At 70.0% G+C, this 112,856-nt stretch carries 103 protein-coding genes and 3 pseudogenes (2 of these 106 running past the window's edge); 42 read left to right on the top strand and 64 right to left on the bottom strand.

Translation table 11 applies throughout. The features are described from left to right. The 7 genes from ACFVXC_RS10240 to ACFVXC_RS10270 all read right to left on the bottom strand — a co-directional run. Positions 1 to 707 carry the 5' portion of a sensor histidine kinase gene (locus ACFVXC_RS10240; protein ID WP_389903565.1) on the bottom strand. The gene continues 565 nt to the left of window position 1, outside the view, so the window shows 707 of its 1,272 coding nt (coding positions 1–707); the start codon lies at positions 705 to 707; its stop codon lies beyond the left edge, outside the window. Next, the gene (locus tag ACFVXC_RS10245; protein ID WP_389903567.1) at positions 674 to 1,411 is read right to left on the bottom strand and encodes an ABC transporter permease; all 738 of its coding nucleotides are present in this window, start codon (positions 1,409 to 1,411) and stop codon (positions 674 to 676) included. Before ACFVXC_RS10245 ends, ACFVXC_RS10240 begins: the two co-directional genes overlap by 34 nt. Continuing rightward, positions 1,408 to 2,373 carry an ABC transporter ATP-binding protein gene (locus ACFVXC_RS10250; protein ID WP_389903570.1) on the bottom strand — a complete coding sequence of 322 codons (966 nt, stop codon included), beginning with the start codon at positions 2,371 to 2,373 and terminating at the stop codon, positions 1,408 to 1,410. Before ACFVXC_RS10250 ends, ACFVXC_RS10245 begins: the two co-directional genes overlap by 4 nt. A gap of 168 nt (positions 2,374 to 2,541) precedes the next feature. Beyond that, complete coding sequence (locus ACFVXC_RS10255; protein WP_389903572.1) at positions 2,542 to 4,728, bottom strand: hypothetical protein; 2,187 nt, start codon at positions 4,726 to 4,728, stop codon at positions 2,542 to 2,544. Between the two features lie 142 nt (positions 4,729 to 4,870). Further along, positions 4,871 to 5,338, bottom strand: a complete 468-nt coding sequence (locus ACFVXC_RS10260; protein ID WP_389903574.1) for a DUF6113 family protein — start codon at positions 5,336 to 5,338, stop codon at positions 4,871 to 4,873. Continuing rightward, positions 5,335 to 6,267, bottom strand: coding sequence for an N-acetyl-1-D-myo-inositol-2-amino-2-deoxy-alpha-D-glucopyranoside deacetylase (mshB, locus tag ACFVXC_RS10265; RefSeq protein ID WP_389903576.1), 933 nt, complete (start codon positions 6,265 to 6,267; stop codon positions 5,335 to 5,337). The genes ACFVXC_RS10260 and mshB overlap by 4 nt, the downstream gene beginning before the upstream one ends. A 73-nt stretch (positions 6,268 to 6,340) precedes the next feature. Next, complete coding sequence (locus tag ACFVXC_RS10270; protein WP_389903579.1) at positions 6,341 to 6,535, bottom strand: hypothetical protein; 195 nt, start codon at positions 6,533 to 6,535, stop codon at positions 6,341 to 6,343. Between the two features lie 148 nt (positions 6,536 to 6,683). On the opposite strand from ACFVXC_RS10270, the gene ACFVXC_RS10275 reads away from it, so the two are divergent. Beyond that, positions 6,684 to 8,861 carry a prolyl oligopeptidase family serine peptidase gene (locus ACFVXC_RS10275; RefSeq protein ID WP_389903581.1) on the top strand — a complete coding sequence of 726 codons (2,178 nt, stop codon included), beginning with the start codon at positions 6,684 to 6,686 and terminating at the stop codon, positions 8,859 to 8,861. Positions 8,862 to 9,139: 278 nt separating this feature from the next. Here ACFVXC_RS10275 and ACFVXC_RS10280 read toward each other — a convergent pair whose 3' ends face one another. The 7 genes from ACFVXC_RS10280 to ACFVXC_RS10310 form a co-directional block, all read right to left on the bottom strand. Next, positions 9,140 to 10,213 carry an ABC transporter ATP-binding protein gene (locus tag ACFVXC_RS10280; RefSeq protein WP_389904412.1) on the bottom strand — a complete coding sequence of 358 codons (1,074 nt, stop codon included), beginning with the start codon at positions 10,211 to 10,213 and terminating at the stop codon, positions 9,140 to 9,142. 52 nt (positions 10,214 to 10,265) lie between these two features. Next, positions 10,266 to 11,321, bottom strand: coding sequence for an ABC transporter ATP-binding protein (locus ACFVXC_RS10285; RefSeq protein WP_389903583.1), 1,056 nt, complete (start codon positions 11,319 to 11,321; stop codon positions 10,266 to 10,268). Positions 11,322 to 11,327: 6 nt separating this feature from the next. Continuing rightward, positions 11,328 to 12,314 (bottom strand): ABC transporter permease, encoded by a 987-nt coding sequence (locus ACFVXC_RS10290; protein ID WP_389903586.1) that lies wholly within the window; start codon positions 12,312 to 12,314, stop codon positions 11,328 to 11,330. Further along, on the bottom strand, positions 12,307 to 13,230 hold the full coding sequence (locus ACFVXC_RS10295; RefSeq protein WP_389903589.1) for an ABC transporter permease: 924 nt from the start codon (positions 13,228 to 13,230) through the stop codon (positions 12,307 to 12,309). The genes ACFVXC_RS10290 and ACFVXC_RS10295 overlap by 8 nt, the downstream gene beginning before the upstream one ends. A 130-nt stretch (positions 13,231 to 13,360) precedes the next feature. Beyond that, on the bottom strand, positions 13,361 to 14,995 hold the full coding sequence (locus tag ACFVXC_RS10300) for an ABC transporter substrate-binding protein (RefSeq protein ID WP_389903591.1): 1,635 nt from the start codon (positions 14,993 to 14,995) through the stop codon (positions 13,361 to 13,363). Between the two features lie 316 nt (positions 14,996 to 15,311). After that, complete coding sequence (locus tag ACFVXC_RS10305) at positions 15,312 to 15,989, bottom strand: hypothetical protein (protein ID WP_389903593.1); 678 nt, start codon at positions 15,987 to 15,989, stop codon at positions 15,312 to 15,314. Continuing rightward, the gene (locus ACFVXC_RS10310) at positions 15,982 to 16,536 is read right to left on the bottom strand and encodes a SigE family RNA polymerase sigma factor (protein ID WP_389903596.1); all 555 of its coding nucleotides are present in this window, start codon (positions 16,534 to 16,536) and stop codon (positions 15,982 to 15,984) included. The genes ACFVXC_RS10305 and ACFVXC_RS10310 overlap by 8 nt, the downstream gene beginning before the upstream one ends. 129 nt (positions 16,537 to 16,665) lie before the next feature. On the opposite strand from ACFVXC_RS10310, the gene ACFVXC_RS10315 reads away from it, so the two are divergent. Then, entirely contained in the window at positions 16,666 to 17,253 is a 588-nt protein-coding gene (locus ACFVXC_RS10315) for a Uma2 family endonuclease (RefSeq protein WP_389903597.1), read from the top strand. Between the two features lie 36 nt (positions 17,254 to 17,289). Further along, the gene (locus tag ACFVXC_RS10320; RefSeq protein ID WP_389903599.1) at positions 17,290 to 17,460 is read left to right on the top strand and encodes a hypothetical protein; all 171 of its coding nucleotides are present in this window, start codon (positions 17,290 to 17,292) and stop codon (positions 17,458 to 17,460) included. Here ACFVXC_RS10320 and ACFVXC_RS10325 read toward each other — a convergent pair. Together ACFVXC_RS10325 and ACFVXC_RS10330 are read right to left on the bottom strand one after the other, a co-directional pair. Further along, positions 17,447 to 17,641 (bottom strand): DUF397 domain-containing protein, encoded by a 195-nt coding sequence (locus tag ACFVXC_RS10325; RefSeq protein ID WP_389903601.1) that lies wholly within the window; start codon positions 17,639 to 17,641, stop codon positions 17,447 to 17,449. The two genes, ACFVXC_RS10320 and ACFVXC_RS10325, sit on opposite strands and share 14 nt — an antisense overlap. Before the next feature lie 8 nt (positions 17,642 to 17,649). Then, positions 17,650 to 18,531, bottom strand: coding sequence for a helix-turn-helix domain-containing protein (locus ACFVXC_RS10330; protein ID WP_389903603.1), 882 nt, complete (start codon positions 18,529 to 18,531; stop codon positions 17,650 to 17,652). A gap of 234 nt (positions 18,532 to 18,765) precedes the next feature. Here ACFVXC_RS10330 and ACFVXC_RS10335 point away from each other — a divergent pair, with 234 nt between their 5' ends. Further along, positions 18,766 to 19,209, top strand: a complete 444-nt coding sequence (locus ACFVXC_RS10335; protein ID WP_389903606.1) for an ATP-binding protein — start codon at positions 18,766 to 18,768, stop codon at positions 19,207 to 19,209. Positions 19,210 to 19,400: 191 nt separating this feature from the next. On the opposite strand, the gene ACFVXC_RS10340 is transcribed toward ACFVXC_RS10335, so the two are convergent. The 7 genes from ACFVXC_RS10340 to ACFVXC_RS10370 form a co-directional block, all read right to left on the bottom strand. Then, positions 19,401 to 20,549, bottom strand: coding sequence for an ABC transporter ATP-binding protein (locus tag ACFVXC_RS10340; RefSeq protein WP_389903609.1), 1,149 nt, complete (start codon positions 20,547 to 20,549; stop codon positions 19,401 to 19,403). Next, the gene (locus tag ACFVXC_RS10345) at positions 20,542 to 21,603 is read right to left on the bottom strand and encodes an ABC transporter ATP-binding protein (protein ID WP_389903611.1); all 1,062 of its coding nucleotides are present in this window, start codon (positions 21,601 to 21,603) and stop codon (positions 20,542 to 20,544) included. The genes ACFVXC_RS10340 and ACFVXC_RS10345 overlap by 8 nt, the downstream gene beginning before the upstream one ends. Positions 21,604 to 21,614: 11 nt before the next feature. Then, on the bottom strand, positions 21,615 to 22,574 hold the full coding sequence (locus ACFVXC_RS10350) for an ABC transporter permease (protein WP_389903613.1): 960 nt from the start codon (positions 22,572 to 22,574) through the stop codon (positions 21,615 to 21,617). Further along, the gene (locus ACFVXC_RS10355) at positions 22,567 to 23,496 is read right to left on the bottom strand and encodes an ABC transporter permease (protein ID WP_389903615.1); all 930 of its coding nucleotides are present in this window, start codon (positions 23,494 to 23,496) and stop codon (positions 22,567 to 22,569) included. The genes ACFVXC_RS10350 and ACFVXC_RS10355 overlap by 8 nt, the downstream gene beginning before the upstream one ends. An 81-nt stretch (positions 23,497 to 23,577) precedes the next feature. After that, positions 23,578 to 25,200 carry an ABC transporter substrate-binding protein gene (locus ACFVXC_RS10360; protein WP_389903617.1) on the bottom strand — a complete coding sequence of 541 codons (1,623 nt, stop codon included), beginning with the start codon at positions 25,198 to 25,200 and terminating at the stop codon, positions 23,578 to 23,580. Positions 25,201 to 25,848: 648 nt separating this feature from the next. Then, complete coding sequence (gene typA, locus ACFVXC_RS10365) at positions 25,849 to 27,723, bottom strand: translational GTPase TypA (protein WP_389903620.1); 1,875 nt, start codon at positions 27,721 to 27,723, stop codon at positions 25,849 to 25,851. A 414-nt stretch (positions 27,724 to 28,137) separates the two neighbouring features. Beyond that, positions 28,138 to 30,522, bottom strand: a complete 2,385-nt coding sequence (locus ACFVXC_RS10370) for an ABC transporter family substrate-binding protein (protein ID WP_389903623.1) — start codon at positions 30,520 to 30,522, stop codon at positions 28,138 to 28,140. 376 nt (positions 30,523 to 30,898) lie between these two features. On the opposite strand from ACFVXC_RS10370, the gene ACFVXC_RS10375 reads away from it, so the two are divergent. The 6 genes from ACFVXC_RS10375 to ACFVXC_RS10400 all read left to right on the top strand — a co-directional run bounded on the left by ACFVXC_RS10375 (position 30,899) and on the right by ACFVXC_RS10400 (position 38,000). Next, positions 30,899 to 31,213 (top strand): hypothetical protein, encoded by a 315-nt coding sequence (locus ACFVXC_RS10375; RefSeq protein ID WP_389903626.1) that lies wholly within the window; start codon positions 30,899 to 30,901, stop codon positions 31,211 to 31,213. Positions 31,214 to 31,352: 139 nt separating this feature from the next. Further along, positions 31,353 to 32,186 carry a hypothetical protein gene (locus ACFVXC_RS10380; RefSeq protein WP_389903629.1) on the top strand — a complete coding sequence of 278 codons (834 nt, stop codon included), beginning with the start codon at positions 31,353 to 31,355 and terminating at the stop codon, positions 32,184 to 32,186. Then, complete coding sequence (locus ACFVXC_RS10385) at positions 32,186 to 34,123, top strand: fumarate reductase/succinate dehydrogenase flavoprotein subunit (RefSeq protein ID WP_389903631.1); 1,938 nt, start codon at positions 32,186 to 32,188, stop codon at positions 34,121 to 34,123. Before ACFVXC_RS10380 ends, ACFVXC_RS10385 begins: the two co-directional genes overlap by 1 nt. Then, positions 34,120 to 34,929 carry a succinate dehydrogenase/fumarate reductase iron-sulfur subunit gene (locus tag ACFVXC_RS10390; RefSeq protein ID WP_389903633.1) on the top strand — a complete coding sequence of 270 codons (810 nt, stop codon included), beginning with the start codon at positions 34,120 to 34,122 and terminating at the stop codon, positions 34,927 to 34,929. The genes ACFVXC_RS10385 and ACFVXC_RS10390 overlap by 4 nt, the downstream gene beginning before the upstream one ends. 190 nt (positions 34,930 to 35,119) lie before the next feature. Continuing rightward, a complete protein-coding gene (locus ACFVXC_RS10395) occupies positions 35,120 to 37,222 on the top strand; it encodes a TPM domain-containing protein (RefSeq protein WP_389903636.1) in 2,103 nt (700 codons plus the stop codon). A gap of 64 nt (positions 37,223 to 37,286) precedes the next feature. Further along, positions 37,287 to 38,000, top strand: a complete 714-nt coding sequence (locus ACFVXC_RS10400; RefSeq protein WP_389903637.1) for a PspA/IM30 family protein — start codon at positions 37,287 to 37,289, stop codon at positions 37,998 to 38,000. 21 nt (positions 38,001 to 38,021) lie between these two features. Here the strand turns inward: ACFVXC_RS10400 and ACFVXC_RS10405 are convergent, their stop codons facing one another. From ACFVXC_RS10405 to ACFVXC_RS10440, 8 genes are all read right to left on the bottom strand, one after another. Next, a complete protein-coding gene (locus ACFVXC_RS10405; RefSeq protein WP_389903640.1) occupies positions 38,022 to 40,640 on the bottom strand; it encodes a SpoIIE family protein phosphatase in 2,619 nt (872 codons plus the stop codon). 166 nt (positions 40,641 to 40,806) lie between these two features. After that, positions 40,807 to 41,223 (bottom strand): ATP-binding protein, encoded by a 417-nt coding sequence (locus ACFVXC_RS10410; RefSeq protein WP_389903643.1) that lies wholly within the window; start codon positions 41,221 to 41,223, stop codon positions 40,807 to 40,809. A 213-nt stretch (positions 41,224 to 41,436) separates the two neighbouring features. After that, positions 41,437 to 41,823: a (deoxy)nucleoside triphosphate pyrophosphohydrolase gene (locus tag ACFVXC_RS10415; protein ID WP_389903645.1), complete on the bottom strand. Its 387-nt coding sequence runs from the start codon at positions 41,821 to 41,823 to the stop codon at positions 41,437 to 41,439. Between the two features lie 9 nt (positions 41,824 to 41,832). Next, complete coding sequence (locus tag ACFVXC_RS10420; RefSeq protein WP_389903648.1) at positions 41,833 to 42,024, bottom strand: SPOR domain-containing protein; 192 nt, start codon at positions 42,022 to 42,024, stop codon at positions 41,833 to 41,835. Positions 42,025 to 42,228: 204 nt separating this feature from the next. Further along, positions 42,229 to 43,923, bottom strand: coding sequence for a purine-cytosine permease family protein (locus ACFVXC_RS10425; protein WP_389903649.1), 1,695 nt, complete (start codon positions 43,921 to 43,923; stop codon positions 42,229 to 42,231). A 178-nt stretch (positions 43,924 to 44,101) separates the two neighbouring features. Further along, entirely contained in the window at positions 44,102 to 44,854 is a 753-nt protein-coding gene (locus ACFVXC_RS10430) for a GntR family transcriptional regulator (RefSeq protein WP_389903650.1), read from the bottom strand. A gap of 194 nt (positions 44,855 to 45,048) precedes the next feature. Continuing rightward, complete coding sequence (locus ACFVXC_RS10435) at positions 45,049 to 46,314, bottom strand: alpha/beta hydrolase fold domain-containing protein (protein WP_389903652.1); 1,266 nt, start codon at positions 46,312 to 46,314, stop codon at positions 45,049 to 45,051. Positions 46,315 to 46,485: 171 nt separating this feature from the next. Continuing rightward, positions 46,486 to 47,733: a DUF4190 domain-containing protein gene (locus ACFVXC_RS10440; protein ID WP_389903654.1), complete on the bottom strand. Its 1,248-nt coding sequence runs from the start codon at positions 47,731 to 47,733 to the stop codon at positions 46,486 to 46,488. A 266-nt stretch (positions 47,734 to 47,999) separates the two neighbouring features. Here ACFVXC_RS10440 and ACFVXC_RS10445 point away from each other — a divergent pair, with 266 nt between their 5' ends. The 4 genes and pseudogenes from ACFVXC_RS10445 to ACFVXC_RS10460 form a co-directional block, all read left to right on the top strand. Further along, on the top strand, positions 48,000 to 49,103 hold the full coding sequence (locus ACFVXC_RS10445; RefSeq protein WP_389903656.1) for a threonine synthase: 1,104 nt from the start codon (positions 48,000 to 48,002) through the stop codon (positions 49,101 to 49,103). 239 nt (positions 49,104 to 49,342) lie between these two features. Further along, complete coding sequence (locus ACFVXC_RS10450) at positions 49,343 to 50,794, top strand: hypothetical protein (protein WP_389903657.1); 1,452 nt, start codon at positions 49,343 to 49,345, stop codon at positions 50,792 to 50,794. Between the two features lie 329 nt (positions 50,795 to 51,123). Further along, positions 51,124 to 55,035, top strand: a complete 3,912-nt coding sequence (gene fxsT, locus ACFVXC_RS10455; protein ID WP_389903659.1) for an FxSxx-COOH system tetratricopeptide repeat protein — start codon at positions 51,124 to 51,126, stop codon at positions 55,033 to 55,035. Between the two features lie 81 nt (positions 55,036 to 55,116). Beyond that, a pseudogene (locus ACFVXC_RS10460) lies at positions 55,117 to 55,569 on the top strand (SAM-dependent methyltransferase); the annotation flags it as partial. Positions 55,570 to 55,587: 18 nt separating this feature from the next. On the opposite strand, the gene ACFVXC_RS10465 reads toward ACFVXC_RS10460, so the two are convergent. From ACFVXC_RS10465 to ACFVXC_RS10490, 6 genes are all read right to left on the bottom strand, one after another. Then, positions 55,588 to 57,444 (bottom strand): HEXXH motif domain-containing protein, encoded by a 1,857-nt coding sequence (locus ACFVXC_RS10465; protein ID WP_389903661.1) that lies wholly within the window; start codon positions 57,442 to 57,444, stop codon positions 55,588 to 55,590. Positions 57,445 to 57,476: 32 nt separating this feature from the next. Continuing rightward, positions 57,477 to 57,644, bottom strand: coding sequence for a hypothetical protein (locus tag ACFVXC_RS10470; protein ID WP_389903664.1), 168 nt, complete (start codon positions 57,642 to 57,644; stop codon positions 57,477 to 57,479). Between the two features lie 121 nt (positions 57,645 to 57,765). Continuing rightward, a complete protein-coding gene (locus ACFVXC_RS10475; RefSeq protein WP_389903665.1) occupies positions 57,766 to 58,833 on the bottom strand; it encodes a trypsin-like peptidase domain-containing protein in 1,068 nt (355 codons plus the stop codon). A gap of 11 nt (positions 58,834 to 58,844) precedes the next feature. Continuing rightward, complete coding sequence (locus ACFVXC_RS10480; RefSeq protein WP_389903666.1) at positions 58,845 to 59,144, bottom strand: trypco2 family protein; 300 nt, start codon at positions 59,142 to 59,144, stop codon at positions 58,845 to 58,847. 102 nt (positions 59,145 to 59,246) lie between these two features. Further along, positions 59,247 to 59,654, bottom strand: a complete 408-nt coding sequence (locus ACFVXC_RS10485; RefSeq protein WP_389903668.1) for a rodlin — start codon at positions 59,652 to 59,654, stop codon at positions 59,247 to 59,249. 111 nt (positions 59,655 to 59,765) lie between these two features. Beyond that, positions 59,766 to 60,854 (bottom strand): LCP family protein, encoded by a 1,089-nt coding sequence (locus tag ACFVXC_RS10490; RefSeq protein WP_389903670.1) that lies wholly within the window; start codon positions 60,852 to 60,854, stop codon positions 59,766 to 59,768. 224 nt (positions 60,855 to 61,078) lie between these two features. Between ACFVXC_RS10490 and ACFVXC_RS10495 the strand changes: the two genes are divergently transcribed. Next, positions 61,079 to 61,228, top strand: a complete 150-nt coding sequence (locus ACFVXC_RS10495; protein WP_389903673.1) for a hypothetical protein — start codon at positions 61,079 to 61,081, stop codon at positions 61,226 to 61,228. Positions 61,229 to 61,328: 100 nt separating this feature from the next. Here ACFVXC_RS10495 and ACFVXC_RS10500 read toward each other — a convergent pair whose 3' ends face one another. After that, positions 61,329 to 61,739 (bottom strand): rodlin, encoded by a 411-nt coding sequence (locus ACFVXC_RS10500; protein ID WP_389903676.1) that lies wholly within the window; start codon positions 61,737 to 61,739, stop codon positions 61,329 to 61,331. A gap of 205 nt (positions 61,740 to 61,944) precedes the next feature. Between ACFVXC_RS10500 and ACFVXC_RS10505 the strand changes: the two genes are divergently transcribed. The 3 genes from ACFVXC_RS10505 (at position 61,945) to ACFVXC_RS10515 (ending at position 63,887) form a co-directional block, all read left to right on the top strand. Beyond that, on the top strand, positions 61,945 to 62,355 hold the full coding sequence (locus ACFVXC_RS10505; protein WP_389903679.1) for a rodlin: 411 nt from the start codon (positions 61,945 to 61,947) through the stop codon (positions 62,353 to 62,355). A gap of 208 nt (positions 62,356 to 62,563) precedes the next feature. Then, a complete protein-coding gene (locus ACFVXC_RS10510) occupies positions 62,564 to 62,821 on the top strand; it encodes a chaplin (protein ID WP_389904415.1) in 258 nt (85 codons plus the stop codon). 97 nt (positions 62,822 to 62,918) lie between these two features. Then, positions 62,919 to 63,887, top strand: coding sequence for a chaplin (locus ACFVXC_RS10515; RefSeq protein ID WP_389903682.1), 969 nt, complete (start codon positions 62,919 to 62,921; stop codon positions 63,885 to 63,887). Between the two features lie 246 nt (positions 63,888 to 64,133). Here ACFVXC_RS10515 and ACFVXC_RS10520 read toward each other — a convergent pair whose 3' ends face one another. Together ACFVXC_RS10520 and ACFVXC_RS10525 are read right to left on the bottom strand one after the other, a co-directional pair. Continuing rightward, entirely contained in the window at positions 64,134 to 65,405 is a 1,272-nt protein-coding gene (locus tag ACFVXC_RS10520; protein ID WP_389903684.1) for an FAD-dependent oxidoreductase, read from the bottom strand. Continuing rightward, the gene (locus ACFVXC_RS10525; protein ID WP_389903687.1) at positions 65,398 to 66,405 is read right to left on the bottom strand and encodes an ATP-grasp domain-containing protein; all 1,008 of its coding nucleotides are present in this window, start codon (positions 66,403 to 66,405) and stop codon (positions 65,398 to 65,400) included. The genes ACFVXC_RS10520 and ACFVXC_RS10525 overlap by 8 nt, the downstream gene beginning before the upstream one ends. A gap of 403 nt (positions 66,406 to 66,808) precedes the next feature. On the opposite strand from ACFVXC_RS10525, the gene ACFVXC_RS10530 reads away from it, so the two are divergent. Next, complete coding sequence (locus tag ACFVXC_RS10530; protein WP_389903688.1) at positions 66,809 to 68,101, top strand: glycoside hydrolase family 26 protein; 1,293 nt, start codon at positions 66,809 to 66,811, stop codon at positions 68,099 to 68,101. Positions 68,102 to 68,135: 34 nt separating this feature from the next. Here ACFVXC_RS10530 and ACFVXC_RS10535 read toward each other — a convergent pair whose 3' ends face one another. The 9 genes from ACFVXC_RS10535 to ACFVXC_RS10575 all read right to left on the bottom strand — a co-directional run bounded on the left by ACFVXC_RS10535 (position 68,136) and on the right by ACFVXC_RS10575 (position 78,747). Then, complete coding sequence (locus tag ACFVXC_RS10535) at positions 68,136 to 69,224, bottom strand: GNAT family N-acetyltransferase (protein WP_389904417.1); 1,089 nt, start codon at positions 69,222 to 69,224, stop codon at positions 68,136 to 68,138. A gap of 65 nt (positions 69,225 to 69,289) precedes the next feature. After that, entirely contained in the window at positions 69,290 to 69,961 is a 672-nt protein-coding gene (locus ACFVXC_RS10540; protein ID WP_389903691.1) for a lipopolysaccharide biosynthesis protein, read from the bottom strand. Then, on the bottom strand, positions 69,961 to 71,115 hold the full coding sequence (locus ACFVXC_RS10545; protein WP_389903693.1) for a glycosyltransferase: 1,155 nt from the start codon (positions 71,113 to 71,115) through the stop codon (positions 69,961 to 69,963). Before ACFVXC_RS10545 ends, ACFVXC_RS10540 begins: the two co-directional genes overlap by 1 nt. Next, positions 71,112 to 71,840, bottom strand: coding sequence for a polysaccharide deacetylase family protein (locus tag ACFVXC_RS10550; protein ID WP_389904419.1), 729 nt, complete (start codon positions 71,838 to 71,840; stop codon positions 71,112 to 71,114). Before ACFVXC_RS10550 ends, ACFVXC_RS10545 begins: the two co-directional genes overlap by 4 nt. A 61-nt stretch (positions 71,841 to 71,901) precedes the next feature. Beyond that, entirely contained in the window at positions 71,902 to 73,605 is a 1,704-nt protein-coding gene (gene murJ / locus ACFVXC_RS10555; protein WP_389903695.1) for a murein biosynthesis integral membrane protein MurJ, read from the bottom strand. Continuing rightward, positions 73,602 to 74,879, bottom strand: coding sequence for an O-antigen ligase family protein (locus tag ACFVXC_RS10560; protein ID WP_389904422.1), 1,278 nt, complete (start codon positions 74,877 to 74,879; stop codon positions 73,602 to 73,604). The genes murJ and ACFVXC_RS10560 overlap by 4 nt, the downstream gene beginning before the upstream one ends. A 98-nt stretch (positions 74,880 to 74,977) precedes the next feature. Beyond that, complete coding sequence (locus ACFVXC_RS10565) at positions 74,978 to 76,462, bottom strand: sugar transferase (RefSeq protein WP_389903698.1); 1,485 nt, start codon at positions 76,460 to 76,462, stop codon at positions 74,978 to 74,980. Beyond that, on the bottom strand, positions 76,459 to 77,613 hold the full coding sequence (locus tag ACFVXC_RS10570; protein ID WP_389903700.1) for a glycosyltransferase: 1,155 nt from the start codon (positions 77,611 to 77,613) through the stop codon (positions 76,459 to 76,461). The genes ACFVXC_RS10565 and ACFVXC_RS10570 overlap by 4 nt, the downstream gene beginning before the upstream one ends. A gap of 33 nt (positions 77,614 to 77,646) precedes the next feature. Further along, the gene (locus ACFVXC_RS10575) at positions 77,647 to 78,747 is read right to left on the bottom strand and encodes a DUF3344 domain-containing protein (RefSeq protein WP_389903702.1); all 1,101 of its coding nucleotides are present in this window, start codon (positions 78,745 to 78,747) and stop codon (positions 77,647 to 77,649) included. A gap of 347 nt (positions 78,748 to 79,094) precedes the next feature. Between ACFVXC_RS10575 and ACFVXC_RS10580 the strand changes: the two genes are divergently transcribed. From ACFVXC_RS10580 to ACFVXC_RS10595, 4 genes are all read left to right on the top strand, one after another. Further along, positions 79,095 to 79,334, top strand: a complete 240-nt coding sequence (locus ACFVXC_RS10580; RefSeq protein ID WP_389903704.1) for a chaplin — start codon at positions 79,095 to 79,097, stop codon at positions 79,332 to 79,334. Positions 79,335 to 79,511: 177 nt separating this feature from the next. Then, positions 79,512 to 80,213 (top strand): hypothetical protein, encoded by a 702-nt coding sequence (locus tag ACFVXC_RS10585; RefSeq protein ID WP_389903706.1) that lies wholly within the window; start codon positions 79,512 to 79,514, stop codon positions 80,211 to 80,213. Positions 80,214 to 80,480: 267 nt separating this feature from the next. Then, positions 80,481 to 80,762 (top strand): hypothetical protein, encoded by a 282-nt coding sequence (locus ACFVXC_RS10590; RefSeq protein WP_389903708.1) that lies wholly within the window; start codon positions 80,481 to 80,483, stop codon positions 80,760 to 80,762. A 320-nt stretch (positions 80,763 to 81,082) separates the two neighbouring features. Beyond that, a complete protein-coding gene (locus ACFVXC_RS10595; RefSeq protein ID WP_389903710.1) occupies positions 81,083 to 81,586 on the top strand; it encodes a DUF5949 family protein in 504 nt (167 codons plus the stop codon). An 88-nt stretch (positions 81,587 to 81,674) separates the two neighbouring features. Here the strand turns inward: ACFVXC_RS10595 and ACFVXC_RS10600 are convergent, their stop codons facing one another. Next, the gene (locus ACFVXC_RS10600; protein ID WP_389903712.1) at positions 81,675 to 81,887 is read right to left on the bottom strand and encodes a hypothetical protein; all 213 of its coding nucleotides are present in this window, start codon (positions 81,885 to 81,887) and stop codon (positions 81,675 to 81,677) included. A 134-nt stretch (positions 81,888 to 82,021) separates the two neighbouring features. On the opposite strand from ACFVXC_RS10600, the gene ACFVXC_RS10605 reads away from it, so the two are divergent. Genes ACFVXC_RS10605 through ACFVXC_RS10615 form a run of 3 tightly spaced genes read left to right on the top strand, consistent with a single transcriptional unit; the run spans position 82,022 to position 84,045 of the window. Continuing rightward, positions 82,022 to 82,672, top strand: a complete 651-nt coding sequence (locus tag ACFVXC_RS10605; protein WP_389903713.1) for a vitamin K epoxide reductase family protein — start codon at positions 82,022 to 82,024, stop codon at positions 82,670 to 82,672. Positions 82,673 to 82,707: 35 nt separating this feature from the next. Next, on the top strand, positions 82,708 to 83,130 hold the full coding sequence (locus ACFVXC_RS10610; RefSeq protein WP_389903715.1) for a tyrosinase cofactor: 423 nt from the start codon (positions 82,708 to 82,710) through the stop codon (positions 83,128 to 83,130). 42 nt (positions 83,131 to 83,172) lie between these two features. After that, positions 83,173 to 84,045 carry a tyrosinase family protein gene (locus ACFVXC_RS10615; RefSeq protein WP_389903716.1) on the top strand — a complete coding sequence of 291 codons (873 nt, stop codon included), beginning with the start codon at positions 83,173 to 83,175 and terminating at the stop codon, positions 84,043 to 84,045. Between the two features lie 49 nt (positions 84,046 to 84,094). Here the strand turns inward: ACFVXC_RS10615 and ACFVXC_RS10620 are convergent, their stop codons facing one another. Next, a complete protein-coding gene (locus tag ACFVXC_RS10620; RefSeq protein WP_389903718.1) occupies positions 84,095 to 84,379 on the bottom strand; it encodes a chaplin in 285 nt (94 codons plus the stop codon). 159 nt (positions 84,380 to 84,538) lie between these two features. On the opposite strand from ACFVXC_RS10620, the gene ACFVXC_RS10625 reads away from it, so the two are divergent. Continuing rightward, on the top strand, positions 84,539 to 84,811 hold the full coding sequence (locus ACFVXC_RS10625) for a hypothetical protein (RefSeq protein WP_389903720.1): 273 nt from the start codon (positions 84,539 to 84,541) through the stop codon (positions 84,809 to 84,811). A gap of 65 nt (positions 84,812 to 84,876) precedes the next feature. Here ACFVXC_RS10625 and ACFVXC_RS10630 read toward each other — a convergent pair whose 3' ends face one another. Together ACFVXC_RS10630 and ACFVXC_RS10635 are read right to left on the bottom strand one after the other, a co-directional pair. After that, entirely contained in the window at positions 84,877 to 85,533 is a 657-nt protein-coding gene (locus ACFVXC_RS10630) for a response regulator (RefSeq protein WP_389903721.1), read from the bottom strand. Then, positions 85,530 to 86,786 (bottom strand): sensor histidine kinase, encoded by a 1,257-nt coding sequence (locus tag ACFVXC_RS10635; RefSeq protein WP_389903722.1) that lies wholly within the window; start codon positions 86,784 to 86,786, stop codon positions 85,530 to 85,532. The genes ACFVXC_RS10630 and ACFVXC_RS10635 overlap by 4 nt, the downstream gene beginning before the upstream one ends. A gap of 151 nt (positions 86,787 to 86,937) precedes the next feature. On the opposite strand from ACFVXC_RS10635, the gene ACFVXC_RS10640 reads away from it, so the two are divergent. From ACFVXC_RS10640 to ACFVXC_RS10650, 3 genes are all read left to right on the top strand, one after another. Continuing rightward, complete coding sequence (locus tag ACFVXC_RS10640) at positions 86,938 to 87,102, top strand: hypothetical protein (RefSeq protein WP_389903724.1); 165 nt, start codon at positions 86,938 to 86,940, stop codon at positions 87,100 to 87,102. Between the two features lie 140 nt (positions 87,103 to 87,242). After that, complete coding sequence (locus tag ACFVXC_RS10645; protein ID WP_389903726.1) at positions 87,243 to 88,241, top strand: ABC transporter ATP-binding protein; 999 nt, start codon at positions 87,243 to 87,245, stop codon at positions 88,239 to 88,241. Further along, a complete protein-coding gene (locus ACFVXC_RS10650; RefSeq protein WP_389903728.1) occupies positions 88,238 to 89,281 on the top strand; it encodes an ABC transporter permease subunit in 1,044 nt (347 codons plus the stop codon). Before ACFVXC_RS10645 ends, ACFVXC_RS10650 begins: the two co-directional genes overlap by 4 nt. A 206-nt stretch (positions 89,282 to 89,487) precedes the next feature. Here ACFVXC_RS10650 and ACFVXC_RS10655 read toward each other — a convergent pair. The 5 genes and pseudogenes from ACFVXC_RS10655 to ychF all read right to left on the bottom strand — a co-directional run. Next, positions 89,488 to 89,682 (bottom strand): annotated as a pseudogene (locus ACFVXC_RS10655) (PIN domain-containing protein); the annotation flags it as partial. A 52-nt stretch (positions 89,683 to 89,734) separates the two neighbouring features. After that, positions 89,735 to 90,127: pseudogene (locus ACFVXC_RS10660) on the bottom strand (AAA domain-containing protein); the annotation flags it as partial. Positions 90,128 to 90,585: 458 nt separating this feature from the next. Continuing rightward, complete coding sequence (locus tag ACFVXC_RS10665) at positions 90,586 to 90,999, bottom strand: PIN domain-containing protein (RefSeq protein WP_389903730.1); 414 nt, start codon at positions 90,997 to 90,999, stop codon at positions 90,586 to 90,588. Beyond that, positions 90,981 to 91,265, bottom strand: coding sequence for a hypothetical protein (locus ACFVXC_RS10670; RefSeq protein WP_389903732.1), 285 nt, complete (start codon positions 91,263 to 91,265; stop codon positions 90,981 to 90,983). Before ACFVXC_RS10670 ends, ACFVXC_RS10665 begins: the two co-directional genes overlap by 19 nt. Positions 91,266 to 91,492: 227 nt before the next feature. Further along, complete coding sequence (gene ychF, locus ACFVXC_RS10675) at positions 91,493 to 92,581, bottom strand: redox-regulated ATPase YchF (RefSeq protein WP_389903733.1); 1,089 nt, start codon at positions 92,579 to 92,581, stop codon at positions 91,493 to 91,495. A gap of 197 nt (positions 92,582 to 92,778) precedes the next feature. Here ychF and ACFVXC_RS10680 point away from each other — a divergent pair, with 197 nt between their 5' ends. Then, the gene (locus ACFVXC_RS10680; RefSeq protein WP_389903736.1) at positions 92,779 to 93,414 is read left to right on the top strand and encodes a DUF6542 domain-containing protein; all 636 of its coding nucleotides are present in this window, start codon (positions 92,779 to 92,781) and stop codon (positions 93,412 to 93,414) included. A 93-nt stretch (positions 93,415 to 93,507) separates the two neighbouring features. Here the strand turns inward: ACFVXC_RS10680 and ppgK are convergent, their stop codons facing one another. After that, on the bottom strand, positions 93,508 to 94,266 hold the full coding sequence (gene ppgK / locus ACFVXC_RS10685; protein WP_389903737.1) for a polyphosphate--glucose phosphotransferase: 759 nt from the start codon (positions 94,264 to 94,266) through the stop codon (positions 93,508 to 93,510). Positions 94,267 to 94,300: 34 nt separating this feature from the next. Next, positions 94,301 to 95,284, bottom strand: coding sequence for a 4-hydroxy-3-methylbut-2-enyl diphosphate reductase (locus tag ACFVXC_RS10690; protein ID WP_389903739.1), 984 nt, complete (start codon positions 95,282 to 95,284; stop codon positions 94,301 to 94,303). Positions 95,285 to 95,368: 84 nt separating this feature from the next. Here ACFVXC_RS10690 and ACFVXC_RS10695 point away from each other — a divergent pair, with 84 nt between their 5' ends. From ACFVXC_RS10695 to ACFVXC_RS10710, 4 genes are all read left to right on the top strand, one after another. Beyond that, the gene (locus tag ACFVXC_RS10695; RefSeq protein ID WP_389903741.1) at positions 95,369 to 96,778 is read left to right on the top strand and encodes an APC family permease; all 1,410 of its coding nucleotides are present in this window, start codon (positions 95,369 to 95,371) and stop codon (positions 96,776 to 96,778) included. Between the two features lie 401 nt (positions 96,779 to 97,179). After that, the gene (xseA, locus tag ACFVXC_RS10700) at positions 97,180 to 98,445 is read left to right on the top strand and encodes an exodeoxyribonuclease VII large subunit (RefSeq protein ID WP_389903744.1); all 1,266 of its coding nucleotides are present in this window, start codon (positions 97,180 to 97,182) and stop codon (positions 98,443 to 98,445) included. A 110-nt stretch (positions 98,446 to 98,555) separates the two neighbouring features. Then, complete coding sequence (locus tag ACFVXC_RS10705) at positions 98,556 to 98,816, top strand: exodeoxyribonuclease VII small subunit (RefSeq protein WP_389903746.1); 261 nt, start codon at positions 98,556 to 98,558, stop codon at positions 98,814 to 98,816. Between the two features lie 225 nt (positions 98,817 to 99,041). After that, positions 99,042 to 99,632, top strand: a complete 591-nt coding sequence (locus tag ACFVXC_RS10710; protein ID WP_389903748.1) for a malonic semialdehyde reductase — start codon at positions 99,042 to 99,044, stop codon at positions 99,630 to 99,632. Between the two features lie 91 nt (positions 99,633 to 99,723). On the opposite strand, the gene ACFVXC_RS10715 is transcribed toward ACFVXC_RS10710, so the two are convergent. Beyond that, positions 99,724 to 100,242, bottom strand: a complete 519-nt coding sequence (locus ACFVXC_RS10715) for a DUF4245 domain-containing protein (protein WP_389903749.1) — start codon at positions 100,240 to 100,242, stop codon at positions 99,724 to 99,726. Between the two features lie 215 nt (positions 100,243 to 100,457). Between ACFVXC_RS10715 and glpX the strand changes: the two genes are divergently transcribed. Then, entirely contained in the window at positions 100,458 to 101,489 is a 1,032-nt protein-coding gene (gene glpX, locus ACFVXC_RS10720; RefSeq protein ID WP_389903751.1) for a class II fructose-bisphosphatase, read from the top strand. Between the two features lie 117 nt (positions 101,490 to 101,606). On the opposite strand, the gene ACFVXC_RS10725 is transcribed toward glpX, so the two are convergent. Beyond that, entirely contained in the window at positions 101,607 to 101,987 is a 381-nt protein-coding gene (locus ACFVXC_RS10725) for a WhiB family transcriptional regulator (RefSeq protein ID WP_389903753.1), read from the bottom strand. Positions 101,988 to 102,178: 191 nt separating this feature from the next. After that, on the bottom strand, positions 102,179 to 102,859 hold the full coding sequence (locus ACFVXC_RS10730) for a DUF1707 domain-containing protein (RefSeq protein WP_389903755.1): 681 nt from the start codon (positions 102,857 to 102,859) through the stop codon (positions 102,179 to 102,181). Positions 102,860 to 103,018: 159 nt separating this feature from the next. Between ACFVXC_RS10730 and ACFVXC_RS10735 the strand changes: the two genes are divergently transcribed. From ACFVXC_RS10735 to ACFVXC_RS10755, 5 genes are all read left to right on the top strand, one after another. Then, positions 103,019 to 104,695, top strand: a complete 1,677-nt coding sequence (locus tag ACFVXC_RS10735) for a fumarate hydratase (protein WP_389903756.1) — start codon at positions 103,019 to 103,021, stop codon at positions 104,693 to 104,695. A gap of 120 nt (positions 104,696 to 104,815) precedes the next feature. Continuing rightward, entirely contained in the window at positions 104,816 to 106,237 is a 1,422-nt protein-coding gene (locus ACFVXC_RS10740) for a class II fumarate hydratase (RefSeq protein ID WP_389903758.1), read from the top strand. A gap of 93 nt (positions 106,238 to 106,330) precedes the next feature. Continuing rightward, positions 106,331 to 107,017 (top strand): DUF402 domain-containing protein, encoded by a 687-nt coding sequence (locus ACFVXC_RS10745; RefSeq protein ID WP_389903760.1) that lies wholly within the window; start codon positions 106,331 to 106,333, stop codon positions 107,015 to 107,017. 127 nt (positions 107,018 to 107,144) lie between these two features. Beyond that, the gene (locus ACFVXC_RS10750; RefSeq protein WP_389903762.1) at positions 107,145 to 107,837 is read left to right on the top strand and encodes a class I SAM-dependent methyltransferase; all 693 of its coding nucleotides are present in this window, start codon (positions 107,145 to 107,147) and stop codon (positions 107,835 to 107,837) included. A gap of 55 nt (positions 107,838 to 107,892) precedes the next feature. Next, positions 107,893 to 109,998, top strand: a complete 2,106-nt coding sequence (locus ACFVXC_RS10755; RefSeq protein ID WP_389903763.1) for a SpoIIE family protein phosphatase — start codon at positions 107,893 to 107,895, stop codon at positions 109,996 to 109,998. A 126-nt stretch (positions 109,999 to 110,124) separates the two neighbouring features. On the opposite strand, the gene ACFVXC_RS10760 is transcribed toward ACFVXC_RS10755, so the two are convergent. Then, the gene (locus ACFVXC_RS10760; protein ID WP_389903765.1) at positions 110,125 to 112,413 is read right to left on the bottom strand and encodes a transglycosylase domain-containing protein; all 2,289 of its coding nucleotides are present in this window, start codon (positions 112,411 to 112,413) and stop codon (positions 110,125 to 110,127) included. A gap of 316 nt (positions 112,414 to 112,729) precedes the next feature. Here ACFVXC_RS10760 and ACFVXC_RS10765 point away from each other — a divergent pair, with 316 nt between their 5' ends. Continuing rightward, a protein-coding gene (locus tag ACFVXC_RS10765; protein WP_389903767.1) for a PadR family transcriptional regulator crosses the window boundary here: on the top strand, positions 112,730 to 112,856 show its start. 401 nt of this gene lie beyond the right edge of the window; only the first 127 of its 528 coding nucleotides appear in the window; its start codon is at positions 112,730 to 112,732; its stop codon lies off the right edge, out of view.

Here is a 112,856-nt window from a genome sequence, read left to right on the forward strand (position 1 = left end):
ATCCGCCCTGCCAGCTCGCTCTTCAGCGTGATCAGGGAGAGCGAGTGGCCAAGGAGGTCGTGCAGATCGCGGGCGAGCCGCAGCCGCTCCTCGTTGGCGGCCAGCTGGGCGACGGTGGCCCGCGCCTGGCGCAGCTCGATCGTCGTACGGACCAGCTCCCGCACCCCGGTCATCGCGAAGCCGACCAGGACGGTGAGGACGGCGAGGCTGCCGAGCAGGTCCGCCACGCTGTCGGTGCGCAGACCGATCAGGATCATCACGCCCGTGACGGCCGGGATGGCCCACGCCGCGTGCCGCATCGGAAGCACGGCCCCGGCGGACACGGCCACGTACACGAAGAGCCCCAGCCAGGGCGTGCCGAAGGCGAAGGAGAGGGTGATGGCCAGCGCGAGCAGCACCCCGAACGACACGTGCACCACACGCCACTCGAACACCTTGGAGGTGTAGCGGAAGACCAGGGTCAGATAGCAGAGCACGAAGGTCACGAGCCCCAGCCAGCCGAACACCGTGGCCGCGCCGCCGCGGTCCGCCCGCAGCAGGTCCTGCACCGGACTGGCCAGGAAGACCAGCCAGATCCCGATCCACAGCGACTTGGTGAGCAGCTGACGGCGGTCCGCCACCGGTCGGCCGAAGCTCTTCAGGGGGTGGCCGGGCTCGGCGCAGTCGGTGTCGTTCACGCCTTCGATGTGTCCTTCCGGTACAGCCATGCCGCGCCGCCTGCGAAGAGGACGAAGTACCCGACGAGGAGCGCGATGTCCTTCGTGTGCGGGGCGTCGCCCAGTTCGATGGCCTGTCCGAGGGCAGCGTACGCATGCGTCGGCAGCCAGGTGGCGATGGAGCTCAGCCACTGCGGGAAAGTGGCCGTGGGCATCCACAGGCCGCCGAGCACGGAGAGCCCGAAGTACACGATCATCGTGATCGGGCGGACGGCGTCGCCGGTCGCGAGATAGCCGATGGCCACGCCGAGCGCGGCGAAGCAGAGGCTGCCCGCCCAGATCGCTCCGGTCAGGGCCAGCCACTGCCAGGCATCGAGGCGTACGTCCTTGACGGCGGCGGCGACCACGAACACCACGACGATCGAGGGCAGGCTGACCACGGCGGCGCTCGCGGTCTTCGCGATGACATAGCCGCGCCCCGGCAGGCTCGTCAGACGCAGCTGGCGGACCCAGCCGCTCTCGCGCTCCTTGGCGATGCGCTCGCTGTTGCCCATGAGGACGGCGGTGAGCGCGCCGAACGACGCCATCGACACCATGAAGAAGGCGGGTAGCGCGAGCCCCGTGTCGCCCACCATCTCCGTGCTGTCCTGGCCGCCCGCGATGATCAGGAAGAGCATCGAGGGATAGACCACCGAGAAGAACAGGAACTTCTTGTTGCGCAGGGAACGGATGATCTCCAGCTTGGTCAGTGTCATGCCTTGGCCTCCTCGGCCGCGGTGATCGCCACGAAGGCCTGTTCGAGGCCGAGGCCTGCGACCTCAAGATTGCGGGGGTAAAGGCCGAGCCCGTACAGCGCGTGCACGGTGGCGTCGGCGTCCGTCGACTGGAGCCGTACGGTGTGGCCGGACACGTCGGCGGCGGTGAGGAACGGCAGCGCGCGGAGCTTCTCCGTGAGCGCGGTGTCCGTCCCACGGAGCCCGGAATCGGCGAGATCGAGCTCGGGGAGATCGAACGAGACCTTCCGCGCCCCGGCCTTCGCCTTGATCTCGGCAGCTGTGCCGTCCGCGAGGAGACGGCCGCGGTGCAGGACGAGGACCCGGTCCGCGATCGCGTCGGCCTCCTCCAGGTAGTGCGTGGCGAACAGGACCGTACGGCCCTGGTCCGCCTGTTCGCGCATGGTGGCCCAGAAGGCCTGGCGCACGGTGACGTCCATGCCGGTGGTCGGCTCGTCCAGGACGATCAGGTCGTTCGCGCCCGCGGTCGCGAGTGCGAAGCGGACGCGCTGTTCCTGGCCGCCGGAGAGCTTGTCGACCTTCCGGTCGGCGAGCTGGGTGAGGCCCGCCGCGGCCAGCACGTCGTCCGTGCGGTGGGGCCGGGGGTGCAGATCGCAGGCGAGCCGCACCAGCTCGCGGATGGTGACCTCCCCCATCAGGCCGCCGCTCTGCAGCATCGCGCCGACCCGGCCCGCGGTGATCGCCTCGCGCGGGCTCGTGCCGAAGACCCGCACGGTGCCGCTGTCCGCGCGCCGCAGGCCGAGGAGGAGGTCGAGCGCGGAGGACTTGCCCGCGCCGTTCGGCCCCAGGAGCGCGACCGTCTCGCCGGGGTGGAGGTCGAGCGTGAGGTCGTCCACGGCGCGGACGTCCCCGTAGCTCTTGGTCACCTTCTCGAAGCTCACCGCGGTGACGGGCGGTGCTGCGGTCGTCGTCATGTGGTCCATCGTCGCCAGAAGCGGTCGACGGCGGCAGTGTCGTGTGTGCCGAGTGCGGGATGACAGATGTCATGTCGTGTCGTGCCGCGCCATGCGAGAGGCCGGACGGTTCACTCCTGTGAGCCGTCCGGCCTCCCTCTGCCCGGATGTACGGGCATCGGCCCGCGTGTGCGGGAATCAGCTGCCGTTGGTCTCGATCACGCCGATCCGCTCGGCCGGCGTCTTGCCGATCAGCGCCTTGTTCATCGCCTGGGCCACGTCCGTCGGCTGGACCGGCGTCTTGTCGCCGTTGCCGCGCTGGATCAGGATGCCGTCGAAGACGTTGCCGTAGAGCTTCTTGAGCTCGGCGGTGTTGTAGTGCACCTGCAGCGTGCCGTTCTTCAGCACCTGTGTCTCAAGCACCTTCGGCAGCGACTTGGCCGGGCCGAACGGGATCGACGCGCTGCCCGCCTTGATCGTGACGTTGGCGGACATGGCGGGCTTCGCGAAGCGCGTCATGAACTTGTCGACCTCGGCGTTCGCGACGGTCGGCTTGCGCGTGGTGGTGGGCACCTGGACCGTGCCCGCGCTGCCGGTCGCGACCTGCTTCTCGTACGCCTGCGAGACGGCCTTCGTCGACGCGGCGACGTCGATGCCCTTGCCCTCCTTGCCGTACACGGGGACGGCCTTGCCGGGCACGAACTGGACCGAGCCCTCCTTGGCCGAGCCCGAGCCGCCCGCGGCGCGCTCCAGGGCGGCCGCCAGCTTCTCCTCGTCCACGGGCATGACCGGCTCGGCGACGCGCTCGCCGCCGAAGAGCGATCCGATCACCGACACGGGGTTGTAGTCACTGCCCGCCGCCTCGCGGACGGTCGCCTGGCTGTCCAGGGTCAGGCCCGACTGGTCCGGCTTGAGTGTGACCGCCTCGCCGTCGACCGACAGCTTCAGGGGCTTGGTGACGCGCTCGCCGATCGCCGCGTCGAGCTTCTTGACGGCCTCGTCGCGCGTGCCGCCGCCGATGTCGACGCCGAGCACGGTGGTGCCCTTCGGTACGTCGGCGTGGTTCATCAACAGACCGGCGCCGTATGCGCCGCAGGCGACGACGACCACGAGGGCGCCCACGAGAACGAGCTTGTTGCGCCCCTTCTTCTTGGCCGGGGCCGCGGCGACGGGCACGTTCGGCTGCACCGGCTCGGGCAGCTTGGGCGGGGTGTGCGGCACGGGTCCGTCGGTCTGCGGGCCCGCGGGGAACGGTGAGTTCTGTGCGGGCGGTACGACGGGGATGCCGCTGGTCAGGGTGTCGCCGGAGACGTTCGCGCCGGGCGAGGGCGCGCTCGGGCCGCCGGGGATGGAGCCGGGGCCGCCGTGCACCGGGCCCGCCTTCTGCGGGGTGAGGATGGCGGTGTCGTCGCTCATGGCGGGGGCGCCCGGGCCCGCGCCCGAACGGGCGGCGGGGTTGGCCGGGTTGGGGCGCTTGCCCGGGTTGCCGGGACCGCCCGAGTTCGGCGGGGCCATCGGGTTCGCCCGGCCTGCCGGGTTGGCCTGGTTCGCCGGGTCGGAAGGGTTGGCCCGGCCGGCCGGGTTCGGCGCCATCGGGCCGTCACCGGTCACCGGTCCGCTGGTCGGGCCCGAAGGACCGCGGCCTGCGTCGCCCGCTGCGCCTCCCGCGCCTCCCGCGCCTTCGGAGAAGTACGGCAGGTCCCCGCGCTGAGGGTCTCCGCCGCCTGGCGTCGCACCCGCGCCGAGCGGGCCCGACGCCACAGCACCGGACACGTCGAAGGAGGCCGTACCGGAGCCACCCGCTCCAGAACCGGCGGACGGACCGGTCGGCGGACCGGCGGACGGGCCAGCGGACGAACCGGCCGCCCCGGACACGCCGTTCCCGCCGATGGTGCCACCGCTCTTGCGCGGCGCGAACCAGTCGCTCGTCTTCTCCTCCGGCGCGGCGGCAGGGGACGAAGGACCGGCGGCGGACGGCGCGGCGGGCGCGGAGCCCGAACCGGGCGTCCCGGCGGAACCGGAACCCCCTGCGCCGTTCGCGGCTCCCGGACGCCCCGCGCCGTCCCCGGCGTCGGATCCGTCCGCGGCGCGGCCCGTGTCCTGCGGACGCGGCGCGTTCACGTCGCTGCTCGCGACGGGCGTGCGCATGACGACCGGCGGGATGGGACGCGACCCGGGGATGTTGATCCGGACGCGCGTGGTCAGCGTGGTCTCGGTCTTGGGCTCGTCGGGCCGCTCTTCGGCGGCCTGCCGCTGCGCGCCCTCCACGTCGCCGTCCGGCCCGGCGCCCTGCGCCGGGGAGCCGTACGGCGGCGTCCCCGAGGGGTAAGCGGCTCCACCGCGCCCCTGGGGCCCGGAGGACGAACTGTCAGTTTCACGACTCAAGGCAGGTTCTCCCGGTTGGCTCCGCCGCCCGTCTCGACCTCACTCGGGCGGCTCGGCGGCGCGCACCACCATACTGGCCGCCGTCGGCACTCATTCTGTGACCGCCGTCAAACCCGTGTGGGACACGGGCTGAAGTGGTACGTCACTTGCCAAGTCGGGCGGCGGGCCCGCCTGGTTGCGGCCGCAGGCCGAGGGTGGCACACATCACAGCGACCGCCATTCCGCCGAGCAGGAAGGCGTACGAACCAAGTCCGGCGCCGAAGAGGAAGTCCCCCTCGGGCCGGCTGGCCGTGAGCAGTATGACGGCGACGAGCCAGCCCGCCGCGGGCGCCACCGCCCCCGCTCTGCCGCCGACGGCACGCACCCCTCCGTGGAAGAGTCCGGCGGCCCCGACGAGCGCGAGCAGCAACCCGCCCGGGAACCAGCCCCCTTGGACGAGCGCGCCGGCCACGCCGACGGCCGCACCGAGCACGAAGAGCCCCGCGTAAGCGGCAAGACGGCCGAAATCGAGCGGCTGGGCGAGCGCGCTGCCTCCCGGGGGCGGAGTCGCGGAAGACGGCCCCCTGGAAGACGGCCCCGCGGACGATGCCGCACGCGAACGAGTACTCACAGCGCCGTCACCCCTCCGTGCCCCGCGCCGCGCCCCGCGCCTTCGAGACCCGCGAACAGGTCCGTCTCACGCTCGCCGTCCACCGCACCGGCCTCTCCTCGCACCAACTCGTAGTACTCGACATCAAAGATCGGCTGCGCGAGCCCGTTCGACAGGACGAAGAGCGGGCCCTGCACCTCGATCTGCGTGGCGTGCGCGCGCATCGCCGCCGCCTTCGCCCGCGCGAAATCCGTCCCGTCGATCTCCGTCGTGATCCGTTCGTCGTCCGTCACACCGGGCACGTCCGCGACCACGCCGGGGGTGGTGAACGGAGAGTGCCGCAGGGCGCCCTCCATCCACCGGAACCGCTCTTCGACGACGGAGCGCGGCGCACGGTTCCAGTAGATCTTGCCGATGGTGTGCGGCTCGCCGAGATCCGCGCGGAAGGCGCCCTCGGCCGCGAGGTCAGCGGCGCGCATCGCGACCCGGTGGGCCTGGATGTGATCGGGGTGGCCGTATCCGCCGTCCGGGTCGTACGTCACCAGGACCTGCGGACGCACCTCGCGGATCACCTCGACGAGGTCCGCCGCCGCGGCGTCGAGATCGGCGGACCAGAAGGCGCCCGCCCGGTGGTTCTGCTCGATGCCCATCATCCCGGAGTCGCGGTAGCGTCCTGTGCCGCCGAGGAAGCGGTGGTCGGTGACCCCCAGCTCCTTCATCGCGGCGGCCAGCTCGCCGATGCGCTGCGGGCCGAGCACGTCCTCGCGGTCGGCCGTGAGATGGGCGAGCTCGGGCGGGATGACCTCGCCCTCCTCGCCCAGCGTGCAGGTCACCAACGTGACATGGGCGCCGTCGGCCACGTACGCGGCCATCGTCGCGCCATTGTTGATCGACTCGTCGTCGGGGTGCGCGTGCACGAGCAGCAGACGCCGGGCGGGCAGTTCCGTCATGGGACCACCCTACGAGCACCCCGCGCACTGATCAGAACGTGATGCGCACCGATCAGAACGCGCCGCGAGCGGATCAGAACTTAATGTCGCCGATCATCCCCGCCACGTTGGTCGTCAGCTCGTTGATCGTCGGCGCGATGGAGGAGCTCGCCAGATAGAAGCCGAGCAGTACACAGACGATCATGTGGCCGGCTTTCAATCCTGACTTCTTGATCAGCAAGAAGACAATGATCGCCAGTAGCACCACCGCCGAAATCGAGAGTGCCACGACGGTCACCTCCAAGTCCCAGACCCTGCACCAGTGCGGACGCCAGCAGGTACATACCCACTAAGCGCTACGGATCATAACTATCCGTGGGTCCGCATGACTCGGAGCACGGCAGCACAAGGGGGCGCATGCCCCATAGGCTCGGAGGATGACCACCGAGACGCCCGCCACCGCCGGGCACGCCGAGAGCCAGACGCAGCGGCTCTCCTTCCCTCGTCTGCACGCCCGCACGCAACGCTTCACTCTCGGTGCGCCCCGCGCGTTCACGGTGGCGCCTGACGGATCCCGCATCGCCTTCCTGCGCTCGTCCTCCGGCACCGACCGGGCCAGCCAACTCTGGGTCCTGGACCTTGAGGACGGCGCGGTCGAGCGGGTCGCGGCCGATCCCGGAACGCTCCTGAAGGGCGCCACCGAGCGCCTCTCCGCCGAGGAACGCGCCCGCCGTGAGCGCAGCCGCGAGGGCGGTGCGGGCATCGTGGGGTACGCGACGGACTCGACGGTGGAACTCGCCGCCTTCACGCTCTCCGGACGGCTCTTCGCGGCGGAGCTGCGCGCGGGCACGGCACGCGAACTGCCCGCCCCCGCCCCGGTGATCGACCCGCGTCCCTCGCCCGACGGCCGCCACATCGCGTACGTCGCCGGGGGCGCCCTGCGGGTCACGGGCGCCGACGGGACGGGCGACCGTGCCCTTGCGGCGCCGGAGCCGGACTCCGCCGAGAAGGAGACCGTGACGTACGGCCTCGCGGAGTTCATCGCGGCCGAGGAGATGCAGCGTTCGCGGGGCTTTTGGTGGTCGCCCGAATCGGACCGCCTCCTTGTCGCACGCGCCGACGACGCCCCTGTGCGGCGCTGGTGGATCGCCAATCCGGCGCACCCCGAGACGGAGCCCACACGGGTCGCGTACCCGGCGGCGGGCACGGCCAACGCGGATGTGCGCCTCTTCGTCGTGACCCTGGACGGCGCGCGCACCGAGGTGATGTGGGACCGCGCCCGCTACCCGTATCTGGCGCGGGTGCACTGGTCGTCGGCCGGGGCGCCGCTGCTCCTCGTCCAGTCCAGGGACCAGCTCAGCCAGCTCTACCTGGCGGTCGACCCGGACGACGGATCGACCCGTATGGTGCACGCGGAAGAGGATCCGCAGTGGCTGGAACTCTTCCCCGGCGCCCCCTCCTGGTCCCCCAGCGGACGGCTTGTGCGAATCGTGGACGAGGGCGGCGCGCGGGTCCTGGCAGTAGGCGAACGCCCGCTCACGGGTCCCCAGTTGCATGTCCGCGCGGTGCTCGACGTGGCGGACGACGATGTCCTGATCTCGGCGTCGGCGGGTGCGGCCGCCCCCGTCCCGGAGACCGGCGAGGTGCACGTCTACCGCGTCAACGAACTGGGGGTCGAGCGCGTCTCCGCCGAACCCGGGGTGCACTCGGCGGTGCGCGCGGGCGGCCTCACGGTCCTCGTGTCGGCCACCCTCGACCATCCGGGCGCCCGTGTCCAGGTACTGCACGAGGGCAAGCGGGTGGCGACCGTCGCCTCACACGCACAGCATCCGGGGCTCACACCGCGCGTGACTCTCACCGAGGGGGGCGCACGCAAGATCCCGTGCGCCGTTCTGCTCCCCAGGGACTACGAGGAGGGCTCGGGCCCGCTGCCCGTGCTCCTCGACCCGTACGGCGGCCCGCACGGCCAGCGGGTCCTCGCCGCCCACAATCCCTACCTCACGTCCCAGTGGTTCGCCGACCAGGGATTCGCGGTGGTCATCGCGGACGGCCGGGGCACTCCGGGGCGCTCCCCCGCCTGGGAGAAGGAGATCCGGCGGGACTTCACGCTCACCCTGGACGACCAGGTGGACGCGCTCCAGGGCCTGGCCGCGTCCTTCCCCCTGGACCTCGACCGGGTCGCCATCCGGGGCTGGTCCTACGGCGGTTACCTCGCCGGGCTCGCGGTCCTGCGCCGCCCCGACGTCTTCCACGCGGGGGTGGCGGGGGCGCCGGTGACGGACTGGCAGCTGTACGACACGCACTACACGGAGCGGTACCTGGGGAACCCCGCCGAGGACCCCACGCCGTACGCCCTGAGCTCTCTCGTCACCGAGGAGGGCCTCGTCTCGCCCGAGGTGCCGCACCGCCCGCTGATGATCGTGCACGGCCTCGCGGACGACAACGTGGTGGTGGCGCACGCGCTGCGCCTGTCGTCGGCGCTGCTGGCGGCCGGCCGCCCGCACGAGGTGCTCCCGCTCTCCGGGGTCACGCACATGACTCCGCAGGAACAGGTGGCGGAGAATCTCCTGCTGCTCCAGGTGGACTTCCTGAAGCGTTCACTGGGCCTGCAGTAGCCCCGGAGCAGGGCGATCGGCCGGGGCGACATGGCGAACCCCGGCCGATCTACGGCACCCGCACGGCCGTACGTTCGTAAGCCTGCCGGGCGCGTGTGGCGATGCTGGGTCGGCGGGGTTGCCCTCTTGTTTCATCCCCGACCCCGCCCCTTCCCGAAAACCCGATGGCGCGGGGGCCTTGGTTGCCGTCATCACCGGCTCCGCCGAGTTCGTCCTCAAACGCCGGACGGGCTGAAATCTTTCAGCCCGTCCGGCTCGGGGAAAGCCTCGCAGGCCCCCTACGGAACCACCTGCTTCTCCTCCGCGAAGTGACAGGCCGAGTCATGCGCCTCCGGCCCCTCGGCCAGCCGGAACTCCGCCGGAACGGCCAGCAGCGGCACCTCCAGCGCGCACCGCTCCCGCGCCTTCCAGCACCGCGTACGAAACCGGCACCCCGAGGGCGGATTGGCCGGCGAAGGCACATCCCCGCTCAGAATGATCCGCTCCCGGTGCTCCCGCGCCGCGGGATCGGGCACCGGCACGGCGGAGAGCAGCGCCTGCGTGTACGGATGCGTCGGATGCTCGTAGATCTCCTCGTCGGAGCCGATCTCGACGATCCGCCCCAGGTACATCACGCCCACCCGGTCGGAGATGTGCCGCACGATCGACAGGTCGTGGGCGATGAAGACGTACGACAGGTCGAAGTCGTTCTGCAGCCGGTCGAGGAGGTTGACGACCTGCGCCTGCACCGAGACGTCGAGCGCGGAGACCGGCTCGTCGGCCACGATGATCTCGGGCCGCAGCGCGAGTCCCCGCGCGATCCCGATCCGTTGGCGCTGACCGCCGGAGAACTGGTGCGGATAGCGGTTGATGTACTCGGGGTTCAGCCCGACCACGTCAAGGAGCTCCCGCACCCGCTGCCGCCGCGACCCCTTCGGAGCGACCTCGGGATGGATCTCGTAGGGCTCACCGATGATGTCGCCGACCGTCATACGGGGATTGAGCGATGTGTACGGATCCTGGAAGACCATCTGGATGTTGCGGCGCACGGCCTTCAGCGCCCGCCCGGACAGCTTGCTGATGTCCTCGCCCTTGTAGCGGATCTCGCCCGCCGTGGGCCGCTCCAGATTCACCAGCATCTTCGCGACCGTCGATTTCCCGCAGCCGGACTCCCCCACGATGCCGAGCGTCTCGCCCCGCCCGAGGTCGAAGTCGACACCGTCGACGGCCTTGACCGCGCCGACCTGCTTGCGGATGACGATGCCCTGGGTGAGCGGGTAGTGCTTGACCAGACCTCGCACCTGGAGGATCGGCTCACGGCCCGACGCCGATCCGTGCGCGGCGAAGTCGTTCTCGGCCCGCGCCTTGTGCATCAGCTGCCGTGCGGTCTCGCCCTCCTCCTCAAGCTGCTTCCTGCTGACGTGCTCACCGTGCGGCATCGAGCGTCTCCTTCCAGAAGTGGCAGGCGCTCCGGCGGTCGGCGGCGAGGCCTTCGTACGCCACGTCATAGAGCGGCGGCACATCGGTCCTGCAGACGTCCTGTGCCATCGGGCAGCGGGGGTTGAAGGCGCAGCCCGGCGGGATGTGCATGAGGTTGGGCGGCAGGCCCTTGATCGCGTAGAGCTCCTGGCCCTTCTGGTCGAGGCGCGGGATGGATTCCAGGAGGCCGCGCGTGTACGGGTGCGCGGGGGCCTGGTAGATCTCGTGGACAGGGGCCTTCTCGACGATGCGGCCCGCGTACATGACGGCGATGTTGTCGGCGACGTCCGCCACGACGCCCAGGTCGTGGGTGATGAGGATCAGGCCCATGTTCAGCTCGCGCTGGAGCTCGGCGAGGAGGTCCATCACCTGGGCCTGGACGGTGACGTCGAGGGCGGTGGTCGGTTCGTCGGCGATGATGAGCGAGGGTTCGAGGGCCATCGCCATGGCGATCATGATGCGCTGGCGCATGCCGCCGCTGAACTGGTGCGGGTACTGCCCGACCCGTTCCTTCGCGGCCGGGATGCGCACCCGGTCCATCAGCTCGATCGCCCTGGCCTTGGCGTCCTTGCGGGACATCCCCTGGTGGACGACGTACATCTCGCCGAGCTGCTGGCCGACGCTGAGCACCGGGTTCAGCGACGACAGGGCGTCCTGGAAGATCATCGCCATGCCCGTGCCGCGCGTCTTGCGCCGCTCCTCCGCCTTGAGCTTCAGGAGGTCCCGGCCCTTGAAGAGGATCTCGCCGCCGGTGATCTTCCCGGGCGGCATGTCGAGGATGCCCATGATGGCCTGCGCGGTCACGGACTTGCCGGACCCGGACTCGCCGAGCACGGCGAGCGTCTCGCCCTCGGCGACGCTGTAGTCGACGCCGTTGACGGCCTTGGCGACGCCGTCCCTGGTCCTGAACTCCACGTGCAGGTCGCGCACTTCGAGCAGCTTGGACGCCCCGTCGACGGGCGCCTCGAATCCCTCTGCTCCCTCGGATGCCACGGTTGCCATGGGCGCCTACCTCAGCTTCGGGTCGAGGGCGTCGCGCACCGCGTCGCCGAGCATGATGAACGCGAGCACGGTGATCGCAAGGGCTCCCGCGGGCCAGAGCAGCATGTGCGGGGCGTTGCGGATGTACTGGGATGCGGCCGAGATGTCGATGCCCCAGCTCACGGTCGGCGGCTTCAGACCCACACCGAGGTACGAGAGGGTCGCCTCCAGGGCGATGTACGTGCCGAGCGCGATGGTGGCCACCACGATGACCGGCGCGATCGCGTTCGGCGCGATGTGCCGAAGCAGCATCCGCGAGTTGGAGGCGCCGAGCGCGCGCGCCGCCTGGACGTAGTCGTTCTGCTTGGCGGTGATCACGGATCCGCGGGCGATGCGCGAGAGCTGCGGCCAGCCCAGGAGCACCATGAAGCCGATCACCGGCCAGACGGTGCTGCTGGTGACGACGGACAGGAGCACCAGGCCGCCGAGTACGACGGGGATGGCGAAGAAGACGTCGGTGATCCGGGAGAGGATCGCGTCCCAGACCCCGCCGAAGAACCCCGCGAGCCCGCCGAGCACGCTGCCCAGGATCGCGACACCGAGCGTGGCGCACACACCGACGGTGACCGAGGCACGGGCCCCGTAGACGGTCCGCGTGTAGACGTCGCAGCCCTGTCCGTCGAAGCCGAAGGGATGGCCGGAGCTGGAGCTCTTCTGGGAGTTGGCGAGGTCGCAGTCGAGGGGGTTCCCGGAGGCGATCGCGGACGGCCAGAGCGAGATGAAGACGAGAAAGAGAATGATGAGGCCGGAGATGATGAAGACCGGGTTCCGTCGCAGCTCATGCCAGGCGTCGGACCACAGGCTGCGGGCATGCCCCGCAGGACCGGTGCCTTCGGGACCGCCCGGGGTCCTGTCGAGCGTCGTCCCCTCGGTCGCCGCGAGGTCCATCGCACCCCCGGCACCGGTCGCGGCGATGGCACCGTCCGGTCCGTTCGGATCGCGGGGCTCAGGCATAACGGATCCTCGGGTCGAGTACGGCGTACAGGAGGTCGACGATGAGGTTGGCCACCAGGAAGACCAGGACGAGGACGGTCACGAAGCCGACGACGGTCTGCGTGCTCTGCCGGAGAATTCCCTGGTAGAGCTGGAATCCGACGCCGTGGATATTGAAGATCCGCTCGGTGACGATCGCGCCGCCCATCAGTGCGCCGATGTCCGTGCCGATGAAGGTGACCACCGGGATGAGTGAATTGCGCAGCAGATGCCGGGTAATGACGCGGCGCCTCGGGAGCCCCTTCGCGATGGCCGTACGGACGTAATCCGCACGGCGGTTCTCGGCGATGGACGTACGGGTGAGCCGGGTGACGTACGCCAGAGAGACCGAGGCGAGAACGAGCCCCGGCACGATGAGTTCGTTGACGGGCGCCTCCGAGGAGACGGAGGGTTTCATCACCCCCCATTCGACGCCGAGGAGCAGTTGCAGAAGCAGGCCGGTGACGAAGGTGGGAATGGCGATGACGACGAGCGTCAGAAGCAGGACGACGGTGTCGACGGGACGCCCGCGCCGCAGCCCGGTCACGACCCCGAGCGAGATTCCGATGACGATCTCGAAGACGATGGCGACGAGGGTCAGCCGAATCGTGAGCGGGAAGGCCGTCGACATCAGCTCGGTGACCTTCTGACCGTTGAAGGCGGTACCGAAGTCGCCGGTGAAGACATTGCCCATGTACGTCAGGTACTGCTGCCACACGGGCTTATCGAGGCCGAATTCCTTCTTCAGCTGGACGGCCGTCGCGGGATCGCACTTGCGGTCCCCGCACAGGCCCGCGATGGGGTCGCCCATCACGTTCACCATCAGGAAGATCAGCAGCGTGGCGCCGAAGAAGACCGGGATCATCTGCAGCAGACGCCGGATCACATAACGTCCCATGAGGGGCTCCGGAAGTAATGGGAGCGGTGGGGGGGGGGGGGGCCCCCGCCCCCCCCCCCCCCGGGCGGCCCCCGCCATCTCGGGGGGGGGCGGGCCGGGCGGCCCCCCCCCCCCCACCGCTCCCTGGGCCTCAGCTGACCTTGATCTCGTTGTAGACCGGGACGCTGAACTGGTTCAGTGCCACGTCGGAGACCTTGTCCGAGTAGCCGGCGCTGCCGTTCTGGTACCAGAGCGGAATGACCGGCATCTGGTCGGCGAGGACCTTCTCGGCGTCCTGGAAGGTGCTGACGGCCTTGCCGGTGTCGGTCTCGGAGTTCGCCTTGTCGACGAGCTTGTCAAACTCCTCGTTCGACCACTTGCCGTCATTGGACGGGGCGTCCGTGTAGTACAGCGGCTGCATGAAGTTCTGGATCAGCGGATAGTCCATCTGCCAGCCCGCGCGCCAGGCGCCGTCCAGCTTCTGCTGGGAGGCCTTGCTGCGGAAGTCGGCGAAGGTGCCGACCGGGTTTCCGACACAGGCCTTGTCTTTCCCGAGGGCCTTGTTGATGGAGTTGCAGACCGCGTCGACCCATTCCTTGTGCGAGCCGGTGTCCGCGTTGTAGGTGATCTTCAGCGTGCCGCCGGGAATTCCGCCGCCGTCCGCGACCAGCTTCTTCGCCTTGGCGGCGTCGTACTTGCAGGGGTCGCCGCAGAGCCCGGACTTGTAGCCGCCGGCCTCGCCGAGGACCGGTGATGTCCAGTCGGTGGCCGGGGTACGGGTCTTCTGGAAGATGGTCTCGGTGATCTGCTCACGGTTGATCGCCATGGAGAGCCCTTGCCGGACCTTCTCCATCCCGTCCTTGGACCACTTGCTGTCGTAGAACGGGAAAGCGAGCGTCTGGATGATCCCCGCGGGGGTGTTGATGTAACGATCACCCAAGTCACTCTTGGCGTTCTTGAGCTGCGACGCCGGAACGTCGTCGACGAGGTCGAGGTTCCCCGCCATGAGGTCCGTATAGGCGGTGTTGTTGTCGGTGTAGACCTTCAGGTCCACACCGCCGTTCTTCGCCTTGTCGTCGCCCTTGTAGCCGCCCCATTTGCGCAGGGACATCTTGGAGCCCTTGTCGTACGAGTCCACGGTGTACGGGCCGTTGCCGACGGGCTTCTTGAGCCAGGCGTCGTGGTCGTCGTAGAACGCCTTGGGCAGTGGCGCGAAGGCCGGATAGCCGAGGGTCTTGGGCCAGGTGGAGAACTTCTGCGAGAGCTTGACGGTGAAGCTGGTGTCGTCGACGACCTTCAGGCCGGAGAGCTTGTCGGCCGTGGCGTCGCCCTTCTCCGGGTGGACCTTGTCGTAGCCGTCGATGTAGCCGAAGAAGTAGGCGTTCTTCTGGTTGTTCTTCAGATGGGCGCCGTAGTTCCAGGCATCGACGAAGGACTTGGCAGTCACCTTCTCGCCATTGCTGAACTTCCACCCGTCCTTGATCTTCACGGTGAAGTTCTGCGAGTCCTTGGTGTCGATCTTGTCGGCGATCATGTTCTTGGCCTCGCCGGACTTCGGGTCGTACCGCATGAGGCCCCGGAAGATCATGTCGAGCACCTTGCCGCCCTGCACCTCATTGGTGTTGGCGGGCTCCAGCGGGTTCTGCGGATCGCCCCATGAGGAACCCACGATCCCGGAGCCGTCGCCACCACCGCCGCCGCTGTCGCCGCCTCCACCACAGGCGGTCGCCGCGAGGGCGACGGTCACCGCACATGCGGCCCACTTGGCGTGCGTGGCTCCACGCATGGAGTGCCTCCTCTAAACGATCACACGTCATGTACGCCCAATATCAACCCATACCTGACATACCGCACTCGGGAGTCACCCTTCCGGGACGCGCGTTACGGCACTCGCGCGAAGCCCGAGCGCGGCTCGGCACCGCCGAGTGAGCGCGCGGCTTGCAGCAACGTCCCGGTATCGCCCCAGGGGGAGCCGCCCGGTGGCGGGACTTCTCTGCAAACCCTGGCGTCATACGGGACGGATACCGGCCGCCCCCGCTCCAGCCGGGAGAGCCCCGGCGAGCGCGTCCCGTTCACTCCACGCCCGAAGGCCACGAACCCCGTCAGCCACGCCCATCCGCCTCCGCCTCCACCTCCACCACGGACACCCACCCGCGCCACCGCTCGACGCTGACGCGGAGCCGCGAGGCGGACTCGGTGGTGCCGGACCAGTAGGGGGCCGCCCCTTCCGCGCGCTCCACGTGCTCGCGGAGGCCGCATTCCGTCAGCGCGTCACGCAGGAGTGACACCTCGCCCGCCGCTACGGACGCGCTGTCGTACTCGGTGACACGCTGCCTGGCGGTGGCGCCCTTGTCGCTGTAGTACTCCGTGCCGTACTGAACCTGGTTCGGCGCCTTCCGACCGGCGTACGAGCCCGGGCAGCTGTTGTCATCGCCCACCTTCGGCAGCGGGAGGTCCGGCATGTTCTCCTCCTCCTGCCCCTTCCAGTGCCACTTCGTGGCCTGCGGCATCAGGTCGGGCTGCAGCAGGCGTACGACACCGCCCACCTTGAAGGGGTTCTCCGTCGGCGTGGCCGCGGGCCGCACCTCCCTGCCGTCACCGTCCCTTCCCCCACCGCCGGGCATCACCGCCCATGTCACCGCTCCCGCGACCATCGCCGTGACCGCCGCGGCCACAGCGACCCGCCGCCGCACGGTCCGCCGCCCGCCCCGCGCCCGCAGTTCCGCCCCGCTCGGCATCCGTACCGTGACGTCGTCCAGCAGTTCTTCGACCTCAGCCATGGCGGGCCGCCCCTTCCGCGGTGAAAGCAGTCGTGTCGGTCACGTCGCTCAAGCGCTCCCCCAGCGCCTTGCGGGCCCGGCTCAGCCGGGTGCGGACGGCGCCGTTGGACGCGCCCGTCTCCTCGGCCACCTGCTCCAGGGGCAGGTCGAGCAGGTGATGCAGCACCACTGCCTGCCGCTGCTGCGGCGGCAGTTCACGCAGCGCCTCCACCAACGCCACCCGGTCGGCGGAGAGCTCCGGCACGTCCGCCGCGACTCCGTGCCTCAACTGCGCCCGCAGCCGGTTGCGCGTCCTGCGCCACGTACTGATCGCGAGCCGGGACGCCACCGTCCTGACCCAGGGCAACGGATCCCCCGCCCGCGTCAGCCGCTCCCACCGCTGCCACGCCCGCACATACGCCTCCTGCACCGCGTCCTCCGCCTCCGTCAGATCACCGGTCATCGCATAGACCGCGGCGACCAGCCTCTTGGCGGTGGCGGCGTAGAACGCGTCGAACTCCGCGGCTCGATCCACGTATCGATGCACAGCTTCCGGCCGTGTCGTCATAGTCCCCCGTCCGTCCCTAGGTTCCGCTTCTGTCATAGACACGCTCGGCGGCGCCCAGATGTTACGTACGAAAATGGGGGGGGAGGTCGACAGGCGAAGAGGCGGTCAGCCGCTCGCTACCGTCAGAACATGGACTACGCGAAGATGCGCGCGATCGCCGAGGAGCTCGGAGCCTATGCCGAGGGCCTTGAGGGGACCTGGCGTGTAGAGATCGGACCGTCGGGACCAGTACTGGCCATGATGTGCCCCTCGAAACGCCACGAGGGCACGGTCCGCCGCATCTGCAAGCAACTGGACAAGCAGCTCCTCGTCACCCATCCCGGCTACGTGTGCGCGAACGGCCCCGAGATCGAGCACCCCTCGATCGGCCGCATGCGCCGCCCGGACGCCCTCGTGATCCCTGAGGCCGTGCTCGACGAGGAGGGCCTCGCCGTGGACGCCACACAGGTACTGGCTGTCATCGAGATCGTCTCCCCGTCCAACCCGAACAACGACTACGGCGAGAAGCTGACCGAGTACCCCGCCATGGGCATCGGCCACTACATGATCGTCGACCCCCGTACCGGCACGATCGAAGTGCACTCCGAGCCGTGCGCGGGCCGGTACGGGAACAAGGAGCCGTACATCTTCGGCGACGCGGTGCCGTTCGGCCCCTGGACGGTGGAAACTGCCGCGTTCCGGCGCTACGGAAGGCCGGGACCTGGGGGCGAGCTCTGAGCTACGGCGCCGGGGCGCCCGGGTCCGACGCCAGCCGTGACCGCGCCTACGGGTGACGTTCCCCAGCGGGGCGTCATCGCCGCCGAGTTGACCGGCTCGTCGGCCTGTCTCGCCATATCCGGGGCGGAGAAGGCGGCCGGCACGGTGCCGCCCGACTTGACGCCGGTGGGGCCTGCGGCCAGCTGTCGCGGCATCACGCCTGCCTGAAGCTGCCGCGCCTGATGGCGCTGAACAGCCCCCTCATGGCGACAGGGTTCGCGGTGGCGATCCGGGCGGGCTCGTCGCTCTCGCGGAAGTGGACGCCTCCGGTGGGGGCTGTGGCCAGCTCGACGCACTCGCCATTACCGCCACCGCTGAACGAAGACTTCTGCCACACGAGCTCGGTCATGGAATTCCTCACAGGCTGTACATCACGTGCTGGATCAAGCTCAGGGAGTCCCGGGTCTCGTGTGATTCCGGAGCGGACTCCGGGTCGATGGGGGCGAGAGCCAGACTTGAGAGCCTTTCGAACATCTTCGCGTATTCATCGACCAGTTCACCATCCCGCAAGAACACCGACTCGATGGGGTGCTCCAGATACACCGTGTCCAGCTCGGTGTCGACGCCTCCGAAGATGGCAAAGGATCGGCTGTAGGCGGAGTACGCACCCGCTTCGAAAGGGAAGACCTGCACCGTTACGTTGGGCAGCCTCGCCACCTCAATCAACCGCAGCAGCTGCTTGCGCATGGCCTGCGGCCCGCCGATCTGCGCGTGCAACGCGGCTTCATGAATGATCGCCCGGTACGCAACCTGCGATCCCACGGAGAGTACGCGCTGCCGATGCAGGCGGAAGTCCACGAACCTGTCAGCCCGTTGAGGGTCAGGTTCCGACTCACTGATCACTGCGTGCGCGTATTCGCGCGTCTGGAGCATGCCCGGAACGAATAATGGGTCATGAGTTCGCAGAGCTGTCGAGCGTTCCTCCAGCTCAGCCAGGTCGCAGGCGATTGGCGCGACGACATCGCGAAACTCGTCCCACCACCCGGTCCCCCGCCCCTGCGCCATCTCCATGAGCCCATCGAAGTAGGGCCCGTCCGGGCACCCGTACTCCCGCAGCAACTTGTAGAGCCGGTTCCGCGAGACATCGATCCGCCCCGCCTCGATGTTGCTGATCCGCGCCCGATCCGCATCGAGAATCACGGCGGCCTGATCGCCCGACAGCCCTGCCCGATTACGCAGTTTGCGCAGCTCGGCCCCCAGCCGCCGTTGGCGTTCACTGGGGTTGCTCCTCGGCGCCATGCACTCCTCCTCGCATCTGCGGGCAGTCTGCCGACCTTGAACTCTGCGGTCCACCAACCGAATCGCAAGTCACCCACTTGAGTGGCCTCACGGGGAAATGGTTGCGGGTAAGGAAAACTTTTCCCTACCTTCAGAGGCGACCCAACAGCCCGCGCCGCCGACAGGAAGTACCCCCGCCCACAACGAAGTTGGCGGACAACGGTCACCGCGACGCCGCGCCCCCAGGAGGCCCTCATGGAGGACCGAGCCCACCCGCATCCCACCGACGTCTCCCTCGTCTTCCCGCCCCACCCGGCATGGGTCCGCGCCGCACGCGAGACCGTCCGGACCCTCCTCGCCGCAACGGGTCATACCGAGCTCACGGACACAGCGGTCCTGTTGACCTCGGAAGCCGTCACGAACGCGATCAACGCCTGCGCGGCCAAGCAGTGCACGGCCCCGGTAACCCTGTCGGCGGGCTGGGCGGCCGCCGACGGGCGCCTTCGCGTCCTCGTCCATGACGAGGCGCCGGGCCTCCCCGCCCGCCGGTCCCCCACCCACGACGACGAGACCGGCCGGGGCATACAGCTCATCTCCTGCGGCGCCGACGCCTGGGGCATCTGCACACACAGCCTCGGCAGGGGCAAGGCGACCTGGTTCGAGCTGGAACACAGGGCGGCTCTGGGGGCGCCGGCGTGAGCTGTCCACCGGCGCGACCGCGCGCCGGCACCCGCCGCAACACCCTCGCGGTACTCCTCATCTGCCATACGAAGATGACCGTGGCCCCGATCCAGATCACCTTCGCCGGACAGCCGTACGAAAATGGGGGCGCCCGGAACCGAGTGGTTCCGGGCGCCCCCATTACGTACGGCCGAAAGCCGACGCCGAGACTACGCCGCGTGCACGACGTCCTTCTCCTCGGCGAAGTGACACGCCGACTCATGCGCCGCCGGAGTGTCCTGGCCCGCGAACCGCTGCGGGATCGCGAGCAGCGGGGTCTCCTCCGCGCACTTCGCCTCCGCCTTCCAGCAGCGGGTGCGGAAGCGGCAGCCCGAGGGCGGGTTCGCGGGGGACGGGACGTCACCGGTGAGGATGATCCGCTCGCGGCCCTCGCGTGCCTGCGGGTCCGGCACCGGCACCGCGGAGAGCAGCGCCTGCGTGTACGGGTGCGTCGGGTGCTCGTAGATCTGCTCGTCCGAGCCGATCTCCGCCATCTTGCCGAGGTACATCACGCCCACGCGGTCCGAGATGTGCCGGACGATCGACAGGTCGTGCGCGATGAAGAGGTAGGAGAGGTTGAACTCGTCCTGCAACTGCCCCATCAGGTTGATGACCTGTGCCTGCACCGACACATCGAGCGCCGAGACCGGCTCGTCGCAGATGATGATCTCGGGGTTCAGGGCCAGACCGCGCGCGATGCCGATGCGCTGGCGCTGACCGCCCGAGAACTGGTGCGGGTAGCGGTTGATGTACTCCGGGTTCAGGCCCACCACGTCCAGGAGGTCCTGGACCTTCTGGCGGCGCGAGCCCTTGGGAGCCACCTCGGGATGGATCTCGAACGGCTCCCCGATAATGTCGCCGACCGTCATACGCGGGTTGAGCGACGTGTACGGGTCCTGGAACACCATCTGGATGTTGCGGCGGACCGCCTTCAGCGCACGCCCGGACAGCTTGGTGATGTCCTGGCCCTTGTAGAAGACCTCGCCCGCCGTGGCACGCTCCAGCGTCATCAGGAGCTTGGCGACCGTGGACTTGCCACAGCCCGACTCGCCCACGATGCCGAGCGTCTCGCCCTGGAACAGGTCGAACGAGATGCCGTCGACCGCCTTGACCGCGCCGATCTGCCTCTTGATGAGGATTCCCTGCGTGAGCGGGAAGTGCTTCACCAAGTTGCGGACCTGGAGGATGGGCTCGCCGCGCTCGACCGGTGCCTCGATGGCCGCTACGGCGTCGTCGGGGGTGGCCGCGTCGAGCGTTTCCACCTCGGAGACGTTCGGGGTCGCGTCCTGAGGCTCGTCAGTCCCTTTGCGCTCAGCCATGGATCGTCTCCTTCCAGAAGTGGCACGCGCTGCCGCGGCCCGGCAGCTCCGCGCCGTCCTGCTCGCTCACCGGCGCCAGGGCCGGAACGTCCGTGCGGCAGATGTCCTGCGCCTTGGGGCAGCGCGGGTTGAAGGCACAGCCGGACGGGATGTGGAGCAGGTTGGGCGGCAGGCCCTTGATCGCGTAGAGCTCCTGGCCCTTCTGGTCGAGACGGGGAATCGAATCGAGCAGACCGCGCGTGTACGGGTGCGCGGGGCGCTTGTAGAGCTCGTGGACCGGGGCCGTCTCGACGATCCGGCCCGCGTACATGACCGCGATCTTGTCCGCGACGTCGGCGACCACACCGAGGTCGTGGGTGATCAGGATCAGGCCCATGTTGTACTCGCGCTGGAGGTCGGCGAGCAGATCCATGACCTGCGCCTGGACCGTCACGTCGAGAGCCGTCGTCGGCTCGTCGGCGATGATCAGGTCCGGCTCCAGGGCGAGCGCCATCGCGATCATGATGCGCTGACGCATACCGCCGGAGAACTGGTGCGGGTAGTCGTTCACCCGCTCCTTGGCGGCCGGGATGTTCACCCGCTCCATCAGCTCGATGGCCTTGGCCTTCGCCTCTTTCCGGCTGAGCCCGTCGTGCACCCGGTACATCTCGCCGAGCTGATAGCCCACCGAGAGCACGGGGTTGAGCGACGAAAGGGCGTCCTGGAAGATCATGGCGATCTTGCGGCCGCGGATCTTCCTGCGCTCCTCGTTGGACATCTTCAGCATGTCCTGGCCGCGGAAGAGGATCTCGCCCTGCGGGATCTTGCCCGGCGGCATGTCGAGGATGCCCATGATGGCCTGGGCCGTCACGGACTTGCCGGAGCCCGACTCACCGAGGACGGCGAGCGTCTCGCCCGCGTCCACGCTGTAGTTGACGCCGTTGACTGCCTTTACCTCACCCTCGCGGGTGTGGAACTCGACGTGCAGGTCCTTGACGTCCAGGAGCCTGCCACCCTTTTCCTCGCCCGAGCGGGGGGCGGGAACCGAGTCTTCCTTGATATCGATGCTGGTCATTTACGCCTCCCTCAGCGCAGCTTCGGGTCGAGGGCTTCGCGTACGGCGTCACCCATCATGATGAACGCCAGCACCGTGATACTCAGCATTCCTGCCGGGAAGAACAGCGTGTGCGGGTTGTTCCGGATGTCCTGCGTCGCGTCGGAGATGTCGCCGCCCCAGGAGATGGCGCCGTCACCGAGGCCGAGGCCCAGATACGACAGCGTCGACTCGGCCACGATGTACGTGCCGAGCGAGATGGTCGCCACGACGATCACCGGAGCCAGCGCGTTCGGCAGGATGTGGCGGAAGAGGATCCGCTTCGTCCCGGCGCCGAGCGCGCGTGCCGCCATCACATAGTCGGCGTGCTTGGTGGTGATCACCGCGCCGCGCATCACGCGGGCGATCTGCGTCCAGCCCAGGAAGGCGAGCGCGCCCATGACGACCCACACCGTGCGGTCGGTGAAGGCGTTCAGGACGACCATCGCACCGAGCAGGAACGGGATGCCGAAGAACACGTCGGTGAGCCGGGAGATGAGGCTGTCCCAGAAGCCGCCGAAGTAGCCCGCGAGCATGCCGCACAGTCCGCCGAAGAGGGTGACCAGGATGGTCACGCCGACGCCGACGAGGATCGAGTTGCGCGCGCCGTGCACGACACGGGAGTAGATGCTGCGGCCGACCCTGTCGTACCCGAACCAGTCCGCCTGGAAGAAGTGGCTGAGCTCGGGCTTCCCCAGGAAGTGGTTGACCTGGTCGCCGGAGCCCGGGTCCGTGCCGGTGAACAGGCCGGGGAAGGCCGCCACCAGGAGCAGGACGAAGATCAGGACCGCGGATATGACGAAGAGCGGATTGCGCCGCAGCTCCCGCCACGCGTCGTTCCAGAGGCTTCGCGGCTTGCCCGGTGCGGGGCCGGCGGCGATCGCGTCCACGGGGGCGGAGTCCGCCGCCGTGGTCTCCTCGTCCGTGGCCGAGGTCTTGGTGAGGTCAGGCATAACGGATCCTCGGGTCCAGGACCGCGTAAAGCAGGTCGACGATCAGGCTGGCTGCGAGGTACACGAGCACCAGGACCGTGACGATCCCGACGATGACCGCGCCCTCACGGCGGGCGAGAGCCTGGAAGAGGAGGTTGCCGACGCCCGTCACGTTGAAGATTCCCTCGGTGATGACCGCGCCGCCCATCAGGGCACCGACGTCCGTACCGAGGTACGTCACCACGGGGATCAGCGAGTTGCGCAGCAGATGCCGGGTGATGATGCGCTGGCGCGGCAGGCCTTTGGCCACAGCGGTGCGCATGTAGTCCGCCTGCCGGTTCTCGGCGATCGACGTACGGGTCAGTCTTGCCACGTAGGCGAGGCCGACCATGCCGAGCACGATCGCGGGAACCAGCAGCTGGCCCATGTTCTCGGAGTCCTGGACCGTGGGTGTGATCCACCCCAGCTCATTGCCGAAGAACAGCTGGCACAACAGACCGACCACGAAGATCGGAGTGGAGATCACCAGGAGCGTGAAGAGCGTGACCGAGTTGTCCACGAGACGGCCGCGCCTGATGCCGGCGAGGACGCCGAGCGTGATGCCGACGATGAGCTCGAACGTCCAGGCCATGGAGGCCAGTCGGATCGAGACCGGGAACGCCTGGGTGATCTCGTCCAGGACGGGTCTGTTACCGGCGATCGTCTTGCCGAAGTCCCCTTGCAGCAGGCCACCCATGTAGTGGAAGTACTGCTGCCAGAGCGGCAGATCCAGACCACGGTCATGGCGAATCTGCGCCACCTGCGCCGGGTCCGGCGGCTTGTCGCCCCACAGCGCCCGTACGGGGTCGCCGGGGAGCACGTTGACCATGATGAAGATCAACAGGGTCGTCCCGATGAAAACCGGGATCATCTGGAGCAGTCGCCTCGCGACATAACGCCCCATTGGTGCCTCCGTCCAATCCGGAGCCGCCCGAAGCGACGCCCGGGATCGCCGGGCGTCGCTTCGGGAACTGGGCTCCGACGCCTACTTCTCGAAGACCTGGATGTCCGTGAGGACGGGGTCCCCGGCCTGGTCGAACTTGACGTTCTTCACGTTCTTGGAGGACGCGGAGAGCACCTTGTTGTACCAGAGCGGGATACCCGGGAAGGTCTCGGCCAAGCGCTTCTCAGCGGCCTGGTAGAGCTTCGCGGACTCATCGACGGTCTTGGCCGAGTCGGCCTTCTTGGTCAGCTCGTCGAACTTCTTGTCCGAGAAGCCACCCTTGTTGCCGTCGACGCCGGTCCCGTAGAGGTCGGCGAGGAAGTTGCCGTTGAACGGGTAGTCGAGCACCCAGCCAGAGCGGTACATCGCCTTGACCTGCTTCTTGTCCCGCACCTCGGTGTCGGCCTGGAAGTCGGTCTTCGGGTCGCCGACGCATGCCACGCCGGTCGCCTTGGTGATGCTGTTGCACACCGCCGTGACCCAGCCCTTGTGCGGCTGGTCGGCGTTGTACTGGATGGAGATCTTGTTACCCGGGACGCCGCCGCCGTCCTTGATGTACTGCTTCGCCTTCTTGGCGTTGAACTTGCAGTACTCACCACAGGCGTCGGCCTGGTAGCCCTTGACGCCCTTGGCGACCCAGCCGGTGGCGGACTCACGCGTACCGGCGAAGGTGGTCTTGGCGATGGTGTCGCGGTCGATGGCCATCGAGAGGCCCTGGATGACCTTGACGTCGACGTCCTTGAACGTCTTGCTGTAGAACGCCGGGTTGACCGTGTTGATCGCCGAGAAGTCCTGCTCGATGGCGCGGTCGCCGAAGTCCTGCTTGAAGTTCGCGAGCTCGCTGTCCGGGATGATCGGCATCGAGTCGACGTTGTCCGAGCGCAGGTCGTTGTACGCGGCCTGCGGCGTCGTGTACGCCTTGAAGTTGACGCCGCCGTTCTTCGGCTTGCTGGCGCCCTTGTAGCCGGACCACGCGGTCACCTGGACCGACTTCTTGTGGTCCCAGCTCTTGAACTTGTAGGGGCCGTTGCCGACCGGCGCCTCGCCGTACTTCTTCGGGTCCTTCAGCGCTGCCGAGGGCATCGGGAAGAAGGGCGAGTAGACGAGCTTGTACGCGTAGTACGGGATGCCCGTGTTCAGCGTGATGGTGAAGGTGTTGTCGTCGACGACCTTCAGGCCCTCCATCGCCTTCGACTTGGCCTTCCCCTTCTCGGGGTGGACCTTGTCGTAACCGACGATGTCGCGGTACCAGGCACTGTTCTGCTGACCGTTGGCCGGGTCGGCCGCCCAGTTCCAGGCGTTGACGTACGACTTCGCGGTGACAGCCTCACCGTTGTGGAACTTCCAGCCCGGCTTCAGCTTGACGGTCCACACCTTGTTCGCCTTGTCGGGGGTGACCGACTCGGCGTTCTCGTAGGTGATGTTGCCCTGCTTGTCGTAGTGGACCAGGCCCGTGAAGAGCGAGTCGATGACGACGCTGCCGTACGCCTCCATGGTGTTGGCGGGCTGCAGGGCGTTCTGCGGCTCACCGTTGGCGTAACTGACGATCCCCTTGGGGTCGACCTTGCCGCTGTTGCCGCTGTCGCTGCCGCCGCCGCAGGCCGTTGCCGTCAGCGCCACGACACCCGCTATCGCGACCCACTTGGCGCTCTTGGCACCACGCATGGGGTTCCTCCTCATGAGTCCACTTGTTCACTACAAGAGGGGGTACGGGAATCCGCGCCGACACCCCTGACGGCGCGTAGATCAAGTACCCCAGTGTGCTCGTGAGTCGGCGCTCCCCACAGCGCGTGACCCATTGACCCGAGCTATACGCGGTCAACTATTAGCCATGAGGTACCGCCCGACCACACTCTTTTGGTCTCGGTTCAATCACACCTGGTGCGTACATCTTCCAAAATCCGGACAAACCGATCCGAGATAGATGGTTGCGAAACGGACGTGTTACACATCTAACGGTCAACGGTGTCCGTATTCCGGACAGATGGTCCGGGAAAACAAGTTGCGGAGAAGCGCGTCGGGGACGCTCGGAGACGGCTCGCGACGCCTTCGAGGAGGCGGACCTGTGGACGCGCGTAGATGCGCGGAGAGTCGCGACGGGGCAGAACCGTCACCCACGGAGATCTGGGCCAGCGTAGTGCCGCTGAGGGCCGCGCAAGGGGGTAACCCCGACAGACGCGCGAGAGGCCGGTCCCGCCGCTCCCCGGGGGGAGGGGCGGAAACCGGCCTCAGGTGCCGAATTCGCCTGGCGTCCACGGCAGTTGTGCCGTGGAGGGGCCCGGCCGAAAGATTTAGCCGGGCTTTGCCACGTCCTTAGCCGTGCTTGGCGCGCGAGGCGGAGCGGCCGCGCTGCTTGGCGTCCAGGACGACCTTGCGGATACGCACGGTCTCCGGGGTCACCTCGATGCACTCGTCGTCGCGGCAGAACTCCAGGGACTGCTCGAGCGACAGCTTGCGGGCGGGCACGACGTTCTCGGTCGTGTCCGCGGAAGCCGCACGCATGTTGGTGAGCTTCTTCTCCTTGGTGATGTTCACGTCCATGTCGTCGGCGCGCGAGTTCTCACCGACGATCATGCCCTCGTACACCTCGGTGGTGGCTTCGGTGAAGATGACACCGCGCTCCTGGAGGTTGACCATCGCGAACGGCGTGACCGTGCCCGCGCGGTCCGCGACCAGCGAGCCGTTGTGACGGGTGCGCAGGTCGCCGAACCACGGCTCGTGACCCTCGAAGATCGAGTGCGCGATGCCGGTGCCGCGGGTCTGGGTCAGGAACTCCGTACGGAAGCCGATGAGGCCACGCGAAGGAACGATCCACTCCATGCGGATCCAGCCGGAGCCGTGGTTGGTCATCGTCTCCATGCGGCCCTTGCGGGTCGCCATCAGCTGCGTGATGGCGCCGAGGTGCTCCTCGGGCGAGTCGATCGTCATGCGCTCGATCGGCTCGAACGTCTTGCCGTCGACCTGCTTGGTGACGACCTCGGGCTTGCCGACGGTCAGCTCGAAGCCCTCGCGGCGCATCTGCTCGACCAGGATGGCGAGCGCGAGCTCACCACGGCCCTGGACCTCCCAGGCGTCGGGGCGCTCGGTGTCGAGGACCCTCAGGCTCACGTTACCGATGAGCTCCTTGTCCAGACGGTCCTTCACCTGGCGGGCGGTGACCTTGTGGCCCTTGCCGCCCTTGCCGACGAGCGGCGAGGTGTTGGTGCCGATGGTCATGGAGATCGCGGGCTCGTCGACCGTGATCAGCGGGAGCGCGATCGGGTTCTCGGGGTCGGCGAGGGTCTCACCGATCATGATCTCCGGGATACCGGCGATGGCGCAGATGTCACCGGGGCCCGCCTTCTCGGCGGGCTTGCGGGTGAGCGCCTCCGTCATCATCAGCTCGGTGATGCGGACGTTGGACTGCGAGCCGTCACGCTTGATCCACGTGACGGTCTGGCCCTTGCGCAGCTCGCCCTGCTCGACACGGCAGAGCGCGATACGGCCGAGGAAGTTGTCGGCGTCCAGGTTCGTGACGTGAGCCTGGAGCGGGGCGTCCTCGTCGTACAGCGGAGCCGGGACGGTGTCCAGGATCGCGGAGAAGAACGGCTCCAGGTTCTCGCTGTCGGCCGGGACGGTGCCGTCCTCCGGCTTGGTCAGCGAGGCGACGCCGTCACGGGCGCAGGCGTAGACGATCGGGAACTCGATCTGGTCCTCGTCCGCGTCCAGGTCCAGGAAGAGGTCGTACGTCTCGTCGACGACCTCGGCGATACGCGAGTCAGGACGGTCCGTCTTGTTGATGCACAGGATCACGGGCATCTTCGCGGACAGCGCCTTGCGGAGCACGAAGCGGGTCTGCGGCAGCGGGCCCTCGGAGGCGTCCACGAGGAGGACGACCGCGTCCACCATCGACAGGCCGCGCTCGACCTCACCACCGAAGTCGGCGTGGCCGGGGGTGTCGATGATGTTGATGGTGATGACGTCGCCGCCATCCTTGGGGTGGTACTTGACGGCCGTGTTCTTGGCCAGGATCGTGATGCCCTTCTCACGCTCCAGGTCGTTCGAGTCCATCATGCGGTCGTCGAGGGACTCTGCCGCATGCGCGGCGAAGGAGCCGGCCTGCTTGAGCATGGCGTCGACCAGGGTGGTCTTGCCGTGGTCGACGTGGGCGACGATGGCAACATTACGAATGTCATGGCGCGTGGGCATACGAGCTGCGCTTCTCCCGGGAAGAGTGGATGGCCGCGCGTACGGTCCGGCACGCGTGCCCTGCCGGGCAAACAACACGCCACGGCCTCACCCCAGTCTACGTGCCTTACGGGGAGGCAACCTCCGGGGCCCCTGGCGGAGGGCCTGCCGGAGGTCCTGACCAGGGCTTTCACGGCTTATCCGGCGCCAGTGAGCCCCTGGGTTCGGCTCTTCGGGGCCGTCGTGGGGGAGGGACGTGATCTCCGACTTCGCCTCAAGGCGGTCGGAAGGCGGTCCGGGGGGGGTGGTCCGGGGGGTGGGTGTGGAGAAGAACACGCAGGTCAATGGGTGGGAACGACCTTGCCCGCCGGACGTGCCGGCGGGCAAGGGAGTTGAGCTGAATCTGAGTGTGACCTGCGACGGAGCTGCTTCCAGCTACTTCGCGGCGGGCTTGCCCGCGGGCTTCGCGCCCGGCTTCAGGAAGCCCATGTCCTCATAGTTGGGAACCTGGAAGCCGAAGGCACCCGCGTTCGCGAGGTTCGTACGGGCCGCCATCAGCTGGGGGCGCTGATAGAGGGGAATGGAACCGGCCTCGGCCCAGATCCGGGCGTCGGCCTTCTTGACCAGGGCGCGGTTCTCGTCCTCGTCGAGCTCCCCCATCGCCTGATCGAACAACTGGTCGATGTGATCCGTGCCGACCCGCGTGTAGTTCTGCTCGACGTTCAGCGAGCCGTCCGCGGCCGGCACCGGCTTGGCGAAGATCGGGCGCGCGTCCGTGGCCGGGAAGGCCGACGCGGGCCAGGAGTAGAGGGCCAGGTCGTACTGACCGGACGCGATGTGGTCCTTGAAGTAGCTCTCGTCGGCGACCTTCGCCACCTCCGTACGGATCCCGATCTTCTCCAGCATCCGGGAGATCCGGTCGGCCACGGTCCGCAGCGACTCCGAGCCCTCGCCGGACGGCAGGACGAAGCGGAGGGTGAGGGGCTTGCCGTCCTTGGCCATGGGGCCGCCCGCCGCCGGGGTGTCCGCGTCGGGCGCCGCCGTGCCCTTGGGTGCGTACGCGCCGGGCGCACCGCCCTTCGCGGCCTGCTTGTCCGTGTGCTTCTCGGCGCGCTTCTCGGCGCGCTTCTCCGCGCGCTGCTTGGCGTGCCCGCCCGGGTCCTTCTTCTTCTCCTTGTCCGCCTCGCGGTGCACCGTGAGGGACGCGGCCTGACGGGTCAGCGCCGCCCGCTGGTACGCCGCCGCCGGAGCGGGCGCGAGCACCGAGGTACTGCTGTCGCCCGGCTTCTCGTCGTCCTCGCCGACGATGTACGTACCGTCGTCGCCCGAATCCTCCCCGGATCCGGAGCCAGAGTCAGAGTCAGATTCAGAGCCGGAGGAGCCGGAGCCGGATTCAGAGCCGGAGGAGCCGGAGTCCGCCTTCGCCTTCTTGGCGTCCGCCTCGCCCCCGGCCGTCTTCTGCTTCGGCTCCTTCACCGGACCGCCCGGCGTCCACCCCGCGTCGGCGAGCAGCGCCCGCGCCTCAGTGGTGTCCTGGTCGCCGAGAGCCCCGCTGTTGTCCGCGTACGCCTGCTGCCCGGCGAGGGCCAGGTGGCTGCCGACCGGCTTGGCGGGCAGGCCCAGCGGCGTGAGGACCGCCTTGGCGAGCGCGTCGCGGTCCAGGGCGCGGGCCACCGCGCGCCGCACCCGGTCGTCGGCGAGCGGGCCCTCGGTGCCGTTGAGGGCGAGCTGCGTGTAGGCCGGTTCGAGGGACTTGCGGACGGTGTAGCCGCGCAGGCCCGTCTGCTCGGTGGCGTACTTCTTGATCGCCTTGTGCGTCTTGACCCGGGCCTGCTGCTCGGTGTCCGCCGCCTCCTCGTCGGAGCCGTTGGCGATCGCCCAGGAGCGCAGTGCCTTGGCGGGCGTCAGCCGGGCCTCGGGGCCGTGGGCCAGCGGACCCTGGGCCCCTCGGTCACGGGCCGCGTTCGTGATGCGCCGCGCCTCCGGGGCGTCGATCTCGGCGAGGTCGACCTTCCCCGACGCGAGGGCGGCGGCCCGCTCCTCGCGCGGCACCTCGCGCAGAACCAGCTTGGAGAGCTTGGCTGGCCTGCCCCACCAGCGCGGGTTGCGGGCCAGCGTGACCTCGTCCGCCTTGTTGTCGAAGTCCTGCACCGCGAACGGCCCCGCGCTCACCTTGAGCGCCCGCCGCGCACCGTCGTTGAAGGCGTCAGGAGTACCCATGACCTCCTTGGGATACAGCGGCGAGAAGAGCGAACGCCAGTCCGCGTACGGCTTGTTGAAGGTGACACGCACCTCCAGGTTGTTCGCGCCACGCTCGATCTTCTCGATGCGGTCGTATCCCGCGTTGCGCGCCGTCCAGTACGCACTGTCCTTGCCGGACAGCGCACGCTGCTGCGCCGCGAAGTCGTCGGCCCCGATCTCCCGGCCGTCGCTCCACACCGCCTGCTGGTTGAGCTTGTAGAGCACGACCTGCTTGGGCTCGCGCGCGACGACCTCCGCGGACTCCAGGAAGTCGTCGTTCCGCTGTGCCCTGCCCTGCGCGTCGAGGCGGAACATCGACGGCAGGACCGCGCCCGCGATCCGCGACGTGCCCGAATCGGCGTCCGACTGGAAGGAGTTGAGGGTCTGAGGCATCGCGTCGACGGCCCAGTTCATGGTCCCGCCGTCGGCGACGTGATCCCGGGCCGCGGGGGCGACGTCCTGACCGGCGGTCGGCGCACCCGCCTCGTCCTGGGAGCTGCAGGCGGCGAGGGCGGGCAGAGCCAGCACGCCCGTGGCGAGGAACACGGCAGATCTCAGTCTGGCGCGGTCTGGGGTCATGGCGGGTACCTCCGGGGCTCGCCCGGCCGCCCGCTACCAGGACCGGGGCCGGGTTTGATCACGTTTGGCGGTATATGGAGCTGATCACATCTATCCATCCACTGAAGGGGACACGCCCCGGCAGGTGAGGGCGACACGGCGTGGGGGCACCGGATCCCACTCGTGCGGCCCAACCGGACTCCATCGGGCGTGACCCAGCGTGACGGCGGCATCGGCGGGCGCCCCGAAGCGCGGCGGGGCGGCAGCGTGCACCCCGGCGCATTTCAGCGCGTACGAGCCGGGAATCCCGGCAGATCCCTTCACAAGCCGGGATGTGACGCGCGACACTCGCAGGCGCATGAACGTTGCCGCCGCACCCCTGAAGTGAGGGCAAGTCATGGCTCTGCAGGATGATCTGACGGCTGTTCAGCGCTGCGTCGACGATCTGGTCCGCACCGTCGGCAAGCTGGAGCAGCAGGTCGGCGAGGGTTCCCAGGGTGGTCTTGCCGGGATCGACGTCCGCCGCGTCCGCTCGGACGCCGACCATCTGCGCGAGAGCGTCGCGCTCCTTCGCGCCGCGTCCCCGGATCCGGGCGGCGCCCCACAGAAGCGGCCCGACATGGTCACCATCCCCGATACGCCGTACGACAGCTCTCTGTGGACGGACTCGGACGACGAGGGCCTCGGCGCGCGCGACCGGCATGCCCCTTGAGGCACCGCCGCACCCGCCCCGGGCACCGTCGCCCCGGACCTGAGGACAGCCGACCTGCGGACAGCCGGCTTGCGGACAGCCGACCTGCGGACAGTCGATCCGAGGGCTACCGAACTGACGACAAAGGAGTCGAGCCTCGTTGGCCACTGGCACGGAACCTCATCTGAAAAGCGGTCAGGATCCCGGCGGCGTGAGAGCGGCGACGCGCGCCGCGATCAGCGCTGCCCATCTACGGACCGACCGATGGTGGCTGGCGCCCGCCGCGACCGCCGCAGGCCTCTTCGCCTTCATCGTCTACTCGACGTGGCGGGCCTTCTCGAACGCGGACTACTACGCGGCGCCCTACGTCTCACCGTTCTACTCGCCCTGCCTCGCCGAGAACTGCGAGCCCATGCGGTCGGGGCCCAACTGGGAGATCTTCGGCAGCTGGTGGGGCCTGTCCCCCGCCCTGCTCATCCTGATCTTCCCGCTCGGCTTCCGGCTGACCTGCTACTACTACCGCAAGGCCTACTACCGCGGCTTCTGGGCCTCACCGCCCGCCTGCGCGGTGGCCGAGCCGCACAAGAAGTACTCCGGAGAGACTCGCTTCCCGCTGATCCTGCAGAACATCCACCGCTACTTCTTCTACGCGGCGGTTCCGGTGGCGTGCATCCTGACGTACGACACCGTGCTCTCGTTCCGTGATGAGCACTACGAGTGGGGCCACATGGGCCTGGGCACCCTCGTGTTCCTGGTCAACATCACGCTGATCTGGGCGTACACACTCTCCTGTCACTCCTGCCGGCACATCGTCGGCGGCAAGCTCAAGCACTTCTCCAAGCACCCCGTGCGGTACCGCATGTGGCAGTGGGTCGGAAAACTGAATGCCCGTCACATGCTGCTCGCCTGGGCCTCCTTGGTGAGCGTGGCGCTCGCCGACTTCTACGTGTATCTGATCGCGTCCGGCGTCTTCGACGATCCGAGGTTGTTCTGATGTCTCAAGTGGATCGGCAGCAGTGGGATGTTGTCGTGGTGGGAGCCGGAGGAGCGGGCCTGCGGGCCGCGATCGAGGCACGTGAACAGGGCGCGCGTACCGCCGTGATCTGCAAGTCCCTGTTCGGCAAGGCGCATACGGTGATGGCCGAGGGCGGCATCGCGGCCTCCATGGGCAACGTGAACTCCGGCGACAACTGGCAGGTCCACTTCCGCGACACCCTGCGTGGCGGCAAGTTCCTCAACCAGTGGCGGATGGCCGAGCTGCACGCGCGCGAGGCGCCCGACCGGGTCTGGGAGCTGGAGACCTGGGGCGCCCTGTTCGACCGCACGGCGGACGGCCGTATCTCCCAGCGCAACTTCGGAGGACACGAGTACCCCCGGCTCGCGCACGTGGGCGACCGGACAGGACTCGAACTGATCCGCACGCTCCAGCAGAAGATCGTCTCCCTCCAGCAGGAGGACGAGCGCGAATTCGGTGACTACGAAGCGCGTCTCAAGGTCTTCCAGGAGTGCACGGTCACCCGCGTCCTGAAGGACGGCGCGCGGGTCAGCGGCACGTTCTGCTACGACCGCGAGTCGGGCCGCTTCTTCGTGCTCGAAGCCCCGAGCGTCGTCCTGGCGACCGGTGGCATCGGCAAGTCCTTCAAGGTGACGTCGAACTCGTGGGAGTACACGGGCGACGGCCACGCACTGGCGCTGCTCGCCGGTGCTCCGCTGCTCAACATGGAGTTCGTGCAGTTCCACCCGACGGGGATGGTCTGGCCGCCCTCGGTGAAGGGCATCCTGGTCACCGAGTCGGTGCGCGGCGACGGCGGGGTCCTTCGCAACTCCGAGGGCAAGCGGTTCATGTTCGACTACGTACCGGACGTCTTCAAGGAGAAGTACGCGCAGTCGGAGGACGAGGGCGACCGCTGGTACGAGGATCCGGACAACAACCGGCGGCCTCCGGAACTCCTTCCGCGCGACGAAGTGGCGCGCGCGATCAACTCCGAGGTGAAGGCGGGCCGCGGCTCGCCGCACGGCGGGGTCTTCCTCGACGTGTCGACGCGCATGCCCGCCGAGGTCATCCGGCGCCGACTGCCCTCCATGTACCACCAGTTCAAGGAGCTCGCGGACGTCGACATCACGGCGGAGGCGATGGAGGTCGGCCCGACCTGCCACTACGTGATGGGCGGCATCGCGGTCGAGTCGGACACGGCGGCGGCACAGCGCGTGCCGGGCCTGTACGCGGCGGGCGAGGTCGCGGGCGGCATGCACGGCTCCAACCGTCTCGGCGGCAACTCCCTCTCCGACCTGCTCGTCTTCGGGCGGCGCGCGGGGCTGCACGCGGCGCGGTACACGGCCGGGTTCGGCGGGACCGGCGCGCGGCCTCTGGTGGACGAGGTCCAGGTGGCCTCGGCCGCGGCCGAGGCCCTGCGGCCGTTCAGCGCGGAGGGCCCCGAGGACGGGGCGACGCCGGAGAACCCGTACACCCTCCACCAGGAACTCCAGCAGACGATGAACGACCTGGTCGGCATCATCCGCCGCGAGGGCGAGATGGAGCAGGCCCTGGAGAAACTGGCGGAGCTGCGGGTGCGGGCACGGCGGGCCGGCGTCGAGGGCCACCGCCAGTTCAACCCCGGCTGGCACCTCGCGCTCGACCTGCGCAACATGCTCCTGGTCAGCGAGTGCGTGGCGCGGGCGGCCCTGGAGCGCACGGAGAGCCGGGGCGGGCACACCCGCGAGGACCATCCGGGCATGAACCGCGAATGGCGCCGCGCGAACCTGCTCTGCCAGCTGACCGACCCCTCCGGAGGGTTGGCGGCCACGGACCCCGTGCGCGGCCAGATCGATCTGGTGCGGGTCACCACCGAGCCCATCCGTCCCGACCTGCTTGCTCTCTTCGAGAAGGAAGAGCTGGTCAAGTACCTGGCCGAAGAGGAGCTTTACGAGTGAGTACCACTACGCCGAGTCCGTCAAGCCCTTCGAGCACGTCGTACGACGCGCGGTTCCGGGTCTGGCGCGGAGACGTCGCGGGCGGCGACCTGGAGGACTTCGAGGTCGAGGTCAACGAGGGCGAGGTCGTCCTCGACATCATCCACCGCCTGCAGGCGACCCAGGCCCCCGATCTGGCGGTGCGCTGGAACTGCAAGGCGGGCAAGTGCGGTTCGTGCTCGGCGGAGGTCAACGGCCGGCCTCGGCTGATGTGCATGACACGGATGTCGGTGTTCGACCGCGAGGACGTCATCACGGTGACACCGCTGCGGGCCTTCCCCGTGGTGCGGGACCTGGTGACGGACGTCGGCTTCAACTACACGAAGGCACGCGAAGTACCGGCCTTCGTGCCACCGGCGGACCTCGGTCCCGGCGAGTACCGCATGCAGCAGACGGACGTGGACCGCTCCCAGGAGTTCCGCAAGTGCATCGAGTGCTTCCTGTGCCAGGACACGTGCCATGTGGTGCGCGACCACGAGGAGAACAAGCAGGCGTTCGCGGGGCCGCGCTTCCTGATGCGGGTCGCGGAACTGGACATGCACCCGCTGGACGCGGCGGCGGAGAACGGCCTCGACCGCAAGAAGACCGCCCAGGACGAGCACGGGCTCGGCTACTGCAACATCACGAAGTGCTGTTCGGAGGTGTGCCCGGAGGGCATCAAGATCACGGACAACGCGCTGATTCCCTTGAAGGAACGGGCGGTCGACCGGAAGTACGATCCGCTGGTCTGGCTCGGGAACAAGATCCGGCGGCGGGGAGAGCAGTGACGTCGGGCTGTCCACGCCTCCATGCTCCACTCCGGCCAGCTCATCCGGGGCATGGAGCGGACCGCGCGGCGGCACGGGTACGCGCTCCTGATCGCCGTTCAGTATCTGAGTGAGCCGCCGGGGGCCCGCGGACACGTACCGCGAGGTCCCCCGGTCGCGCGCCCCCCAAGACGGCCATACGCTCCCAAATGTGACGCCGCCCTCGCACATAGCCGTGCGGGCGACAGCGGCAGCCACCGCACTGCTCACGTGGTGCCTGCTGCTCCTGTCCGCCCCCGCAGCACTCGCCGCCCCGGCCGACGACCCGGTCACGCTCTCCCGTGGCGGCCAGATCACCGACAAGGTGGGCGCGCTCGGCGACCGCGGGCACGCCACCGGGCGGGCGCTCGACCAGCTCTACGACGACGGCGGCCTACAGCTCTTCGTCGTCTATGTGCGTGACTTCTCCGGACGCGGCGCACAGGACTGGGCGGACGCGACCGCCCAGCGCAACGGGCTCGGCCTGGACGACGCGCTGCTCGCCGTCGCCACGCACGACCGCCAGTACGCCTACTCCGTGGACGCCGGTTCCAAGCTCACCGAGGCCCAGCTCCAGGACGTCGCGACCACCGCGATCAAGCCCGCGCTGCGGCAGAACGACTGGGCGGGCGCGGCCATCGGCGCGGCGAACGGCTATCGCGCGGTCCTCGCCGGCCGGCCCGTTCCCACTCCGACGCCCACCCCGGGGGCCGCCGATCCGGGCGGCGGCGACAGCAGCGCCGACGATGGAGCCGCCGGTGACCTGGTCCTGCCCATCGTGGTGGTCGGCGGCGCGGGCGCCCTCGCCGCGGTCGCGTACAGCCGCCGCAAACGGCGTACCCATACGCGTACGACGCCCGGAGGCGGTGGCTGGGGCAAGGGGGCGGCGGGCGAAGGGCCGACCCCGCTCCCGGAGCTCGACAAACAGAGCAAGCAGCTCCTGGTGGAGACCGACGACGCGATCCGCACCAGCGCCGAGGAACTCGGCTTCGCCACCGCCCAGTTCGGCGATGAGGCGGTGCGGCCCTTCACGGACGCGCTCGCGTACGCACGCTCCGAGCTGACCAAGGCCTTCAAACTGCGCCAGCAGCTGGACGACGCCTATCCGGAGGACGACGCGACAAGGCGCACCATGCTGGACGAGATCGTCGCGCGCTGCACCGACGCGGGCCGGCGCCTCGACGCGGAAGCCGCGGGCTTCGACCAGCTGCGCGCGCTCGAACGCGACGCGGCCAAGGCCCTGGAGCACGCCGAAACGGTGTTCCGGCAGGTCACCGGGCGCACCACCGCCGCGCAGAGCACCCTTGGCACGATCCGGGAGCAGTACGCGCCCTCCGCGTCCGCGCCCGTCGTGGGCCATGTGGAGCAGGCCAAGGACCGTCTCGTCTTCGCCACGACGCACCTCACCGAAGCCCGGCAGGCCATCGACGCGGGCGACAACGGCAAGGCCGCCGTCCATCTGCGTGCCGCCGAAGGCGCCGTCGACCAGGCGGGCACTTTCGTGGACGCCGTCGACCGCCTCGCCGCCGAGCTGGCGCAGGCCGCGGAGAAGCTCCCCGCCGCTCTCACCGAGACGGAGACCGACATCGCCGAGGCACGCGGCCTCCTTGAGGGCACCACGGCGGGAGCCTCCACGGCTGACCTGCACGGCCGTATCGCCCGGGCGGAGACGGTGGTCGCCGAGGTCCGCAAGAGGATGGCGGCGGGCCCGCACGATCCCATCGACGCCCTGCGCCGGGTCGAGGAGGCCGACACGGTCCTCGACGAGTCCCTCACGGGCGCCCGCGAACGCGAGGTCAGCCGTCAGCGCGCCGCCGCCCTCCTCGGCCAGGCCCTGCTCACCGCGCGCAGCGCCGTGGGAGCGGCGGCGGACTTCATCGACACGCACCGGGGCGGGGTGGGCAGCGAGGCCAGGACCCGCCTCGCCGAGGCCCAGCGGCACCTCTCGGGCGCCGAGTCCGTCCAGGACGCCGATCCGGCCGCGGCGCTCGCCCAGGCCCAGCAGGCGGACGCGCAGGCCCGGCAGGCGCAGCAGCTCGCCGAACGCGACGTACGCGGCTACGGCACCCCCTACGGAGGCGGTGGCGGAGTCGGCGGCGGGCGCGGCGGCGGCATGGGCGGCGCGGTCCTCGGCGGCATCATCCTCGGCGAGCTTCTCGGAGGCAGGGGCGGCGGAAGCGGCGGCTACGGAGGCGGCGGTTTCGGCGGAGGCCGACCCGGAAGCTTCGGTGGCGGCGGGACCCGGGGGCGGATGGGCGGGGGCGGAAGGTTCTGACTCTCCGGACCCCCGCCGACCGGCTCGCACTACTACCGACCGACCCGCACAGAAGGAAGCCGTGATGACCAAGCAGACGATCCTCGGACGCGTGGCCCAGCTCGCCAAGGCCAACATCAACTCCCTGCTCGACCAGGCCGAGGACCCGCAGAAGATGCTCGACCAGCTGATCCGCGACTACACGAACAACATCCAGGAGGCCGAGGAGGCGGTCGCGACCACCATCGGCAATCTGCGGATGCTGGAACTGGACCACAAGGAGGACCAGGACGCCGCCGCCGAGTGGGGCGCCAAGGCGGTGGCCGCCAGCAAGAAGGCGGACGAGCTGCGGTCCGGCGGGAGCGCCGCGGAGGCCGACAAGTTCGACGGCCTGGCCAAGGTCGCGCTGCAACGCCAGCTGCAGTCCGAGCGGGAGGCCAGGGACGCCGAGCCGACGATCGCCTCGCAGACCGAGGTCGTCGACAAGCTGAAGTCCGGGCTCGACGCGATGAGGATCAAGCTGACCCAGCTCGGGTCGAAGCGCGATCAGCTGGTCGCCCGTGCCAAGACCGCGCAGGCGCAGAACCAGATGATGGACGCGGCCCGGAGCATCGATGTGCTCGACCCGGCGAGCGAGTTGGGCCGCTTCGAGGACAAGGTGCGCCGCGAGGAGGCCAGGGCGCTCGGCAAGCAGGAGCTCGCCGCGTCGTCCCTCGACGCGCAGTTCGAGCAGCTGGACGGCCTGGGCGACGAGGCGGAGATCGCGGCCCGCCTCGCCGCCCTGAAGGCCACTACGTGACGAGCCCGGTCGAAGCAGCCCTCAGAAGAGGCTGAGCAGCGCCTCCGCCGCGTCCATCTGCCGCACCCCGCTGTCCGGCAACGGCAGCTCGAACCACACCGTCTTGCCGCGCGGCGTCCTGCGCGAGCCCCACGCGGCGCTCAGCAGGCCGACCAGCTGCAGCCCCCGGCCGCCCTCGTCCGTGTCACGCGCCCGGCGGCGGCGCGGCTGGACGAGGCCCGCGTCCCAGACCTCGCACACCAGGGTGCGATCGAGCAGGAGACGGACCCGGATGTCGCCTTCGCCGTACCGCAGGGCGTTGGTGACCAGCTCGCTGACCAGCAGTTCGGTCGTGTCGCAGAGTGGTTCAAGGTCCCAGGTGCGCAGTTGCTCGCAGGCCAGCTCGCGCGCCCGGCCGACCGACTTCGGGTCGCGCGGCAGGGTCCAGTCGCCGACGGCCTCGGCGGGCAGACCCTGGATGCGGGCCATGAGCAGCGCGATGTCGTCCTCTCCGTGGTGGGTGTCGAGGGTGTTCAGGACGTGGTCGCAGACGTCCTCAAGGGCGGGCGCGGGGGCGTCGAGAGCGCGTACGAAGGCGTTCAGGCCCTCGTCGAGGGGATGGTGGCGGGATTCGACGAGCCCGTCGGTGTAGAGCGCGAGCAGGGCGCCGTCGGGCAGCTCGACCTCGACCTCCTCGAAGGGCTCGCCGCCGACTCCCAGCGGCATCCCGGGCGGCACGTCGAGCATGAGCGGCGATTCGCCGGGCTCGACGAGTACGGGCGGCAGGTGTCCCGCGTTGGCGAAGGTGCAGCGGCGTGTGACGGAGTCGTAGACCGCGTAGATGCAGGTGGCGAGGTAGACCTCGGAGAGGTCCGTCTCGCTCGCGGAACGCGTCTGGCGGGCCGCTCGCGTGGCCTGCTGGGTGCCTGAGGGGTCGCCTAGGCCGCGGGCGATCTCGTCGAGCGCGGAGAGGACCTCGGCGGGCTCCAGGTCGAGGAGCGCCAAGGTGCGTACGGCGGTGCGCAGTTCTCCCATGGCGACGGCGGCGCGCAGGCCGCGCCCCATGACGTCGCCGACGACAAGGGCGGTGCGGTGGCCCGGCAGTTCGATGACGTCGAACCAGTCGCCGCCGACTTCGGTGGCCGCGTTGCCGGGGAGGTAGCGGCAGGCGATGTCCAGGCCGGACGCCTCGGGGTCGTCGGGCGGGAGCAAGGAGCGCTGCAGTATCAGCGCGCGTTCGTGTTCGCGGCGGTAGAGGCGGGCGTTGTCGATACAGACCGCGGCGCGCGCGGCGAGCTCGACGGCGAGGGCGCGGTCGCGCTCCCCGAAGGGCTCGCTTCCCTTCGTGCGGGAGAACTGGGCGAGGCCGACGACCGTGTCGTGGGCGACCATCGGCACGGCGAGCGTCGACTGGATGAGCCCGCCGGTGAGCCTGCTCGCGGACCCGTCGTCGGCCGCGGAGACGAGCCGGGGGCGTGCGGTGCGCAGGGAGTCGGCGCAGGGCGAGGTGAAGGGGAAACGGTGCACGGCGCCCACGTCTATGGGGTGGCCGCCCTCCGGGAAGGGCGCGTCGGACACGGCGCTCGCGAAGGCGACGCGGCGCAGTTCGGCGCTTCCGTCGGCAAGGCCCGGAGGGGTTTCGTCGCCGTCGAGCAGCCCTTGATAGAGGTCTACGGAGGCGAGGTCGCAGAAGCCGGGGACGGTGACGTCGAGCAGTTCACGTGCGGTCGTCTCCAGGTCGAGGGAGTTGCCGATGCGGGCGCCCGCCTCGTTGAGCAGGGCGAGGTTGCGGCGGGCGTGGGCGGCCTCGCGGGCGGCGGCGTGCCGCCGGGTGACGTCGGTGCCCAGGCCCGCGACGCCGATGGGGCGGCCCGAACCGCTGTGCACGCGGTAGAGATTGATCGACCAGTGCCGGCGTTCGTTGCTGCCGGGTGCGGGGCCGACGAGCTGCATGTCCGTGACGGAGTCGCCGGTCTCCAGGACGCGCTTGAGCGCGGCGGCCATGCGGTCGGCCTCGTGCCGCGGCAGATAGTCGCGGACGGTGCGGCCGCGATGGTCCTCGATGCCGCCCCCGAAGACCGCGGCGAAGCGGCGGTTGGCCCGCTGCACCCTCAGGTCCGTACCGAACAACAGGAAACCGAAGGGAGATTGGCCGAAAATCGCCTGCGACGCGGCGAGGTCGGTCTCGATCTGCCGGAGCGCCCGTACGTCTACGACGATGCAGACGGCGGCCCTTTCGCCGTCCTCCGTCTCGGTCGGCATCACATAGACCTCGGCGACGCCCTCGGACCCCCCGAAGGACCTCGCGTCGGGTCCGTCGGGCTGCCCGGGGGCCCGGAAGGGGACGGACCCGGTCCACTCTCTGCCGTCCAGGATCTCCGCCATCTTGCGGTGCCCTGTGCTGCGCAGCTCGGGCGCGACGAAGGCCTCTATCGGGTCCCTGCCCACGGCATCGTGCGCAGGGACTCCGAACAGCCGCTCGGCCCGCCGGCTCCACTGGTCGATGAGGCCGTCCGGACCGATCGAGAACGAGGCCACCTTGATGTAGTCGTAGATCGATCCGGGCGGGCTGCTCTGCCACACCACGTCATCCGCAGCTACGCCCCTAGCGTCACCCGACGGACCGTCCTGCCCCGTCGCCTTCGCTGGTATCTCGCTCACGCGAACCGTCCCCTCCAGCTCACCACGTCCGGCACCGGTCACCGGATGCGGCTGCCCGCAGTATCCAGCACTACGGAGCCATGCCACACGGCGTTCACGATCACAGCACGGACTCAACTCTTTCTGGCCCGTGGCCGTCTTGTGTCCGCCCCACGCTGCCAGTCTTCTAACCCGGCAGCACCAGCTCGAACCACACCGTCTTCCCCGTATTCCCCGTCCTGCCCTGTCGTGTCCCCCAGCGCCGCGACACACGGGCCACCAGCTGGATACCCCTGCCCCCCTCGTCATCAGGGGCGGCGTCGCGCTCATGGGGCGGGTCGGGAAGCGGATCGGACACCTCTACGAGGAGGGTGCCCAACGGTCCGGCAGTGCGTACGAGGCGTACGCCGATAGGGCCCGAGGCGTGCCGCAGGGAGTTGGTCACCAGCTCGCTCACGAGGAGGACGGTGATGTCGCCGATGGCGGCGAGGTCCCAGTCGCCGAGCTGCTCGCGGACGACGGCACGGGCTGTGCGCACGGCGCCCGGGTCCGCGGGAAAATCCCACTCGGCACAGTCGCCTTCGGTGTCGATCACGCCGATCACTTCCAGACCAGCAACAGCGGACCCTTGTCCGGTTTCATGGGGTTAATGGGCACATACCCCATATACCGCCGGAATTACCGCTCACCAAGGCGCACTGTGGCACGAACGGCGTAGGTGGGGCTCAAGCGCCGGGAGACGTCACCTCGCGCGCTCCCCCACTCGGGGGCACTCGATCAGTCAGCGGCGCCCGGTCACTCCACGGCACCCGACCGCTCAGCGGCACTCGACCGCGGCCGCCACCGCGGGGACGTCCGCGTCCAGCCACTCCACGGACCAGACCTCGTCAGGGGAGAGCCAGCGCAGTTCGTCGTGGTCCTGAAGGGGCTCGGGGGCTCCGGAGATGAGCTTCACCGTCCACACCCACAGGACGTATCCCGGCTTGAGCGGCCACTGGCCCGGCACTCTCGCGACCGGTTCGGCGTCGACGCCCAGCTCCTCGCGCAACTCCCGCGTCAGGGCTTCCTCGGGCAGTTCGCCGGGCTCGACCTTCCCGCCGGGCAGTTCCCAGCGGCCCGCGAGCTCAGGGGGTGCGCTGCGCCGCGCGGCGAGGAGGCGCCCTTCGTCGTACAGGGCGGCGCCCACCACGATCCGTTCCGTCATAGCCGGAGCCTATGCGGTCGGCGCGCTGCCGTTCCGGCTGAGGTTCTCCACCCAGTACAGCTGCTGCTGTCCGCGTTCGTCGAGGCTGTTCGCGATCTTCTCGGCCTCGGCCTTCGTGGCGTACCTGCCCACCCTGTAGCGGTTGCCGTTGTCGTCCTGGCGTATCACGAGCCAGGGAAGCACGACCGTTCCGTCATTCATCGCACCCCTCCGCTCGCGGCACCGGCGTGCGCCACGCCTCGATCAATAAGGAAACCGCACTCCGCATATGCCCGAGCCTACGCCCGACCTTCACTCAGCGGATACGACTTTGCACGAAGAGGTACTCAATTGGCCACCACCAAGGGGGCGCACCCTGCCGGGTCCGCCCCCTGTCGGCAACCGTTCAGCCGGTATGGGCCCGCATCACTCGGCGCGCACCGTCGGCATCGGCATGAGCACCGGCGCAGGCGACGGCGACGTACGGCAGGCGTCCTCGCACTCCGCGTCCAACGAACAGCACAGCGAGCAGATCGGGCCCGACTGGACCGGGCAGTCCGCGATGTCGGGGAGTTCGTACGCCGTCTCGCAGACGCCGCACGTGTGCGTGGCCGTCACGTCGGGGACATCGACGTGCGGACCGTTCACCGGGTTCGGACGCGCCAGGTAGTACTTGCCCTTCGTCGCCCAGGCGATCAATGGGCAGAGAGTGACGGCGAGACCGGCCGCGATGAACGTCGAGAAGGCTTCCGCGTACTCCCCGAAGAGACCGAAGAACGCCAGGATCGACACCACGGAGGCGATCAGCATCGAGCCGAAGCCCGCGGGGTTCACCGCGTAGAGGTAGGCCCTCTTGAACTCGATGTACGGGGGACTCCAGCCCATCCTCTTGTTGATGACGAGGTCGGCGGCGACCGCCACGATCCACGCGATGCCGACGTTCGAGTAGAAGCCGAGCAGCTTGTTGAGGGCCGCGAACATGTTCATCTCCATCAGCGTCAGCGCGATGGCGAGGTTGAGGAAGATGTACCAGACCCGGCCCGGGTGCTTGTGCGTGATGCGGGAGAAGAAGTTCGACCAGGACAGCGAGCCGCTGTAGGCGTTGGTCACATTGATCTTGATCTGCGAGACGATCACGAAGAGGGCCGCTGCGGGCAGCGCGAAGGAGCCGAGCCAGGGTTTCAGGGCCTCGATCTGCGGAGCGATCGGCTCCAGGGCGTGCGTCTTGCCGATGGCCTCCAGGGCCACGAACGCCAGGAGCGCGCCGCCGAGCTGCTTGGCCGCGCCGATGATGACCCAGCCGGGGCCCGCCGCGAGAACGGCCAGATTCCAACGCCTCTTGTTCTGCTCGGTCTTCGCCGGCATGAAGCGCAAATAGTCAGCCTGCTCGCCGATCTGGGCGATGAGCGAGAGCGCGACGCCCGTGCCGAGCCCGAAGGCGACCCAGGAGAAGCCGTTGCCCGCGCCCTCGGTGCCCCCGAAGGAGGCGAAGGCTCCCCAGGCGTCCGGCGCCTCGAAGGCGAGCACCACGAAGGGCAGCACCATCCCGACGAGCCAGATCGGCTGCGTCCAGGCCTGCACCTTGGCCAGGGCGCCCATGCCGCGGAAGACGATCGGGATCACGATGAGCGTCGTGATCAAGTAGCCGAACTCCACCGGGAGCCCGACGGCCTGATGCATGGCCTGGGCCATGATCGAGCCTTCGAGCGCGAAGAAGATGAACGTGAACGAGGCGTAGATCAGTGACGTCAGCGTCGAGCCGAAGTATCCGAAGCCCGCGCCCCGGGTCACCAGGTCCATGTCGAGGCCGTACTTGGCGCAGGCCCGCGCGATCGGGATGCCGGTGACGAAGATGATCGTCGCGGCACACAGGATCGAGGCGAGTCCACTGGTGAAGCCGTAGGTGAAGACGATGGACGCGCCGATCGCGAAGTCCGCGAGATAGGCGATGCCGCCGAGCGCGGTCGAGGCGACCATCGTCGGCGACCAGCGCCGGAAGGAGTGCGGCGCGTACCGCAGGGAGTAGTCCTCGCGGCTCTCGTCGGCCGCCATCTTCGCGTAGCTGCGCTTGGGCGGTGGTCCTGCGGCGGCGCTGGTGTCGCGGGTGGCCGTATCCGTCATGAGGGTTCCTGTCGTCCGACCGGATTGCGGGTACGGGCGATGAAGTTAGGAGCCGTTCATGACAAGTTGCCGTCGGGCGTGATTGCTCCGGCGTTACGGAAGCCGGGCGCGCGTTAACTCGCGATCACGGCGGGCGGACGGGCCCGTCCGGATTCCGGGCGTACACCGCAGGGCGGGGTCATCTCACCGGCAGGTGGTATGCGATCCGATACCGGTCCGCGGGCACCACGACGTCGGCCGTCTCGACCGGCCTGCCCGACGCGTAGTACGTCCGCTGCACGACGATCACCACATGGCCGGGGACACCGCCGAGCGACATGAGCTCCTCCGCGAGACCAGGGCGCGCGCCGACCTCCTCCGCGACGTTGTCCACGACCACGTCGATGGCCGCCATGCGCTCGACCACTCCGCAGCCGCCGAGCGGCCCCTCTTCGGGGAGCATCACCGGAGTGCGTCCGGTGACGGCGAGGGGCTCCCAGGAGGTGGAGAGCATCATGACCTCGCCCGCGTCGCGGTAGACGTACCTCGTGCACATCACGCGGTCGCCCGCGCGGACGCCGAGGCGCTCGGCGACCGCACTGCTCGCCTCCGCCTGTTCGCTGCGGGACTCCCAGGTGCCGCGCGCGCCGTCCTCCGCCTGCTCCTGCCGGAAGGGCGTCGAGCCGCCGGAGGTCCGGTAGCCCGTGCGCGCCACGCGGCGGGGCACGGGTCGTTCGCGCACATAGGTGCCGGATCCGGAACGTCCTTCGACCAGGCCTTCGGCCATCAGGACCTTGCGGGCCTCCAGGGCGACCGTGTCCGACACCCCGTACTCCTCGCGGATCCTGGCCTGCGAGGGGAGCCGGGTGTGCGGCGGCAGCGAACCGTCGACGATCTTCTTGCGGAGATCACCCGCGACACGCAGATACGCCGGCTGTTCACCGAAAGTCACTGGCCACTCCCATCAGGTTGACAGACAGCAACAGCCTGGCAACCGACGGTTGTTGGCCGCAACCCGAGGCCAAAGAATCACCCGAAGTGATGATTTCCGGGTGGGCAGGTCTTTACGCAGGAGCTTTCCACAGCTATGGCGGTCTCGTTCCCGTTGGAACGATCACGTTCTCGCGACGATCCAGGAGACGGCGATCAGACGCTCTCGCCACGGATGGCGAGGAAGCGGGAAATCGCCGATCTCGCGATCTGACTCCCCCATCCGCCCCAGTTCACGTCGAAGCAGTGGTCCGCCCAGGGCAGTTCGACATACGTCGCGGGGGCCCCCGCCGCGTCGAGTCGCCGCGCCAGCTCCCGGGCCTGCGCCACCGGCACCGCGCGGTCCGCGCTGCCGTGCAGCAGGAGCGTGGGCGGCACGTCGGTCCGTACGAGCTTCGCGGGCGAACCCAGCAGGTAGCGGGCGGGGACGGCCTTCGCCGAACCGCCCATCAGACGCGGGATCATGGGGTCGCCGCGCAGCGCGGTCCCGGCGATGAGGCGCCCCATGTCGGTCGGCCCGTAGAGGGAGATCACCCCGGCGACCGAACTGTCACGCACCGCACAGGAGGCGGGGACGCGGTCATCACCCTCCGTGTAGGCGGCGGAGAGGGCGAGATTGCCGCCCGCCGAACTCCCCGCGAGGACAAGGCGGTCCGGATCGACGCCGTACGCGCGCGCGTGCCGTCGCACCCAGCCCACGGCACACTTCACGTCGCCGATCTGGTCGAGCTGGGTCACGCGGGGCGCGAGCCGGTAGTCGATGTCGAAGACCGACCAGCCGCGCGCGTTGAACCAGTGGTTCCACGCGGGGCTCTGACTCCGGTGCCCCTTGTTCCAGCCCCCTCCGTGCACCCAGACCACGGCCGGATGACGCACTCCCTCCCGCTTCGGCAGGGTCCAGAGGTCCAGCTTGCCGCGCTGCTCACCGATGCGGGCGTAGCGGCGCGTACGGCCGCCGTCGGGGGCCTTGGCGTAGTTGATGCCGTCGAAGTAGGCGGTGGGGGCCAGGGATTGTCCGTAGTCCTGGGCTGTTCGGCAGGCGGCGGCGTACGGCATGACTCCGTAGACGAGCGCGACGAACGCCGTAAGGACGGCGAGTCCTGCGCACCAGGGGTGCCGTCGCCCCGCGAGCGCTCCGACCGTCAGGCCGATGGCCGCGGACGGCACGAGTACGAGCCCCCAGGAGGTGACCGCCGCCGCGACGAGCACCAGGAGCGGGACGCGGGGCAGCGGCGCCGCGACGAGCACGGCGAGGGCGGCGTTCAGGAGGGCGACGGCGACCAGGAGCCCGCGGGAGAGGTGCGCGCCGCACGAAACCCTGGGCTCTTTCCTGCCGTTGTGGCTACCCCTTCGGGGAGAGTCCGGTGCCGCGGGCCCCGGAACGCGCTGGGGCGCGACGGTCGGCGTCATGACGGTCGTCACGCCGAAGAACTATCACAGAAGCGGACAAAAAGCCCTTAGGGTGAGTGGCGCGAGACGGGTCCGAGGACGGTCTGGGGGCGGCCCGAGGACGGTCCCATTACGGCCCGCGGACGGCCCGCGGACGGTCTGACGGTGGCCCGAGAGGGCACGAGCAACGACCGGGCCCGCTCGTCACACCGCGAAGCCCTCCCCCTCTCCGCCGCCCTCATGACTCCCGCCGTCGCGCCCTCGGTTCGCGTCACGAGGCGAAGTGGTCGCCAGGCCCAGGGGCTTGCGCGCCGCCACCTCGCGCTCGCCGCCGACATGCCGCTGCGCCGGCACGTAGTAGGCACCGAAGTCGTCGGCGTCCTTGGCGGTGGACGCCTTCTTCCACTGCTCGCGGTTCCGGTCGATCGCTTCGAGAAGGGCGGTGACGTCGGCGTCCGCCTTCGTGGGCCAGTCGTGCGCGCGCAGCAGCCGCGCCTGCTCGGCGAGGCCCTTCTCGACGCGGCCCGCCCACTCCTTGTGGCCCGGCAGGTCCTCCTCGACATCCTCCGTCTCGGGATCGGTGCCGAACGCCTCGTAGAGGGCCTTGTCCGCCTTCAGGTAGGCGAGCTGGTCGGCGTCGAGGTTCGTGCCGTCGCTGCGCAGCGAGCCCTTCAGGGTGCGCTTCTCCTCCGCGTCACCGAAGAGACAGGTGACGTCACGGTCTCCTTGGCGCCAGGTGTCCCGGTCGGGCACGAAGTAGTTGATCTCCGCGTCGCCCCAGTCGGTCCAGGTGTCGAGGACGTAGCCGGCCTGGAGACCGACGCAGTTCTTCTCGGCGATGGAGGCGAGTTCGGAGTCGCCGGGGAAGCTCACGTGGTTCACCGGGAACGAAGCGAAGACCTCACCGTCGTGCCGCGACGAACAAGGCACCGTGTCGACCTGGAAGGCGTACTCGGCCCCTCCGAGCTTGCCGCCCGGGACGTTGAAGCACTCCCCCTTGTCGACCGGGAACCCGGAGCCGCTCCGGGCGGCATCACGCGCCCCCTGCCGGAAGCCGTCCATGAAGTCGTGTGCGGCCCCGGTGGCGACGGCGAGCACAAGGAGCACGATGCCGACCACGGAGAGGACGCTGCCCGCGATCGCCAGGCCCTTGCCGCGCTCCCCCTTCTTCGAGATCTGCGCGAGCGCGACGAGACCGAGGACCAGGCCGACGGCGGGCAGGAAGCAGAGGACGCCCAGGACGAGCGAGGCGATCGCGAAACCGTTGACCGGAGGGCGGGAGTACGGGGAGTACTGGCCGGGCCACCGCTGGTACGGCACCTGGGGCCCGCCCGCGTACGGCCCTTGGGGTCCGCCCGGGTACGGAGGCTGCGCGGGCGGCGGCCCGTAAGGGGCCTGCCCGTACGGCTGCTGGGGGCGGCCGCCGAGGTCGGGCGGCGGGGGTATGTCCACGGGTGACGTGCTCCTGGTTCGGACGGGTCAGTCGGTGCGGGCGGGGCTTCGCATCGAATGAGCGTACGCAAGGCGCACCTCGTCCTCGCGTACCGGCGTAGCGAGAGGTCACCCCCAGGGGGATGAGCCGCGGGAATCCCACCAGGGGCGGGGCCGGGGCCGGGGTCAGGACCGGGGTCAGGACCGGGGTCAGGACCGGGGGCGACATGACCGCCACGCACCCGTCATGACGCATCCGCCCCAACTGCCGCAACTAGCCTGCCGACATGACAGCATTGCCGGATTGCTTCTGCCCCACCGACGGAACCCGTGTCCCAGCGGGCACTCTCGCCTGGTGCTGCCCCGTCTGCCGCGGCCCCCTCGACCTGGACTTCTCCCCCAATCCAGCGCCGCTGAAGTCCCTCACCGGAAGAGTCAATTCGCTGTGGCGGTACGCGGAGTCCCTGCCGCTGCCCGCCCCCGCGTTCTCGCTCGGCGAGGGCCGCACGCCGCTCGTACCGCTGGACGGCGCGATCTCGGCCAAGCTCGACTTCCTGATGCCGACGCTCTCCTTCAAGGACCGCGGCGCGGTCGTGCTCGCCGCGCTCGCGCTGCGGCTCGCCCCTGAGCGCGTCATCGCCGACAGCAGCGGCAACGCGGGCACGGCGGTAGCCGCGTACTGCGCGCGGGCCGGGCTGCCCTGCACCGTGTACGTCCCCGAGGGCACGTCGCCGAAGAAGCTGGAGCAGATCGGCGCGCACGGGGCGCGGCTCGAAGTCGTCCCCGGTGACCGTGAGCAGACGGCACGGACGGCACGGGAGGCGGCCGACGCACCCGGCACCTTCTACGCCTCGCACGTCCACAATCCTTACTTCCTGCAAGGCACCAAGACGTACGTCCACGAGCTCTGGGAGGACCTGGGGGGCCGCCTACCGGACGCGCTCGTCGTGCCCGTGGGCAACGGCACCCTGCTGCTCGGCGCTGCACTCGCGGTACGTGAGCTGCACGCGGCGGGCCTGATCGCGAAGGCCCCCACGCTGTACGCCGTGCAGGCGGCGGCCGTCTCCCCGCTGGCCGAAGCCTGGCACGCGGGCGCCGACGAGCCCCTGGGCACCACCCCGATGGCGCCCACGCTCGCGGAGGGCATCGCGATTCCGCGTCCGCCGCGCGCCCGGCAGATCCTGCGGGCGGTACGCGGATCCGGTGGCGCCTTCCTGACGGTGACGGAGGACCAGATCCGCTCCGCCCAGCGGGATCTGGCGAAACGCGGCCTGTACGTCGAGGCGACCGGGGTGGCCTGCTGGGCGGCCGTACGGGACGGCGCTCTCGGCGAGCGCACCGCGGTGGTGCCGCTGTGCGGGGCGGGTCTGAAATCCGGCCTCGCGCCCTGAACCATCGCCGGCTGCATCGTCCGCGGTCGCATTACCACCGAATGACCCCGCCGCCGACCGCACTCATCCGCGAATGGCCGGAGGCCTGCCCTGAGTTGGGCCGCGGCCGTACGCTTGTCGGCACCATCGACACGACGGTGCCGCACCATCGGTACATGAGTGCTGACTGCTGAACTACTGATGGCGATCGGGAGGTCACGGGGGTGGAAGCGCGCAGCCCGGCGAGGGTTCGACATGAATTGGTCGCCGACATCGTCGACGTACTGCAGGAATCGGGGACGCTACGGCAGGAGAACAGCGCCGACTTATGGGTACGCATGCTGAGCGACGAGCTGGCGTGCCCCGTGGCCCCCTTGCGCAACGCGGCGCTTCGGCCGTGGCTGCTCCACCTGGTGGAACAGTGCGCGGACGTCCCTGACGGGCTGCCGTGTCTGGTGCGCTGCCTGAAGTACCTGGAACAGCGGTCTTCCGCCATTCTGTCGCTGCTGCGGCTTGTGGACGAATGGGAGGCCGTGGAGTTCTTCGACGGCGCCGACCTGCATCCCTTGCGGCCCGTTCTGCGGGACATGCGCTCGTCGGCGGGACTCGCCGCCCTTGCCCGGCGTGCCAGCCGGTCGCGCACACAGGAAATGCCCGCGTGGTGCGACACGGGATGGGCAGTCTTTCTACGACTCGCGGGCGACAACACCGCCGCGAAGGAACTCCCGGTGAGCATGGCGTTCCTGGTTCTGGCCGCCGAACGGCTCGTGGAGGACGGACAGATGGAGGCAGCGGAGACCCTGCGTCGCTGGAACCGTCAGCAGGCCAGGGCGTGGGGCCTTGAGGACCAGATCGCCGACTGGCAGCGCAGCGGCATGACGCAGCAGGCACCGGGGCCCATGGTGCCCGCCTATCTGATGATCCAGTTCGAGCCCGACGGAGTGGACCCCGACCGCTATTTCCTCTCCCACTGGCGGCAGTCGGACGCCGAGGGCTGGCATCCCGTACCGGGCGAGACCCTCCACCTGCACCGCGACGAACTGCCCGCCGAGGTCGAGGTCCTCATCGAGCAGACCGAGGAGCGGTGGGCCGACCTGCGGCAACCGGTCGTCCTGGAATTCATCCTCCCGTGGGAATTGCTCGGCGAACCGGTGGAGTGGTGGCACAAGGAGTCCTCCTCCTCGTCACCGACGCCCCTGGTGATGGACTACGCGGTCCTGATCCGCAGTTTCGAGCGCCTGCGCAAGGCCGCCTGGCACCGTCCCTGGCACAAGAAATGGCGCCAGCTCAAAGAACAACCCGCCGACAGCCACTCGTACTTCAATCCTCCCGGCCAGTCGCACTTCCACCTGGAGCGCGAGCTGAAGGAGGACGACCGCGCGGTCTGTCTGGTCCTGAGCCAGCCACCGGGGACCGACTCTCCCGCGGGCCACCAGGAGTTCATGGCCGGGCTGCGGGCCGGGGTGCCCGCGATGATCTGGCACCGGGGCGACTGCGGTGACCCGGCCTTCAAGGAAGCGGTCGCCGAGATGGTCCAGGACCGGGGCCTGTCCAGCCTGGTCTCGCGCGCCGGAAATTGGCGCAAGGAGGCTCTGGCGCTCGGTCCCGAGGGCTGGGACAACCACGTGGGGCGCCATCTGGCGATCCTGCTCGACGATCCGGAACGCAGACCCGGGCCGCCCGGCCCCGACCGTGCGCCGGTGACGAATTGAACGGGCACGTCGAGCGCATGCCCGTGAACCTCCCGCACACGGCGACAGGAGGTGCCGTTCCGTGAACCAGCCGGCCTCCGCTGCCGTGCGGCTGTCACCCGGCACGAATTCCGCTGCCTCAGGCACAATCTTCCCTGCCGTGGGCGCGACTCTTCCTGCCGAATGCGCGACTTCTAGCACGATTTCCGCGCCCTGGGGCCCATGCGGCCGTACCCCCTTGCTCGCAGCGCGGGCGCGCTGTCACGCTGCGCCTGTGGACGTCACGCATGCCCGCTCTCTGCGGGACTCCGCACAACCGTTCTGGCCGCCACGACGCCTTGAGGGCGCATATGCATGACGACCATGACAACGGAGGGCGACGGCAGGGACCGGCCACGCGGGCACGTCGTGAGGCCGCGTCCGTTCTCGGCCGACTCGGACATGCCGAGCCCGGCCGGTCGGGCAGACAGGAGCGCGCCGAGGCGGTCCTCGTCATCGACAGCCACGTGACGATGAAGGTGTGGCAGCAGGCGGTCGACGACCTGGTCGCCGAGCTGAACCGCGAAGGGGACTTCGCGCGCGTACGCGTGCTGCGCCTGCACGGCACCGACGAGACCGACCCCGCCCGCGTGCGGCCGGAGGAACCGCTCGGCGGCGCCGGTGACACGCGCCGCGTGATCCTCGTACTGACCGACGGCCTCGCGGCCGGATGGCGGTCGGGCGCGGTCCTGCCTCTCCTGCGCGTCTGGGGGCGGGGCCGGCCGGTCGCCGTCGTCCATGTACTCCCGCAGCACCTGTGGTTCCGTACGGGCCTGGACGTCTGGCGGGTGCGGCTGCGTGCCGCGCGCGCCTGGGCGGCCAACAACGAACTCGACTGGGAGCTGCGCGAGGCCCCGGTGGAGTCGCACGACCCGGACGAGCCCGAGGTCGACGGGGACGCGGTCCTCGTGCCGGTCCTCGCGCTGACCAACCGCTGGGCCGAGGCCTGGACCCAGCTCGTCATGGGCCCCGAGCCGCGATGGCTGGAGATGTCCGCCATCCGGGCGCGGGAGTGGAAGCGCCGGCCCGACGCGGCGCGCGCCCTGCCCTGGACGGACGGTGTCCCCGACCCGAGCAGCACGGTGCCCGCGGCGGAGCGCGTGTCGGACTTCCGCGCCGGTGCGTCGCCCACGGCTTTCACCCTGGCGACGCGTCTGTCCGCCGTGCCCCTGAGCCTCCCCCTCATCGGCAAGGTTCTTGGGACCACACCGGGCGCGGGTCCGGTGCACGCGTCGGAACTGCTGATGAGCGGCCTGGTGCGGCCCAGTGGGACAGGGGGCGACGACGTGACGGACGTGGCGTTCTCCTTCGCTCCCGACATCCGCGAAGAGCTGCTCGCACTGGGCCGCCGCAGTGACACGGCACGGATCCTGCACGACGTACGCGCGTTATTGGCGGGCGACGGAACAGGAGCACCCTCGCCGCTCCCCTCCCCCGCCGAACCCCTTGACACCCTGGCCATGCCCCGGGTGAACAGTCGCAACATCGGCTTCCTCCGCGTGGAACTCGCCGCGCTGAGAGCACTCTCCGGACGTTTCATGCAGCGCGCCGCCCTGCTCGCGGGGGTACTTGGCTGGCACGATCGTCGATACGCAGTCAGCCTGGCGAAAAGCGGTGGAACCTCCGTCCCCCAGCACGCCCTTGAAGGAGCATCAGCGATGTCGACTACGCCTCAGCAAACGGTGGAGGGGGACCGCACATCACAGCCGCGTGTCTGGGGAAACCTACCGCCGAGGAACCCCAATTTCACCGGCCGCACAGAGCTCCTCGAACTGCTCGGCGAACGTCTGCGCGAAGGCACGACCACGGTCCTTCCCGAGGCGATCCACGGCATGGGCGGCGTGGGCAAGACCCAGCTCGCCATCGAATACGCGTACCGGCACCAGAGCGAGTACGACATCGTCTGGTGGATCCCCTCCGAGCGGCCGGGCCAGATCGGTCAGGCCCTGGTGGAACTGGCCGGGCGCCTGGGCCTGGAGACCAGCACCGAGGCGAACATCGCAGGCCCCGCGGTGCGTGAGGCGCTGCGCGAGGGCCGCCCCTTCTCGCGCTGGCTGCTGATCTTCGACAACGCCGACAACCCCGAGCAGGTACGCCACTATTTCCCCACCGGAGGCAACGGCACGATCCTGGTGACCTCCCGCAACCGGCGATGGGGTCTTGTCGGCGGCTCGCTCGAAGTGGACGTCTTCACCCGCGAGGAGAGCAAGGAACTCCTGCGCCACTCCGGGCCGCCCCTCCAGGAGGAGGAGGCCGACCGGCTCGCCGAGGCGCTGGGAGACCTGCCGCTCGCCCTTGAGCAGGCAGCCGCGTGGCGTGCGGAGACGGGCATGCCCGCATCCGAGTATCTGCGCCTCTTCGAGAACAAGCGCACCGAACTCCTGGAGACGTCCCCGCCCCCGGACTACCAGCTGCCGGTCGCGGCCGCCTGGAACGTCTCACTCGACCACCTGGAGACCCGCAGCCTCTCGGCCCTGCGCCTGCTGCAGCTCTGCTCGTACTTCGCTCCGGACCCGATCTCGCGGTCCATCTTCTCCGGCCTCGGGAACAGCAGCATCTTCCCCGAGCTCGACGCGACCCTGAACGACCCGATGCGGCTCGCGCGCGCCATAAGGGAGGTCAACCGCTACTCCCTGGCCCGCATCGACCACCGTACGAACTCCATCGAGATGCACCGCCTCGTACAGCTCGTCCTGAACAACCGCATGACGCCCGAGGAGCAGTCCCGCATGCGTCACGGCGCCCACACCCTGCTGGCCGCCGCGGACCCGAAGGCGCCCACCACGGCGGCGAACTGGCCGCGCTACGCGGAGCTCTACGGCCACGTCATCGCCTCCGACGCCATCAAATCGGACCAGCCCTGGGTGCGTCAGCTCGTCATGAACGTCGCCCGGTATCTCTACCACTGGGGCGACCACGAGGTGTCGCTCGACTTCTCCGAACAGGCCTGGGAGACGTGGCAGAGCGTCTTCGGCGAGGAGGACCAGCAGACGCTGCTCATGGGGCAGTGGCTCTGCTACATCTACTGGGTTCTCGGGCGGCACGGCGAAGCCGTCGAACTGGTCGCCAAGCTCAAGGAGATCTACGAGCGCACGGCTCCCGCGGGACGCGAGGACGTCCGCGAGGACGCACTGGCCGCGATCGGCCTGGAGGCCGCGGTGCGCCGTGTCGAGGGCGAATTCGCCCTCGGGGCCCAGCTGGACGCGACGGTCTACGAGCGGGCACGCAGGGCGTTCGGCGAGGAGGACCCCACGACCCTCGACGCCGCCCACAACCTCGGCACGAGCCTGCGCCTCGTCGGAGACTTCCGTCAGGCCCTCGAACTCGACGAGAGCACCCTCGCGCTGCGCCTGCGCGTCCTCGGCCAGGATCACTCGCGGACCCTGATGACGGAGAACAACGTCGCCATCGACGTACGCGAGAGGGGCGACTACGTCGGTGCCCGCGCCCGCCAGCAGGCCGTCCTCGACGCCTACCGCGACGTGTTCGGCAGCGGCAACCCCTCGACCATCCACACCATGCGCCAGCTCAGCGAGGCCTCCCGCAAGGCCGGCGACCACGCGCAGTCCCTGGAACTCGCCACGGAGGCGTACTCGAAGTTCTCCCGCCGGTACGGCGACACCCACCCCTCGTCGCTGTCCGCCGCCCTGACCCTGTCGGTGGCCCTGCGCCAGAACGGCGACCTGAACGCGGCACGCGAGCGCGGCATCAAGGCCTGCCAGGAGTACCGCAACATCTTCTCGCCGCAGCACCCGCATGTCCTGTCCGCGGACGTCGACCTCGCCGTCACCCTGCGCCTTCTCGGTCAGCCCGCCGAGGCCAAGCGCCTCGACGAGGCCGCGCTCGCCTCGCTGGCCGAACGCCTGGGCGAGGCCCACCCCATCGTCCTCGCCACCGCCATCAACCTGGCCAGTGACCTGGCCGCCCTCGGCGACCACCATGCGGCCCACGAGCTCGGGCACCGGACGTTGGAGCACTGCCGCATCACCTTCGGCGACGACCACCCCACCACGCTCGCGTGCGCGGGCAACCTCGCGATGGACCTGATCGAGCTGGGCGCGGAGACCGAGGGCGCCGCGCTGCGCGCCGACACCCTGGCCCGGATGGAACGCGTACTCGACGCGCCACGGCTCCTCGTGGAGCCCGGCGCCCCGCACCCCGCCACGCTCCAGGCCAAGGCGGGCCAGCGGGCCAACTGCGACATCGACCCGGTGCCGCTGTAGCCGACGGGCGAAGGGGCGGGTGACACACACCCGCCCCCTGTCTGCCTGTCTGCCTGTCTGTCTGTCTGTCTGTCTGTCTGCGTGGCTGATGAGCAGGAGCGGGTGCGGCCGTCGGGAGTGTGGGCCACGGCGGTGGGGGTGGCCAGGGTGCGGGCGCTGGAGACCGAGCGGGAGAACGCGCTGCGTGACGGCCGTCGGCCGGCCGTGTCGCTCTCCATCGTCATCAGGACGAAGTTCCTCGACGACCTGTTGCAGCAGGCCTCCGCGTCCGGGGTCCGGCAGGTCGTGCTGCTCGGCGCCGGCATGGACAGCCGGGCCTTCCGGATGGACTGGCCCGAGGGCACCCGGCTGTTCGAGGTCGACACCGCCGCGCCACTGGACTTCAAGGCTTCGGTGCTGCGCCGGGAGCGGGCCGAGGCGCACTGCGAGCGGACCACCGTCGCGGTGGACCTGCGCGAGGACTGGCCGGGCGCGCTGGCCGCCGCCGGGCACAACCCGGCGGTGCCGACCGCGTGGATCGCCGAAGGACTGCTCGGAGCCGCTGATGCGGCGTCAGCCGTCGCCGTCGTGCTCCTTCGCGCCGCGCGCCACCCACTCCGCGAGCAGCACCGGATCAGCGCCCTGCCCCGTCGCGTTCTCCAGCGCGCGCTGCACCGCACACGCCTGCTCGGGGAAGCTCCGCAACAGCCGGGAGGCGCCCTGGTGGGCCTCCTCACCGGCGAGGGCCCGCCCCAGTCCGGCCCAGGCACCGGGCGGCGCCCCCTTGCCCGAAAGCCGCGCGGTGAAGGCGTCCCGCGCCCCGGCGCGGTCGTCGCGCGCCAGCAGGACGTCGCCGTCCTCGGCTCCCTCGGCGTCCCCTGCGTCCTGGCCGGCGCCGGTGAGCCGGTACCGGGTCAGGACGGCCTCGGTGTCCAGGAAACGGGCCTCGGAGTCCGGCACGAGGACGGGCTCACCGGCGAGAGCGGGCGGGGGACGGTCGTCACCGCGCCGCCAGGCCCGCACCGCGTCGCCCACCGCGGTGGCGGACGGCCGCAGATGGTGGGCGCGCCAACGCGCCCGGTGGCCGATCGCCGCCTCCCGGGCAAGACGCAGCTCCGCGTCCGGCACAGCCTCGTCGAGCCACGCGGCGCAGCGCTCGCGCAGGGTGTCGAGGAGGCGCCGGCCCAAGGGGGTGAGTCCCTCGTGCGTACGCACCACGTTCAGCGTCGACCACACCTGCGTGCGCCACAGCGCGAACTCGAAGTGCGCGAGTGAGGCATGCGCGGCGTCGGCGGAGTGCCGGTGGGCGCGCCAGAAGCGGGCGACCCCGGCGAAGGCGTAGATCCCTTGCAGCAGGCCGCCCAGCGGGCGCGGATCGTCGCGCCACGGCGCGCGGAACAACTCGTCGGGGCCGGGGGCGGAATCGCGCACGTTCAGAGGGCGCAGCCGCATCAGGCTGCCCAGCTTGATGTGCTGGAACTCGTGCACCAGCGTCGCGGCGAGCTGGGCGGCGTCGTCCGGCCGCGAGGCCATGACACCTCCGAAGGCGTCGCCCGCGGTCACGCTGTGCGGCCGGAACCTCTCCCTCGCCGGGGTGGGGGTCACCGACATGAGCCCGGCGCGCATCGCCTCGGCACTCTCCGGTTCGTCGCGCAGCAGGATCTCCCACGCCTGGGTGAGCATGACCTGCCACGCCTGTGCGTCCGCCGTGGACAGGAGCAGGGGATCGCTGGGGCGCGGAAACGTCCGGTAGGGATCCAACTCCTCCAGCGCGAGGCGCATGCGCGGACGCGTCGTCCCCAGGGTGACCCGACGCACGGCACGCCATCCGGGCGCGCTGTGCTCGACCCCCGGCCCGACAAGGACCGTGCCGTGTTCCCCGGTGATCCGCAGCCGACCGTCCCGCGCCTCGACGCGCGCGGTGCTCCACGGCTCCCTCGCCCCGAGCTCCGCACAGCCCAGCGTCGGCAGAAACGCCACGCCCCGGCTCACCGGCACGGCGATCGAGAAGTCGAGACCGGCCCGCACCCCCGCCGACGCGGCGAGCGCCGACACGTGCCCCGCCACCACCCACAGGGGCGCGTCCTCGAAGGAGGCGCCCCTGAGCCGACGCAGCGCGAGGGAGAGCCACATCCCCGTGTTCGGTGACATCAGTACGTCATCGAAGACATCCGGAGCCGTCCGCTGGACGCGCTGGAGCAGGGACCAGGCCTGGCGGTAGGAGACCGCTGCTCCGGCCTGAGCGGGCGCGCCGTTCCCGGGAAGGCCGTCGTGCAGCGCCCGCAGCAACAGCATGCGGCGGCTGCGCTCGGCGGCGAGGAGTTCCTCCACCACCGCCCGGCCGCCTTCACCCCGCGCCAGGTCATGGAAACCGGCGATCGACAGCTGATGGAGCGGCAGTGCCACCGCCCCCGTGGGCCTACCCGCCATGGACCGGCCGCCACGGCGCCGCGGCCGTCCCGTCAGTCGAAACGAGACGGCCCCCCGTATGTATTCGTGATGGTCTGGGCATCATCGATGTGATCCAGCAGGGGCTCAAGCGCCCCCTCGATGGCGCTGCTGTCCATGGAAAGCAGCGCTTCAAGAGAAACCCCCGAGAGATCTACGAGATCGGACTCGACGGCAGGCATCGATCGCTCCACGGCTGCCAAGTCCCCTCCCCCGATTCCGTGCGTGCGCAGTCCCTTCCCTCATGATGGCCCAGCACGGCACGCTGCGAAACCCCGCAGCCGAGCCACGCCCGACATCAAGTCAGCAGTATTGATCGGCCAGTTGAGCCGCCGCACGGTCCACATCGGCCACTTCCGCCGACTGCCCCTCCAGGAGCCGCACGGTCTCCAGGAGCTGATCGAGTGTGCCGCTGTAGCGCAGACACGTGCGCACGATGCCGTAGATGTCCATCCGCAGCCGGGTGTCCCTCGGCCGGTTCGCGGCGATCTCCGCGCCGATGCTGTCGAGCACCAGGCCCAGGCCGTTCGGCTCTCGCAGGGACGGTATCTCCACCAGCGCGTCGACGAGCCCCATGAGTGCGCGCAAGGGCAGGTCAGAGGGGAGAGCGGCCAGGCTCGCGGGGACCGGCGGGCCCATCGGCCCCACCGCGGAAGCGAGCCCTCCACGCTCGGGTAGACCCGCGTCCTGGTGGAGGCGCGCGAGGTCGGCCCGGGACAGTACGTCGTACCAGTGCTCCACCCTGCGGGCCGCGAGCCTGCCGAGGCCGTCCGAGCGGTGGTGGGCGCTGATCACACCGACGACTGCACCACCGGACCAGACCACCGCGCCCGACATGCCCTCCCAGGGAGATCGCCCGGGTTCGGGGTCCGCGCGCGGTGCGAGAACGGCCAGTTCGAGTGTGCCCTCGCGGCGGTTGGACAGGACGGAGACGGTCCCGGAGGCATGGCAGGAGTCGCGGTACTGGCTGGGGGCGCCGTCGTCGATCAGGCGCATCCTGCTCTCACGCAGCTTGAAACGCGGGAAGCCCATCACGCTGACGGGCAGCACCACATCGCTCTCGGGTACGGCCGCGTAGCGGGGCGGTTCGGCCCCCTCGGCACCGGGCGGCACCGTCGTGATCTCCAGGAGCGCCACGTCCGCCGACTCGGCGAGCAGCACGACGCGTACGTCGGCGCTCCACTCCCCCGGCAGATCGGCGTCGAAGCGCACCCGCACCGACTTCACGGGGCCCATGACGACATGGGCGGCCGTCAGTACGGATCTGTCGCCCACGCGGTAGCCGGACCCGCGTCGCCCGGGGTCTCCACCGGGCCCCTCCACCAGCACTTCGGCGACCCGCGCCGCCTCAAGGCCCCCCGGCGCCGACATGACGGCCGGGCTCAGCGCTCGTGCGCGGTCTGGTCACCGCTGACCCAGGGCCGCCGGTCAGAACCGCGGACGCGGGGTTCCAGGCTGAGGGTGACGCGGTGGGTGGTGCTGTTCGACAGCTGGCCGCCGGCGCCCGCCTCGACGACCCAGAATCGGATCCTGCCGTCCGCGGAACCCGACCGCTGCACGGCGAACTCCGCCTCAAGCTGTACCGGGCCCAGTTCGAAGCCCAGTTCCTCCCCCTCGGCCGCTGCCATGGCGGCGGCGAGTTCCCCACGTAACTGCGCGATCATCTCGGCGAGTTCAATCACGCCGAGCCCCTACCCCCGGCGTGTCGCCCCCACACGGCGGAGGCGGTCCGGGGAAGCCGAAGGGGCCGGCCGGCACGACGACGGCCGGCCCCTGGCGGGTTCTTAGCGGTTGCCGGCGCCGTTGCCGGACAGGACCGGGATGTCGTCCAGGATGTGCGAGATCGGCTCGTCACCCTTGGCCTGGGTGGAGTTCTCGGTGCACTGCTGGTTCTGCGGCGCCGACAGGATCGGGATGTCCTGGACGGCGATCGGCACGAGACCGACGAGGGAACCGACGTTGGCCTTGACCGGCAGACCGACGCAGGGCTTGTTCAGGGTGCCCTGGACGAGCGTGAGCTGGGGGCTCTGGTGACCCGCGGTGGCGGAGTTGCCGAACGCCGTCTCGGCTCCGTTGCCGCTCAGGGACGTGGTGCCCGAGTCGTCACCGATGGCCATTGCCTGGGGGGCCATCCCTGCCGAGATACCGGCGACGGAGGCGGCGATGGCCGCGGATGCCAGGAGCTTCTTCATTGTGATTCCCTTCAAGAGCGGGCTCCGTTGGCAGAGCCGCGTGATGATCAACTGCCTGATGAGGCGATGGTTGCGACGGACCATCCGGTTGGCCTAGTAATCAGACGGCCGTCAACGGCATTCCAGGGTGTCCCCGCGGACGGTCGCCGGGCTGTTGTACCTCGGCGGATCGCTCATCCTGGCCTTCGAGTCGCGCGGCGCCAGGGGCCGGTCCTCGCCGAGGGCGGCGAAGACCTTGTCGGCCTTGGCCCGGTCCCACTCGAGCGAGCCGTTCACCGTCATGTTGAAACCACTGACCGGCACCGTGGTGAACTCCATGGAGGACGCCGGGAGCTTGCCGAGGTCCGACGCGAGCGACAGCAGCTGTCCGGTGCTGAACCCCCGGTCGACCCGCGCCGAACCGATGAGGGACCGGCTCAGTTCCGCCGCCCGGCCCGGGTCGGCCAGGACGTTCTCGGTACGTACGCTGCGCATCGCCCCGATCAGGAAGCGCTGCTGGCGCTGGATCCGCCCGAAGTCGGCGCTCGTGTCCACGTGGCGGGAGCGGACGTACTGCAGGGCACGGCCGCCGCCGAGGCGGTGGCTGCCGGGCGCGAGGTCGAGCTTGGTCGTCCTGTCCTTGAGGGCGCGGGGCGTGCAGACACGTACGCCTCCGACCGTCTCGACGCTGTCCATGAAGCGCCGGAAGTCGAGCTGCAGGTACCGGTCGACGCGGACACCGGTCATCCCCTCGACCGTCTGCGCGGACAGGGTGGGGCCGCCTTCCGCGTAGGCGCCGTTGATCTTCCCCGGATGCGCCGGGAACTCCTGGCCCGTGGCCTCGTCGCGGTGCGCGGGGATCTCGGCGTAGGAGTCCCGGGGGAGACTGACGACGCTGACGCGGTCCCGTGCCTCGGAGACATGGACCAGCATGAGCGTGTCCGTGCAGTCGCAGGCGACTCCACCCGCGTGGAACTTGCGCTTCTCCTCCCGCGTGATGGTGTCGCGGCCGTCCGTGCCCATCAGGAGGATATTCGTACCGCTTCCCTCGTCCGGCCGGTTCTTCATATCGCTGAAGACATCGACGCGTTGGATGGGGACCGGCAGCGCCGCGGCGTTTCCCATTCCAGCGGCGGCGGCGATCAGAAGGACCCCCGGAATGGCGAGACGCAGCCTTCGCGCCCGGCGGGATCCGGTCGGTGAGTAGAGGTGAGTGAGCAAGCTGATCTCCGCTGCGGGGGGACCGGGACGAAGAAACGGTAAACCGCTCGACGCCACCCCGTACGCCGGGTCTTCGCGGCGCGCACGAACAACAACTCGTTCGCCCTAAGCCGTCGGTTTCGCCGGATTACGCAGCTGGAACAGATGCCTCGACACACGCCCGTCAATGGCGAGGGAAAATGGCTGACTTCAAGCGGCAATGGAAGCGTCAGATCCTCATTCCAGTGAGCAGAACCTCTCCGGAACGCCGCGTCGAGGATCCCATCTACACGTCGCTGCAGGATTCCTGGCAGAGCCAGGGGAAGACCGTTCCGGGGCGCCCCGACCAGGAGTGGGCGGCCCTCATGTCACGCGATCCCTGGCCGCGGGGCTGACAGCCGTCCGGCGTCGCACACAACCAGGTCGTACCCAACGAGATCGCACACAACAGCGGGCCGCCGGTGAACGGCGGCCCGCTGAGCGGTGCGTGGGAGATCAGCCGTTGCCCGCGCCGTTGCCCGACAGGACCGGGATGTCGGAGAGGATGTGCGACAGCGGCTCGTCACCCTTGGCCTGGGTGGAGTTCTCGACACACTGCTGGTTCTGCGGGGCCGACAGGATCGGGATGTCCTGGACGGCGATCGGCACGAGGCCGACGAGGGAGCCCACGTTCGCCTTGGCCGGCAGGCCGATGCAGGGCTTGTTGAGCGAGCCCTGGATCAGCGCCATCTGCGGGCTCATGTTGCCGTACGTGGAGGAGTTGCCGTACGCCTGCTTGGCGCCGTTGCCGCTGAGCGACGTGGTGCCGTGGTCGTCGCCGATCGCGCTTGCGGACCCAGCTGCGGCAGCCGACATGCCGACGACGGAGACGGCAACCGCAGCTGCAGCCATACCCTTCTTGATCACAACTAATTCCCTTCTGGAGAAACCCCGTTCGCCGGAGCGCTCTGATTAACTCCACGCCCACCGCTTGGTTGCTCCCATTCACTCTGATGGCCCAACGCGAGCCGGATGAGCCCCCAACCGAGTGAAGCCCCGAAACCCAAACTCGCTCCGACAGGTTGGTCAGTGGGCAGTGACTCGAGCGTCTGCCAGAAAAGGAACACGCAAAATGATGAAGAAGGCTATGGCCACGGCGGCAGTTGCCGTTTCCGTTGTCGGCATGACCGCTGCCGCAGCCGGCTCCGCGAGCGCCATCGGTGACGACCACGGCACCACCTCCCTGAGCGGCAACGGCGCCGAGCAGGCGTACGGCAACTCCTCCACGCACGGCGACATGAGCCCCCAGCTCTCGCTCGTCCAGGGCTCGCTCAACAAGCCCTGCATCGGTCTGCCGGCCAAGGCGAACGTGGGCTCCCTCGTCGGCCTCGTGCCGATCGCCGTCCAGGACATCCCGATCCTGTCGGCGCCGCAGAACCAGCAGTGCACCGAGAACTCGACGCAGGCCAAGGGCGACGAGCCGCTCTCGCACATCCTGAACGACATCCCGGTCCTGGCCGGGAACGGTCAGTCCAACGGCTGATCCTCCGCCGTGAGACCGCTCGGGCTGCCCGCCTTCTCCAAGGTGGGCAGCCCGGGCTCCCGCGTTTTCGAATGCGGTAATTCGGGTGAATTTTTCCGAATGGCGGATACTGGTGGTTTCTTCCGCCCTTTTAACTCGTTTGCAGGCTGCGGGTCATGGTGCGAGACGTAAACAGAAGTGCTCGCTCGGTTTCGACTGCCAGATCGGCATGACCACAGAGAAGGGAACATCTGTGAAGCACAAGAAGAGCGCAACGATCATCGCTGGTGTCGTGATGGCCATGGGCATGGCGGCCCCCGCGTTCGCCGACGCCGGCGCCGAGGGTGCGGCTGTCGGGTCCCCGGGCGTTCTCTCCGGCAACCTCGTCCAGATCCCGGTCCACGTTCCGGTCAACGTCTGCGGCAACACCGTGAACGTGATCGGCCTGCTGAACCCGGCGTTCGGCAACACCTGCGCCAACACCTGATAGCACCCAGCCACCAGGCTGTTTCTCATGGCCGGCCTTGGACCGTCACTTCGACACACCAAGGCCGGCTTTCCACTGCTCAGAGGAAGACAACTACATGCGACAGGCCATTGGTAAAGGGATGCTCGCGACCGCGGCCGCCGCGACAAGCATCCTCTCCCTGTCCGGCTCGAACGCGTTCGCCGTGGACGGGAACGCGGTGGCGGCGGGTTCGCCCGGCGTCTTGTCGGGCAACAGCGTGCAGGCCCCCGTGGAAGTCCCGCTGAACGCCTGCGGCAACAGCGCCGACGCGGTCGGCGTGGCCAACCCGGCGTTCGGCAACAGCTGCGCGAACACCGGTTCCGCCCCGAAGAAGCACGCGCACGCGGAGCACACGAGCGCGGAGCACGCGAGCACTCCGCATCGAGCGGCGGCGCCCAAGCACGCGGCGCCCAAGCATGCGGCGCCCAAGCACGCGGCGCCGGAGCGGGCGCCGCAGCAGCGGGCGACCACCAAGGCGGACAACGGACCCGGGTACGGCCAGGACACGGACTCGCGCTCGGACTCGCGCCCGGACACGCACTCCGGCTCGAACGCCGGCTCGAACGCCGGTACCCATGCGCTGGCCGAGAGCGGCGCCCTTCAGTCGCCCGGCATCCTGGCGGGCAACAACGCGCAGGCGCCCGCTGACGTGCCGGTCAACGCCTGTGGCAACACCGTGGACGTGATCGGTGTGCTCAACCCGGCGATGGGCAACAGCTGCGCCAACGGAGCGCCTTCGCCCACGCCCCCGCAGCAGGAGACGCCTCCCTCGCACGAGATGCCTCCGACGCCTCCGCGGGCCGCCGAGCCGCCGGCCGACCGCGCCGTCCCCCAGCCGAGGCAGCCCGGTCAGCCGCCGCGGCACGTCGCTTCCTCGACCGACCGTCAGGTGCCGTCGGCCGACCCCGTGGCGCCGCACGCCTCCGCCCGGCTCGCCGAGACCGGAAGCGACCAGGACCTCATGGCCGCGACAGCGGCGAGTGCCGCTCTGCTGCTCGGCGGGGGAATCCTGTACCGCCGCGGGCGCGCCTCGTCCCGTCGCTAGTACGCCCGGACATGCCGCTGGCGGGGAAGAGACACCCAAGGGTCTCTTCCCCGCCAGAACGGCAGGGGGGCCGGCCCGCTAGGGGGTGTTGCCGACCTACGGCGAAGACGCCGACGGCTGGCGGAGGGCAACCAGGCCCGTCCCATGACGACAGAGTCCACCACCTGATCGCCGCCCGCGAAGAACCGATTCACCCGTTCGCCGACGGCATCACCTGATCGAGTTCCCGACAGCCGGGATCGCCGCTCAGCGCTTGACGGCATCCAGGGGCGTACGGCGGTCGCGCCCACCGGCCGGCGCCGGAACCGAGGGGCCCACCGGCCTTCGCCGCAGGCTCCGTCGCACCCCTCGTACCAGCCTGCCCGCCGTGAAGGACGCCCCCTGCACGAAGCGCATGGCAGGGCCGAAGCTGGACGCCGTCACCAGGCCCGCGAGGAACAGGCCGGGGTACGAGGACTCGAAGTCCGCGGAGGCGTAGGGCTCCCCGGCGGCGTTCACCGCCAGGCTGCCGCGCACGTCCGGGGCGAGCAGGCCAAGGCGCGCGCTGGTGGCCTTGAAGCCGGTGGCCGCGATGACGTGGTCCGTCTCGAAGTCCGGGCCGCCGCCGCTGGCATCGCCCATGACCTCGAGCCGTACCCGGCCCGCCGCGACCGACGCCGTGGCGACCTCGTGGTCGAGCAGCACCTCCACGCCCGACTCGACCCTCTCGCGCACCCACCAGGCCCCGGCCGGGCCGAGCGCCGACGCCGAGATCCGGGCGCGGGTGGCCTCGGGAAGCCGCCGGAAGCCGCCAGGCACCTCCGAGTAGAACCAGTTGCGCCACCCGCAGCCGAGGCCGCTGTGCGGGGCGCGGACGGCCTCGCGCCAAGGGCGCTTGAACGCCGGGGGCACGGTGTTCCAGCTCAGCTGGTGCGACCGGGCGAGCACCCGCACGCGCGTTCCCTGCTCGGCGAGGAGCGCCGCGGTCTCAAGGGCGGCCTGGCCCCCGCCGATCACGGTGACGTCCTTGCCGCGGAACCGGTCGAGGTCCCGGTGGTGGCTGCTGTGCGAGACGTACTCCGTGCCGAGCCCGAGCAGCGCCGGGGGGATCTCGACGAAGGGGATCACCCCGACGGCCAGGGCCACCGTGCGGCCACGGATGGTCTGACCGTCCTGCGTGGTCGCCTCGAACCCCCCGGGACAGGCCCTGAGGGACGCCACCATCCGTTCGTCGACGTCCGGTACGGCGTGCTGCGCGAACCACAGGCCGTACGAGGAGAACGTCTCCACGGAGACCGGCTCGCCGTGCCGGGCCTCCGTGCCGCCCAGCCTGCAGTACTCGGACAGGCCGTAGCGGCCCCGGGGGTCGGAGAGGTTCGACGCCCAGGGTTCCGACTTCAGGAACATGCCCCGCGGCATGTGGTCGCGCCAGGACGCCATGGGCCTGCCGAAGACGCGTACGTCGAGTCCGGCACCGGCGGCGTGCGACGCGATGGAGAGCCCGTAGGGCCCGGCTCCGACAACCAACAGGTCATACATCGGCAACTGCTCGCTCTCTCGTCGTGGATACGGGCGTCTTGGGCACGGCCGGAGACGCCGGGCGCACCCTCCGTCTCAGCCGGCCCATGAGGCGCCGCGTCACATGGCGGCACCACAGCACCCACATGGCGAGGGCGGGAGCCAGGTCGTCCTGGGCATGCCAGGCGAGCTCGCGGCGGTGTGCCTCGGTGGCGGCGGGGCCCGCCGTCATCAGGACGCGAAGGGCGGTCAGCGGGGAGTAGTTCTCCACGACGAACCTGCGGCCCGGGAGTACGGCTGCGGCGGGCAGCGGCCGGTGCGTCATGTCCAGGTGCTGGGCGCGCACCACGTCCAGGTCGGCCCCGTCGGCGAACAGGCGGAACTGGGCGCCGGGCCGTGGGTTGAAGTCGAGCAGGCAGGGCTCGCCCGTCGCGGAGTCCACCCGGAAGTCGAGGTCGAAGATGCCCCGGTAGCCCAGCGTGTCGACAAGTCTCGCCACGTCTGCCCGCAGGCCCGGGTCGGGCGTCCACTCGCCCACCGCCGTCAGGCCCGCGCCGCGCGGCCAGGACCGGTGCTTGCGGCCGGAGCCGCCGCCGCGCACGACGCCCGTCCGGTCGACGTATCCGTGGACGAACCAGTCGCGTCCCGGGCCGTCGGGCAGGTAGGCCTGCAGCAGGAGGCGGCTGCCCGCCTCCTCGCTCCGCCGGTAGAGCTCCTGGGCCTCCCTCGCCGAGCGCACCAGGACCGTGCTGCGCAGGTCCGTCCCGGCCGGGACCAGCCACGGGCGGCTCCACTTCGCCACCGCGGGGAGCCCCAACTGCCTTACGGCGGCAACCGCTTGGGCCGGGGAATCCGGCAGGAGCGTCAGAGGGTGGGGAATGCCGGTCGAGGCGCACAGCTGGGCCAGCGTCGCCTTGTCGGCCACCCGTTCCGCGAGCCCGCCCGCCTGGTCCGGCAGGAGATAGAGGTCGGCCAGTTCTCTCTGCAGGCGTCCGATGGCGAGGGCGCCCGCGTCGTCCATCGCAATGAGAACGGACGGCCTCGCGACCCGGCGGGCGATGCGGCGCAGTACGGCGGCGATTTCCTGAAGGGACGCACCCGGCGGGGGCGGGGGATGCGTCTGATGAAGATAGCGGGATCTGCGCACCGGACTCTTCGCGGATTCCGCAGCCGCTACATGTACCTCCACTCCCGCGCGGCCAAGTGACCGAACAGCTCCGAGCGTGCCGTGATGAAAGGGATTCCGGTCGATCCGCAGCAGAACCGCGGGGACTCGGGTGTCGAGAGTTAGCACGGCCAAATCCTCTCAATTCGATCCCCCATGCGGGCGATGGGCACGCCCAGAGGATTAGGGGCTCGATTGGCGCAATAGAAATACATATGACTGAGTGTCAGTAGATGGAGGAGCAGCATGAGGAGCGGCCATGGCTTTGCAGAGACGCCAGACCACCAGTAGACGGCTGGCATTCATCGCCGGCGGAATCGTCGTATCGGCAGCGCTCGCCGTAGGGCCGGGCTACGCGTGGGGGGCCGGGCAGGACCCCGAGCCACCGGTCCGCCTGCCCGCACTGCCCGGCCTTCCGACGGCGGTGCCCGCCCCGTCCCCCTCCGCGGCCGCCCCGGTGACCCCGGCCGATCCACAGACCCCGGCGACCCCGTCGGCCTCCCCGGCGAGCCCCTCGGCCCCGGCGGCCGACAAGAAGCCCGCCTTCGGCGCCTACCTCGACTACGGGCCCAAGGGCGTCTCGCGCATGGCCGAGCTCAGCAAATGGCTGGGCGGCGCCGAGCTGCGCGTGGGGCACACCTACCTGCCCGGCGACCGGTGGAGCAACATCGAGGGGGCGCCGGACTTCCTCGAGAGCTGGGCGGACTGGCGGCGCGCGAAGGACGACCGGCTCTTCGTGCTCAACGTCCCCATGATGGAGCGCAACGAGGACCACGTCGGCGACACGGAGGTCCGCTCGCTGCTCCGCAGGGGCGCGGCGGGTGATTTCGACGAGCATTACCGCGTCCTCGCCGAACGGCTCGTGAAGCTCAAGGTGCCCGACACCGTCATCGTGCTCGGCTGGGAAATGAACGGCATCACGTACACCCATCGGTGCGGTCCCGACCCGGAGGCCTGGAAGAAGTACTGGAAGCGCATCATCACGACGATGCGTTCGGTGCCGGGCCAGAAATTCAAGTTCGACTTCACGCCGAACAGGGGCCGGGACGCCATTCCATGGACCCAGTGCTATCCGGGCGACGACGTCGTGGACATCGTCGGCATGGACTCGTACGACCAGCCGACGGGAACTGATTTCGCCCGGCAGGTCAGCGAGCCGTACGGCCTGAAACAGCACGTGGAATTCGCGAAGGAGCACGGGAAGGACATCTCTTATCCGGAGTGGGGTCTCTTCCGTAACGGCGACAACGAGGAATACATGCGGAAAATGCTCGCCTGGATGGACGAGCACAAACCGCTGTACAACACCGTCACCGACTACTGCCCGCACGGCGTGTGGCAGTGCGGGGACAACCCCAAGTCGTCCAAGGCCTACCGTTCCCTGCTCTTCGGGCGCAAGGACACCGAGCCGGTCCCGGAGCCGACGAAACCGACGCAGCCGACCCAGCCCGCGACACCGCCGAACTGTTCGCCGCTGAACCTGGGCGACTGGGCCGAGTACTGGATGGGCGGCAAGCTGTGCATGCGCCTGGACTGGTACAAGCGGCACTGAGTACAAGCGGGCCCCGGAGTGCGAGCGGCCTCGATCAGGACCGCTCCTGGCGTTCGCGGCGCTTGCGCAGGAACTCCTTGCCCCGGCTGCGGGCCGCCGCGTCCCATGCGGCGGCCCGCAGCACGGGGGCGGTGCGCCTGCGGGCGAGCAGCAGCCGGTGGTTGATGGCCTCCGCGGGGCGCCAGTGGTGCTTGTACGGCTCGTTGCCGCGCAGGAGGCTCAGGACACGGCTCTGGTCGCCCTCGGCGTGCTCCGTACAGGCGTTCAGGAGCATCGTCGCCACGTCCACCTTCCGCTCCCGCAGCCGCGGATGCGCCCCGTACAGATAGCCACCGACCAGATGCGGCGAAAGGAGGGTCAGATCGGCCGCCACCACGGCGTCGTCGAGCCGGAACTCGGTGACCACCGCGTCGCCCGCCCTGACCATCAACCCCACCGACCTGATCAGGTGCTCGGAGAACCGCGGCTGAAGGTGCTCGGACGTCACCTTCCGTCCCTGCCACTGGAGTTGATGCAGGTGCAGGAGCGTGCGCACCGACGCGTCCACCTCGTCGTGCCCCACGATCCGGCGTTCGACGCCCAGCGCGTCCATCTTCCGGATCTTGGCGCGCGCCCGCTGGGCACGCGGTGCGGGCAGCCGCCCGAGCAGCTCCTCCATCGACGCCGCGGGCAGTTCGAGGCAGAGCGAGTCGACGAGGCGGAGCCGGGGCCCGCTCCAGCGTTCGTAGACGCGCTCCACCGCGGCTTGGGAACGGACCTCGCGGAAGTCGATCAGCGCGCCGCGGGCCAGTTCCCAGAGGCCGTCGGCCAGCGCGTCCGCCGCCTCGTCGGCGAACTCGTCGTCGAGCAGCACATCGCTGAAGTCGGAGATCGCGCCGCCGAGCGGCACGAGCGCCGGGAGCGGTACGCGCACGCGCATCAGCGGCGCCGCGGCGATCAGCTCGCCACCCCTGCGTACGAGGACCACGCGCAGCCGCCCGCGCGTTCCGTAGGAGAGCCACCACGAGTGCAGCCACGCGTGGCTCTGGAACGGCGTCGCCGTCCCGCACCTGCGGTGCAGCCGGGCCCACGCTCCGGCGATGCTCCCGAACTCCCCTTCGTCCGTGCAGAGTTCTACGGTCAGGGAAGTGTCGGCGGCCGTGCCGGTCTCGACAGCTTGGACGGTTTCGATGGTTTCGGTCACCCCCATCACCTCTCCCTGTTGACGTCGGCGGACTGCGCGGGGCCCGGCACCGTGGCCGGCGCGCCGTCCTCGGCGGAGCCGTCGCGCCGGGGGCGCACGAGGAGGGCGAGCCCGCCGAGCAGACCTCCCGCGCAGCCGCCCACCAGGGCGGTCATGGGCGCCGCCGCCGACGCGGGGGCCTCCGGCTTCACCGCGCGCGAGAGCTGGAGGAGGCGCACCTTCGTGCTCTCCTTGGTGTGGTTCGCGTTGTTGGTCAGGGAGCGTGAGACCGCGTTGGCGATGTCGGCCGCCTTGCCGGGCTCGGCCGCGGACGCCGAGATGGAGATCATCGGGGCGTCGGGCGAGGTGGCGGCCCGCACGCTCTCGCGCAGCTTCTGCGCCGAGACGCCCGACTCCACCTGGGCGTCGCCGAGCACCGCGAGCTGCGTGGCGACCCGGCCGTACGCCGTGGCGAAGCCGAGGGCGGCGGTGGGGTCGGAGTCCTTCTGCGGGACGGCGATCACATAACTCGTCGCGGTGTACTCGGGGGTCTTCACCGCGCCGTACAGGCCGCCGGTCAGGGCGCCGAGGACGGCACCCGCCGGCAGGAGCCACCACACGGGCAGTCGCTTCACGCGGGCCAGCATCGGGGTCGGGTGACCGGCCGGACGAAGCCGCCTGCTCAGGGTTTCGGTCATCAGGAACTCACTCTCGGGGTCGAGCCGGAGGCAGCTGCCTCGTATACGTGCATCAGCTGTGCTGCGCTGCGGGTGATGCTGTAGCGGTGGGCGGCCTCCGAGGCGAGGCGTGGCCGCGGCCCCGCCGCCCGGACCCGCAGCAGCGCCCGCGCGAAGGAATCCGGGTCGCCCGTGACGCGCTCGGCGCCGGTCGCCGCGTCCGGCGGGAGGTCCTCGACGGCGGGGCACCTGACGTAGAGCACCGGCAGTCCGGCGGCGAGGCCTTCCACGACGGCGAGGCCGAAGGCCTCCTCGGGCGAGGGCGAGGCGAGGACGTCCATGGCGGCGAGGAGCGCCGGCAGGTCCGTCCCCTCCGCGGCGGTCCCTTCGGCGGCATCCGTGGACAGCTGGGGCCGCTCCCCCGCGAACACCACCCGGTCCGCGACACCGAGCCGGTCCGCCGTCGCACGCAGCCTGTCCTCGTCGGGTCCGCCTCCGACCAGCAGCACACGTACGTCACCGGGCAGCTCGGCCACCGCGTGCAGCAGGACGTCGAAGCGCTTGCCCACGGCGAGGCGGCCGACCCCGCCGACGACGAACGCCTCGTCGGGAAGCCCCAGTTGACGGCGGGCGGCGATCCGGGCCCGCGGGTCGAAGCGGAACCGCTCCCCGTCGATGCCGTTGGGTACGACGTGGATACGCTGCCGGGGCACCCCCCACCGGTTGAGCCGCTCGGCGACGGACGGGGACACCGCCACCGTGGCCCGCCCCAGGCGCTCCCCGGTCAGGTACAGCGCGCGGACGCCCGCCGTCAGCGGCCTCCCCTCCATCTGCGAGTCGCCGAGGGAGTGTTCGGTGGCCACGACCGCGCGCGTTCCGGCGAGACGGGCGGCGACGCGCCCGTACAGGCAGGCGCGGAACAGGTGGGTGTGCACGAGGTCGTATCCGCCGCCGCGGATGACTTTCACGAGGCGGGGCACCGCGCCCAGGTCACGGTTGCCGGACATGCCCAGGTGGATGACGCGCACTCCGTCGGCCCGCAGCCCGTCGGCCACCGGGCCGGGGTTGGTGAGGGTCACGACGTCGCAGGTCGCGGGCAAATGCCGTAGGAGCAGCCGCAGTTGCTGCTCGGCGCCGCCGACTCCGAGGCCGGTGATGATGTGCAGGGCTCTCATTCGGCCACCGCCGGTTCGCGCGCCTCCGGGTCACGGACCGTACGGCGGCGCAGCCGGTTGAGCCGCAGCTTCAACTGGAGCCGCAGGGCGGTGTCCTCCTGCCCGATGTGGACGCGGGGCAGGGCGTGGACGCCGGTCAGCGGGCCCGGGGAGATCGCGCACGCGTAGCGGTAGCCCGCCGCCCGTACGGTGTCCACGACGCGCTGGTCCACGGTGCCGTACGGATAGCAGAAGCCCTCCACCTCACGGCCGACGAGGTCGGAAAGGGCGGTGCGGCTGCCGCTGGTCTCCTGCCAAAGGAGCCGGTCGTCCGCCTGGGTGAGGTCGACGTGCGTCAGACCGTGCGAGGCGACCTCCATCCCCTCGGCGGCGATGTGGCGGATGCCCTCCGCGACCAGGAGCGGTTTGCGGGGGCCCAGCGGATCCCACGCGTTGTCACCGGCGAGGCGGCCCGGGAGCACGAAGACGGTGGCGTCGAAGTCGTAGCGGTGCAGGAGCGGCAGGGCGTGGTCGACGAAGTCGGTGTACCCGTCGTCGAAGGTGAGGCCGACCAGGCCACGTCCCTCGCCCCGTGCGCGCGCGGTGAGCAGTCGCGTCATGCTCACCCCGCGCAGCCCCTGCCGCCGCAGCCAGCGCAGCTGGGCCGCGAGGCGTTCGGGAGAGACGGTGATCTTGTACGGGTCGTCCGCGCAGTCGTCCACGGAGTGGTACATCGCCACCCACATCGGCGCCTGCGGCAGCCAGTGTCGCGTGCGCCGCGAACGGGAGGTCTCACCAAGTGCTGTGTCAACGGACATGCGTGAGCTTTCGTGTGACGGATGTGATGGCGGATGCGATGGCGGATGTGGCAATGGATCCGGTGGCGCGGACGATGGGGTCGAAGGCCTGGGCCCTCAGCGCCCAGAGCCCCAGGACGAAGACGGCGACGACGGCCGAGCAACCGACGGCGAAGGAGACGAACGGCGAGCCGACGAGGCTCGCGAGGAACCAGCCGGCCGCGGTGGCGCACACCGTCGCGGTCACCGGCTTGGCCAGCTCGCCCACCACCTTGCGGACCCGGATCGGCACGTTGCGCGGCCCCATCCCGCACAGCAGCACGAAGGCGGTGACGCTGATCCCCGCGGCGTTGGCGAGCGCGATGCCGCGTACGCCCCACAGGTCGACCGCCCAGCTGCCGATCCCGGCGGTCGACGCGACCCCGACCGCCATCGCGCCCAGCGGGAACCACGTGGCGCGCCCGCCGGAGAAGTAGGAGCGGACGAGCGCCCCCACCAGCGTGTGGCCCAGGAGCCCCAGGGCGTAGACGCGCATCACGGCGGCCGTGGCGACGGTGTCCTGCGCGGTGAAGGCGCCCCGCTGGAAGAGGATCTGGATGAACTGGGGCGCGCAGGCGATGACGACGGCGGTGCCGAGAAGGACCACGCAGCCTGCCAGGCCCAGGTCCCGCTCGACGCGCGACCTGGCCCGCTCGATGTCCCCTTCGGCCAGGGCGCGCGCGACGACGGGGAGCGTGACCGTGCACAGCATCAGGGAGAGGACCATCGGCACCTGCGCCACTTTCTGGGCGTAGTTGAGGTGCGAGATGGCTCCGGCGGGCAGCGAGGACGCCAGGAAGCGCTCGATGAGCACCTGCGACTGCCTGCACAGCGCGAAGAGGAGCACGGTGGCGATGAGGGTGGTGCTCATCAGCGCCGGGGCCGAGCCGCCCGCCGTCCCGTCGTGCGGCACGTCGGCCGTGTCGCGGGTGAGCTGGCGCCAGAGCGAGGGAGCCTGGACGAGGACCATGAGTACGCCGCCGACCGCGACGCCGAGGGCCGCGGCGCGGACGCCGTAGCGGGGGGCGAGGACGGACACGGCCGTGATGATGCCGATGTTGTAGAAGACGTAGATGGCGGCCGGCGCCACGAACCGGCGGTGCGCTCGCAGCGCCGCGCTGCAGTATCCGGCGAGGCCGAACGTGAAGACGCAGGTGGCGGTGAGCAGGGTGCAGTCCACGGCGAGACGCGGGTCGGGCAGACCCGGCGCGAGGACCTCCACCAGGACCGGCGCCCCTGCCATCAGGAGCAGCGCGACGGCACCGGACGCCAGCATCAGGCGCGGCAGCGACGCGGCCACCAGGGCACGGACGGGGTCGCGGCGCGCGCCGAGGCCCCGGCGGGCGAGCGCCATGCTGAAGGCGGGGACGAGGGCGAACGCGAGGCCGTCCTCGATGAGCAGCGTGGTGGCCAGCTCGGGGACGGTCCACGCGACGAGGAAGGCGTCGGTCTCGGAGCCCGCACCGAAGAAGTGGGCGAGCGCCTGGTCGCGCACGAGCCCGAGCACCGATCCGGCCACCGTGAGGACCGCGGTGATCAGAGCGGCCTTGGCGAGAAAGCCGTTGGAGGGGTCGGATCCCTTGACGGGCCCGGCATGGACGGGCCCCGCCCCGACGGCGGGCGCGGGCACTTCGCCGACCGGTTCGGTGTCCACGGTGCGGGTCGTGGAGGTCATCGCGGCACCTCCCTGGGCGCTGACCCCGGCACCGGCGCGGACAGCGCACGCCCCGACAGCGCCCACCAGGCCACGAGCCCCAGCACCACGGCCATCAACACCGTCGAAGGGCCACCGATGTCGGCGTACGAGAAGTCCACCAACTGCCACACCAGAAGACCGCAGGCGACCAGCGCGCAGTCCACGCCCGCGCCCCCGCGCACCCGGGCCAGGCGCCGCAGGCCGAGCAGCAGACAGGCCGCCCAGCTGCCCACCAGCGTGCACAGGCCGAGCAGCCCCTGCTCGCCGAGAACGAGCAGATACATGTTGTGCGGGGAGAGCAGCGGCTGGCGGCTGAACTGCGCCCCCGCGCCCCCGGTGTCGCTCGCCGACGAGAGGGCCAGTGACGCGTGGCTGTCGCGGTGGTCGGGGAAGGCCTTGAGTCCGACGCCCGACACCGGCTCGTCCCGCCACATGTCCACCGCCGCGGCCCACATGGTGTACCGGTCGGTGACCGACTGGTCGGGGGCGTCGGTGACCTGCGTGATGCTGGTGATCCGCTCCTGCAGCAGCTGCGTACCGATCCCGAAGCCGCCCACGAGGACGACGGCGGCGGCGGCCGCGACCGCGAGGGCCCGCAGCGCGCGGCGCACCCCGGCGAGTCCGAGCTGCGCGCCGCACGCCACGACGGTGGCGATCCAGGCGCCCCGGCTGAAGGAGAGCGCGAGCGGCACGACGAGGAGCAGCGCGCACACGAGGGCCGCCCGACGCTGCTTCGGGGAAGCCGGGCCGAGCGCGAGAGCCAGGGCGCACACCACTCCGTACGACACCACGGTCGCCATTCCCATGACGTCCGTCGGGCCGAAGGTGCCCACGGCCCTGACGTCCGAGCCCATGTAGCTCGCGCCCGTCGCGGTGACGTACTGATAGACGCCGAGCGAGCCCTGGAAGAGGGCGAGGCCGATGAGTGACCAGGCCACCAGGCGGAAGTCGCGGCGGTCGCGGACGAGCACCAGGATCGCGGCCGGTACGAGGACGAAGATCTGCAGGTAGCGCGCCAGGCCGGTCATCCCGGCGGACACGGTGCTCGCGCCGACCGCGGCGACCGCGATGCCGATCACCGGCAGACCGAGTACGACGGCGGCGGTCCGTGTCAGCGGCCGGCGCGCCCCGCGCACGGTGCGGGCCACGCACCAGAGCACCACCACGGCGGAGGCCGCGTCGGCGGCCGTGCCGCCGCCGGAGCCGCCGTCGTGCGGCGGCACGGGCAGCGCGAGCAGGGCGATTACGGCCATGACCGGCAGGACGGGCCCGGCGCTCCGGAGGGCCGACGAAAGGGCGGCGGCCGGTGAGCCCGCCGGGAAGAGCGTGATCGAGGCACCGTTCACCCGCGTCAGCTCCCCGTCGGACGTACGAGAGAGGCGGCGGTGCGCAGCAGGATGCAGAGGTCCTGCCAGAACGACCAGCTGTCGATGTAGGCGTTGTCGAACCGGCACCGGTCCTCGATCGAGGTGTCGCCGCGAAGGCCCTGGATCTGCGCGAGCCCGGTGATGCCGGTCGGCATGCGGTGGCGCTCCGCGTAACCCGGGTACTTCTGGCTGAACTGGCCGACGAAATAGGGGCGTTCGGGGCGCGGGCCGACCAGGCTCATGTCGCCGAGGAAGACGTTCCACAGCTGGGGCAGCTCGTCGAGCGACGTCCGGCGCAGGAACTGGCAGAACCGGCTCATCCGCTGCTCGCCCGCGACCGTCCACCGGGTGGCCGCCTCGTGCGGGTCGGCGGGGCGGTGCGTGCGGAACTTCAGGAGCGTGAACAGCCGCCCGTCCCTGCCGATGCGCTCCTGACGGAAGATCACCCCGGGTCCTTCGGTGGCCCGCAGGACGGCGGCGCACGCGAGGAGCACGGGGCTGATGAGCAGCAGCAGGAGCCCCGAGGTCACGAGGTCGAGGGCGCGCTTGCTGACGCTGAAGTGCCTGCGCCGCGCGGGCACGAGCGGACGGCAGGGGAACCCGGCGAGCTGCCCCGACCTGCTCTGGCGCCCCGGCGCGTCGTACCCCGGCGGCTGCGTCGCGTCGATCGCCCATACGTCACAGCCCGAGCCGCTCAGCCCCCGCAGCCAGCCGATCTGCTCGGGGCCCGGCGTCGGCCCGACGACCAGGACGGTGCGTACGGCGTTCTGGATGACCGCGCGGCGCAGCTCCTCGATGGTGGAGAGCACCGGGAGTTCGGCGCCCTCCGTCTCCGGGCGCCCGGCGGGCGCGTCGCCGACGATGCCCACGGGCCGCACCCCGGCCTGCGGATGGCGCAGGACCGCCTCCGCCACGCGCCGGGCGACGGCGCCGGGGCCGACCACCAGGGCGGGGCGCGGCTGCCGGAGCGTCGATCTTCGCGCCCACCAGTACAGGGCGGCGCGGCCCGCGCAGCAGAGCACGCTCTGGAGTGCCGCCGCCGTGCACGTGGTGGTGAGGGAGAGCGGACTCAGGGCGGAGGAGCTCGCGGCCACGAGCCCCACGGCGCACCAGCTCAGCATGGCCTGCCAGGCCAGGGAGGGGAGTTCGTCGAGCGCGCGGGGCGCGGCGAGCGGACGGTACAGGGCGGCGCGCGCGTTCAGGCCGGTCACGGCGGCCAGGAGCAGGGCCACGAGGAGGGGGTGGCGCTGCGGCCCGGTGAGCAGCACGGTGCCGAGCAGGGCGGCGGTGCAGTCCACGGCGACCAGGGGGAAGGCCGCCGATGAGCGGCGTGCCGATGCTCCCCAGGCGATGCTCGTCCTGCGGCCGCTCCCGGCCCCGCGGGGAGGGATGACCGAGGCGGTGGCGATGGCATGGTCGGCCGCCCGTGGCTGCGCGGCAGGGGTGGCGACAGTTCGTTCCGCACTCACGGGTTGATGGACTCCCTGCACTTGATGGGCCCCACGCCCAGTAGCTCGCGGTACACGGCCGCGACAGCGTCCGCGGTGTGCCGCACATCGTGGGTGTTCGATACGTGGCGGTGCGCCGCACGGCCGAGGGATTCACGAAGGGACGGATCGCCGAGCAGAGCGATGAGGGCTCGCGCGAGCGCCTCCGGATCCTGCGCGGGAACCAGGCCGTGGGGCACGAGTTCGGGCGGCAGGCTCTCGCGCGCGCCGTCCACATCGGTGACCACCACGGGGCGGCCACAGGCCATCGCCTCCAGGGGTACGAGTGCCATGCCCTCCCACCGTGACGGCAGGACCACGAGGTCGGCCGCCCGGTACCAGGGGGTGGCGTCCTCGACGTCCCCGGCGAACCGCACGGAGGCGGGTGCCTGTTCGCGAAGGCCGGGTCCGTCGGGTCCGTCCCCGACGAGGACGAGCCTGGCGTCCGGCATCCGTTCGGTGACCGCGGTCCAGGCCCGCAGCAGGACGTCCTGCCCCTTCTGCCTGCACAGCCGCCCCACGCACACCACCACGGGCGCCTGTCCGGGGACCCCCAGGGCGGTCCGCGCCGCCCGCGCGGCCACCGGGCGGAAGCGCTCGACGTCCACCCCGTTGGGGATGACGGACCAGCGCGCGTCGATGCCGGACCGCCGGCCGGTGAGCCGCTCCGCCTCGCTGACGCAGATCACGTGCGTGGCCCAGCGGGCCCCGAAGCGCTCCCAGCGCAGGGCGAGGCTGGCGGTCGCGCCGCCGACCGCCTCGAAGGACCAGGCGTGCGGCTGGAAGACCGTGGGAACCCTGCCGCGCAGGGCGAGCCGGGCGGCGAGCCCGGCCTTGGCGCTGTGCGCGTGCACGATGTCGGGCCGCAGCTCGTCGACGATACGGGCGATGCGCCGCGCCTCGCCCACAAGACCCGGCCCCGGGGAGCGGGTCGCCGCCCACCTGTGGATGCCGCTTCCCAGGCCCCGTACGGCATCCGGCAGACAGCCGCCGTCCGGACACGCCACGTCGACCCGCATCCCGGCGGACAGCTGCGACCTCACCAGGTCGGTGACCACGCGGGCCACTCCGCCGTCGACGGGCTGCGCGACATGAAGGACGCTCAGCCGGTGGTCAGGTGATGACAGTTGCATGCACGGCGCCTTGCTCAGGGGGAAGGTGATGCGCTACCGCTTCGCGTCCACAGCGGCGAAGAGCACCCCGGCCCACGCGGACTCTCGCTGCGAAGCAAGACGGATGAGCAGGCCCTCTCGGTCGGCCTTGAGGGCCCCGTCGAGCCGGAAGATGTCGGAGTCGTAGCCGAGCGTGTTGGCGTACGCGGGCGTCCTCGCGATCCGCCTGCCCGGCTCGCTGATGGTCGAGTTCATGACGTCGCGTGCGGGGTTCGCCGGGTCGGAGAGCCGCACGGGCCTGCTCCGGTCGGTCGACACGGTGAGCGTGTCACCGGCCGTTCCGCGGTCGCCGTTGTACGCGACCATGCCGACGCTGCCCTTCGCGCGGGCCGGGACCGGCATGCCGCGGAGCCGGATCGCGTGGCCGGGCCGGTCCGCGTCGAAGGAGTCGAAGCCGTCCCACACGGTCAGGTGCCGCAGCGGCGCGCCCTCGTTCTCGTACGCGACGACCAGCGTCCAGCCACCCCATGCCCCGGCCTTGGAGTGCCCCATCGCCACATTGACCTGCGCGACGGTGTAGAGCCCCTCACCACCGGACTCGACGAGGGGGGTGACGTCCGCCGATGCCTGGAAGGCGTCCGCTCCGTCGGCGGTGCGGTGCCCGATCAGGGTGTCGGCCTTCACGTGCTTGTAGCTGCCGCCGGGTTCGGCGATCAGGGCCTTGCCGTTGTCCCCCGGCGGCTTCTGCTCACCGACGCGGAGGTTGCCGCCCCAGTACAGACGCGCGTAGGACACACGGGAGCCCGGCGGGAGCCGGACCTCTCCGCGACTCGAGTTGTAGGTGTTCGGGTCCTTGTCGACGTCGACGTAGCCCATGTCGAAGTCGTTGTTGGCTGCCGCCTCGCCGCCGCGGGCGGAAGGGCACGACACCGCGCGGGCGGCCACCGGCTTCCGGCACGTGATGGCCGTGTTGGCCGCGCGGGTGATTCCGCCGTGCTGGAGGGCGTAATAGCGCTGCGCGAACTCGATGCTCCCCGCTTCGGCGGCGGGGGGCGCGGGCGCGGCAATTGAGTGACCGCCCGGCATGACGACGACCGCCAGGGAAAAGGCGCACAGCGTCAAGCCACGCAGACGGGGGCGCAGGGAATTACGCATGACCGGCGTTGCCCTTTCGCGAAAGGTTCCGCACCAGGAGAGGGAATTGAAATGCGACAGTCACACTCGACCCGTAACTTCCCGCACTTGTTCTTTCAAATGACTTCAGGAGGAGAGCAACACTAACCGCTTTCTGTATTAATCCAGGAAGGCTGACAAGTGTGTCGGAATCGTGAAGTGCGTAACGCTCCCGGGCCGCCAGGAGTACGGGCCGATGGGCCGCCGCGTGAACCCCGCGCCAGCAGATCACCCTTTTGGGCCCACAACCCCGGCGGGCGAAGTCCGTTGATCCATGGGCCGGGCACACCGCCCTGCTGATGCATCAACAGACCAAGGAGCAACTCTCCATGTCGCGTACCGCGAAGGCCCTCGCCCTCTCCACCGTTGCCGTGGCCGCCATGGCCGGCAGCGCCGGCATCGCCGCCGCCGACGCCGGCGCCCAGGGGGCCGCCACCAACTCCCCCGGTGTCATCTCGGGCAACGCCGTCCAGGTCCCGATCCACATCCCGGTCAACGCCTGCGGCAACACCGTCGACGTCATCGGTCTGCTGAACCCGGCGTTCGGCAACACCTGCGTCAACAGCTGACACCTCGGCAGCACGCACTGAGCGACGGCCGTTCTCCCCCGAGGAGGACGGCCTTCGTGCGTTCCCGAGCGTCCCCGAACGGCCGCCATGCCCCAAATGGCAGTCGCTCGGTTGCGGCCGGTGTCCACCGCTTTCACGGTGAACACAAGATCCGACGCATCACCGAAGGGAACACCCATGCGCGCTCTGCCCGTACGGCGTATCGCGACAACCGTCCTCTGCACCTCGCTCCTCCTCGGGACGGCCGGCCCCGTCATGGCGGCCGGGAGCGACTCCCCCCACGGCAGCTCCCAGGAGGCCGCCCGCGCGCCGGTCCCCAACGCGGACGCGCTGCTCGCCCAGGTCAAGACCCTGGGCGACGCCGGTGGTGTGCTCACCCCCGTCACCGACCTGCTCACCACCGTGCTGAAGGCCGACAAGGGCCAACTGCCCGCCGCTGACGCCACGAAGCTCGCCGCTCCGGTGAAGAACGCCATCACGAAGGCCGCGGCCGTGGCCCCCAAGGCGCCCGCTCTCCCCCAGACCCCGGCGGCTCCCGGGCTCCCGGACACCGCCGCGCTCCCCCAGACCCCGGCGCTCCCGCAAGCCCCGGCGCTCCCCAAGGCACTGCCGGACGGCACCAGGGTGGCGGCCGACCCGAAGGCCGACGCCTTGAAGGCACTGCAGGCCTCGGTCGACGCCCTGGTCAAGGCGGCCACCGGCGGCGACGTCGCCAAGGTGGCGAGCGCGGTTCCGCCCGTGCTCACCGGCCTCGTCAACCTCGTCGCCGCCACACTGGTCGGCGGCGGCCTTCCCAAACCCGACCTGGCGGGGCTGCCCGCTCTGCCCAAGTCGCCGACCGGCTCGGCGGCACTGCCGCAGGCACCGGCGCTTTCCTGACCTTCGGGCAAATGCCCGTCGCGTCGGCCTACTTGGCCGATGCGACGGGCATTTCACGTCCGCATTGCCGACCGCGCCGCCATCAGCCGCGCCGCCCCCTTTGCACCGCCGGCGCGCCCATCTCATACGAGAATGAGACAGCGCCTTCGTTCGGGTGGGTTCCGGGAATTTCCGCCGCACAGAGTTTCCGGCGTACACAGCTCTCGTTACCCAAGGAGAAGTGAAAATCCCCTCTGGCGACCGCCCGTCGCCCAAGAAAGGAACACGATGAAGCCCCTGAAGGCTGCCGCCGTCGTTGCCGGATCCATGGTCATCGCTGGTGTCGCCGCACCCGCCTTCGCCGCCGACCTCACGCCCACCAGCCTGAACGGTGCAGTGGACACGATCGCCGGCCAGACGCAGAACCTGGACGCGGCCCCGCTGGCCACGAACGCCCTCGACACCAAGAACAAGGACTCCGTCATCAACACCGTGTCGGGTGCCGCGAAGGACCTGCACGCGGGTGGCGGCGCCGGCAAGCTGCTCGGCGGGCTTCCCCTCCCGAAGTAGGGCCCTCCCCGGCCACCGCCGAGGGCGCGGCTGTCCGCTCGCCCGACGTCCCCGGCAGCCTGGACGCGACACCTTGAACCCGCAGGGCCGGTCCCGCAGACGCATACCGCGGAACCGGCCCTCAGGTGTCCTCGGACATCGGCTCTCTTTGGCCTTTCCGCTCTCTCCGCTCTCTCCGCTCTCTGCCAGGGCCTCAGTTCGACTGCGGGGCCCCGGAGTTCGACCGGAGCGTGCCCCGATCGTGTGATCGCTCGCCCGCACTCACCCAGTCAAGTGACGACCGGCCCCGAGAGACCCACAAGCATCGATACGGTTCCGGGATGACCTCGACATCGAGCGAAACGCGCACTTTCCGAGCCGCCGATCTGGGCACCCTCACCGTGGTCTCCTGGAGTGGTGAACACCCCGAGGACGAGAAGGACATGCCCTTCCTGCTCGCCTACTCGCTGGGCGACGGCGAAGGCGGACCCGAGGGCGCGACCGCGGCCATCGAGGCCCTGTTGCGGAACAACGGGCTCCCCATCGGCGGCCCCGTCGTGGAGAGCTCCCGCAACCCGAGCCTTCCCGTCACCCTCCTCGTCGAGGCCGGCCAGGCGGCACTGAACATGCCCTACCTCAGCGCCCAGTGCGTCGTACCGCCGGAGTGGCTCGTCGCGGTGGGCGAGCGGGGACACGCCTACTTCATGTTCACCACGCGCCCCTGGCCCGAGGCCAAGCCCGGAGTTCCGCTCGCCGAGGACGCCCTCGCGGCGTTCGCGGGAGCCGAGGAGACCATGACCAACGCCGCGCACTGCCTGCTCACCGCGAAGAGCCTGCGCGGCTAGGAGCCGCCGACGGGGCCCGCACGCGACTGGGGTCCGCCGGTCGGGACAGCCCGGCGGACCCCAGCGCGTGACGCTTCAGCGCACCGCCTCAGAGCAGACCCAGGTCCGCGTCCAGCAGGTGGTGGTCGTGGTGGTGGTGGGGGTGCCAGTCGTCGTCCCAGCAACCGCCGTGCTCGCACGGGTGGGAGGCCGCGGCCTTCGGCGCCGGAACTCCGGCCGCCTGAGCGGACGTTGTGAACGGAACCGCCACGACCAGGGTGAGTATGGCCGTCGCTGCGGCACGACGAAGCGTGATCTTCATGGGGGATCTCCTCGATCCGTTGGGGACGCGATCGACGCTAATCAGACCCACAGACCCTGTCCTGCCGAGAGATGCGCGACTACTGCAAAAGGGTGTCGAGCCCGCCGCCCGTGAACCGAGTGAGGACCGCAACGATGGACACCAGCACGCCCCTGCCCCAGGCCCGCAAGCCCGAAGCGCCCTTAGGGCGCGTGGACCCGCTGTCCGGCGGTACGGGCGGGAGCCGTGCGTTCGCGCTGCTTCTGGTGATCACGGGTGCGGCGGGGCTGCTCGCGGCGTGGGTGATCACGCTGGACAAGTTCAAGCTCCTTGAGGACCCGGACTTCACGCCGGGGTGCAGCCTCAATCCGGTGGTCTCCTGCGGCAACATCATGAAGAGCGAGCAGGCGTCGGCCTTCGGGTTCCCGAACCCGATGCTGGGCATCGCGGCGTACGCGGTCGTGATCTGTGTCGGCATGAGCCTGCTGGGCCGTGCGCGCTTCCCGCGCTGGTACTGGCTGACGCTGAACGCGGGCATGCTCTTCGGGGTCGGGTTCTGCACCTGGCTGATGTACCAGTCGCTGTACGAGATCAACTCGCTGTGCCTGTGGTGCTGCCTGGCCTGGGCCGCCACGATCACCATGTTCTGGTACGTGACCTCCTTCAACATCCGCAACGGCCTGCTGCCCGCGCCCTCCTGGCTGCGCACCTTCTTCAGCGAGTTCACCTGGGTGCTTCCGGTGCTGCACGTCGGCATCATCGGGATGCTGATCCTCACGCGCTGGTGGGACTTCTGGACCAGCTGAACCTCTGGACCAACCGAAAGGGAGGGACACCACCAGTGCTCAACGGAGCAGCGCGCGACGGTACGTGGACGGAGCGGCTCACGCGCCGGGCCACGACGCGTGGCCTCATCACTGTCGCCGTAGCCGCCGTGTCGGCGCCGGCCGCCCTCTTCTGGTCGACCCGGCACACGGCTCATGACCTGCCGTCCGACGACCTCGGTGAAGGCGCGTCCGATTTCGACGAGATGTACGAGGGCCGGCACATCCGCGGGTCGAGAGCCACCGCGGGCGGTCAACACGCGGGCTCTTCCTGGGACATCACGGTCGACGGCCGCCCGCTCCACCTCATGCGGCGCGCCGACGGCGGCTATCTGAGCATGATCGACCACTACGAGTCGTATCCGACGCCCCTCATCGCCACCCGCAGAGCGGTGGACGAACTCGGCCGCGGCCAGCGGCTGCGCGGCGGTCACTCCTGATCACCACTGCCCCGCACACCGGACCGGAGGAAGCGAACCGAAGTGGTCTACACGCGCAAGAACCAGGCCCGACTCACCAGTGCCGAGAAGCGGCGCTTCGTCAACGCGGTGCTTGAGCTCAAACGCACGGGCGAGTACGACGAGTTCGTCCGTACGCACGTCGAGTACTACGTTTCCGACGGGGACCCCGGGCTGCGGGTCGCCCATATGACGCCCTCGTTCCTGCCCTGGCACCGCCGGTTCCTCCTGGAGTTCGAGCGCGCGCTGCAACGGGTGGATTCCGCGGTGTCCGTGCCGTACTGGGACTGGACGGTGGACAGGACAGCGGACGCCTCGCTCTGGGGCAGCGGGCTCATGGGCGGCAACGGGCGGCGCTCCGACCGGCAGGTCATGACCGGTCCGTTCGCCCGCACGAACGGCCACTGGGTCGTCAAGGAGGGGGAGACGGGCGGCGACTTCCTCATGCGTGACTTCGGCAGGCCGCAGAACCCGACCGAACTGCCCACCCCGGGTCAACTGGACTGGGCCATGCGCGACCCGGTGTACGACACACCGCCCTGGGACTCCACCTCGCCGCAGGGCTACCGCAACAAGCTGGAGGGGTGGACGTCCAACACCGGCAACGACAAGTGGCGCAACCACAACCGCGTCCACCGCTGGGTCGGCGGGCACATGCTCGGCGGCGCGTCGGTCAACGACCCCGTCTTCTGGCTGAACCACTCCTTCGTCGACCTGCTGTGGGACCGCTGGCAGGCGCGGCACCCGCACTCCGCGCCCTATCTGCCCGATGAGCCGCCGGACGCGGACAACGGCCCGCTGCACGGACGCGTCGCCGCCCGCCACGAGCCGATGCCACCGTGGGAGGCGACGCCGGACGAGCTGCTCGGCCATCGCGGCATCTACCGTTACGCATGACAAAGCCCCCGACGGTCCATGACCGTCGGGGGCTTTGTCATCGGGGGGATCAGCCGCCGTAGCCACCGTGGTGGCCGGGGTTGTGGTGGCCGCCGTCGACGTTGGCGCACGTGTTGCCGAACGCCGGGTTCAGCAGACCGATGACGTCCACAGTGTTGCCGCACAGGTTGACCGGGACGTGGACCGGAACCTCGACGAGGTTGCCCGAGAGGACGCCGGGCGAGCCGACGGCCGCAGCTTCGGCGCCCGCGTCCGCCATGGCCATACCGGTGCCACTGAGCACCACGGCGCCAGTGCCGAGGGCAACAGCGGCTGCCTTCGCGATGCGAGACATCACGTTCTCCTTTGAATTGACGAGTACCGCCGCATGTACGCGGCCGTACTGTCCCTTCAACGGCGCCACCGGCAGCAGGTAACGGCACTGATCGGTACATCATTGGTGAAATCGCCTGGACGCCCGTGTCCAGGGCTGCCCCGAGCCGTTGCGCATCACATGATCTCAACACGACGCATCGCCGCCGCCTTCGCTCTCGCCGCCGGTGCCACCGCCCTGGCCGCCCCCGCCGCGAGCGCCGCGCCCATCTCCCCCACCGGCATGATCGACTCGATCGCCATGTCCGGTATCCCGGCGGAGCAGCAGGAAGAGCTCCCGACGGTGACCAGCCAGCTCAACGGGCTGAACGATCTCTACCAGCTGAACGAGCTGCACCAGCTGACCGACCTGGCCGCACCGGTCACGGGGCTGCTGCCGGCGATCGAGCAGTAGTCACGCGCCAAGGGGCGAGGCCGGGCCCTCCGCGGTTCGGCCCCGCCACTCCACCTGGACGGCGCTCACCCTCGCGCGTCCACCAGCCCTGATTCCCAGGCCCAGGCAGCGATCTCCACGCGGTTGCGGGCGGACAGTTTCGTCTGCACGTTGCCCAGGTGCGTCTTCACCGTGCCCACGGAGATGACCAGCTCACCCGCGATCTCGGCGTTGGTCAGGCCTCTGGCCACAAGGCGCACCAGGTCCTTCTCCCGTTCCGAGAGCGCGGTGTGCGGCTCCCGAGAAGCGGGGACGGCGCTGTTGAGGCGCCGCAGCAGCCGGACGGTGATGGCCGGACTCACCAGCGCCTCTCCGGAGGCGGCCGCCCTGATCGCCTCGACGAGCAGGGCAGGGCCGGAGTCCTTGATCAGGAAGCCGGACGCGCCCTCGCTCAGGGCGCGTTGGACGTACTCGTCGTCGTCGAACGTCGTGACCACGACGACCTTCGGCGGGTTCACGGTGCCGGGCCGCGTCAGTCGCCGCAGTGCCTCAAGGCCGTCCATGCGGGGCATGCGGATGTCCATCAGGACCACGTCGGGCCGGTGGCGCTCTGCGAGTTCCACCGCGTGTACCCCGTCCGTGGCCTCCGCGACGACCTCGATGTCGTCCTCCGCGCCGAGGATCATCGTGAACCCGGCGCGGACCATGGCCTGATCGTCAGCGATCAGGACGCGGATCGTCATGACGCCGTCGCCTTCGTCGTGGACGCCTTCGCCGTGGGCACGTCTGCCGGGGACGCGGACGGGGGCACGGGGAGCGTCGCCTCTACGCCCCAGCCGCCGCCCGTCACCGGACCCGCCTGGACGCTTCCGCCGATCAGGCTCACCCGCTCGGCCAGGCCCGTGAGGCCGAAGCCGCCGGTGGAGACGTGGTGCGGCCGTCCGTCGTCGGTGACCCGTACGGTCAGCCGGGCTCCCGAGCGGTTCACGCTCACCCGCACTTCGGTGCATCCGTGGCCGTGCTTGCGTACGTTGGTGAGGGCCTCCATCACCACCCGGTGCGCGGTGGTGGTCACCTCGACCGGCAGGTCGTCGAGGGCCCCCGCGAGATCGAGCTCGGCCCGCGCACCGCCGACCGACGAGAACTCCTCGACGAGCGAGCGCACTTCATCGATGCCCGACAGCGGCGTCAGTGCCACTTCGCCGTCGGCGTCGCGCAGCATTCCCACCATGTGCCGCATGGAGGTCAGCGCCTCCGAGCCCGCCTGTTCGATCCGCTGCAGCGCGGGCGGCACCAGTTCGGGCTTGCGGCCCGCGATCGCGTGGGCTCCCTGCGCCTGTACGACGATGCCCGTCACATGGTGGGCGACGAAGTCGTGCAGGTCCCTGGCGAACTCCGTCCGCTGCTCAAGGCGGAGGGCCGCCGCCTGCCGACGCCGGTCCACCAGGAGGAAGCGCATTCCGAGGCCGATGCTCAACGCCGTGACCGCTGCCAGGGCGTAGAGCAGCGCCAGGATGGTGGTGGACTGCCGCGTCGCGACGGACACCGGCCGCAGCACGATCGCCATCATCAGCGCGGGGACGGCCAGCATCGCCCACGACGGCTTCCCCCGTCGGGCGACGAGCAGCAGGAGCCACGTCAGCGCCGCCGGTTCGGCGAATCCCAGCGCCTGCGAGCTCACCCTCATCTCCAGGTGCAGCCAGACCGACAGGCCCAGCGACACGACCGCGACCACGCAGGCGGCCACCGACAGTTCCCGGCTTCTGAGCCGGGGTGAAGCGAGGACGAGGCCGACTGCGAGGAGGGCGCCGATCAGCTTGGCAGGGCCGTGATCCGAGATCCAGTAGAAACCGGCCACCAAGTCGAACGGGACGAGCGCGACCAGGCCCCCGAGCAGCAGCCACACCATCGCGGGCAGGAGCCGCGAGAGGCCCTTCCCCTCTGTGGCTCTGGCCGTGGCTGTGGCCGTGATCGCTGCGTTCGCCGCCTTCAGCATCTCTCACCATCCCTACCGCGGACCGGCCGAAAGTCGGAGCCGACCGCGAATGATCTGTCTTTCGCCCGATCCGCCGCGAGCCGCGGCAGAGGAGAGTCGTTCTCACCGGGCGGCGCTCGCCCTTCATCCTTCATCGCACGAGGAGCATGTCATGATCACGGCCGACGTCACCCCGGCAGAAGCCCCAGAGGCGCTGGAACACGCGTCGGCAGAGATCCGCTCCCCGCTCAGCCCCACTGGGACCCACTCGGGATCCCGGCGCGCCGACCGAGGCACCCTCCCTCCCTTCGACGGCGTCAAACGCCGACTCGGCTGATCGGCCGCCGATCACCGCCGGCAGCCGAGCGCCCCGCCCAGCGTCGCACGCCGCCTGCCGCGCCTCCCCCACGCAGACACCCGGCCCGTCCCCCACACGCACACGGCCGTCCCTCCCACACGTACGCACAGGAGCCACACATGCACGACGCCCACGCAGAGACGCATCCCGGCAGCGGCCCGGGATTCGGACCGCCGCCCGTCTACGGTCCGGCGATCGAGGCCCACGGGCTCGGCAAGGAGTACCGGCGAGGCTGGGCATTGCGGGACGTTTCCTTCCAGCTGCCGATCGGGCGGGTATGCGGTCTTGTCGGCCCCAACGGCGCCGGCAAGAGCACTCTGATGGGCCTGGCCACCAACATGATCCGGCCGTCGGCCGGGGCCCTGCGCGTGTTCGGCGCGGAACCGGGGTCGACGGAGGCGGTCCTGCGCACCGCGTTCCTGACGCAGGAGAAGCCGCTGTTCCGGCGCTTCACCGTGGCCGAGACCCTGCGCCTGGGCCGCGAGCTCAACCCTCTCTGGGACCAGGAGGTGGCCGAGGGCATCGTCAACGCGGGCCAGGTGCCGATGAAGGCGAAGATCGGCACGCTGTCCGGCGGCCAGCGTACCCGCGTCGCCTTCGCCCTGGCCTTCGGCAAGCGCCCCGACCTGCTCATCCTCGACGAGCCGATGTCCGATCTCGACCCGCTCGTGCGCCGAGAGCTCATGGCCACGCTGAAGGCGGAGGCGGCCGAACACGGCACGACGGTCCTGGTGTCCTCGCACATGCTCGCCGAGCTGGAGTACATCTGCGACTACCTCCTCGTCATCGCGAACGGCGGGCTGCGTCTCGCGGGCGAGGTGAACGAACTGCGCTCGGCACACGCCCTGTTCGCCACCGCGGGCGACGGCGCACGCTCCGCCGTCGCACCGCACACGGTCATCGAGACCCTCGGCGCCGGCGACGGCAGGGCCGGCGTCCTGGCACGCCTCAGCGCACCGATCCAGTACGACGGGCAGGCCGAGCCGCCCACCTTGGAAGAGCTGCTGCTCGCCTATCTGCGTTCACCCGACGCGCCCGCGCTGATCTCCCCCAGCGCCCAGGTCGGCGACATCCACGACGTCATCACCCGCGACCGCCAGAAGGCTGTGACCGCATGAGCACCCTCACTCTCGACCCGGCCCGCAAGACGTCCGAAGAGGGCCCGCAGAACGGACGGGGCTCCTGGCCGGCCGCACCCCGGCTCAGCGGTACGGCCTGGCTCGTCTGGCGCCAGCACCGCGCCGCGTTCTGGACCATCATCGCCTTCACGCTCCTGGCCGTGACCGCCATGGTCATTCTGCGCGGACAGACGATGGACTACCTGCGCACCCTGGAACCGACCCAGAAGCGGCCCGGCGGCATGCCGCCCGAGTTCGACACGTACGGCAATCTCATCGCCGAAGTCGGCGGCTACCTGAGCTACTTCCCTGTCCTGGCGGGCGTCCTCCTCGGTGCCCCGTTCATCGCGGGCGACCTGGAGACCGGCACCGCCAAGCTGGTGACCTCGCAGTCCGTCAGCCGGCTGCGGTGGCTCACCATGAAGCTCGCCATGCCCGCCGCACTGGTCGCACTGTCCACCGGCGTGCTCGGGGCCGTCTTCAACTGGTGGTGGAGCCCGGTCAAGGGTTTTGTCACGCAGGTGGAGTGGACCAGCGGCGGGATCTTCGACGTCACCGGCCCCATGGCGGTGGCCTACTCCCTGCTCACGTTCGCCGTGGGCGTGGCGGTCGGCCTGCTCCTGCGCCGCACGCTGGTGTCGATGGTGGTCACGCTCGGCATCGTCGTGGCGATCGGGTTCGTCTGGGACGAGCTCCGTTCGCGCCTGGGACACATCGTGTCGGCCAGCACCGACAAGGGCGTCGGACCCGGCGCCAAGCAGCCGGAGCTGCCCGACATGGCCGTGCAGCAGGGACAGGGCACCTACTTCCTCACCAGCTCCGGAGACCGCCTGGACTGGACGACCTGCCTCGACAAGATGGACGACGGCAAGGCACACACCGCCTGCCTGGAGTCCAAGCACGTCGTCGGCTGGACCAAGGAGTACCTCCCCATCGAGCAGATGGCCACGATGCAGTGGCTCGGCGCCGGCATCATGCTCACCGCCACCGCCGCCATCGTCGCCTTCATCGTCGTCTGGGGCCGCAAGCGCCTCCTCTGACCCCCCACGGGAAAAGAGATGGGGCCCGCTCCGGAGGAGTGGGCCCCATCCGCCGTTGAAGCGGAACTCCACCACAACCGGTCTGACCTGCGGTTATGCGGAAGCATCCGAGCACCATCCCAGCACGGGAACCTCGACAAAGTACAAGACGATTCGACGCCGGGAACGCTACCCAGCACCTGCGGATGCCGGTGCGCGTTTCCGGCTCAGTCGGCGGTACGGGGGCCTACGACCCACTCGGCCTGCAGCCCGCTCGCCGAAGCAATCATGTCGAAGTCGCCGTCATAGTGCAGGGCCGTGGCTCGATGCCGCTCGGCCGTTGCCGCAATGAGGACGTCGGCCATCGACAGCGCCCGGTGAAAGCCGGCGTTCAAGGCCAGAGCCTGGATCTCGAGCGCCCGCTGGTGCGCGCACCATCAGCGTGAGGCAGACACTCGCGTCTTCCGCGATCTCCCTCAGGTGGGGCGGTCCCACGCGGACGAGCTCGCCATCGCCATGCCGTCGCTCTTTCACCACACCCCACAGGGCGTTGTCCACGGCGATATTGGTGGCCGAGACCAGCAGGACCCGCTTCCCCCGGGCGACGAGATCGCTGATGGCGCGTTTGAGGACTGTGGTCTTGCCAGTGCCCGGTGGCCCCCACACCAGCCACAGACCCTCCCCCATGCATGCCCGATAGGCGCGGTCCTGGGCCAGCAAGAGCGTGCCGGGCGGCAGTCCAATGGGAGCAAGCCGCCCCGTGCCCGCCTCACCTCGGGCCATGAGATGGGCCAGCGGAGCATCGGCGAGCGAGGCCATGCCTTCCCGCAGCGCCTTGACGAGGAATCCGGTGGGCTGCGGCTTCATCCACAGACAAGGATCCGCCGGGTCTGCGAACTCCGGAACACGCACTCGAAGCGCGGTTCCGTCCCTGTATACGTCGAGCACGGAGTGACCTGCGTCAATGTCGCTCTCATCAGGTCCGGCCAGTCGCAGACTGTCCCCCTGGAGCTGGTCCGTCCCGGATTCGGACCCGCGCACGTCGACTACGTACTCCCCGGGCTTCCGGCCTCGCACCGCTCGCCCCAGGGGGCGCCACCGTGGCTCCCGAGCAGGTACGCCCTCATGTGCCACCCAGGCGTCCAGCGCCGAGACGACTTCTTCCTGCCAGCCCACGTTCCCCCGATACAACCGTGCTGCCCGGATCTTGATCAGTGGTATCAGTCTGGACTTGCGTTCACCACTGGCAATCCCGCCAAGGTACGGCGTCCAAATCCCATTCCGGCGGGTCTCGGCCAGGAAGGCAGCACCGGGGTCAGAGGCAGTTAGATCCCCACTAGCCGAACGCGATCGCCGCAGAGTTTGGCCATGTCATCGATATCGGAAGTCAGCATGACCACGGGGCGATGCTGTCGTAGTGCCGCCTCGGCGACCGCCGCATCGATGGCGTACTTGTGCCCGTGCAGGCCGGCATCCATCAGCAGCTTCGAGGCCGCCCTCGCCTCCTCGTCACCCACCGGAACCACGCGCAGCCCCGAGAGCAGCCAGTTCAGTCGCGCCTTGTTCGTACGGGCATGCACGGCCTCGATGATGGTGAGCGCGCAGATCACGACCTCCATGCCGCGTGAGCGCGCCTCAGCGACCAGAGCCACCGCCTGCTCGTCGTCGGCGAGCAGCTTCGAGAGCCCCTCACTGTCGAGGACCAGCGTCCCCTCGTGACTCAGCTTGCGGCGGGCCACTCGCCCTCCTCGGCGAACACCTCGTCGAAGACCTGCCGTGCCCGCTGACGAGCCTGCTCGGAAACCGGCCCCTTGCGGCTCTCGTGGTCCGCCAGATACTCGTCGAGGACCTGCCCGCGCAGCTCACGCTCGACCGCCTCAGCGATGAACGCGGAGAACTCCCGCTTGCCCACCCGCGCCCGGATCGCCTCCGCGGTCCCTTCGGGCAGCGACAGGCTCACCCGCGTCGCCGGCCCTTCCCCGATGCTGTACGTCGTCTCACCCATACCCCGAGTGTGTCAAACGAGTAGGAAAAGTGCTACGCCCGGACCTGCGTGGAGCCTCAGAGTCGTGAAGAAGGTGTGCGCATGGAGCCTCTCCCGCTCGCTCCCACATCGGGCAGCGCAACACCCGAAACCCAGCACGGGAAAACGCAAAGGGCCCGACCCCGAAGAGCCGGACCCCATCTGACCTGCATGTTTGCCAGGTCAGCGACGTGGTGATGTGTCAGCGGCTACACGTTGAAGCGGAACTCCACCACATCCCCGTCCTGCATCACATACTCCTTGCCCTCCATGCGCGCCTTGCCCTTCGCGCGGGCCTCGGCGACCGAGCCTGTTTCGACAAGGTCCTCGAACGAGATGACCTCGGCCTTGATGAAGCCCTTCTGGAAGTCCGTGTGGATGACGCCCGCCGCCTCGGGGGCCGTCGCGCCCTGGGGGATCGTCCAGGCGCGGGACTCCTTGGGGCCTGCCGTCAGGTACGTCTGGAGGCCGAGGGTGCGGAAGCCTACGTGGGCCAGGGTGGCCAGGCCGGGCTCTTCCTGGCCTACCGACTGGAGGAGTTCGAGGGCCTCGTCCTCTTCCAGCTCCACGAGCTCCGACTCCAGCTTGGCGTTGAGGAAGATCGCCTCCGCGGGGGCGACCAGGGCGCTCTGCGCGGCCTTGAAGTCGTCGTCCGTCAGCTCGTCCTCGTCCACGTTGAAGACGTAGAGGAAGGGCTTCGTCGTGAGGAGGTGGAGGTCGTGGAGGAGTTCCTCCTTGCCGGAGCCCTGGATGATGCCCGCGGAGGAGAGGGTGTCGCCCTTCTCCAGGATCGCCTGGGCCTCCTCGATCGCCTTGACCTTGGGCGCCACGTCCTTCTTGATGCGCGATTCCTTCTGGAGGCGCGGGAGGACCTTCTCGATCGTCTGGAGGTCGGCGAGGATCAGCTCGGTGTTGATCGTCTCGATGTCGTCCTTGGGCGAGACCTTGCCGTCCACGTGCACGACGTTCTCGTCCTTGAAGGCGCGGATGACCTGGCAGATCGCGTCCGACTCGCGGATGTTCGCGAGGAACTTGTTGCCCAGGCCCTCGCCCTCGCTCGCGCCGCGCACGATGCCCGCGATGTCGACGAAGTCGACCGTGGCGGGCAAGGTCTTCTGCGAGGAGAAGATTTCCGCCAGTTTCGTGAGGCGTGGGTCCGGGACGCCCACCACGCCGACATTCGGCTCGATCGTGGCGAACGGATAGTTGGCCGCAAGCACGTCGTTCTTGGTCAGGGCGTTGAACAGGGTCGACTTGCCGACATTCGGCAGACCGACGATTCCGATCGTGAGCGACACGTTGCGACTTCCCGTACGTGAGTGCTGTGGGTGGACGGCCCGAAGGGCCGGAGCGACCGTAGGGCGATCCCCCAGTCTACGGCGTGCGGGCCCCGCGCTCGTCGGCGTACCGCTCTCCTGTCGAACGCTTGGCCAAGGTCGGCCAAAGCGCGTGTCTCATGCCGGATTATCGGTACGGCTCGACCTAGGTTGGTCCGGTGGAGCAACACAGGACGCGTCCCCCTCAGTCTCCGGCCCGGCCGCGACGCACCGCGCCCCTGCCCCCGCAGGGCAGGCCCGCCGATTCGGCGGCGGTCTATCGCGCCGCGTCCCGTCCCCGCCGCCCAGCCCCTCCCTTCATCCGCAAGCTGCGCGCGCTGCCGCTCTACCGCAAGCTGCGCGGTATGCCGAACCCGCGTCTCACGGGGCTCGGCAGCGGGCTCTTCTGCGCCGCGGTGATGTTCCTGCTCGCCTGTCTGCTGTGGCTGCTCTTCGGCAGTTCGGTCGTCGCGTACGGCGTGCTCTTCCTGCCCGTGAGCGCGCTGACCGCGTTCTGGGTGCGGCCCGCCGACCTGGTGACCGCGCCGGTGGCCGCGCCCATCGCCTTCGCCTTCGGGCTGCTGCCGATCTCGGGCGGCAATGGCGGCGGCTTCGGCGGGCACCTCATGGGGCTCATCACGTCGCTCGCGCTGCACGCGGGCTGGCTGTACGGCGGGACGCTCGTCGCCGGTCTCATCGTGACCGGGCGCAGGATCAAATTCATGGGGCAGCGGCGGCGGGCACGCGCCGCTGCCGCTGCCGTCGCCCCCGCCGCCGGGTCACGAGGGCCCAAGCGGCGGATGCCCACTACATAGGCCGGGCAGGGGGCAAGAGGGGAGGGACGGGGGGGGGAGGGACGGGGGCAGGGGCAGGCGCAGGCGCAGGGTTGCTTTGGAGCGGCGGGCTTCCTACGCCGCCTCCGCCGCGGCTTCCGCCGCCGCCATCGCCGCGCCCACGATGCCCGCGTTGTTCTGCAGCTCCGCGGGGACGATCTCGGCCTTGATGTCCTTGATCAGCGGCAGGAACTTGTGGGACTTGCGGCTCACGCCGCCGCCGATGATGAACAGCTCCGGCGAGAACAGCATCTCCACGTGCGCCAGATACTTCTGGACGCGGTGCGCCCAGTGCTCCCAGGAGAGGTCCTCGTCCTCCTTGGCCTTGGACGAGGCGCGCTTCTCCGCGTCGTGGCCGTGCAGCTCCAGATGGCCGAGCTCGGTGTTCGGGACGAGGTGTCCGCCGGTGAACAGGGCGCTGCCGATGCCGGTGCCGAGGGTGAGCAGGATGACCGTGCCCTTGTGGCCGCGGCCCGCGCCGAAGTGCATCTCGGCGACGCCCGCCGCGTCCGCGTCGTTCAGGACGGTGACGGGGGCGTCGCCGCCGAGCCGGTCCGCGACCAGCTTCTGGATGTCTGTGCCGATCCAGCTCTTGTCGACGTTGGCCGCCGTGCGCGCCGTGCCGCCGGTGATCACGCCGGGGAACGTGGCGCCCACGGGGCCTTTCCATTCGAAGTGCTCGATGACCTCGCGCACCTTGTCGGCCACGCCGTCGGGCGTGGCCGGGTGCGGGGTCAGCACCTTGTGCCGCTCTTGTGCCAGGTCTCCCCGGTCCAGATCAACGGGAGCACCCTTGATCCCGGATCCGCCGATGTCCACGCCGAAGATCTGCATGGGCCCACGGTACGGCCAGTGTCCGACGCCCGCGTTACTTCCAGGACAGCTCGGCGGCCTCGGCGCGCAGATCGCGGCGGAGCTCCTTGGGCAGCGAGAAGGTGATCGACTCGTCGGCCGTCTTCACCGTCTCCACGTCCCCGTAGCCCCGCTCGGACAGCCACTCGATGACACCGTCCACCAGGACGTCCGGAACGGAGGCGCCCGAGGTGAGGCCGACCGTGGTCACGCCCTCGAGCCACGCCTCGTCGATCTCCTCGGCGTTGTCGACGAGGTGCGACGCGGGTGCGCCCGCGTCGAGGGCGACCTCGACCATGCGGATCGAGTTCGAGGAGTTCTTGGAACCGACGACGATGACGAGCTCGGCGTCCTCCGCCAGCTTCTTCACCGCGATCTGGCGGTTCTGCGTCGCGTAGCAGATGTCGTCGCTCGGAGGGGAGATCAGGCCCGGGAACTTGGTCTTGAGGGCGTCGACCGTCTCCATGGTCTCGTCGACCGAGAGCGTGGTCTGGGAGAGCCAGACGACCCTGTCCGGGTCCCGGACCTCGACGTTCGCGACGTCATCGGGGCCGTCGACGAGCGTGATGTGGTCGGGCGCCTCACCGGACGTGCCGATGACTTCCTCGTGACCCTCGTGGCCGATCAGGAGGATGTCGAAGTCGTCCTTCGCGTACCGGACGGCTTCCTTGTGGACCTTCGTGACCAGGGGGCACGTCGCGTCGATCGTCGCGAGTTTCCGCTCGGCGGCCTCGGCGTGGACCGTCGGCGCCACGCCGTGCGCGGAGAACATGACGATGGAGCCCTCGGGGACCTCGTCCGTCTGGTCGACGAAGATCGCCCCCTTCTTCTCGAGGGTCTGCACCACGTACTTGTTGTGAACGATCTCGTGGCGGACATAGATCGGAGACCCGTACTGCTCAAGGGCCTTCTCGACGGCGATCACGGCACGGTCCACACCCGCGCAGTAGCCGCGGGGGGCGGCGAGCAGGACTCGGCGGGCAGGAGTCGAAGCAGTCATGCCCCCATCGTAAGGCCGAGCCCAGCGCGTCAAAGATCGCCTTCTTGGGGAGACTGGAGGCCTGCGTTCACTTACGGAGGCACGATGTCCGGTTACTCCGACAACTCAGACTCAGGCACGACGGCCAGTGGCGCCCACCCCGGCGCCGCCGACGGAGCCGACGGAGCCGACGGCCTTCGCCGCAGTCTCGGCTTCCCTGATCTTGTCGTCTACGGATTGCTGTTCATCGCCCCGATGGCGCCGGTCGGAGTCTTCGGAACGCTCGACGCCAAGTCGCACGGCGCGGTGGCGCTCGTCTACATCATCGCCACGGTCGCGATGGCGTTCACCGCGTTCAGCTACGCCCAGATGGTGAGGGTCGTCCCCCAGGCGGGTTCCGTCTTCGCCTACGCCCGCGCGGGGCTCGGCAACGGACCCGGGTTCATCGCCGGGTGGATGGCGATGCTCGACTATCTCCTCATCCCCGCCGTCGCCTATCTCTTCTCCGGGATCGCGATGGAGGCCCTGGTGCCCTCCGTGTCCCGGTGGGTGTGGACGGCGATCGCGGTCCTGGTGACGACCGCGCTGAACCTGTGGGGCGTACGGGCCGCGGCCCGGGTCGGGTTCCTGGTGCTCGCCATGGAGATCGTGGTTCTCCTGGTCTTCGTGGTGTCGGCGATCGTCGTCCTGGCGCGGGACGGGGCGCAGCGGGACTGGCTCTCGCCGCTGAGCGGTGACGGCTCGCAGGGCTCGTTCGCGCTGGCCGCCGTCGTGGGCGCGGTGTCGGTGGCGGTGCTCTCGTATCTGGGCTTCGACGCGATCGCCTCGTTCGCCGAGGAGGTGACGGGGGGCTCGGCGAAGGTGGCGCGGGCGGTGCTGTTCTGTCTGGCGCTCGCCGGTCTGCTGTTCATCGCCCAGACGTATCTGGGGGCGCTCCTGGAGCCGATGTCGTCGGCACAGCTGGCCGCCGAGCCGGGCAAGCAGGGGTCCGCTTTCTACGATGCCGTCGACTCGTCCGTCGGGGACTGGCTCCATGACCTGGTGGCCGTCAGCAAGGCGATCGGTGCGGCGTTCGCCGCGTTGGCCGGGCAGGCCGCGGCGGGGCGGCTGCTGTACGCCATGGCCCGTGACCGGCGGCTTCCCGGGGCCTTGTCGAAGACCGATTCGGGGACGCCGCGACTCGCGTTGCTGTGCGCGGCTGTCGTGACGCTGGTTGCCGCGGTGTGGGCGGCTCGGCGGGACGACGGGATGGATCACCTGGTTTCGGTGGTGAATGTCGGGGCGTTGACGGCGTTCGTGTTGCTGCACGCGAGCGTGGTGGGGTGGTTCGCGGTTCAGCGGCGCGGGGGTGTTGTGAGCTGGTGGCGGCATCTGCTGGTCCCCGCGCTGGGGGCGGCCATCACCATCGCTGTGATCGTGGAGGCCGCGGGGTCCGCGCAGGTGGTGGGGTTGATCTGGTTCGTCGTGGGGCTTGCGGTGCTGTTCGGGCAGCGGGCCCGTCGGGCGGAGTCCTAGACCCCCACTTCGCCCGGCGGCTTGCCCGGCGGGGGCCCCGGACCGCCACCCCGCCCGGCAGCCCACCCAACGCGGCCCCCGAACCGCCACTCCGCCCGGCAACCCGCCCAACGCGGCCCCCGAACCGCCACTCCGCCCGGCAGCTTGCCCAACGCGGCCCCCGAACCGCCACCCCGCCCGGCAGCTTGCCCAACGCGGACCCCGAACCGCCACCCCGCCCGGCAACCCGCCCAACGCGGACCCCGAACCGCCACTCCGCCCGGCAACCCGCCCAGCGGAGACCCCGGCCCGCCACCCCGCGGCGGATCTCCCCGCCGCCCATCCACCCGAGTCTCCGCGTCACATCCTGCGCGCGGGAACAGGAACCACGCCCTGTCGGACCCTGCCGATACGCTCGGCGCATGGCTTTGAACACGTCTGCTGATGCCCCGCTGCCCGTCGGCGAGGTGTCGCGGCTCATCGGTGGGTGGATCGACCGGCTCGGTGCCGTGTGGGTCGAGGGGCAGATCACCCAGCTGTCCCGCAGGCCCGGCGCCGGCGTGGTGTTCATGACGCTGCGCGACCCCTCGCACGACATCTCCGTCAGCGTCACCTGCTACCGCCAGGTGTTCGACGCCGTCGCGGACGTCGTCTCCGAGGGCGCCCGCGTCGTCGTCCACGCCAAGCCCGAGTGGTACGCGCCCCGGGGGCAGCTGTCCCTGCGTGCCGTCGAGATAAAGCCGGTCGGCGTCGGAGAGCTGCTCGCGCGGATCGAGCAGCTGAAGAAGAGCCTCGCCGGGGAGGGCCTGTTCGCGCCCGAGCGGAAGAAGGCGCTGCCCTTCCTGCCGCAGCTCATCGGGCTCGTCACCGGCCGCGCCTCCGCGGCGGAGCGCGACGTCCTTGAGAACGCCCGGCACCGCTGGCCCGCCGTCCGCTTCGAGGTGCGCAACGTCCCCGTCCAGGGCGTGCACGCCGTGCCGCAGGTCGTACAGGCCGTGAAGGAACTGGACGGGCTCGACGCCGTGGACGTGATCATCGTGGCGCGGGGCGGCGGCAGCGTGGAGGATCTGCTGCCGTTCTCGGACGAGCAGCTCGTGCGTGCCGTCGCCTCCTGCCGCACGCCCGTCGTCTCCGCGATCGGGCACGAGCCGGACAACCCCCTGCTCGATTACGTGGCCGACCTGCGCGCCTCCACCCCGACCGACGCCGCCAAGAAGGTCGTGCCGGACGTCGGCGAGGAGTACGAGCGCGTGCGCTGGCTGCGGGACCGGGCCCGGCGCTGCATGGACGCCTATCTCGACCGCGAGGACCGCGGCCTGGCGCACGCCCTCGCCCGCCCTTCCATGGAGAATCCGCACCGCATGATCGAGGAGCGCGAGGAGCAGGTCTCGGCGCTCGTCGACCGCAGCCGCCGCACGCTCGGGCACCTCCTGGACCGCGCCGAGTCGGAGCTGACGCACACCCACGCGCGCGTGGTGGGCCTCTCCCCCGCCGCGACGCTCCAGCGGGGTTACGCGGTATTGCAGAAGGCGGACGGCTCGGTGGTGCGGGCCGCGGAGGAGGTGACGGCCGACGAGGAGCTGCGGGCACGGGTCGCCGAGGGCGAATTCACCGTACGAGCCGCAGCCGTAGCCGAAGCCGCAGCCGAAGCCGCGGACACAACCGCGGACACAGAACCCCCTCGATAGCCGCACAGGACACGCAAGCCGTACGAACCGCACGAGCCGCACGAGCCGTACGAGCCGTACGAACCGTACGAGCCGCACGAGCCGTACGAACCGACATTTAGGGTGGGCGCATGACCAGCAAGACGGACGAGGCCACGAGCCCGGCGGACGCACTCGGCTACGAGCAGGCGCGTGACGAGCTCATCGAGGTCGTACGCCGCCTGGAGGCGGGCGGCACCACGCTGGAGGAGTCTCTCGCCCTGTGGGAGCGCGGCGAGGAGCTGGCGAAGGTGTGCCGCCGCTGGCTGGACGGCGCCCGCGCCCGCCTTGACGCGGCCCTGGCGGGGCCCGACGGGGACAGCGATCAGGGCGAGGACGACAGCGACGCCTGAGGCGGGGCGGCCCGGGGCCCGGGGGCTCGGAGACCCGGAGACCCGGAGGCCCGGGGCCCGGAGGCCCGGGGCTCGGGCCTCTCGCGCGACCTGGACCTGATGTGCTGTGAAGCGGATCACCAAGCGGCCGATTTGGTTGAAACTTAAACCGCAACGTCGTACCGTCGATCTCACAAGCTGATCCACCAGCTGACCCACGCACGTACGCATCGAGAAGGTTGATCCATGTCTCTCGTCCTTGACCCCGCCGCACAGGACCTGCTCTTCCGCGAGGCCCGCACCGCGAACTCCTTCACCGATGAGCCGGTCACCGAAGAGCAGGTCCAGGCGATCTACGACCTGGTCAAGTTCGGCCCGACCGCCTTCAACCTGTCGTCGCTGCGCATCACCCTGGTCCGCTCCCCCGAGGCCCGCGAGCGCCTGGTCAAGCACATGGCCGAGGGCAACCAGCCGAAGACCGCGTCCGCCCCGCTCGTCGCGATCCTCTCCGCGGACAACGAGTTCCACGAGGAGCTGCCGGCCCTGTTCCCGCACTTCCCGCAGGCCAAGGACGTGTTCTTCTCCGAGCGTCCCGCCCGCGAAGGCGCCGCGCAGCTCAACGCCGCACTGCAGGCCGCCTACTTCATCATCGGCGTGCGCGCCGCCGGCCTGGCCGCGGGCCCGATGACCGGCTTCGACGCCGCTGGTGTCCAGAAGGAGTTCCTGGATGGCGACCACACCCCGCTGATGGTCGTCAACATCGGCAAGCCGGCCGAGAACGCCTGGTTCCCGCGCTCCCCGCGCCTTGAGTTCGACCAGGTCATCGAGACCGTCTGACCGTCTGAAGCTCAGCAGGACAAGCAGTACGAGTGAGGGCCCCTGGAATTCGCCACAATTCCAGGGGCCCTCACTCGTACCGCTCGAAGCGTCAGGACGTCTTCAGTGCCTGCGCCATCTCCGCCAGTTGGCCGAACGGCGCCGTGCCCGCGACCACCGTCGTCGCGCCCTTGTCCTCGCGCACCAGGGCGTCGTACGTCTGCCCCTCGTAGCGGCGCCAGGTCTCGCCACCGATCTGCTCGGTGGTCTTCGTCCGCACGGCCCGCTGCGTGGCCTCTTCGATGAACTTGACCGGCTTCGCCGTGGACTGCTTCAGCACGACGTACTCACCGGACGGGTCGAGGAAGCCCAGGTGCCAGCTGTCGCCCTTGGAGCCGTCGAACCGCACCGACGTCGGCTTCCACGCCTTGGCCAGGCCCTCGGGGGCGGCCACCGGGTAGGCCGCCGCCCGTCGCGCGCTCAGCAGCTCGACTCTGTAGTCGACGCGCCTGACGGGGCTCTTGGAGTCGTCGTGCGGGATGAAGACGTACATCGCACCGGCCACGAGGACGATCACCGCCATCGACCACAGCATGTTCCGTACGGTCTGCTTGCCTTGTCTGCCTGCCACGCCCCCATGTTCTCAGGCGCCGGACGCGGCTCTTCCCCCGGTGTTGCCAAAGTGCCCGATCCGCTCATGCGTGGGGCCCTCTGCTCATTTTGTCGGCCTGCCGATAGAGTCGTGGCACACCCTCGTCCGGCCGCCCTCCCGTCTGCCACCACCGCCCTTCCAAGGACGCCCTGCGGGCGCGCCACTTTTTTGTATCAGCAGAAAGGTGCTCTCCGATGACCGAGCATCATCTCCCTTCCGAGCTCGAAGTCTCTCCCGAGGCTCCCGACCGCAACCTCGCCCTGGAGCTCGTCCGGGTCACCGAGGCGGCCGCCATGGCCGCGGGCCGCTGGGTCGGCCGCGGCGACAAGATCGGCGCCGACGGCGCCGCCGTCAGGGCCATGCGGACCCTCGTCTCCACCGTCTCGATGAACGGCATCGTCGTCATCGGTGAGGGCGAGAAGGACGAGGCCCCGATGCTCTTCAACGGAGAGCGGATCGGCGACAGCACCGGCGCGGAGGTCGACATCGCCGTCGACCCGATCGACGGCACGACCCTCTGCGCGAAGGGGATGCCGAACGCCATCGCCGTGCTCGCCGCCGCCGACCGCGGCGCCATGTTCGACCCGTCCGCGGTCTTCTACATGGACAAGCTGGTCACCGGCCCGGAGGCCGCGGACTACGTGGACATCAACGCCCCGGCCTCCGTCAACATCCGCCGCGTCGCCAAGGCCAAGGGCCGTTCGCCCGAGGACGTGACGGTCATGATCCTCGACCGCCCCCGTCACGAGGGCACCGTCAAGGAGATCCGCGAGACCGGCGCGCGCATCAAGTTCATCTCGGACGGCGACGTCGCCGGTTCGATCATGGCCGTGCGCGAAGGCACCGGCGTCGACATGCTCATGGGCATCGGCGGCACCCCCGAAGGCATCATCTCGGCCTGCGCGATCAAGTGCCTCGGCGGTGTGATCCAGGGCAAGCTGTGGCCGAAGGACGACGCCGAGCGCCAGCGCGCGCTCGACGCGGGGCACGACCTGGACCGCACGCTCTCCACGACCGATCTGGTCCGCGGGGACAACGTCTTCTTCGTCGCGACCGGCATCACGGACGGCGAACTGCTCCAGGGCGTGCGCTACGCCGCGGAGACGGCCTCGACCTCGTCCCTCGTCATGCGCTCCAAGTCGGGCACGATCCGCAAGATCGACTCGGACCACCGGCTCAAGAAGCTGCGCGCGTACAGCGCCATCGACTTCGACCGCGCCAAGTAGGACGTCCGGCACGAAGCGCGTTGTCGTACGCCGGAGGGGGCGCCCCGTGCGGGGGTCGCCCCCTCCGGCGTACGCAAGGCGCTTAGCAAGAACGCGCGTACGACAACGCGCGAACCGCTATCCGGCGGCGGCGATCGGTCCCACGGTCGTGTGCGCGGCCTTCTTGAGCTCCACCTCGCGCCGGCGCCGCCTGGCGAGCACCACGCGGCGCTCGGCGGCCGTGAGACCGCCCCAGACTCCGTACGGCTCGGGCTGGAGCAAGGCGTGCTCACGGCACTCGACCATCACGGGACAGCCGCCACAGACACGCTTCGCGGCTTCCTCCCGGGACAGGCGTGAGGCGGTCGGCTCCTTGGACGGGGCGAAGAACAGCCCGGCCTCGTCTCGTCGGCACACCGCCTCGGTGTGCCATGGAGCGTCTTGGTTCCGATCGCGCACTGGTTCCCGCTGGGCCGGAACGGCGGCGACCTGCAGGGACTGATGCGACGGCTGCAGCACGGGTCTACTCCTGACGACGGCTTCGCGAGCGAGAGACGATGCAGCAAGCTCTACCCGCTGTGCACACGCCTATGCACTGAGTTCCGATGTACGGAAGTTCGCGCCATCAGTGGCGGGACGCGCCTCTCGATTCCACGGCCGAATGCGCCCCCTGAGTGCGCCCCTCGGCTCGGAGACCGAGCAGTGGACGATCAGTGACCGAGATGCTTGCGCAGCTGCTTGTGCAGGTCCCGGACGAGCTTTCCCCGCTTGGGCTTCGCCTCGATGTTGCCCAGGACCGCGTAGCCGTCGACGAAGACCACCGGGGCGTCCCGCTCGGCCGAATCGAGCATGTCCACCTCGAAGTTGCCGAGCACGCCGGTGCCGCTGCCGCGCAGCGAGACGTTCTCCGGGACGCGGATCTCCACGTTGCCGAAGACGGAGATCGCCTTGATGACGACCTGCTGCTGCTCGAAGATGGCCTCGCTGAGGTCGATCTCCACGTTGCCGAAGATCGCGTACGCGTGCGTGCGGCGGCCCACGCGCCAGCGGCCCTTGCGGACGGAGCTGCTGAAGACCGCGACCAGGTTCTCGTCGGCGACCGGGGGCACCACGCCGTCCGAAGGGCGGGAGGGTGCGGGCTCGGGCGCCGCTGTCGTGCGGGCCGCGCCGCTCGCCGCGGGCAAGTCGCTGACCAGCGGCTCCAATTCGCCCATGGTCTTGGCGCGATAGACCCCGTCGATCCGCTCGCTGTGCTCCTCGGCGGTCAGACGGCCCTCGGCGAGGGCCTCACGGAGGATGTCGGCCGTGCGGTCCCGGTCGGCGTCCGACGCGCGCAGGCCTGCGCGCGTCGGTTCCGGGTGGGTCTGCTGAGGGCGCTTTTCTAGGTCCACACCACGCAGCGTACCCAAACGCGATAGATCGCGACTACCCCCCGGCCCGCCCTACTGAGCCTTACCTCACAGGCCCGGTCCGCTTCGCGCGTTCTACGCTGGTTGGCGCGTCGCCAATGGAGGCCGCGCCGCCGTCTGCCGAGTGAGGAATGGCCGTAAATGCCAGAGTTCGAGTACTCCGATCTGCTCCCCCTGGGAGAGGACACCACGCCGTACCGGCTGGTGACCTCCGAGGGCGTCTCCACTTTCGAGGCCGACGGGCGGACGTTCCTCAAGGTCGCCCCAGAGGCGCTGCGCACCCTCGCCGCCGAGGCGATCCACGACATCCAGCACTATCTGCGCCCCGCGCACCTGGCCCAGCTGCGGCGCATCGTCGACGACCCGGAGGCCTCGGGCAACGACAAGTTCGTGGCGCTCGACCTCCTGAAGAACGCGAACATCGCGGCCGCGGGCGTGCTCCCCATGTGCCAGGACACCGGCACGGCCATCGTCATGGGCAAGCGCGGACAGCACGTCCTCACCGAAGGCGAGGACGAGAAGGCGCTCTCGCACGGCATCTACGACGCGTACACGAAGCTGAACCTGCGATACTCCCAGATGGCCCCGCTGAACATGTGGGAGGAGAAGAACACCGGCTCCAACCTCCCGGCCCAGGTCGAGCTGTACGCGACCGACGGCGGCGCCTACAAGTTCCTCTTCATGGCCAAGGGCGGCGGCTCCGCCAACAAGTCGTTCCTCTACCAGGAGACGAAGGCCGTCCTGAACGAGGCCTCCATGATGAAGTTCCTGGAGGAGAAGATCCGCTCCCTGGGCACGTCCGCCTGCCCGCCGTACCACCTGGCGATCGTCGTCGGCGGCACCAGCGCCGAGTTCGCCCTGAAGACCGCGAAGTACGCCTCGGCGCACTACCTGGACGAGCTGCCCGCTTCAGGTTCCCCGACCGGGCACGGCTTCCGCGACCAGGGTCTTGAGGAGAAGGTCTTCGAGCTGACGCAGAAGATCGGCATCGGCGCGCAGTTCGGCGGCAAGTACTTCTGCCACGACGTCCGCGTGGTGCGCCTGCCGCGCCACGGCGCCTCGCTGCCCGTCGCGATCGCCGTCTCCTGCTCGGCCGACCGCCAGGCCACCGCGAAGATCACCGCCGAGGGCGTCTTCCTCGAGCAGCTGGAGAGGGACCCGGCGCGCTTCCTGCCGGACACGACGGACGAGACCCTCGACGAGGACGCCGCGGCATCTGACGTCGTCAAGATCGACCTCAACCAGCCCATGGACGCGATCCTCGCCGAGCTCACCAAGCACCCGGTGAAGACCCGCCTCTCGCTCAACGGCCCCCTTGTCGTGGCCCGCGACATCGCGCACGCCAAGATCAAGGAGCGGCTCGACGCGGGCGAGGAGATGCCGCAGTACCTGAAGGACCACCCGGTCTACTACGCGGGCCCCGCCAAGACCCCCGAGGGCTACGCCTCCGGCTCCTTCGGCCCGACGACCGCGGGCAGGATGGACTCCTACGTGGAGCAGTTCCAGGCGGCGGGCGGCTCGAAGGTCATGCTCGCCAAGGGCAACCGCTCCAAACAGGTCACCGACGCCTGCGACGCGCACGGCGGCTTCTACCTGGGCTCGATCGGCGGCCCGGCCGCGCGCCTCGCCCAGGACTGCATCAAGAAGGTCGAGGTCGTCGAGTACGAGGAGCTCGGCATGGAAGCCGTGTGGAAGATCGAGGTCGAGGACTTCCCGGCCTTCATCGTGGTCGACGACAAGGGCAACGACTTCTTCCAGAACCCGGCTCCGGAGCCGACGTTCACGCACATCCCGGTCCGCGGACCGGGCCTGGCGTAGCGGGCGCGGGAGCCCCCTGCGCGCAGGGGGCTCCTCCGTCTGTCGTGCGCAGGGGGCTCCTCCGTCGTGCGCGGAGGGCTCCTCCGTGTCGTCGGGCGGACCCTGGAGTAGGTTCGAGGCATGACCAGCGACGCCAGCGCGAGCACCAACGGTGAGTACCGGATCGAGCACGACTCCATGGGCGAGGTACGGGTCCCCGCGCACGCGAAATGGCGGGCTCAGACGCAGCGGGCGGTGGAGAACTTCCCCATCTCCGGGCAGCGCATCGAGCGCGCGCACATCGCCGCGCTCGCCCGGATCAAGGCGGCGGCCGCGAAGGTCAACGCGGATCTCGGGGTGCTCGACAAGGACGTGGCGGAGGCGATCGCCGACGCGGCGGGCGAGGTCGTCGAAGGACGCTGGGACGAGCACTTCCCCGTGGACGTCTTCCAGACGGGCTCCGGCACGTCGTCCAACATGAACACGAACGAAGTGCTCGCGACGCTGGCCACGGAACGTCTTGGCCGCGACGTCCACCCGAACGACCACGTGAACGCCTCCCAGTCGTCGAACGACGTCTTCCCCTCCTCGATCCACATCGCGGCCACGGGCGCCGTGACACAGGACCTGATCCCCGCGCTCGAACATCTGGCGACCGCCCTGGAGCGCAAGTCGGAGGAGTTCGCCGACGTCGTGAAGTCCGGGCGTACGCATCTGATGGACGCGACGCCCGTCACGCTCGGCCAGGAGTTCGGCGGATACGCGGCACAGGTGCGCTACGGCGTCGAACGGCTCAAGGCCTCGCTGCCGCGCCTCGCCGAACTGCCGCTCGGCGGTACGGCGGTGGGCACCGGGATCAACACCCCGCCCGGGTTCTCGGCGGCCGTGATCGACGAGGTGGCGCGGGCCACGGGCCTCGCGCTGACCGAGGCACGCGACCACTTCGAGGCCCAGGGCGCGCGGGACGGCATCGTCGAGACCAGCGGGCAGCTGCGGACGATCGGCGTCGGCCTCACGAAGATCGCCAACGATCTGCGCTGGATGGCCTCGGGACCGCGGACTGGGCTCGCCGAGATCAACCTGCCCGATCTGCAGCCCGGTTCCTCGATCATGCCGGGAAAGGTGAACCCGGTCATTCCGGAGGCGGCGCTGATGGTCGCCGCGCAAGTCACCGGCAATGACGCGACGGTCGCCGCCGCGGGCGCCGCGGGGAACTTCGAACTGAACGTGATGCTGCCGGTCATCGCCAAGAACGTCCTGGAGTCCGTTCGGCTCCTCGCCAATGTCTCGCGGCTCCTCGCCGACAGGACGGTGGACGGAATCACCGCCAATGCCGAGCGGGCCCGTGAGTACGCCGAGTCCTCGCCCTCCGTCGTCACTCCGCTGAACAAGTACATCGGGTACGAGGAGGCGGCGAAGGTCGCCAAGAAGTCGCTGGCCGACCGGAAGACCATCCGGGAGGTCGTGCTCGAAGGCGGGTACGTCGAGCGGGGCGACCTCACGCTGACACAGCTCGACGAGGCGTTGGACGTGCTGCGGATGACGCGTCCGGAAGGGCAATGACGCGTCCGTGGGGCAAACACGGCCGTAGGGCGATTTCCTTTACGCACGGGCAGGTTCTGAGGAACCTGCCCGTGCGCCTACTAATATCTCTGCATGACAGACCTCACCACGCCGCCAACGACGAGCAGCGAAGCAGCACGCTGGGCCCCCGGCTCCCATGTGCTGTGGCGGTACAAGGAGAACGCCGGGAACGGAATTCACATCTGCCGGCCCGTCACCGTCGTGCAGGACACCGAAGAGCTCTTCGCCGCGTGGATGGCCCCCGGAACGGAATGCGTGAAACCCGTCATCGCCGACGGCACTCCCGTTCACCACGAGCCCCTCGCCACCCGCTACACCAGACCCCGCGCCCTGCGCAGGGACCACTGGTTCGGCACCGGCGTACTGAAGTTGGCCCGGCCCGCCGAGCCGTGGTCGGTGTGGCTGTTCTGGGACCCGGGATGGCAGTTCAAGAACTGGTACGTGAATCTGGAGGAGCCGCGCAGCCGGTGGGCCGGAGGCATCGATTCCGAGGATCACTTTCTGGACATCTCCGTGCGGCCGGACCGGACCTGGCAGTGGCACGACGAGGACGAGTTCGTCCAGGCTCAGCGGGCCGGCCTCATGGAACCGGGAAAAGCGCGTGACGTACGGGCCGCCGGGCATGCGGCCATCGAGGTGATCCGTTCCTGGGGGCAGCCTTTTTCGGACAACTGGCAGCGCTGGCGCCCCGATCCGGACTGGACGATTCCACTCCTTCCGGATGACTGGGACCGCACGCCTTCACATGTGACGTCATGAGACCCTTGATGCGCCCCCATGGTTCAAACGTAGGATCGTCCTCCGCAAGGGCGCACAGCAGCAACTCAGCAGCAACTCCCTGAGCTTGCGCGTTGCCTGACAGGATGTCATCGAGGGGCGGCAGAACGTGAGCGAGGCGAGCGAGGTCGACGGTTACGGCGGGCCACCCGGCGTACCGGCCGACCGGAAGGGGCAGGCCGAAGCCTTCGACGCCATCGGACAGGACTACGACGACGCCTTCCCGCACAAGGACGGCCAGCTGGCCGCCGGGCGCAGGCTCGTCGACGCGCTGCCGCCCGGGTCGAGGGTTCTCGACGTGGGATGCGGCACCGGACTTCCGACCGCCCGTCAGCTCACCGACGCCGGGCACTTCGTCCTGGGCGTCGATCTCTCGTCCGGCATGCTCGATCTCGCCAGGAAGAACGTTCCGGCTGACAACGCCGAGTTCCGCATGCTCGACGTGGCGGCGCTGCGGGCCGAAGGGCCCGACGGGGTCGGCCGGTTCGACGGGATCACAGCTTTCTTCGCGCTCTTGATGCTGCCGCGCGCCGAGATCCCGTACGCTCTGCGGCTGCTGCACGGACTGCTGCGACCCGGTGGCCTGCTCGCGCTGTCCATGGTCGAGGCCGACCTGGACGACGCGAGAATTCCGTTCCTGGGTCACACAATCCGGGTATCCGGTTACCTGCGGGACGAACTGCGGCAGGTCGTACGTGACGCGGGCTTCGACATCATCGACGAGGAAACGTACTCCTACGCCCCGGCGAGTACCGGCGTACCACCCGAGCACCAGCTTTTCCTGCACTGCCGACGCGGCTGACCAAAGTAGCCACCGGACACCAAGGCGCAGCCCCGGACGGACGGATTCGAAACGCGTGACGGAGCATTCCATCCCCGACGAGGGCCGACAGCCCCGAGCTGCCCGGCCCGCAGCCCCCGCGGATCCCCGCGGGGCCCTTGCGCGCGCCCGAAAGACGCGGGACGCCCCGGGCACGGCCGCTTTCCCCGCACAGGCTCAGGCCCGGACGGGCGACCCGGCCGCAGGACCCAGCGACGAGCACTCCCAGTCGTCGGGCCCATCGGCCCAGCAGCCCGACCCGCACCGGCCGCGCCCCGCCCCCGAAGGCGTGCCCGCACGCCCGGGCCCCGATCCGGCGGCCGGACAGGGCGAAGGACAGGACATCCTCGACGGCGCCCCGGCGGGCGCCCCGGGCGGTGAGGAGCGGCGTACGGGACAACCACGGCCGCCGGGCTCAGGACCGGCGGCGATGCGACGCGACGGCGACCGGCTGCGCTTCGTGGGCGCCGCTACCCGGCGCATCGCCCGCGGCATCGACCTGGACGAGATCGTGATGGGCCTGTGCCGGGCCACGGTGCCGACGTTCTCCGACGCGATACTGGTCTACCTCCGCGACCCGCTGCCGGTCGGCGAGGAGCGGCCGAGCGGCACCCTCGTCCTGCGTCTGCGCCGTACCGACCGGCTGCGCTCGATCGAGGAGGGGGCGGAGGAGACCGACACCGACGGCGGCGCCCTGCCCGCCCTCCAGGTGCAGAGCGACCTCGTGACGACCGCCGAGCTGTGCGAGGTGAACCCCGGCGGCGCCCTCGCCGAGGTCCTGCGCGGCGTCCGCCCGGTCTTCGCCGACGGCCCCGCGGCCCGCGCCGCACTGCCCGAACTGCTCGGCGAGGGCCGCACCGCGCCGGCCGGGCAGCGGACGATCCTCGCCCCGCTGCGGGGCAGGCGCCGGGTGATCGGCGCCGCGGTGTTCCTGCGCCGCCCCGACCGGCCCGCGTTCGAGAACGACGACCTCCTGGTCGCCGCCCAGCTGGCCACGCACAGCGCGCTCGGCATCGACAAGGCCGTGCTCTACGGCCGCGAGGCGTACATCGCCGACGAGCTCCAGCGCACGATGCTCCCCGAGACGCTGCCGCGCCCGACCGGCGTCCGCCTGGCGTCCCGCTACCTCCCGGCCGCCGAGACCGCCCGCGTCGGCGGCGACTGGTACGACGCGATCCCGCTGCCCGGCAGCCGCGTCGCGCTCGTCGTGGGCGATGTCATGGGGCACTCCATGACCTCGGCCGCGATCATGGGCCAGCTGCGGACGACCGCGCAGACCCTGGCCGGGCTCGACCTGCCGCCCCAGGAGGTCCTGCACCACCTGGACGAGCAGGCCCAGCGGCTCGGCTCGGACCGGATGGCCACCTGCCTCTACGCGGTCTACGACCCGGTCGCCCACCGCATCACCATCGCCAACGCCGGCCACCCGCCGCCCGTCCTGCTGCACCTGGGAGGCCGTGCGGAGGTCCTGCGGGTGCCGCCGGGCGCCCCCATCGGCGTGGGCGGCGTCGACTTCGAGGCCGTGGAGCTGGACGCGCCCGCGGGCGCCACCCTGCTGCTGTACACGGACGGCCTGGTCGAGTCCCGGCTGCGTGACGTGTGGACGGGCATAGAGCAGCTGCGCGAGCGGCTCGCGGCGACCGCCCAGTTGACGGGACCGGACCATCCGCCGCCCCTGGAAGCCCTCTGCGACGACGTGCTCGACATGCTCGGCCCCGGCGACCGGGACGACGACATCGCGCTGCTCGCCGCCCGCTTCGACGGGATCGCGCCGAGCGACGTCGCGTACTGGTACCTGGAGCCGGAGGACGCCACGCCCGCCCGTGCCCGGCGCCTGGCCCGCAGCGCCCTGGAGCGCTGGGGCCTGCAGGAGCTGACCGACTCCCTGGAGCTCCTGGTCAGCGAGGTCGTGACGAACGCCGTACGGTACGCGTCCCGTCCGGTGACCCTGCGTCTGCTGCGCACGGACGTCCTGCGCTGCGAGGTCGGGGACGAGGTGCCGCAGCTTCCGCGGCTGAGACAGGCGCGGGCCACGGACGAGGGCGGACGCGGGCTCTATCTGGTGAACAAGCTGGCCCGGCGGTGGGGCGCGACGCGTCTGAGCACCGGCAAGGTGGTCTGGTTCGAGCTGAACCACAGCTGAGCCCGGAGCAGCGCTGAGAGCTGTTCACGGAGCAGCGCCCGGAGCAGTTCACGGAGCAGTTCACGGCGAAGGGGCCCACGAGCAGTTGCTCGTGGGCCCCTTCGCCGTGCCGTGCGGCTGTGGCCGTCAGCCCCTGCCCTGCCGCCCGTTCCCGCTCCCGTTTCCACTCCCGTTCGGGTTCTCCGGGATCTCGATGGAGTCGCTCGGGTCCGGCTCGTCCGTCGGGTCCGTCGGGTCGTCCGTCGTCGGATCGTCCGTGGGCCCCTCCGTCGTCGGGGTGTCCGACGGCTTGTCCGATGTCGGGTCGTCGGACGGCGGCTTCGTCGTCGGGTCCTGCGTGTCCGAGGGCTCGTCCGTCGGCTCGTCAGGGGCGCTCGTCGTCGGGTCCGGGGGCGGCGCGATGGCCGCGCCCATGGACGTGTCCAGGTCGAACTCGCTGGGCGAACCCATCGCCTTGAAGGTGTACGCCGCCCAGATCTGCGCCGGGAAGCTGCCGCCGTCGACACGCGGCAGACCGCCCGCGCCCTTCATGGAGACCTGCTTGCTCTCCTCGGCCGTGCCCGCGGCGCCCTCGCCGAAGAGGCCGACGGAGGTCACGAGCTTCGGCGTGTAGCCGGTGAACCAGGCCGACTTGTTGTCGTCGGACGTACCGGTCTTGCCCGCCACGTCCTGCACGGGGCTGCGCACCGCGCTGCCCGTACCGTCGTCGACCACGCCGGTCAGGACCGAGGTGAGCGCGTCCGCGGTGCCGCGCTCGACGACCTGGTCGCCGATCGGGTCGGGCAGGTCGATCGTGCGGTCCTTGTGCTCGACGGAGGCCACGATCGCCGGGGTGACCTTCTTGCCGTGGTTGTCGAGGGTGGCGTAGACGCCCGCCATCTCCAGCGGGCTCGCGCCCATGGTGCCCAGGGTCTGCGCGGGCACGGCGGGCAGATCCTCGACGTTCATGCCGAGCTTGCCCGCGGTCGCCAGTACGTCGTCCATGCCGACGTCCACGCCCATCTGCGCGAAGACGGAGTTGACGGACTTGTTCATCGCCTTCTGGACGGTGACCGGGCCGTAGCTCTTGTCGTCCTCGTTCGGCGGGGCGAAGCCGACGTCGCTGCCCTTGACGGGGCGCTTGCTGGTGCCGTCGTAGATCGTGTTCGCCGTGATCGGCTGGCCGGACTGGTTCGTGGCGCTCTCCTCCAGGGCGGCGGCCAGGATCAGCGGCTTGAAGGTGGAGGCGGGCTGGTAGTCGCGCCGGGTGGCGTTGTTCGTGAAGTGCTTCACGTAGTCCTTGCCGCCGTACATCGCAAGGACCTTGCCGGTCTTGGGGTCGACGGACGCGGCGCCCGCCTGCACCCGGGCGTCGGCCTTGTTCTTGTCCGGGTCGAGCTTGTCGTTCAGCTTCTTGCCGACGGCCTTCTCCAGCTGCTTCTGCTTCTTCTCGTCGATGTTGAGCGTGATCGAATAGCCGCCCGCGTCGAACTGCTCCTCGCTGAGGTGGCCGGCCTTCATGACCTCGGCCTTGGCCTCCTTCACGAGGTACCCGGTCTGCCCCTCAAGGCCCGGCGCGGCCTTGGGCGACTGGGGCTTGTCGAACTTCAGGCCCTCGCGCTCGCTCGCGGGCAGCCAGCCCTCCTCGACCATGTTGTCGAGCACGTAGTTCCAGCGCGCCTCGACCAGCTTCCTGCTGGCGTCCGTGGCGGAGGTCCAGTCGTACTGGCTGGGGGCCTGGAGGAGGGCCGCGAGATAGGCGCCCTGGGTGACGTCCAGCTTCTCGGCGTCGATGCCGTAGTACGCCTGCGCCGCGGCCTGGATCCCGTAGGCGCCGCGGCCGTAGTAGCTGGTGTTGATGTACCCGGCGAGGATGTCGTCCTTGCTCCTGTTCTGGTCCACCTTCAGCGAGATGACCAGTTCCCTGAACTTACGGGTCACCGTCTGGTCCTGCGTCAAGTAGTAGTTCTTGACGTACTGCTGGGTGATCGTCGAGCCACCCTGCTTGCCCTTGCCGGTGACCGTGTTGAGCAGGCCGCGGGCCGTGCCCTTGAAGTCGACGCCCTTGTCCTTGTAGAAGGACTTGTTCTCGGCGGCCACGAAGGTCCGCTGCACGTCCTTGGGGACCTTGTCCAGGTCGACGACCTCGCGGTTCAGCTCGCCGGTCCTGGCGATGACCTTGCCGTCCTTGTACTTGTAGACGTTGCTCTGGAGCTTGGCCGCGGCGTTGCCCTCGGGCACCTCGACCATCATGTAGAGAACGACGAAGCCGAGCATGCCGAGCAGGCAGAGCCCGAAGAACGTACCCAGGATCTTCTTCAGCGTGAAGATGCGGCGTATGCCCTTGCGCTTGGGTTTGCCGTCACCGGCGGGGCGCTTGCGCGCTGCCCGGCGCGCACCGCGCTGCCGCGCCTGTCGCTCTTCCGCTCGGCCCATGAGTGTGTGTGCTCCGCTTCCGTCTCGTTCGCGTGTCCGTATGCCGTCGTGCGGTGTCGCCCGTACAGCGGGACGGACAGTCGGCCGACCATATGACCGGCAAGTCAGCTCAAGAAGCTAACACCGCACCTGGGGACAAAGGACTGCCGATCCGGCCTTTTCCGGACGTGACAATCAGCACTGCCCCACGGGCACCGGTGATTGCTCCCAGTAAATCGACGATCCGGGGGCCCAGAAGGTTGCGCCCTTCTCGAACCTGTGACCTCCGCACTGGAGGTATACATGCCACGTATACACACCGTGTAGAGTGCTCCGCATGTCCATCGGTCACACCCTCCTCGGCCTCCTTGAGTCCGGCCCGCGCCACGGCTACGACCTCAAGCGCACCTTCGACGAAAAGTTCGGTCACGACAAACCGTTGCACTACGGGCAGGTCTACTCGA

Source organism: Streptomyces sp. NPDC058257, from assembly GCF_042881845.1.
Taxonomy (GTDB): domain Bacteria; phylum Actinomycetota; class Actinomycetes; order Streptomycetales; family Streptomycetaceae; genus Streptomyces.

Bases quoted from the DNA above. Each gene is read 5' to 3' on its own strand.
- ACFVXC_RS10645 (WP_389903726.1), top strand. From the start codon at position 87,243: ATGCACGACGCCCACGCAGAGACGCATCCCGGCAGCGGCCCGGGATTC.
- ACFVXC_RS10375 (WP_389903626.1), top strand. From the start codon at position 30,899: ATGGCTCTGCAGGATGATCTGACGGCTGTTCAGCGCTGCGTCGACGAT.
- ACFVXC_RS10640 (WP_389903724.1), top strand. From the start codon at position 86,938: ATGATCACGGCCGACGTCACCCCGGCAGAAGCCCCAGAGGCGCTGGAA.
- murJ (WP_389903695.1), bottom strand. From the start codon at position 73,605: ATGACCTCCACGACCCGCACCGTGGACACCGAACCGGTCGGCGAAGTG.
- ACFVXC_RS10510 (WP_389904415.1), top strand. From the start codon at position 62,564: ATGACCACAGAGAAGGGAACATCTGTGAAGCACAAGAAGAGCGCAACG.
- ACFVXC_RS10630 (WP_389903721.1), bottom strand. From the start codon at position 85,533: ATGACGATCCGCGTCCTGATCGCTGACGATCAGGCCATGGTCCGCGCC.
- mshB (WP_389903576.1), bottom strand. From the start codon at position 6,267: ATGACGGAACTGCCCGCCCGGCGTCTGCTGCTCGTGCACGCGCACCCC.
- ACFVXC_RS10295 (WP_389903589.1), bottom strand. From the start codon at position 13,230: ATGGGACGTTATGTGATCCGGCGTCTGCTGCAGATGATCCCGGTCTTC.
- ACFVXC_RS10470 (WP_389903664.1), bottom strand. From the start codon at position 57,644: ATGCCTGCCGTCGAGTCCGATCTCGTAGATCTCTCGGGGGTTTCTCTT.
- ACFVXC_RS10415 (WP_389903645.1), bottom strand. From the start codon at position 41,823: ATGACGGAACGGATCGTGGTGGGCGCCGCCCTGTACGACGAAGGGCGC.
- ACFVXC_RS10650 (WP_389903728.1), top strand. From the start codon at position 88,238: ATGAGCACCCTCACTCTCGACCCGGCCCGCAAGACGTCCGAAGAGGGC.
- ACFVXC_RS10525 (WP_389903687.1), bottom strand. From the start codon at position 66,405: ATGGACGACGCGGGCGCCCTCGCCATCGGACGCCTGCAGAGAGAACTG.
- ACFVXC_RS10425 (WP_389903649.1), bottom strand. From the start codon at position 43,923: ATGACGGATACGGCCACCCGCGACACCAGCGCCGCCGCAGGACCACCG.
- ACFVXC_RS10580 (WP_389903704.1), top strand. From the start codon at position 79,095: ATGTCGCGTACCGCGAAGGCCCTCGCCCTCTCCACCGTTGCCGTGGCC.
- ACFVXC_RS10530 (WP_389903688.1), top strand. From the start codon at position 66,809: ATGGCTTTGCAGAGACGCCAGACCACCAGTAGACGGCTGGCATTCATC.
- ACFVXC_RS10465 (WP_389903661.1), bottom strand. From the start codon at position 57,444: ATGGCGGGTAGGCCCACGGGGGCGGTGGCACTGCCGCTCCATCAGCTG.
- ACFVXC_RS10420 (WP_389903648.1), bottom strand. From the start codon at position 42,024: ATGAATGACGGAACGGTCGTGCTTCCCTGGCTCGTGATACGCCAGGAC.
- ACFVXC_RS10350 (WP_389903613.1), bottom strand. From the start codon at position 22,574: ATGCCTGACCTCACCAAGACCTCGGCCACGGACGAGGAGACCACGGCG.
- ACFVXC_RS10475 (WP_389903665.1), bottom strand. From the start codon at position 58,833: ATGTCGGCGCCGGGGGGCCTTGAGGCGGCGCGGGTCGCCGAAGTGCTG.
- ACFVXC_RS10280 (WP_389904412.1), bottom strand. From the start codon at position 10,213: ATGCACAAGGCGCGGGCCGAGAACGACTTCGCCGCGCACGGATCGGCG.
- ppgK (WP_389903737.1), bottom strand. From the start codon at position 94,266: ATGCAGATCTTCGGCGTGGACATCGGCGGATCCGGGATCAAGGGTGCT.
- ACFVXC_RS10505 (WP_389903679.1), top strand. From the start codon at position 61,945: ATGATGAAGAAGGCTATGGCCACGGCGGCAGTTGCCGTTTCCGTTGTC.
- ACFVXC_RS10570 (WP_389903700.1), bottom strand. From the start codon at position 77,613: ATGCAACTGTCATCACCTGACCACCGGCTGAGCGTCCTTCATGTCGCG.
- ACFVXC_RS10445 (WP_389903656.1), top strand. From the start codon at position 48,000: ATGACAGCATTGCCGGATTGCTTCTGCCCCACCGACGGAACCCGTGTC.
- ACFVXC_RS10620 (WP_389903718.1), bottom strand. From the start codon at position 84,379: ATGTCTCGCATCGCGAAGGCAGCCGCTGTTGCCCTCGGCACTGGCGCC.
- ACFVXC_RS10540 (WP_389903691.1), bottom strand. From the start codon at position 69,961: ATGACCGAAACCCTGAGCAGGCGGCTTCGTCCGGCCGGTCACCCGACC.
- ACFVXC_RS10250 (WP_389903570.1), bottom strand. From the start codon at position 2,373: ATGGACCACATGACGACGACCGCAGCACCGCCCGTCACCGCGGTGAGC.
- ACFVXC_RS10550 (WP_389904419.1), bottom strand. From the start codon at position 71,840: ATGTGGGTGGCGATGTACCACTCCGTGGACGACTGCGCGGACGACCCG.
- ACFVXC_RS10315 (WP_389903597.1), top strand. From the start codon at position 16,666: ATGGACTACGCGAAGATGCGCGCGATCGCCGAGGAGCTCGGAGCCTAT.
- ACFVXC_RS10360 (WP_389903617.1), bottom strand. From the start codon at position 25,200: ATGCGTGGTGCCAAGAGCGCCAAGTGGGTCGCGATAGCGGGTGTCGTG.
- ACFVXC_RS10385 (WP_389903631.1), top strand. From the start codon at position 32,186: ATGTCTCAAGTGGATCGGCAGCAGTGGGATGTTGTCGTGGTGGGAGCC.
- ACFVXC_RS10745 (WP_389903760.1), top strand. From the start codon at position 106,331: ATGACAGACCTCACCACGCCGCCAACGACGAGCAGCGAAGCAGCACGC.
- ACFVXC_RS10345 (WP_389903611.1), bottom strand. From the start codon at position 21,603: ATGACCAGCATCGATATCAAGGAAGACTCGGTTCCCGCCCCCCGCTCG.
- ACFVXC_RS10740 (WP_389903758.1), top strand. From the start codon at position 104,816: ATGACCAGCGACGCCAGCGCGAGCACCAACGGTGAGTACCGGATCGAG.
- ACFVXC_RS10285 (WP_389903583.1), bottom strand. From the start codon at position 11,321: ATGGCAACCGTGGCATCCGAGGGAGCAGAGGGATTCGAGGCGCCCGTC.
- ACFVXC_RS10670 (WP_389903732.1), bottom strand. From the start codon at position 91,265: ATGGGTGAGACGACGTACAGCATCGGGGAAGGGCCGGCGACGCGGGTG.
- ACFVXC_RS10370 (WP_389903623.1), bottom strand. From the start codon at position 30,522: ATGACCCCAGACCGCGCCAGACTGAGATCTGCCGTGTTCCTCGCCACG.
- ACFVXC_RS10605 (WP_389903713.1), top strand. From the start codon at position 82,022: ATGGACACCAGCACGCCCCTGCCCCAGGCCCGCAAGCCCGAAGCGCCC.
- ACFVXC_RS10275 (WP_389903581.1), top strand. From the start codon at position 6,684: ATGACCACCGAGACGCCCGCCACCGCCGGGCACGCCGAGAGCCAGACG.
- xseA (WP_389903744.1), top strand. From the start codon at position 97,180: ATGGCTTTGAACACGTCTGCTGATGCCCCGCTGCCCGTCGGCGAGGTG.
- ACFVXC_RS10705 (WP_389903746.1), top strand. From the start codon at position 98,556: ATGACCAGCAAGACGGACGAGGCCACGAGCCCGGCGGACGCACTCGGC.
- ACFVXC_RS10300 (WP_389903591.1), bottom strand. From the start codon at position 14,995: ATGCGTGGAGCCACGCACGCCAAGTGGGCCGCATGTGCGGTGACCGTC.
- ACFVXC_RS10545 (WP_389903693.1), bottom strand. From the start codon at position 71,115: ATGAGAGCCCTGCACATCATCACCGGCCTCGGAGTCGGCGGCGCCGAG.
- ACFVXC_RS10760 (WP_389903765.1), bottom strand. From the start codon at position 112,413: ATGGGCCGAGCGGAAGAGCGACAGGCGCGGCAGCGCGGTGCGCGCCGG.
- ACFVXC_RS10585 (WP_389903706.1), top strand. From the start codon at position 79,512: ATGCGCGCTCTGCCCGTACGGCGTATCGCGACAACCGTCCTCTGCACC.
- ACFVXC_RS10245 (WP_389903567.1), bottom strand. From the start codon at position 1,411: ATGACACTGACCAAGCTGGAGATCATCCGTTCCCTGCGCAACAAGAAG.
- fxsT (WP_389903659.1), top strand. From the start codon at position 51,124: ATGCATGACGACCATGACAACGGAGGGCGACGGCAGGGACCGGCCACG.
- ACFVXC_RS10310 (WP_389903596.1), bottom strand. From the start codon at position 16,536: ATGACGACACGGCCGGAAGCTGTGCATCGATACGTGGATCGAGCCGCG.
- ACFVXC_RS10330 (WP_389903603.1), bottom strand. From the start codon at position 18,531: ATGGCGCCGAGGAGCAACCCCAGTGAACGCCAACGGCGGCTGGGGGCC.
- ACFVXC_RS10400 (WP_389903637.1), top strand. From the start codon at position 37,287: ATGACCAAGCAGACGATCCTCGGACGCGTGGCCCAGCTCGCCAAGGCC.
- ACFVXC_RS10335 (WP_389903606.1), top strand. From the start codon at position 18,766: ATGGAGGACCGAGCCCACCCGCATCCCACCGACGTCTCCCTCGTCTTC.
- ACFVXC_RS10325 (WP_389903601.1), bottom strand. From the start codon at position 17,641: ATGACCGAGCTCGTGTGGCAGAAGTCTTCGTTCAGCGGTGGCGGTAAT.
- ACFVXC_RS10690 (WP_389903739.1), bottom strand. From the start codon at position 95,284: ATGACTGCTTCGACTCCTGCCCGCCGAGTCCTGCTCGCCGCCCCCCGC.
- ACFVXC_RS10520 (WP_389903684.1), bottom strand. From the start codon at position 65,405: ATGTATGACCTGTTGGTTGTCGGAGCCGGGCCCTACGGGCTCTCCATC.
- ACFVXC_RS10735 (WP_389903756.1), top strand. From the start codon at position 103,019: ATGCCAGAGTTCGAGTACTCCGATCTGCTCCCCCTGGGAGAGGACACC.
- ACFVXC_RS10575 (WP_389903702.1), bottom strand. From the start codon at position 78,747: ATGCGTAATTCCCTGCGCCCCCGTCTGCGTGGCTTGACGCTGTGCGCC.
- ACFVXC_RS10560 (WP_389904422.1), bottom strand. From the start codon at position 74,879: ATGGCCGTAATCGCCCTGCTCGCGCTGCCCGTGCCGCCGCACGACGGC.
- ACFVXC_RS10595 (WP_389903710.1), top strand. From the start codon at position 81,083: ATGACCTCGACATCGAGCGAAACGCGCACTTTCCGAGCCGCCGATCTG.
- ACFVXC_RS10635 (WP_389903722.1), bottom strand. From the start codon at position 86,786: ATGCTGAAGGCGGCGAACGCAGCGATCACGGCCACAGCCACGGCCAGA.
- ACFVXC_RS10600 (WP_389903712.1), bottom strand. From the start codon at position 81,887: ATGAAGATCACGCTTCGTCGTGCCGCAGCGACGGCCATACTCACCCTG.
- ACFVXC_RS10710 (WP_389903748.1), top strand. From the start codon at position 99,042: ATGTCTCTCGTCCTTGACCCCGCCGCACAGGACCTGCTCTTCCGCGAG.
- ACFVXC_RS10290 (WP_389903586.1), bottom strand. From the start codon at position 12,314: ATGCCTGAGCCCCGCGATCCGAACGGACCGGACGGTGCCATCGCCGCG.
- ACFVXC_RS10355 (WP_389903615.1), bottom strand. From the start codon at position 23,496: ATGGGGCGTTATGTCGCGAGGCGACTGCTCCAGATGATCCCGGTTTTC.
- ACFVXC_RS10590 (WP_389903708.1), top strand. From the start codon at position 80,481: ATGAAGCCCCTGAAGGCTGCCGCCGTCGTTGCCGGATCCATGGTCATC.
- ACFVXC_RS10625 (WP_389903720.1), top strand. From the start codon at position 84,539: ATGATCTCAACACGACGCATCGCCGCCGCCTTCGCTCTCGCCGCCGGT.
- ACFVXC_RS10515 (WP_389903682.1), top strand. From the start codon at position 62,919: ATGCGACAGGCCATTGGTAAAGGGATGCTCGCGACCGCGGCCGCCGCG.
- ACFVXC_RS10695 (WP_389903741.1), top strand. From the start codon at position 95,369: ATGTCCGGTTACTCCGACAACTCAGACTCAGGCACGACGGCCAGTGGC.
- typA (WP_389903620.1), bottom strand. From the start codon at position 27,723: ATGCCCACGCGCCATGACATTCGTAATGTTGCCATCGTCGCCCACGTC.
- ACFVXC_RS10485 (WP_389903668.1), bottom strand. From the start codon at position 59,654: ATGAAGAAGCTCCTGGCATCCGCGGCCATCGCCGCCTCCGTCGCCGGT.
- ACFVXC_RS10340 (WP_389903609.1), bottom strand. From the start codon at position 20,549: ATGGCTGAGCGCAAAGGGACTGACGAGCCTCAGGACGCGACCCCGAAC.
- glpX (WP_389903751.1), top strand. From the start codon at position 100,458: ATGACCGAGCATCATCTCCCTTCCGAGCTCGAAGTCTCTCCCGAGGCT.
- ACFVXC_RS10305 (WP_389903593.1), bottom strand. From the start codon at position 15,989: ATGGCTGAGGTCGAAGAACTGCTGGACGACGTCACGGTACGGATGCCG.